General features: G+C 60.2%; 97 protein-coding genes, 1 rRNA gene and 3 pseudogenes (2 of these 101 cut by a window edge). 36 read left to right on the top strand and 65 right to left on the bottom strand.

What is annotated here, in order from left to right:
- A protein-coding gene (locus ACZ9BB_RS21075) for a dermonecrotic toxin domain-containing protein (RefSeq protein WP_476215906.1) crosses the window boundary here: on the top strand, positions 1-4,640 show its 3' portion. It extends 622 nt beyond the left edge of the window; 4,640 of the gene's 5,262 nt are visible here — the last part of the coding sequence; its start codon lies off the left edge, out of view; its stop codon occupies positions 4,638-4,640.
- A 68-nt stretch (positions 4,641-4,708) separates the two neighbouring features.
- On the opposite strand, the gene ureC is transcribed toward ACZ9BB_RS21075, so the two are convergent.
- From ureC to cbiE, 24 genes are all read right to left on the bottom strand, one after another.
- Positions 4,709-6,409, bottom strand: coding sequence for an urease subunit alpha (gene ureC, locus ACZ9BB_RS21070; protein ID WP_008068962.1), 1,701 nt, complete (start codon positions 6,407-6,409; stop codon positions 4,709-4,711).
- Positions 6,410-6,533: 124 nt separating this feature from the next.
- The gene (locus ACZ9BB_RS21065; RefSeq protein WP_476215903.1) at positions 6,534-6,839 is read right to left on the bottom strand and encodes an urease subunit beta; all 306 of its coding nucleotides are present in this window, start codon (positions 6,837-6,839) and stop codon (positions 6,534-6,536) included.
- Positions 6,839-7,372: a GNAT family N-acetyltransferase gene (locus tag ACZ9BB_RS21060; RefSeq protein WP_007907362.1), complete on the bottom strand. Its 534-nt coding sequence runs from the start codon at positions 7,370-7,372 to the stop codon at positions 6,839-6,841. Before ACZ9BB_RS21060 ends, ACZ9BB_RS21065 begins: the two co-directional genes overlap by 1 nt.
- 5 nt (positions 7,373-7,377) lie before the next feature.
- Positions 7,378-7,911, bottom strand: a complete 534-nt coding sequence (locus ACZ9BB_RS21055; RefSeq protein ID WP_476215900.1) for an N-acetyltransferase family protein — start codon at positions 7,909-7,911, stop codon at positions 7,378-7,380.
- A gap of 9 nt (positions 7,912-7,920) precedes the next feature.
- On the bottom strand, positions 7,921-8,223 hold the full coding sequence (gene ureA, locus ACZ9BB_RS21050; protein WP_007937143.1) for an urease subunit gamma: 303 nt from the start codon (positions 8,221-8,223) through the stop codon (positions 7,921-7,923).
- 54 nt (positions 8,224-8,277) lie between these two features.
- Positions 8,278-9,117, bottom strand: a complete 840-nt coding sequence (locus tag ACZ9BB_RS21045; protein ID WP_476215898.1) for an urease accessory protein UreD — start codon at positions 9,115-9,117, stop codon at positions 8,278-8,280.
- Positions 9,118-9,147: 30 nt separating this feature from the next.
- A complete protein-coding gene (gene urtE / locus ACZ9BB_RS21040; RefSeq protein WP_007907370.1) occupies positions 9,148-9,846 on the bottom strand; it encodes an urea ABC transporter ATP-binding subunit UrtE in 699 nt (232 codons plus the stop codon).
- A gap of 139 nt (positions 9,847-9,985) precedes the next feature.
- Positions 9,986-10,855, bottom strand: a complete 870-nt coding sequence (urtD, locus tag ACZ9BB_RS21035; RefSeq protein ID WP_476215895.1) for an urea ABC transporter ATP-binding protein UrtD — start codon at positions 10,853-10,855, stop codon at positions 9,986-9,988.
- Positions 10,852-11,931 carry an urea ABC transporter permease subunit UrtC gene (gene urtC / locus ACZ9BB_RS21030; RefSeq protein WP_476215893.1) on the bottom strand — a complete coding sequence of 360 codons (1,080 nt, stop codon included), beginning with the start codon at positions 11,929-11,931 and terminating at the stop codon, positions 10,852-10,854. The genes urtD and urtC overlap by 4 nt, the downstream gene beginning before the upstream one ends.
- A complete protein-coding gene (urtB, locus tag ACZ9BB_RS21025; protein ID WP_476215891.1) occupies positions 11,931-13,433 on the bottom strand; it encodes an urea ABC transporter permease subunit UrtB in 1,503 nt (500 codons plus the stop codon). The genes urtC and urtB overlap by 1 nt, the downstream gene beginning before the upstream one ends.
- A 191-nt stretch (positions 13,434-13,624) precedes the next feature.
- Positions 13,625-14,890 carry an urea ABC transporter substrate-binding protein gene (gene urtA / locus ACZ9BB_RS21020; RefSeq protein ID WP_476215889.1) on the bottom strand — a complete coding sequence of 422 codons (1,266 nt, stop codon included), beginning with the start codon at positions 14,888-14,890 and terminating at the stop codon, positions 13,625-13,627.
- Positions 14,891-15,311: 421 nt separating this feature from the next.
- Entirely contained in the window at positions 15,312-15,683 is a 372-nt protein-coding gene (locus tag ACZ9BB_RS21015) for a DUF6124 family protein (protein WP_476215887.1), read from the bottom strand.
- Between the two features lie 418 nt (positions 15,684-16,101).
- Positions 16,102-17,112, bottom strand: a complete 1,011-nt coding sequence (locus ACZ9BB_RS21010) for a FecCD family ABC transporter permease (RefSeq protein WP_476215885.1) — start codon at positions 17,110-17,112, stop codon at positions 16,102-16,104.
- Positions 17,109-18,056 (bottom strand): ABC transporter substrate-binding protein, encoded by a 948-nt coding sequence (locus ACZ9BB_RS21005; protein ID WP_476215883.1) that lies wholly within the window; start codon positions 18,054-18,056, stop codon positions 17,109-17,111. The genes ACZ9BB_RS21010 and ACZ9BB_RS21005 overlap by 4 nt, the downstream gene beginning before the upstream one ends.
- Positions 18,053-18,841, bottom strand: coding sequence for an ABC transporter ATP-binding protein (locus ACZ9BB_RS21000; protein ID WP_476215881.1), 789 nt, complete (start codon positions 18,839-18,841; stop codon positions 18,053-18,055). Before ACZ9BB_RS21000 ends, ACZ9BB_RS21005 begins: the two co-directional genes overlap by 4 nt.
- A gap of 247 nt (positions 18,842-19,088) precedes the next feature.
- Positions 19,089-20,468 carry a PepSY-associated TM helix domain-containing protein gene (locus ACZ9BB_RS20995; RefSeq protein WP_476215879.1) on the bottom strand — a complete coding sequence of 460 codons (1,380 nt, stop codon included), beginning with the start codon at positions 20,466-20,468 and terminating at the stop codon, positions 19,089-19,091.
- Positions 20,469-20,592: 124 nt separating this feature from the next.
- Entirely contained in the window at positions 20,593-22,710 is a 2,118-nt protein-coding gene (locus ACZ9BB_RS20990; protein WP_476215877.1) for a TonB-dependent copper receptor, read from the bottom strand.
- 265 nt (positions 22,711-22,975) lie between these two features.
- Positions 22,976-23,434 carry a DUF2946 domain-containing protein gene (locus ACZ9BB_RS20985; RefSeq protein WP_476215875.1) on the bottom strand — a complete coding sequence of 153 codons (459 nt, stop codon included), beginning with the start codon at positions 23,432-23,434 and terminating at the stop codon, positions 22,976-22,978.
- Positions 23,435-23,455: 21 nt separating this feature from the next.
- A complete protein-coding gene (locus ACZ9BB_RS20980; RefSeq protein WP_476215873.1) occupies positions 23,456-23,935 on the bottom strand; it encodes a copper chaperone PCu(A)C in 480 nt (159 codons plus the stop codon).
- A gap of 49 nt (positions 23,936-23,984) precedes the next feature.
- On the bottom strand, positions 23,985-24,383 hold the full coding sequence (locus ACZ9BB_RS20975; protein WP_018928437.1) for a DUF2946 domain-containing protein: 399 nt from the start codon (positions 24,381-24,383) through the stop codon (positions 23,985-23,987).
- A 49-nt stretch (positions 24,384-24,432) separates the two neighbouring features.
- Positions 24,433-24,744, bottom strand: a complete 312-nt coding sequence (locus ACZ9BB_RS20970) for a hypothetical protein (protein ID WP_476215870.1) — start codon at positions 24,742-24,744, stop codon at positions 24,433-24,435.
- 254 nt (positions 24,745-24,998) lie between these two features.
- Positions 24,999-25,721, bottom strand: a complete 723-nt coding sequence (locus tag ACZ9BB_RS20965) for a cobalt-precorrin-6A reductase (RefSeq protein ID WP_476215868.1) — start codon at positions 25,719-25,721, stop codon at positions 24,999-25,001.
- Entirely contained in the window at positions 25,718-26,815 is a 1,098-nt protein-coding gene (locus ACZ9BB_RS20960) for a cobalt-precorrin-5B (C(1))-methyltransferase (protein WP_476215867.1), read from the bottom strand. Before ACZ9BB_RS20960 ends, ACZ9BB_RS20965 begins: the two co-directional genes overlap by 4 nt.
- The gene (gene cbiE / locus ACZ9BB_RS20955; protein ID WP_476215866.1) at positions 26,808-28,019 is read right to left on the bottom strand and encodes a precorrin-6y C5,15-methyltransferase (decarboxylating) subunit CbiE; all 1,212 of its coding nucleotides are present in this window, start codon (positions 28,017-28,019) and stop codon (positions 26,808-26,810) included. The genes ACZ9BB_RS20960 and cbiE overlap by 8 nt, the downstream gene beginning before the upstream one ends.
- Before the next feature lie 243 nt (positions 28,020-28,262).
- Between cbiE and ACZ9BB_RS20950 the strand changes: the two genes are divergently transcribed.
- From ACZ9BB_RS20950 to ACZ9BB_RS20915, 8 genes are all read left to right on the top strand, one after another.
- Positions 28,263-28,919 (top strand): hypothetical protein, encoded by a 657-nt coding sequence (locus ACZ9BB_RS20950; RefSeq protein ID WP_476215864.1) that lies wholly within the window; start codon positions 28,263-28,265, stop codon positions 28,917-28,919.
- Positions 28,920-29,061: 142 nt separating this feature from the next.
- Positions 29,062-30,363 carry a precorrin-3B synthase gene (gene cobG, locus ACZ9BB_RS20945; RefSeq protein WP_476215862.1) on the top strand — a complete coding sequence of 434 codons (1,302 nt, stop codon included), beginning with the start codon at positions 29,062-29,064 and terminating at the stop codon, positions 30,361-30,363.
- A complete protein-coding gene (locus tag ACZ9BB_RS20940) occupies positions 30,356-30,982 on the top strand; it encodes a precorrin-8X methylmutase (RefSeq protein ID WP_476215860.1) in 627 nt (208 codons plus the stop codon). Before cobG ends, ACZ9BB_RS20940 begins: the two co-directional genes overlap by 8 nt.
- Positions 30,982-31,713 (top strand): precorrin-2 C(20)-methyltransferase, encoded by a 732-nt coding sequence (locus ACZ9BB_RS20935; RefSeq protein WP_429544236.1) that lies wholly within the window; start codon positions 30,982-30,984, stop codon positions 31,711-31,713. The genes ACZ9BB_RS20940 and ACZ9BB_RS20935 overlap by 1 nt, the downstream gene beginning before the upstream one ends.
- Positions 31,713-33,416 (top strand): precorrin-3B C(17)-methyltransferase, encoded by a 1,704-nt coding sequence (gene cobJ, locus ACZ9BB_RS20930; RefSeq protein WP_476215858.1) that lies wholly within the window; start codon positions 31,713-31,715, stop codon positions 33,414-33,416. Before ACZ9BB_RS20935 ends, cobJ begins: the two co-directional genes overlap by 1 nt.
- 621 nt (positions 33,417-34,037) lie before the next feature.
- Complete coding sequence (locus ACZ9BB_RS20925; RefSeq protein WP_476215856.1) at positions 34,038-34,376, top strand: hypothetical protein; 339 nt, start codon at positions 34,038-34,040, stop codon at positions 34,374-34,376.
- Positions 34,303-36,996, top strand: coding sequence for a TcdA/TcdB catalytic glycosyltransferase domain-containing protein (locus ACZ9BB_RS20920; RefSeq protein WP_476215854.1), 2,694 nt, complete (start codon positions 34,303-34,305; stop codon positions 36,994-36,996). Before ACZ9BB_RS20925 ends, ACZ9BB_RS20920 begins: the two co-directional genes overlap by 74 nt.
- Positions 36,997-37,237: 241 nt before the next feature.
- Positions 37,238-40,108, top strand: coding sequence for a TcdA/TcdB pore-forming domain-containing protein (locus ACZ9BB_RS20915; protein ID WP_476215852.1), 2,871 nt, complete (start codon positions 37,238-37,240; stop codon positions 40,106-40,108).
- Between the two features lie 66 nt (positions 40,109-40,174).
- On the opposite strand, the gene ACZ9BB_RS20910 is transcribed toward ACZ9BB_RS20915, so the two are convergent.
- Positions 40,175-40,780, bottom strand: a complete 606-nt coding sequence (locus tag ACZ9BB_RS20910; protein ID WP_476215850.1) for a MarC family protein — start codon at positions 40,778-40,780, stop codon at positions 40,175-40,177.
- A 234-nt stretch (positions 40,781-41,014) separates the two neighbouring features.
- On the opposite strand from ACZ9BB_RS20910, the gene ACZ9BB_RS20905 reads away from it, so the two are divergent.
- Positions 41,015-41,800 carry a hypothetical protein gene (locus ACZ9BB_RS20905; RefSeq protein WP_476215848.1) on the top strand — a complete coding sequence of 262 codons (786 nt, stop codon included), beginning with the start codon at positions 41,015-41,017 and terminating at the stop codon, positions 41,798-41,800.
- 60 nt (positions 41,801-41,860) lie between these two features.
- A complete protein-coding gene (locus tag ACZ9BB_RS20900; protein ID WP_476215846.1) occupies positions 41,861-42,550 on the top strand; it encodes a hypothetical protein in 690 nt (229 codons plus the stop codon).
- Between the two features lie 49 nt (positions 42,551-42,599).
- Here ACZ9BB_RS20900 and ACZ9BB_RS20895 read toward each other — a convergent pair whose 3' ends face one another.
- The 14 genes from ACZ9BB_RS20895 to gcbA form a co-directional block, all read right to left on the bottom strand.
- A complete protein-coding gene (locus ACZ9BB_RS20895) occupies positions 42,600-45,374 on the bottom strand; it encodes a hybrid sensor histidine kinase/response regulator (protein WP_476215844.1) in 2,775 nt (924 codons plus the stop codon).
- A 99-nt stretch (positions 45,375-45,473) separates the two neighbouring features.
- Positions 45,474-46,769: a phosphoribosylamine--glycine ligase gene (gene purD, locus ACZ9BB_RS20890; protein WP_305423797.1), complete on the bottom strand. Its 1,296-nt coding sequence runs from the start codon at positions 46,767-46,769 to the stop codon at positions 45,474-45,476.
- Between the two features lie 189 nt (positions 46,770-46,958).
- Complete coding sequence (gene purH / locus ACZ9BB_RS20885) at positions 46,959-48,566, bottom strand: bifunctional phosphoribosylaminoimidazolecarboxamide formyltransferase/IMP cyclohydrolase (RefSeq protein WP_476215842.1); 1,608 nt, start codon at positions 48,564-48,566, stop codon at positions 46,959-46,961.
- Positions 48,567-48,648: 82 nt separating this feature from the next.
- Entirely contained in the window at positions 48,649-48,969 is a 321-nt protein-coding gene (fis, locus tag ACZ9BB_RS20880) for a DNA-binding transcriptional regulator Fis (RefSeq protein WP_007907419.1), read from the bottom strand.
- Positions 48,966-49,976, bottom strand: coding sequence for a tRNA dihydrouridine synthase DusB (dusB, locus tag ACZ9BB_RS20875; protein ID WP_476215834.1), 1,011 nt, complete (start codon positions 49,974-49,976; stop codon positions 48,966-48,968). The genes fis and dusB overlap by 4 nt, the downstream gene beginning before the upstream one ends.
- Positions 49,977-50,161: 185 nt before the next feature.
- Positions 50,162-51,382 carry a DUF3426 domain-containing protein gene (locus ACZ9BB_RS20870; protein WP_476215832.1) on the bottom strand — a complete coding sequence of 407 codons (1,221 nt, stop codon included), beginning with the start codon at positions 51,380-51,382 and terminating at the stop codon, positions 50,162-50,164.
- A gap of 30 nt (positions 51,383-51,412) precedes the next feature.
- A complete protein-coding gene (prmA, locus tag ACZ9BB_RS20865; protein ID WP_476215830.1) occupies positions 51,413-52,291 on the bottom strand; it encodes a 50S ribosomal protein L11 methyltransferase in 879 nt (292 codons plus the stop codon).
- Between the two features lie 327 nt (positions 52,292-52,618).
- Positions 52,619-53,977, bottom strand: a complete 1,359-nt coding sequence (gene accC, locus ACZ9BB_RS20860) for an acetyl-CoA carboxylase biotin carboxylase subunit (protein ID WP_476215828.1) — start codon at positions 53,975-53,977, stop codon at positions 52,619-52,621.
- 17 nt (positions 53,978-53,994) lie between these two features.
- Entirely contained in the window at positions 53,995-54,462 is a 468-nt protein-coding gene (accB, locus tag ACZ9BB_RS20855) for an acetyl-CoA carboxylase biotin carboxyl carrier protein (protein WP_476215826.1), read from the bottom strand.
- Positions 54,463-54,510: 48 nt separating this feature from the next.
- The gene (gene aroQ, locus ACZ9BB_RS20850; protein ID WP_007937215.1) at positions 54,511-54,963 is read right to left on the bottom strand and encodes a type II 3-dehydroquinate dehydratase; all 453 of its coding nucleotides are present in this window, start codon (positions 54,961-54,963) and stop codon (positions 54,511-54,513) included.
- A gap of 132 nt (positions 54,964-55,095) precedes the next feature.
- The gene (locus tag ACZ9BB_RS20845; RefSeq protein ID WP_476215824.1) at positions 55,096-56,835 is read right to left on the bottom strand and encodes a protein-disulfide reductase DsbD; all 1,740 of its coding nucleotides are present in this window, start codon (positions 56,833-56,835) and stop codon (positions 55,096-55,098) included.
- A gap of 157 nt (positions 56,836-56,992) precedes the next feature.
- Positions 56,993-57,352 (bottom strand): hypothetical protein, encoded by a 360-nt coding sequence (locus ACZ9BB_RS20840; RefSeq protein ID WP_476215822.1) that lies wholly within the window; start codon positions 57,350-57,352, stop codon positions 56,993-56,995.
- Between the two features lie 370 nt (positions 57,353-57,722).
- The gene (locus ACZ9BB_RS20835) at positions 57,723-58,766 is read right to left on the bottom strand and encodes a methyl-accepting chemotaxis protein (protein WP_476218369.1); all 1,044 of its coding nucleotides are present in this window, start codon (positions 58,764-58,766) and stop codon (positions 57,723-57,725) included.
- 954 nt (positions 58,767-59,720) lie between these two features.
- Positions 59,721-61,391, bottom strand: coding sequence for a diguanylate cyclase GcbA (gene gcbA / locus ACZ9BB_RS20830; RefSeq protein WP_476215820.1), 1,671 nt, complete (start codon positions 61,389-61,391; stop codon positions 59,721-59,723).
- A 290-nt stretch (positions 61,392-61,681) separates the two neighbouring features.
- Between gcbA and ACZ9BB_RS20825 the strand changes: the two genes are divergently transcribed.
- The 6 genes from ACZ9BB_RS20825 (at position 61,682) to ACZ9BB_RS20800 (ending at position 68,353) form a co-directional block, all read left to right on the top strand.
- Positions 61,682-62,749: a DUF2333 family protein gene (locus tag ACZ9BB_RS20825; RefSeq protein WP_007937222.1), complete on the top strand. Its 1,068-nt coding sequence runs from the start codon at positions 61,682-61,684 to the stop codon at positions 62,747-62,749.
- Positions 62,750-62,752: 3 nt separating this feature from the next.
- On the top strand, positions 62,753-63,322 hold the full coding sequence (locus ACZ9BB_RS20820) for an NUDIX hydrolase (RefSeq protein WP_476215817.1): 570 nt from the start codon (positions 62,753-62,755) through the stop codon (positions 63,320-63,322).
- A 188-nt stretch (positions 63,323-63,510) separates the two neighbouring features.
- A complete protein-coding gene (locus ACZ9BB_RS20815; protein WP_007914613.1) occupies positions 63,511-63,882 on the top strand; it encodes a translation initiation factor Sui1 in 372 nt (123 codons plus the stop codon).
- A 219-nt stretch (positions 63,883-64,101) separates the two neighbouring features.
- The gene (gene speA, locus ACZ9BB_RS20810; protein ID WP_476215815.1) at positions 64,102-66,015 is read left to right on the top strand and encodes an arginine decarboxylase; all 1,914 of its coding nucleotides are present in this window, start codon (positions 64,102-64,104) and stop codon (positions 66,013-66,015) included.
- A gap of 233 nt (positions 66,016-66,248) precedes the next feature.
- Positions 66,249-67,559 (top strand): contractile injection system protein, VgrG/Pvc8 family, encoded by a 1,311-nt coding sequence (locus ACZ9BB_RS20805; RefSeq protein ID WP_476215814.1) that lies wholly within the window; start codon positions 66,249-66,251, stop codon positions 67,557-67,559.
- Entirely contained in the window at positions 67,556-68,353 is a 798-nt protein-coding gene (locus ACZ9BB_RS20800; RefSeq protein WP_476215813.1) for a DUF4123 domain-containing protein, read from the top strand. Before ACZ9BB_RS20805 ends, ACZ9BB_RS20800 begins: the two co-directional genes overlap by 4 nt.
- Positions 68,354-68,376: 23 nt before the next feature.
- On the opposite strand, the gene ACZ9BB_RS20795 is transcribed toward ACZ9BB_RS20800, so the two are convergent.
- Positions 68,377-69,717: an MATE family efflux transporter gene (locus ACZ9BB_RS20795; RefSeq protein ID WP_476215811.1), complete on the bottom strand. Its 1,341-nt coding sequence runs from the start codon at positions 69,715-69,717 to the stop codon at positions 68,377-68,379.
- A 93-nt stretch (positions 69,718-69,810) separates the two neighbouring features.
- A complete protein-coding gene (locus tag ACZ9BB_RS20790; protein ID WP_476215809.1) occupies positions 69,811-70,104 on the bottom strand; it encodes a hypothetical protein in 294 nt (97 codons plus the stop codon).
- 292 nt (positions 70,105-70,396) lie between these two features.
- Between ACZ9BB_RS20790 and ACZ9BB_RS20785 the strand changes: the two genes are divergently transcribed.
- Genes ACZ9BB_RS20785 through ACZ9BB_RS20770 form a run of 4 tightly spaced genes read left to right on the top strand, consistent with a single transcriptional unit; the run spans position 70,397 to position 72,689 of the window.
- The gene (locus ACZ9BB_RS20785) at positions 70,397-70,699 is read left to right on the top strand and encodes a MazG-like family protein (RefSeq protein WP_129438809.1); all 303 of its coding nucleotides are present in this window, start codon (positions 70,397-70,399) and stop codon (positions 70,697-70,699) included.
- A complete protein-coding gene (locus tag ACZ9BB_RS20780; protein WP_476215808.1) occupies positions 70,699-71,448 on the top strand; it encodes a methyltransferase domain-containing protein in 750 nt (249 codons plus the stop codon). The genes ACZ9BB_RS20785 and ACZ9BB_RS20780 overlap by 1 nt, the downstream gene beginning before the upstream one ends.
- A 12-nt stretch (positions 71,449-71,460) precedes the next feature.
- Positions 71,461-72,078, top strand: a complete 618-nt coding sequence (locus ACZ9BB_RS20775) for a DUF4136 domain-containing protein (RefSeq protein WP_476215806.1) — start codon at positions 71,461-71,463, stop codon at positions 72,076-72,078.
- A 53-nt stretch (positions 72,079-72,131) separates the two neighbouring features.
- Positions 72,132-72,689, top strand: coding sequence for a DUF4136 domain-containing protein (locus ACZ9BB_RS20770; RefSeq protein WP_476215804.1), 558 nt, complete (start codon positions 72,132-72,134; stop codon positions 72,687-72,689).
- 288 nt (positions 72,690-72,977) lie between these two features.
- Here ACZ9BB_RS20770 and ACZ9BB_RS20765 read toward each other — a convergent pair.
- A pseudogene (locus tag ACZ9BB_RS20765) lies at positions 72,978-74,966 on the bottom strand (PAS domain-containing protein); the annotation flags it as partial.
- Positions 74,963-75,172, bottom strand: coding sequence for a TadE/TadG family type IV pilus assembly protein (locus ACZ9BB_RS20760; protein WP_476215803.1), 210 nt, complete (start codon positions 75,170-75,172; stop codon positions 74,963-74,965). The pseudogene ACZ9BB_RS20765 and the gene ACZ9BB_RS20760, both read right to left, overlap by 4 nt.
- 75 nt (positions 75,173-75,247) lie before the next feature.
- Between ACZ9BB_RS20760 and ACZ9BB_RS20755 the strand changes: the two are divergent.
- The 3 genes and pseudogenes from ACZ9BB_RS20755 to ACZ9BB_RS20745 all read left to right on the top strand — a co-directional run.
- Positions 75,248-75,475 (top strand): annotated as a pseudogene (locus ACZ9BB_RS20755) (prepilin peptidase); the annotation flags it as partial.
- Positions 75,476-75,591: 116 nt separating this feature from the next.
- Complete coding sequence (locus ACZ9BB_RS20750; protein ID WP_476215801.1) at positions 75,592-76,380, top strand: response regulator; 789 nt, start codon at positions 75,592-75,594, stop codon at positions 76,378-76,380.
- Positions 76,381-77,181: 801 nt separating this feature from the next.
- The gene (locus tag ACZ9BB_RS20745; RefSeq protein ID WP_476215799.1) at positions 77,182-77,553 is read left to right on the top strand and encodes a DUF6124 family protein; all 372 of its coding nucleotides are present in this window, start codon (positions 77,182-77,184) and stop codon (positions 77,551-77,553) included.
- A gap of 118 nt (positions 77,554-77,671) precedes the next feature.
- Here the strand turns inward: ACZ9BB_RS20745 and ACZ9BB_RS20740 are convergent, their stop codons facing one another.
- Positions 77,672-78,526: a MaoC family dehydratase gene (locus ACZ9BB_RS20740; protein WP_476215797.1), complete on the bottom strand. Its 855-nt coding sequence runs from the start codon at positions 78,524-78,526 to the stop codon at positions 77,672-77,674.
- 2 nt (positions 78,527-78,528) lie between these two features.
- A complete protein-coding gene (locus ACZ9BB_RS20735) occupies positions 78,529-79,881 on the bottom strand; it encodes a 3-oxoacyl-ACP reductase (protein ID WP_476215795.1) in 1,353 nt (450 codons plus the stop codon).
- Positions 79,882-80,066: 185 nt separating this feature from the next.
- Between ACZ9BB_RS20735 and ACZ9BB_RS20730 the strand changes: the two genes are divergently transcribed.
- On the top strand, positions 80,067-81,344 hold the full coding sequence (locus ACZ9BB_RS20730) for an acetyl-CoA C-acetyltransferase (RefSeq protein ID WP_476215793.1): 1,278 nt from the start codon (positions 80,067-80,069) through the stop codon (positions 81,342-81,344).
- Here ACZ9BB_RS20730 and ACZ9BB_RS20725 read toward each other — a convergent pair.
- Positions 81,331-82,434, bottom strand: a complete 1,104-nt coding sequence (locus tag ACZ9BB_RS20725) for a bile acid:sodium symporter family protein (protein WP_476215791.1) — start codon at positions 82,432-82,434, stop codon at positions 81,331-81,333. The genes ACZ9BB_RS20730 and ACZ9BB_RS20725 overlap by 14 nt on opposite strands.
- A 9-nt stretch (positions 82,435-82,443) precedes the next feature.
- Here ACZ9BB_RS20725 and ACZ9BB_RS20720 point away from each other — a divergent pair, with 9 nt between their 5' ends.
- Positions 82,444-83,235 (top strand): AraC family transcriptional regulator, encoded by a 792-nt coding sequence (locus ACZ9BB_RS20720; protein ID WP_476215789.1) that lies wholly within the window; start codon positions 82,444-82,446, stop codon positions 83,233-83,235.
- Between the two features lie 174 nt (positions 83,236-83,409).
- Here ACZ9BB_RS20720 and ACZ9BB_RS20715 read toward each other — a convergent pair whose 3' ends face one another.
- Both ACZ9BB_RS20715 and ACZ9BB_RS20710 read right to left on the bottom strand, forming a co-directional pair.
- The gene (locus ACZ9BB_RS20715; RefSeq protein ID WP_371916351.1) at positions 83,410-84,138 is read right to left on the bottom strand and encodes a methyl-accepting chemotaxis protein; all 729 of its coding nucleotides are present in this window, start codon (positions 84,136-84,138) and stop codon (positions 83,410-83,412) included.
- A 129-nt stretch (positions 84,139-84,267) separates the two neighbouring features.
- A pseudogene (locus ACZ9BB_RS20710) lies at positions 84,268-85,356 on the bottom strand (cache domain-containing protein); the annotation flags it as partial.
- A 444-nt stretch (positions 85,357-85,800) separates the two neighbouring features.
- Between ACZ9BB_RS20710 and ACZ9BB_RS20705 the strand changes: the two are divergent.
- Positions 85,801-86,694, top strand: coding sequence for a PA4780 family RIO1-like protein kinase (locus ACZ9BB_RS20705; protein ID WP_014336406.1), 894 nt, complete (start codon positions 85,801-85,803; stop codon positions 86,692-86,694).
- A gap of 198 nt (positions 86,695-86,892) precedes the next feature.
- Here ACZ9BB_RS20705 and cueR read toward each other — a convergent pair whose 3' ends face one another.
- The 3 genes from cueR to ACZ9BB_RS20690 all read right to left on the bottom strand — a co-directional run bounded on the left by cueR (position 86,893) and on the right by ACZ9BB_RS20690 (position 90,248).
- Positions 86,893-87,306 carry a Cu(I)-responsive transcriptional regulator gene (cueR, locus tag ACZ9BB_RS20700; protein ID WP_007907120.1) on the bottom strand — a complete coding sequence of 138 codons (414 nt, stop codon included), beginning with the start codon at positions 87,304-87,306 and terminating at the stop codon, positions 86,893-86,895.
- Positions 87,303-89,696, bottom strand: a complete 2,394-nt coding sequence (locus ACZ9BB_RS20695) for a heavy metal translocating P-type ATPase (protein WP_476215784.1) — start codon at positions 89,694-89,696, stop codon at positions 87,303-87,305. The genes cueR and ACZ9BB_RS20695 overlap by 4 nt, the downstream gene beginning before the upstream one ends.
- Positions 89,697-89,864: 168 nt before the next feature.
- Complete coding sequence (locus tag ACZ9BB_RS20690) at positions 89,865-90,248, bottom strand: hypothetical protein (RefSeq protein WP_476215782.1); 384 nt, start codon at positions 90,246-90,248, stop codon at positions 89,865-89,867.
- Between the two features lie 161 nt (positions 90,249-90,409).
- Here ACZ9BB_RS20690 and ACZ9BB_RS20685 point away from each other — a divergent pair, with 161 nt between their 5' ends.
- Positions 90,410-90,607 (top strand): heavy-metal-associated domain-containing protein, encoded by a 198-nt coding sequence (locus ACZ9BB_RS20685; RefSeq protein WP_008069687.1) that lies wholly within the window; start codon positions 90,410-90,412, stop codon positions 90,605-90,607.
- Positions 90,608-90,701: 94 nt separating this feature from the next.
- The gene (locus ACZ9BB_RS20680; RefSeq protein ID WP_476215779.1) at positions 90,702-91,898 is read left to right on the top strand and encodes a multidrug effflux MFS transporter; all 1,197 of its coding nucleotides are present in this window, start codon (positions 90,702-90,704) and stop codon (positions 91,896-91,898) included.
- A gap of 8 nt (positions 91,899-91,906) precedes the next feature.
- Here ACZ9BB_RS20680 and ACZ9BB_RS20675 read toward each other — a convergent pair whose 3' ends face one another.
- Both ACZ9BB_RS20675 and ACZ9BB_RS20670 read right to left on the bottom strand, forming a co-directional pair.
- Positions 91,907-92,077: a hypothetical protein gene (locus ACZ9BB_RS20675; RefSeq protein WP_258697697.1), complete on the bottom strand. Its 171-nt coding sequence runs from the start codon at positions 92,075-92,077 to the stop codon at positions 91,907-91,909.
- A gap of 162 nt (positions 92,078-92,239) precedes the next feature.
- Complete coding sequence (locus ACZ9BB_RS20670; protein WP_476215776.1) at positions 92,240-93,253, bottom strand: zinc-binding alcohol dehydrogenase family protein; 1,014 nt, start codon at positions 93,251-93,253, stop codon at positions 92,240-92,242.
- A gap of 118 nt (positions 93,254-93,371) precedes the next feature.
- Here ACZ9BB_RS20670 and ACZ9BB_RS20665 point away from each other — a divergent pair, with 118 nt between their 5' ends.
- From ACZ9BB_RS20665 to ACZ9BB_RS20655, 3 genes are all read left to right on the top strand, one after another.
- Complete coding sequence (locus ACZ9BB_RS20665) at positions 93,372-94,301, top strand: LysR family transcriptional regulator (protein WP_476215774.1); 930 nt, start codon at positions 93,372-93,374, stop codon at positions 94,299-94,301.
- Between the two features lie 315 nt (positions 94,302-94,616).
- The gene (locus ACZ9BB_RS20660; RefSeq protein ID WP_476215772.1) at positions 94,617-95,351 is read left to right on the top strand and encodes an ArsR/SmtB family transcription factor; all 735 of its coding nucleotides are present in this window, start codon (positions 94,617-94,619) and stop codon (positions 95,349-95,351) included.
- Between the two features lie 136 nt (positions 95,352-95,487).
- Positions 95,488-96,870, top strand: a complete 1,383-nt coding sequence (locus ACZ9BB_RS20655; protein WP_476215770.1) for an MFS transporter — start codon at positions 95,488-95,490, stop codon at positions 96,868-96,870.
- 115 nt (positions 96,871-96,985) lie between these two features.
- Here ACZ9BB_RS20655 and ACZ9BB_RS20650 read toward each other — a convergent pair whose 3' ends face one another.
- The 6 genes from ACZ9BB_RS20650 to ACZ9BB_RS20625 form a co-directional block, all read right to left on the bottom strand.
- Positions 96,986-97,939, bottom strand: a complete 954-nt coding sequence (locus tag ACZ9BB_RS20650) for an adenosine deaminase (protein WP_476215769.1) — start codon at positions 97,937-97,939, stop codon at positions 96,986-96,988.
- 81 nt (positions 97,940-98,020) lie between these two features.
- On the bottom strand, positions 98,021-98,986 hold the full coding sequence (locus ACZ9BB_RS20645; RefSeq protein WP_476215767.1) for a 2-oxoglutarate and iron-dependent oxygenase domain-containing protein: 966 nt from the start codon (positions 98,984-98,986) through the stop codon (positions 98,021-98,023).
- A gap of 156 nt (positions 98,987-99,142) precedes the next feature.
- Positions 99,143-100,225, bottom strand: coding sequence for a BMP family ABC transporter substrate-binding protein (locus ACZ9BB_RS20640; protein ID WP_476215765.1), 1,083 nt, complete (start codon positions 100,223-100,225; stop codon positions 99,143-99,145).
- A gap of 282 nt (positions 100,226-100,507) precedes the next feature.
- Positions 100,508-101,866 carry an 8-oxoguanine deaminase gene (locus tag ACZ9BB_RS20635; RefSeq protein WP_476215764.1) on the bottom strand — a complete coding sequence of 453 codons (1,359 nt, stop codon included), beginning with the start codon at positions 101,864-101,866 and terminating at the stop codon, positions 100,508-100,510.
- A 182-nt stretch (positions 101,867-102,048) separates the two neighbouring features.
- A complete protein-coding gene (locus ACZ9BB_RS20630; protein ID WP_476215763.1) occupies positions 102,049-102,735 on the bottom strand; it encodes an SDR family oxidoreductase in 687 nt (228 codons plus the stop codon).
- A 25-nt stretch (positions 102,736-102,760) separates the two neighbouring features.
- On the bottom strand, positions 102,761-103,111 hold the full coding sequence (locus ACZ9BB_RS20625; RefSeq protein ID WP_476215761.1) for a MerR family transcriptional regulator: 351 nt from the start codon (positions 103,109-103,111) through the stop codon (positions 102,761-102,763).
- Between the two features lie 82 nt (positions 103,112-103,193).
- Between ACZ9BB_RS20625 and ACZ9BB_RS20620 the strand changes: the two genes are divergently transcribed.
- Entirely contained in the window at positions 103,194-103,616 is a 423-nt protein-coding gene (locus ACZ9BB_RS20620; protein WP_476215759.1) for a hypothetical protein, read from the top strand.
- Positions 103,617-103,700: 84 nt separating this feature from the next.
- On the opposite strand, the gene ACZ9BB_RS20615 is transcribed toward ACZ9BB_RS20620, so the two are convergent.
- From ACZ9BB_RS20615 to ACZ9BB_RS20590, 6 genes are all read right to left on the bottom strand, one after another.
- The gene (locus ACZ9BB_RS20615) at positions 103,701-104,627 is read right to left on the bottom strand and encodes an ABC transporter permease (RefSeq protein WP_476215757.1); all 927 of its coding nucleotides are present in this window, start codon (positions 104,625-104,627) and stop codon (positions 103,701-103,703) included.
- On the bottom strand, positions 104,627-105,733 hold the full coding sequence (locus ACZ9BB_RS20610) for an ABC transporter permease (protein ID WP_476215755.1): 1,107 nt from the start codon (positions 105,731-105,733) through the stop codon (positions 104,627-104,629). The genes ACZ9BB_RS20615 and ACZ9BB_RS20610 overlap by 1 nt, the downstream gene beginning before the upstream one ends.
- An 11-nt stretch (positions 105,734-105,744) precedes the next feature.
- Positions 105,745-107,310 (bottom strand): ABC transporter ATP-binding protein, encoded by a 1,566-nt coding sequence (locus tag ACZ9BB_RS20605; RefSeq protein ID WP_476215753.1) that lies wholly within the window; start codon positions 107,308-107,310, stop codon positions 105,745-105,747.
- Positions 107,311-107,842: 532 nt separating this feature from the next.
- Positions 107,843-108,424, bottom strand: coding sequence for an IMPACT family protein (locus ACZ9BB_RS20600; RefSeq protein ID WP_476215751.1), 582 nt, complete (start codon positions 108,422-108,424; stop codon positions 107,843-107,845).
- A gap of 7 nt (positions 108,425-108,431) precedes the next feature.
- On the bottom strand, positions 108,432-109,082 hold the full coding sequence (locus ACZ9BB_RS20595; RefSeq protein WP_476215749.1) for a TetR/AcrR family transcriptional regulator: 651 nt from the start codon (positions 109,080-109,082) through the stop codon (positions 108,432-108,434).
- 123 nt (positions 109,083-109,205) lie between these two features.
- Complete coding sequence (locus ACZ9BB_RS20590) at positions 109,206-110,126, bottom strand: LysR family transcriptional regulator (RefSeq protein WP_476215748.1); 921 nt, start codon at positions 110,124-110,126, stop codon at positions 109,206-109,208.
- Between the two features lie 126 nt (positions 110,127-110,252).
- On the opposite strand from ACZ9BB_RS20590, the gene aptA reads away from it, so the two are divergent.
- The 3 genes from aptA to ACZ9BB_RS20575 all read left to right on the top strand — a co-directional run.
- Positions 110,253-111,602, top strand: a complete 1,350-nt coding sequence (gene aptA / locus ACZ9BB_RS20585; protein ID WP_476215747.1) for an omega-aminotransferase AptA — start codon at positions 110,253-110,255, stop codon at positions 111,600-111,602.
- A gap of 78 nt (positions 111,603-111,680) precedes the next feature.
- Entirely contained in the window at positions 111,681-113,174 is a 1,494-nt protein-coding gene (locus ACZ9BB_RS20580) for a CoA-acylating methylmalonate-semialdehyde dehydrogenase (RefSeq protein ID WP_476215745.1), read from the top strand.
- A gap of 636 nt (positions 113,175-113,810) precedes the next feature.
- Positions 113,811-114,469 (top strand): 16S ribosomal RNA (locus tag ACZ9BB_RS20575) (it continues 880 nt past the right edge of the window).

The following is a 114,469-nucleotide window of genomic DNA, read 5'->3' as shown; positions in this document are numbered from 1 at the left end:
CCATCCTGTTGCCCGCAACACCCATGGCGCAGCGAACCTTGCAGCAAGATTCAATCGCCAGCGAGAAGGCAGCCTTTCAGGTGGCGGCGCTGGTTGCCCGATTGAAGGGCGATATCAGCGATCACGCCTACGCCAAACTGTGCGATGTCTGTGAGAACCGCGCGGGTATCACGTTGTACGACCGCCCGTTGCACGCTCATCGTTTATCGCTGATGGGTTTCAGGTTGACCGGCATCGTGTTGTTCAGCGCGGTCAGCGAACCGTCGCAGATCAAACGCGCCATCGATGCCCTGACCCCCGTCACCTTGAAGTTCTGGCTGGACTGGTCGCAGCGCATTCCAGTGTTGCCAGGGCGAGAATACGAGCAATACAAACTGTTGCAGGCGTTCTTTGCCAATGGTGCGCAGGGTGTGGACGATGAACTGTTGCGCAGAGAAGATATTTACCGGCAGAGCCGTTTATCCGGTCCGCTGATCGCTTATGTGCCAGAGGATCCGCAACAGCCGTTGAAGGAATACCCATCGCTGACCGCGTTCATGACAACCCTGCTCGGTCAGTTGCGAAATACCGGGTACCAGACCTTTTTCAGCCGATTTGTGGCACACAAAGATAAAGGGCACTTTTTTGCCCGGGTCAACGAACGCCTCACGACCTTCACCTGGCAGCAGCGCGAACCTCTCGACATGGGCCCGTGGTGGCGCGAAACGGCGGTCGAGAATCCCAACGCAGAACCGTTCACCAATCTCATTACCGGTGAGTTGTGGCAGACACTGTTTCTCGAACGCCGCGACAAGGCCATTGCCGATGCGCGATGCATCGCCGTGCCGACCGACGACGAAGACGCCACCGCCCGCTTCAAACGCTTGACCAGCTATCTGTCGATTGGCTGGAACCTCTTCAATTTCACCGCGATGCTGGTGCCCGGTCTTGGCGAAGCCATGCTGGGAATCATGGTCGCGCAGATGCTCGCGGAACTGGCCGAGGGCATCGAAGACTGGAGTAAGGGTGATAAGGCGCAGGCCTCGGCGTACATCAACGGCGTGTTGATCAACTTTGCGCAGTTGGCGCTCATGGGCGCCGGGCACGTTTTGCCCAGTGGCAGGCTGGCCCCGATCAACATCTCGCCATTTGTCGAAGATCTCAGACCGGTGGAGGTGGCCGGCAAGGAGCGGTTGTGGAACCCGGACCTGAAACCCTATGAACAAGTGATGGTCTTGCCGGTGGATGCACCGGTCAGCGAAGAGGGCCTGTTCCGGTATCAAGAACAGGACCTGTTGCGGCTCGACGACAAATGCTATGCGCTGGTGCAGGATCCGGAGACCGGGCAGCATCACCTCCAGCATCCGAGCCGGCCCGATGCTTATCAGCCGCTGCTGGAGCACAACGGCGCCGGCAGCTGGAAGACCGAACTCGATCAACCGCTTGAATGGGACAAGAGCCGGTTGCTCCGGCGTCTGGGGGCTTCAGTGGATAGGTTCTGCGATGAAACCCTGGAACACATAGCGGTCGTCAGCGGCGTGCATGAGGATATGCTGCGCTGGCTCCACGTGGAGCACGAAACGCCGCCCGCCTCATTACGCGACACGCTTAAGCGCTTTAACGCGTATGCCGATGCCGAGGATTGCGCAGGACGAATTCTCGGCAATCGGATCGATGACGAATGGGCTGAGCTTGTACCGCGGTTCATGACTGAGGTGCGGGGCTGGCCCGAGGGCAAGGCCATCGAGGTTTTCGACGCAGCGAATCTGTCAGGCTCGTCGATCAAGGAGGGTTTTGCCAGTGCGTTACCGGCGCATACATTGCGCATGAGCCGACAAGAGCTTGTCGCCGGAATGTTACCTGAGCGTGTTGTCGAGTTCCTTGATGAGCATGAGCTTCGTGAACTCCTTGGCCAATGGCTGGGCGGTGACCGTCAGGCGCGTATCAAGGCCACCCGAGAGCTGCTTGGCGGGCAGGCACGACAATCGCAAAGACGACTTTTCGATTACCTGTATTCGCGTCGCGAACGCTCGGACAATCTGTTGGTGCGACGGCTCAAAAGCGACTATCCGGATCTCTCGATCAGCATGGCCGAGGATCTGTTGCGTCATGCAGATCCCGCGGACTTGCAACATTTGAACGAGAAACAACGCACGCCCCTGAACCTGGCGCAACAGGCCCGACACGCGGAGCAGCAAATACGCTTGGCTCGCGCTTATGAAGGGCTATACCTCAAAGAACTGTATAGCACCGACACGACCCGGCTGGCCTTGCACTCGCTTGAGACCCTGCCAGGCTGGCCGAGTGATCTGCGGCTGGAAATTCGCGAATACTCGGCTCAAGGCCGGTTGTTCGACAGTATCGGCCCGGTGGACGCACCGATGCGCAAGCTGTTGATTCTCGGGGAAGACGGCCAATACCAGGCACGGGATGCGCTCGATCAGCACCTGCATGGTGACGACACACTGTATGCCGCGGTGCTGCACGCGTTACCCGATACCCAGCGCATGACCCTGGGCTTTGATATCCACGAGGCGCAACGGCTGGAAAACAGGATCCAGACACATCCGCTGGTGCGCGACCAATTTGAGCCTGTATTGCTGGAAAACCCTGTACTCAAGCCTTTTTATGATCCGTCCATCATGCGTCTTCGTGGCGGTATGCAAAATTACGCACAGCAAGCACCGCACGGTTTGGGGTTGCGTCGTCGAGCCCGTTCGCTATATCCGGGGTTCACACAAGAGCAGGTCGAGACCTTGCTGGCGGGGTTCACTCAGAATGGCGGCTCGGCGCATGAGCGTCTTACAGCGCTGGAGGTTGAGTTCAATCAGTTGAACCGGGCGCTGCAACGCTGGCTGAAATCGCCCACCGCCTCGTTTCGATTCAGCTCGGCGGGTCTGGCGGAGGGGCGGTCGCGAAACCTGCTCTATAAAACGATCAGGCAGTGCTGGCGCCGAGCCGGGCCACCGGGATCCGAGGCAGCGGGTGTGGTTCTGCCCCAGGCATTGCTGCTGGACAACATTCCAATGATGGGTCGCCACCTGGCGACCCTGCCGAAGCTGGAAGCCAACTTTGACCATGTCACCATGCTGAGCCTGAGCAATGGCGAGCTCACTGCGCAGGCTGAGCCTTTTTTGGAGGCGTTCCATCGGGTCAGGCAGCTCAATCTGCAAGGCAATCGGCTGACCACTATTCCGCAGGCGGTCAGTGACATGAGCCATCTCACCGATCTGTACCTCAATGACAACCGCATCGAACTGGATGTGCTGGCGGTCGCACGTCTGAAGAGGTTGACCCGCCTGAGGTCTTTAGACTTGAGCGGCAACCCGTTGAAGCTCAACCCTGACGTCAGTCGGATGCCAGGCCTGCAGACACTGTTGCTAAGCGAGACGGGCCTGGACAGTTGGCCTGTGGGGCTGTTTTCCCAGCCGCGCCCACACAATATTCATCTGGATTTGCGCTATAACCCGATCACTCGGGTACCGGATGTCGCTCCCGGCTCATTTCGCGCCGAATTGTTGGCGCGCACTTTGATCAGTCAAGAGCCGCGCTGGATCTCGCCGGACAATCTGAACACCCTCAGGTTATACATCGAGTCGGTCGGCCTGGACCCCGAGCGTCTGTATCCGCCCCGAGGCACGCTGGACAGTTTGGAGTGGTCTCAGGGGCTGACGGAGTCGCAATGGCTGGCCGGGCAGGAAGTCTGGTACGACGTTGAGGATGAGTTCGACTCGCTACCGTTCTTCAATGAAATCCGCAGGCTCACCCAGTCCGCCGACTTCACGGCCGGCGGCGCCTATCGGGTGGACTTGACCGCCAAGGTCTGGCGGATGCTCGAGGCCATGGCACAGAACAGCGAACTGCGGGTCAGGTTGTTCGCCGAAGCCGCCGCGCCCACCGAATGCGTGGACGGTGGGACGCAACTGTTCAACGCCATGGGGGTGCAGGTGCTGATCCATGAGGCCTATGCCCTGGGTCGTCTGGACCTGATCGAACCACAATTGCTGGAACTGGCGCTGGGCAAGTCTCGCCTCGATGAGATCGGCGCCATCGCCCGTCAACGGGTCGCCGCGCGGGTGGCGGCAGGCGAGCAGTTCCGGCGGGTTGACGAACATGACAATGTCACCGGCACGATCGATGAAGTGGAAGTCCACTTGGCCTACATGACCGACCTGGCCGAGCGTCTGTCTCTGCCATGGCAGGCCCGGGGCATGCAGTTTCGCAAGATCGCCGGGGTGACCCGGCAGATGATCGACGCGGCGTTCGAGCGGATCGTGGCGCTGGAGGAAGGTGATCTGCTGCCGGATCGGTTGCTTGAGCAACCTGTCTGGAAAACCTGGCTGGAGACTTCGTACCCTGATGAACTGAATGGCTTGAAACGACGGATTGACGCCATCACCGAGTTACAGGACGCGTTGCTACGTCGGGCCGAGGCGGTTGCCCCGAAGGCGAAGTCTGCCCTGGATGTGCAGGTCAACCAGTTGTGTCGCGAGTTGGGCAACGACGAAAACGACTTCGCCGAGGGTCAGCTCATGAGTGACGATGACTACACCCAGGCGCTGGAGGACATCGATCAGCAAATCAGGCAACGGTTGAGAATACTGACCCGGCAAGCGATGGATCGGGCCCGCTTAGCGCTGCTTGGTGTTGCACACAGTTAGCAATGCGGGCAAAACCAAAGGCCTCGACACAGATGTTCGAGGCCTTTGCTTGTGACGTATCCAGCGACTCAAAACAGGAAGTAGCGCTGAGCCATCGGCAGGGTTTCTGCCGGTTCACACCACAGCAACACACCATCGGCCTTGACCTGATAGGTCTGCGGATCGACATCGATATTTGGCAGGTAATCGTTGTGGATCAGATCGGTTTTCTGCACGTCACGGCAACCTTTGACCACCGCGATTTTCTTTTTCAGGCCCAACGTTTCGGGCAAACCGGCCTCCTGCGCCGCCTGGCTGATAAACGTCAGGCTGGTGGCATGCAGCGAGCCACCGTAGCTGGCGAACATCGGGCGGTAGTGCACCGGTTGCGGCGTCGGGATCGAAGCGTTGGCGTCACCCATCAGGCTGGCCGCAATGGCACCGCCCTTGAGGATCAGCGTCGGTTTGACCCCGAAAAACGCCGGGCGCCACAGCACCAGATCCGCCCATTTACCCACTTCCACCGAGCCCACTTCGTGGCTGATGCCGTGGGTGATCGCCGGGTTGATGGTGTATTTGGCGATGTAGCGTTTGGCGCGGAAGTTGTCGTTGCCTTCGCCATCCTGTGGCAGCGGGCCGCGCTGCTTTTTCATTTTGTCGGCGGTCTGCCAGGTGCGCGTGATGACTTCACCGACCCGGCCCATCGCCTGGCTATCGGAGCTGATCATCGAGAAGGCACCGAGGTCGTGGAGGATGTCTTCGGCGGCGATGGTTTCGCGGCGGATGCGGCTTTCGGCGAAGGCCACGTCTTCGGCAATGCTCGGGTCCAGGTGGTGACAGACCATCAGCATGTCGAGGTGTTCGTCGATGGTGTTGCGGGTGAACGGCCGGGTCGGGTTAGTCGAACTTGGCAGCACGTTGGCGAAACCACAGGCCTTGATGATGTCCGGGGCATGGCCGCCGCCAGCACCTTCGGTGTGGTAGGTGTGGATGGTGCGGCCCTTGAAGGCGGCGAGGGTGGTTTCGACGAAGCCCGACTCGTTGAGGGTGTCGGTGTGGATCGCCACTTGAACGTCGTACTGGTCGGCCACGTTCAGGCAGTTGTCGATGCTCGCCGGGGTGGTGCCCCAGTCTTCGTGCAACTTGAGGCCGATGGCGCCGGCCTTGACCTGTTCGATCAACGGTTCCGGCAGGCTGGCGTTGCCCTTGCCGGTGAGGCCGATGTTCATCGGGAACGCGTCGGCGGCCTGAAGCATGCGCGCCAGATGCCAAGGCCCGGAGGTGCACGTGGTGGCGTTGGTGCCGGTGGCCGGCCCGGTGCCGCCGCCGATCATGGTGGTGACGCCGCTCATCAATGCTTCTTCGATCTGCTGCGGGCAGATGAAGTGGATGTGGGTGTCGATGCCGCCGGCGGTGAGGATCATGCCTTCACCGGCGATGACTTCGGTGCTGGCGCCGACCGCGATGGTGACGTTCGGCTGGATGTCCGGGTTGCCGGCCTTGCCGATGGCAGCGATGCGCCCGTCCTTGAGGCCGACGTCGGCCTTGACGATGCCCCAGTGGTCGATGATCAGCGCGTTGGTGATCAAGGTGTCGACAACTTCTGCCGCCAGCAGTTGGCTCTGGCCCTGGCCGTCGCGAATGACTTTGCCGCCGCCGAATTTCACTTCTTCGCCGTAGGTGGTGAAGTCCTGTTCCACTTCGATCCACAGCTCGGTGTCGGCCAGGCGGACCTTGTCACCGACGGTGGGGCCGAACATGTCGGCGTAGGCCTGACGGGAAATCTTCAATTCCTCGTTCCTCGCAATTGAGTTGCAAGCTTCAAGCTGCAAGCCTCAAGTAAAAGCAGATAGGGGGCGCCGCAAACTGCTCTTTCTTGCAGCTTGAAGCTTGTAACTTGCTGCTGAAGTCGATCTATAAGTCGCCCATGACTCTTCCCGCAAACCCAAAAACCCGACGCAACCCCGCCAGTTCGACAAGCTCGACTTCTCGGCTCTGCCCCGGCTCGAAGCGCACGGCGGTGCCGGCGGGGATGTTCAGGCGCATGCCGCGGCTGGCGGCGCGGTCGAAGGTCAAGGCGTCGTTGGTTTCGAAAAAATGATAATGCGAGCCGACCTGGATCGGCCGGTCGCCGCTATTGGCCACCTTCAGGCTGAGGGTGCGGCGGCCAGCGTTGAGTTCGATGTCGCCGGGCTGGATCTGATATTCACCGGGAATCATTAATGGGCTCCTTGGAGAATCTTGTAATAGAGGGCGGTCGGTTTGTAGCGGCCATTCGGGTCACAGGCGTAGTCGGGAATTTCGCCGGCGCGGGTGTAACCCAGGGCCTTGTAGAAATCTTCGGCGGGGGAGCCGGCTTCGGTGTCGAGGTAGAGCATGCCGCGCTTGTGCTGGCGGGCCGCGAGTTCAACGGCATGCATCATCTGTTGGCCCAGGCCGCGACGACGGGCATGCTCACGCACCAGCAGTTTTTGCACTTCGGCGCGATTCAGCCCATTGGCTTTCTGGCACAACGTCAGTTGCACACTCGCCTGCACCTGTTCGTCCTTGACCACCACCCATAGCAGCACGTTGCCTTTGTTGAGGTTTTCCTGGACCTCATCGAAATAGGCTCGGGCCTGAGTGGCGTCCAGATCCGCCATGAACCCAACGCTGGCGCCATAGCCGACGGCGTCGAGCAGCAGATCAATCAGACCCTGACGATAGTGCGCAAAGCTTTCAACATTGACGCGGCGCAGTTGGGCGGCGTTCATAGGTATCACTCCTTGTGGGGACCGGGAGGCATGACGCCTGGGTCGAGAATCAGTTGCATGAAGGTCAGGTCCAGCCAGCGGCCGAACTTGGTACCCACCTGCGGCATTTGTCCGGTGACGACGAAACCGGCCCGGTCGTGCAGCCGGATCGAGGCACCGTTACCGCTTTCGATGGCGGCGACCATCACGTGTTTGCCGCAGCCTTTGGCGCGTTCGATCAGGGCGTCCATCAGTTGCGGCCCGAGGCCATTGCCACGCTGGTCGTTGCGTACGTACACCGAGTGCTCGATCGTGTGGCGGAACCCGTCGAACGGGCGCCAGTCACCGAATGAAGCGTAGCCGAGTACGCTGTTGTCGCCGTCGACGATCACCAGCACCGGATAGCCCTGGTCTTGCCGGGCACTGAACCAGGCCTGGCGGTTGCCCAGGTCCACGGGCTGTTCGTTCCAGATCGCCGTGGTATGGAGCACGGCGTCGTTGTAGATGTCGCGGATCGCCGGCAGGTCGGCGAGCAGCGCATCGCGGATGTGGTAAGTCATGGCGCGGCCTCAAGCGATCGGTTGGTGAACGGTGACCAGTTTGGTGCCGTCGGGAAACGTCGCTTCGACCTGAATCTCCGGAATCATTTCCGGGATGCCTTCCATCACTTGTTCGCGGCTGAGCAGGGTGGTGCCGTAATGCATCAGCTCGGCCACGGTCTGGCCGTCACGCGCGCCTTCGAGCAGCGCTGCGGAAATATAGGCCATGGCCTCCGGGTAATTGAGTTTCACACCGCGAGCCAAACGCCGCTCGGCCACGAGGCCGGCGGTGAAGATCAGCAGCTTGTCTTTTTCACGTGGGGTCAGGTCCATCGTAGAAATCCATATTCGGCAGTTAAAAAATTTACTCAACCTGTAGGAGCGTGTTCAGGTGCTCCAAATTCTGGGTGGGACGGCTTCGCGGCCGAGCAACGCAGGCCGGAGCAATCGCCACAAATCGATCAGCCAACCTCGTGCCAACAGTGCTTCACTGGCCAGGCATCGAGCAACCAAAAGCCCCGGCAACTGCGTCAGATCCCCGCGCACCTCATTGGGCAGCGAGCGGCACTTCTCCAGCAATTGGCTATCGACTTCGCCGGTCACCAGCAACGTCGCAAACACCGGTTGCCCATCCAGCCCGATCGGTGAATCCAGCAAACCGTCATCCCCGACAATGCGCTGGCGTTCGTGCCAGAGCAACTGGCCGTCGCGGCGGATATCCAGGTGCGCCTGAAAATGCCCGAGGTCGAAGCGTTCGCCGCTGGCGGGGCGCCCCAGTGCTACAACGTCCCAGTAGAACAACCGCGCATCACCTTCAAGGTCAATGGTCGTGCTGAGTTCAGCCTGAGCGGCGCTGAAGATAATCGTCTCTTGCGGCAGCCACTCCAACGTAGCACCGGCGGCAATGCGCAGGTCGAGTTTCTGATAAGCCGGCCCGGCCGCGCGATACCACTTGGCGGCGCCGGGGCTGGTGATTTGCGCCCAGGCGTGCGTGCCGACGCTGGCCGAGATGTCCAGCCGATCGCCACCGGCAATCCCGCCCGGTGGGTGGACGATGATGTGCTGACACACCTCGGGGCCTTCGGCGTACAGATGCTTCTGCACCCGCAGCGGGCCTTTGTGGCGACGCTGCACCGGACGTGTGCTGTCGCCGAAACGGGCGTAGCCCAAGTCCAGTTCGGCATGCCAGCTCGGAGTAAACAGCGCAGTGGGGAGAGGTAAATTCATATCGTCTAATTATCGTCAGGAGGCTGCAGGTTAGATCGTAACCAGTCCACGCACACCTTCGGCTTCCATATTTTCGCCGCGCCCTTGTTGCACGATCTCGCCTCGGGACATGACCAGGTACTGATCGGCCAGTTCGGCGGCGAAATCGTAGAACTGCTCTACCAGCAAAATCGCCATGTCGCCACGGGCCGCGAGCTGCTTGATCACTGCGCCGATTTCCTTGATCACCGACGGCTGGATGCCTTCGGTGGGTTCGTCGAGAATCAGCAACCGTGGACGGCTGGCCAATGCTCTACCAATCGCCAGCTGCTGTTGCTGACCACCGGACAAGTCACCGCCACGCCGTTGCTTCATTTGCAGCAAAACCGGGAACAACTCGTAGATGAACGCCGGGACTTCCTTGGCTTCGGAGCCGGGAAAGCGCGACAGGCCCATCAGCAGGTTTTCTTCCACGGTCAGTCGGCCAAAGATTTCCCGGCCCTGAGGCACGTAGGCGATACCGGCATGCACCCGTTGGTGCGGCTTGAACGTGGTGATCGGTTTGCCTTCCCAATTCACCGCGCCTTCCTTGGCCGGCAGCAGGCCCATCAGGCACTTGAGCAGAGTGGTCTTGCCCACCCCATTGCGCCCGAGCAGGCAAGTGACTTCGCCAACCTTCACCTCAAACGTCAGGCCCCGCAGGATATGGCTACCGCCGTAGTACTGGTGCAGCTTGTCGACTTGCAGCATATTTAAAATCCTTCTGTTCCACCCGGAACCCTGTGGGAGCTGGCTTGCCTGCGATAGCGGTATGTCTGTCGACATTGATGTCGGATGTGCCATCGTCATCGCGGGCAAGCCCGCTCCCACAGGTTTTGTATTTGCAGGTCTAGCGACCGAGGTAAACCTCGATCACCCGCTCGTTATCCTGCACCTGTTCCAGCGACCCTTCGGCCAGCACGCTGCCTTGATGCAACACGGTGACGTGGTCGGCGATCGAGCCGACGAAGCCCATGTCGTGTTCCACCACCATCAGCGAATGCTTGCCGGCCAGGCTCTTGAACAGTTCGGCGGTGAATTCGGTTTCGGCGTCGGTCATGCCCGCCACCGGCTCGTCGAGCAGCAGCAGTTGCGGGTCTTGCATCAGCAACATGCCGATTTCCAGAAACTGCTTCTGACCGTGGGATAACAAACCCGCCGGGCGGTTGACCGAGGCGGTCAGGCGAATGGTTTCCAGGACTTCGGCGATGCGATCTTTCTGTTCACCGCTCAGACGAGCCCGCAGGCTGGCCCACACCGACTTGTCGGTTTTCTGCGCCAGCTCCAGGTTTTCGAACACGCTCAAGGCCTCGAACACCGTCGGCTTCTGGAACTTGCGACCGATGCCGGCCTGGGCGATCTGCACTTCGCTCATCTGCGTCAGGTCCAGGGTTTCACCGAACCAGGCCTTGCCATGGCTGGGGCGGGTCTTGCCGGTGATCACGTCCATCAGCGTGGTCTTGCCCGCGCCGTTGGGGCCGATGATGCAACGCAGTTCGCCGACGCCGATGTACAGGTTCAGATTGTTCAGGGCCTTGAAACCGTCGAAGCTGACGCTGATGTCTTCCAGGGTCAGGATGGTGCCGTGGCGTGTATTCAGGCCAGGGCCGGCACGTTGGCCGAGGCCGATGGCATCGCGGCTGCTGCCGGCATCCTTGTTGGGCTCTGGTGGAAAAAAGACCGGTTCGAGCATGAATTCAGCCGTTGCAGTGATCCTCATTGTTCGCCCCTTTTCTTCAGCAGACCGATCACACCCTTAGGCAGATACAACGTCACGACGATGAACAGCGCGCCGAGGAAGAACAGCCAGTATTCCGGAAACGCTACGGTGAACCAGCTCTTCATGCCGTTGACCACACCGGCACCGAGCAGCGGGCCGATCAGCGTGCCGCGACCACCCAGCGCCACCCAAACGGCGGCCTCGATGGAGTTGGTCGGCGACATTTCACTCGGGTTGATGATCCCGACTTGCGGCACATACAGCGCACCGGCCAAGCCACACAATACCGCGCTCAACACCCAGACAAACAGCTTGAAACCGCGTGGATCGTAGCCGCAGAACATCAAGCGGTTTTCCGCATCCCGCAACGCAGTCAATACGCGGCCAAACTTGCTTTGCGCCAGCCGCCAACCGATGAACAGGCTCGCCACCAGCAGCAACACCGTGGCGAAAAACAACACCGCACGCGTCCCTGGTTCAGTGATGCCAAACCCAAGAATGGTGCGGAAGTTGGTGAAGCCGTTGTTGCCGCCAAACCCGGTTTCGTTGCGGAAAAACAGCAACATCCCGGCGAAGGTCAGGGCCTGGGTCATGATCGAGAAATACACGCCCTTGATCCGCGAGCGGAAGGCGAAGAAACCGAACACCAGCGCCAGCAGTCCAGGCGCTAATACAACAAGACACATGGCCCAGAGAAAGTTGCTGGTGCCGGCCCAGTACCACGGCAATTCTGTCCACGACAGGAACGTCATGAACGCCGGCAAGCCATCGCCCGAGGCCTGGCGCATCAGGTACATGCCCATGGCGTAACCACCGAGGGCGAAGAACAGGCCATGGCCGAGGGACAACAAACCGGCGTAACCCCAGACCAGATCCAGCGCCAGGGCGACGATGGCGTAGCAAAGGATCTTGCCCACCAGGGTCAACGTGTAGGCCGAGACGTGAAAAACGCTGACCGGCGATAGCAGCGACAACAATGGCAGCGCCAATAGCAAAACGAGGATCACCGCACCCACGGCGATCGTGACTTTGGGGCCAGCCTTTTGCGTGGCTGTGAGCATCAGAGGCTGGTTCATCAGTCGATCACCCGTCCTTTCAGTGCGAAGAGGCCTTGCGGACGTTTCTGAATGAACAGAATGATCAGCGCGAGGATCAGGATCTTGCCCAACACGGCACCGATCTGCGGTTCGAGAATTTTGTTGGCTATCCCTAAGCCGAACGCGGCCAGCACGCTACCGGCCAATTGACCGACACCGCCGAGTACCACCACCAGGAACGAGTCGATGATGTAGCTCTGGCCGAGGTCCGGGCCGACGTTGCCGATCTGGCTCAGCGCCACACCGCCGAGGCCGGCGATGCCCGAGCCGAGGCCGAAAGCGAGCATGTCCACGCGCCCGGTCGGCACACCGCAGCAGGCGGCCATGTTGCGGTTCTGGGTGACGGCGCGCACGTTGAGGCCCAGCCGCGTCTTGTTCAGCAGCAGCCAGGTCAGCACCACCACAAACAAGGCGAAAGCGATGATCACGATGCGGTTGTACGGCAGCACCAGATTCGGCAGCACCTGAATCCCGCCCGACAACCATGCCGGGTTGGCCACTTCGACGTTCTGCGCACCGAACACCAGCCGCACCAACTGGATCAGCATCAAGCTGATGCCCCAGGTGGCGAGCAGGGTTTCCAGCGGGCGACCATAGAGGTGACGAATCACCGTGCGTTCCAGCGCCATGCCGATTCCGGCGGTGACGAAAAACGCCACTGGCAGGGCAATCAGCGGATAGAACTCGATGGCTTGCGGGGCGAAGCGCTGGAACATCAGTTGCACCACATACGTCGAGTAGGCACCGAGCATCAGCATCTCGCCGTGGGCCATGTTGATCACGCCGAGCAGGCCGAAGGTGATCGCCAGACCCAACGCCGCCAGCAGCAGGATCGAGCCGAGGGACATGCCGCTGAACGCCTGGCCGAGCATTTCGCCGATCAACAATTTGCGTTTGACCTGAGCCAGGCTGGTTTCGGCGGCGGTACGCACGTTGGCATCGGCTTCGACGCCGGGTTCAAGCAAACCTTCGAGTCGGGTGCGGGCCAGCGGGTCGCCGGTTTCGCCGAGCAAGCGCACGGCGGCGAGGCGCACGGCCGGGTCGGTGTCGACCAATTGCAGGTTGGCCAGTGCCAGGCTCAGGGCGCTATGGACGCTTTCATTTTTTTCGCCAGCCAACTGCTGGTCGAGGAATTTCAGCTGTGCCGGCTTGGCGCTTTTCTGCAATTGCTGCGCGGCGGCGAGACGGGTTTTGGCGTCGGCGGCGAGCAACTGATGGCTGGCCAAGGCGGTGTCGATCAGACCGCGCAGGCGGTTGTTCAGGCGCAGGGTTTTTGGTTGGCCATCGACCGTCAATTCGCCTTGTTGCAGGGCGTTGATCAGTTCGATGCGGGCCGGGTCGGGCTGCGCGGCCCAGGTTTCCAGAAGCTTGGCTTGCTGCACGGGATTGGCCGCGACGAAATCTTCGGCGTCGCCGGCGTAGGTGGCCATCGGCAATAACAGCGCGAGGGCAAGGAACAAGCGGTAAAAGGCAGTGGGCATGTCAGTGTCCTTGCGCGGACTAAGTGTGGGAGCAAACTTTGTGGCGAGGGAGCTTGCTCCCGCTGGACTACGCAGTAGTCCCGTTTTTTGGGGCCGCTTCGCAGCCCAGCGGGAGCAAGCTCCCTCGCCACAAAAGCCCGCTCACACAGGAGTTGTGTCGGGCCTGAGCTCTGTGCTCAGGCCCCAGTGGCTCAGTTGCTCTTCACCGCATACTCTGGCTTCTTGTCGTTGCCCGGAATGAACGGGCTCCACGGTTGGGCGCGGATCGGCCCTTCGGTCTGCCACACCACGTTGAACTGACCGTCGGCCTGAATCTCGCCGATCATCACCGGTTTGTGCAGGTGGTGGTTGGTCTTGTCCATGGTCAGGGTGTAGCCGGACGGCGCGGCAAAGGTCTGGCCGGCCAGGGCCTCGCGGACTTTGTCGACGTTGGTGGACTTGGCTTTCTCCGCCGCCTGCGCCCACATGTGGATGCCCACGTAAGTGGCTTCCATCGGGTCGTTGGTCACCGCTTTGTCGGCGCCCGGCAGGTTGTGTTTTTTGGCGTAGGCTTTCCAGTCGGCGACGAATTTCTTGTTCTGCGGGTTCTCGACCGACTCGAAGTAGTTCCACGCCGCGAGGTTGCCCACCAGCGGTTTGGTGTCGATGCCGCGCAGTTCTTCTTCGCCCACGGAGAACGCCACGACCGGAACGTCGGTGGCTTTCAGGCCCTGGTTGGCCAGCTCTTTATAGAACGGCACGTTGGAGTCGCCGTTGACCGTGGAGATGACGGCGGTCTTGCCACCGGCGGAGAATTTTTTGATGTTGGCGACGATGGTTTGATAGTCGCTGTGGCCGAACGGGGTGTAGACCTCTTCGATGTCCTTGTCGGCCACACCTTTGGAGTGCAGGAACGAGCGCAGGATCTTGTTGGTGGTGCGCGGGTACACGTAGTCGGTGCCGAGTAGGAAGTAACGTTTGGCGCCACCACCTTCTTCGCTCATCAGGTATTCCACTGCCGGGATCGCCTGCTGGTTCGGCGCTGCGCCGGTGTAGAACACGTTCGGCGACATTTCTTCGCCTTCGTATTGCACCGGGTAGAACAGCAGGCCGTTGAGTTCTTCGAACACCGGCAATACCGACTTACGCGACACCGACGTCCAGCAACCGAACACCACGGCAACTTTGTCCTGCGTCAGCAACTGCCGGCCCTTTTCGGCGAACAGCGGCCAGTTCGACGCGGGGTCAACCACCACCGGTTCCAGCATCTTGCCATTCACGCCGCCCTTGGCGTTGATCTCGTCGATGGTCATCAACGCCATGTCTTTGAGGGATGTTTCGGAGATCGCCATGGTCCCGGACAACGAATGCAGAATACCGACCTTGATGGTCTCGGCGGCCTGGACAGTCCAGGCCATGCCCATCGCGGCAATGCTTGCCGATAGTGTGAAAGCCTTGATCAAACTGCGACGCTTCATTGTGCGATCTCCATGAACGTTAAAGTTTTTTATGGTTGGCAGATGCGGACGACTGAAGGGTCTTTAGCAAGGGCTGTGCCCGGTCGGGGAAGGGCAAGGAAATGTCGTATTAGAGCGGTTGCGGGGGTTGGGTGACGCACCATGAAAGACCGCGTCTGGCGCGTTGGTGCGAGAAGATGCGCCACATTGGGGCGAAGGATTGCCCCAATGCCGGTCAGTTAAGGTAAGGCGCTGTGAATACAAAACCTGTGGCGAGGGGGCTTGCCCCCGTTCGGCTGCGAAGCAGTCGTAAAACCATTGCACGCGGTGTACCTGATACACCGCAGTTGCAGGTTTTGGGGCCGCTTCGCGACCCAACGGGGCGATGCGGCGTTCCGACAAGCCCCCTCGCCACAAAGGCTCGTTCCCAAAGAGCGGGGGATTACGCCGGGTCGACGTTGTCCAGCGCCCGGTTCACCGCCAGTTCTGCCAGCATGATGACCTGCTGAATCGCCATCGCTGTATGGCGCTGCGGGCCGATTAGATTGTTGGCAAAATCGCTGGCCAGGACACTCGCTGAGGCCAACGATTCACAGGCGTGGGCCAGCAGGCTTTCGGTGCCGGCATCCGGGGCAACCAGGAACATGGTGCTGGGGCGCCGGGGTTTTTCGGTGTATTGCGCCGGGGGATCGAGGTAGTAGTCGAGCGCGCGTTTTATGGCTTCGCGATCTTTGAGGAGGTCGTCGTCGCGCGAATTTTCGGGTTCGGGAGTAGTGATATCGATGGGTGGATCGGGAACAATTTTCTTACTCATTGAAACGTCCTCTAAGCAATTGGAACCATCACTCGTCGTTTCTCACGCGACGGAGTGGTGGCAGCTATGTGCGGGGTGAGAAACCGGTAGAGGACTAATTCCGGCCGGACCGAAGTCCGCCCGCACACAGCCGCCATAGGACATTGCAGGCAGCGGATAAGCTGGCGGCAATTATGGTGGTACTGGCGGTGGATTAAAACCTCTACCGGGCTCTCACACCCGATCGCTGAGTTGTCAGCGACAGCCCAAGACTAGAGGGCCCACGTCCGACGAACAACCTGAAAAAGGCGTGGGAAAGTTCCATGTTTTGACACATTCGTTAAACATTCAAAAGTGCAACGCGGAGCGTCCCTGGCGGCATTCCCACGCAGAGCGTGGGAACGATAAAACAGACGCAGAGTTGCGCTCCCACAATGGATCAGCGGCGGCGCATCAGGCCGATGAAGAACAACCCACCAATGGCCGCGGTGGCGACGCCGATGGGCAGGTCTTCGGGGGCGATCAGGGTGCGGGCGGCGACGTCGACCCAGACGAGGAAGAGGCTGCCAAGCAACACGCACACCGGCAGCAACCGTCGATGCTCAGCCCCGACCAATCGCCGGGCAATGTGCGGCACCATCAGCCCGACGAAGCCGATGGAGCCACTGATGGACACCAGCACCCCGGTCATCAACGAGGCAATCAAAAACACCCGCAAGCGCACGGTGCGGGCATTCAGGCCGAGGGTTACGGCGGTCTGTTCGCCGACCATCAACGCATTCAACGCTCGAGCCATGCCCAGCAGCAACACCAGCCCCAGCAACACGCTGGCCGCCGGCACCGCGAGCAATTCCCAACGCGCCAGGCCAAGGCCGCCAAGCATCCAGAACATCACCGCCGAACTGGCGCGATGGTCGCCAAGAAACAGCAGCAGGTTGGCAATCGCCATCATCACGAATGACACCGCCACGCCGCACAGCAACAGTCGATCACTGTCGAGCCGGCCATTGCGATTGGCGATCATCAGCACCACCAGCATGCTCAACAGCGCGCCGATAAACGCCGCAATCGGCAAGGTCAGCAGCCCGACGATTTCACCGACATGCAGCACCACGATCACCGCGCCGAGAGTGGCGCCGGAGGTCACCCCGAGCAGGTGCGGATCAGCCAACGGATTGCGCGTCACCGCTTGCAGCACCGCACCGATCAACGCCAGCCCGGCGCCCACCAGCGCGCCGAGCAACATGCGCGGCACGCGGATCAGCCAGACGATATGTTCCTGCCCGGCGCTCCAGTTCTGCTCGCCGATACCGAACGTCTTGTGCAGCAGAATCTGCCACACCACGTCCACCGGCACCCGCGCCGGGCCTGCGCCCAGCGACACCACGCACGACACCAGCAACAGCGCGCCGAGGGCGGTCAGCAACAAGGCATAGCGACGATCGATCATTCGCCGTGGAAACCCTTGGCCAGGGTTTCGACCGCCAGCACGTTGTCGATCCCGGGCGTGGCTTGCACGTAAGGAATGACGATGAAGCGCTGGTTCTTGATCGCGTCCACCGATTGCAGGGCCTTATTGTTCAGCAGGAATTGCTCCTTCTGCTCGGCGGTGACCTCGCCGTAATCGACGATCACGATCACCTGCGGATTGCGCTCGACCACGTTCTCCCAATTGACCCGCGTCCAACTCGCCTCGACATCATCGAGAATATTGCGCCCGCCCGCTACGTCGATCAGCGCCTGCGGCATGCCGAGTCGCCCGCTAGTCATGGCCCGGTCTTCACCGCTGTCGTACAGAAATACCCGAGGCTTGTCGGTCGGCAGATCCTTGCGCACCTCGGCGACCTGCGCCTGCATCTCGGCGATTACGGCATTGGCGCGATCCTGCACGTCGAAGATTTTCCCGAGGTTGCGCAGGTCGTTGTAGGTGTCTTCCAGGCTGGCCGGTGGGCGCTTCATGACGAAGGCGCAAGACTCGGTGAGTTCGTAGACGTTGATGCCCAGCGGTTGCAGGGTTTGCGGCGTGAGATCACCGCCGACGCGCATGCCGTAATCCCAACCGGCGAAGAAGAAATCGACGTTGGCGTTGAGCAGGGTTTCCACCGACGGGTACTTGGCCGCCAGTTCCGGCAAACCGTCGAGGATGGTCTGCATCTGGGGCGTCACCGACTTCCAGCCCGATACGCCGCTATACCCGGCCATCCTTGGTTTGAGACCGAGGGCAAGCATCATCTGGGTCATGTTGATGTCATGGCTGACCGCGTGTTTCGGCGCTTGCTTGAAGGTCACTTCGCGGTTGCAGCTCTGGACGGTCAGCGGGTATTTCGTGGCTTCGGCGAAGGCTTGGGCACTGCCCAGCAATAACGTGACGCAAAGCAAGGAACGCAAAGTCATGGTTGGGTTATCCAGGTGATTCGTGGGTAGCCGTGCAAGGGATGGTCGTCGATCAGGGCGTCGACGCCGAACACGTTGTGCAAAAGGTGTGTGGTCAGGACTTCTTTGGGTGTGCCGCTGGCAACGATGCGGCCGTGATTGATCACGTACAGTCGATCACAGAAGGCCGCCGCCAGATTGAGGTCATGGATGCTTGCCAGCGTGCCGATCTGCAGGCGTTTGACCAGCTGCAGCAGTTCCAGCTGATAGCGCGGGTCGAGGTGATTGGTCGGTTCGTCGAGGATCAGCAATTGCGGCTGCTGGGCCAGGGCGCGGGCGAGGATCACTCGCTGCTTTTCACCGCCGGACAGGGTGGCGAAGGCGTGGTCTTCGAAGCCCTTGAGGCCGACCGATTCCAGGGCCTGGCTCGCGAAGTTTCGATCCTCGAGGGTATCGCCATCAAACAGGCCTTTGTGCGGCGTGCGGCCCATGGCGACCACTTCATCCACGGTCAGGCCGAAGGCGTCGGGGAACTCCTGCAACACCACGGCGATGCGTTGTGCGCACCAGCGTGAGGATTGCTTCCAGACGTTGTGATGGTCGAGTTTTACCTCGCCGCTTTCCGGTTTGCTGAAACGGTAGGCGCACCGCAACAGGCTGGTCTTGCCGCTGCCGTTGGGGCCGATCAACCCGACGAACTCGCCAGCGGCCACGTGCAACGATGCATCACGCAGCTGGAACTGGTGATGACAATGGCCGTGGCCCAGGGGTGTCCAGGCGAGGTTGGTGAGGTTCAGCGAGGTCATTTCAATCCTGATGATTGTTCAAGTCAGCACACACCTGTGGCGAGGGAGCTTGCTCCCGCTCGGCTGCGCAGCAGTCGCAAAACCAGACAATGGGCAGTGTCAGAGAACACCGGGCCGCCTGGTTTTGGGGTCGCTTCGCAACCCAGCGGGAGCAAGCTCCCTCGCCACAAGAGCTTGGCGGTTTGCCAGGGATTCCACTGCCGGCCGTCATTGTATTGGCTTTACGCGTACGCGTATCTCGCCTGTTTCATGATGAAGCTGAAGTGGATTCAGATTGCCGGCTCAAACGCGACAGCAGCACCCGATCCAATACCCACACCACAATCAACGAAGCCCCCACCAACGGAAACATCACCGCCAGCCCGAACATGATGACCATCGCGGTTTTCCATTTCGGCAGGTCATGACGCAACGGTGGTACACCGAACTTGCCCTGTGGCCGGCGCTTCCACCAGATCACCACGCCGCTGACCGCGCTGAGCAAAATCATCAGGCAGATCAGCAGCACCATGATCTGGTTGAACGGGCCGAACATCTTGCCTTCGTGCAGCATCACGCCGACTTCCGTGGCCCGGGCGACGTTGCTGTAATGCTGCCAGCGCACGTCGGCGAGGAGGTCGCCGGTGTACTGATCGACATGCAGGGTGGCGTCGTTGCGCGGGTCGTCGGCGAACACGGCGATGGTGAACACGCCGGTGGCCGTGGTGGGGAAGGTGATGCTGTAACCGGGCTCGACCTTGCGCTGCACGGCGATGTTTTGCACGTCTTGCAGGCTGATGGTCGGCGCTGCCGGGCCGGTTTGGGTGCTGGCGTGAGCCATGTGTTCGGCGTGGTCGCCGGACATCGGCATCGGCGTGTTTTCCATGGCCCACGGCACGGTCTGGCGCGTGGCGCTGTTGAGGCTGCGGGCCTCGACGTCGGACTTGGGCACGTCATTCCACATGGCGACTGGAAAGCGGTTCCAGAGGTCGGCGTATTGTTTGCCCCAGAAGCCGGTCCAGGTCATGCCGCTGAGCAGCATCACCAGCAGCAAGGCCGCGCCCCAGAACCCGGTCACTGCGTGCAGATCACGCCAGAGCACCCGGCCGCGACTGTTCAAGCGTGGCCAGAGGATCCCGGCGGACTGGCCGCGCGGCCACCACAAAAATACCCCGGAGACCACCAGCACCACGCCCCAACCGGCGGCCAGTTCTACCAGCCGATCACCGACGGTGCCGATCATCAATTCGCCGTGAATCGAGCGCGCGACTGCTTGCAGATTCTTCTTCGCGTCTTGCTCGCCAAGGATGTCGCCGTGGTACGGATCGATGAACACGTTCAGTTCATGACCCTTATCGATGACGACAAACTGCGCACTGCGTTCGGCGTTGGCCGGTGGCAGGTATTGTTTGATCTGACCTTGTGGATACGCTTCTTTCACGCGCTTGAGCAGGTCATCGGCGGAGACTTTGTGGTGAGCGGCCGGGACGTTCAGCAGGCTGCCGTACATCAACGGATCAAGTTGCGGTTTGAACAGGTAGATGATGCCGGTCAGGGCCAGCATCACCATGAACGGCGCGACGAACAGACCGGCATAGAAATGCCAGCGCCAGGCCAGGTTGTAGAAATTCGGTTTGGGCTGTTTCATTCGAGTGCTCCGCTAGGCGTAGATTTTTGTTGTTTAGTGCGGTTGCTGCGCAACCGATCGCGAGCAGGCTCGCTCCCACAGGTTCAACATCGTCCATGTGGGAGCGAGCCTGCTCGCGATGCTTTTAGAAGCTCATATCAACCTTGGTCCAGAGCGTGCGCCCCGGTTCGTTGATGGCTTGCGGATCATTGGCCGGGAAGCCGAAACCAGCGTTGCCGGCCAGGTTCAAGTGTTCGGCGTACGCCTTGTTAAAGAGGTTGTCGACGCCGCTGCTGACCTTCCAGTTCTTGTTGATCCGGTACGTGCCATTGAGTGAGAACACGCCGAACCCCGAGCTTTTGTCGAAGTCTTTGCCGACCACGTTGCCCTTGTTCTGGTCGATGCGGTTTTGCGCCGAAACCACCCGCCACAAGGCGCCAGCGCTCCAGTTGTCTTCGCTGTAGGTCAGGCCGAAACGGGCGTCCAGCGGAGGCATTTGCGGCAGGGCGCTGCCGTCGCTGCTGTTCTTGCCCCAGGCGTAGGCCAGGGTCGCGTCGGCTTTCCAGTTAGCCGTCAGCTTGTAGGCCGCACCGAGTTCGCCGCCCATGATTCGCGCGTCGATGTTCTCGGCTTGCGAGGTCATGCTCATCATCCCCGGCGTGTAGTTGAACAGGATGTAGTCACGCACCTGCCCGACGTAACCCGAGGCCCAGGCTTCGAGGTCTTCGGTCTTGTATTGCAGGCCGAAGTCGAGCTGGGTGGTTTTCTCCGGTTTGATCGAGTCGAAGGCATTCACCGAACCTGCGGGGCCAGACTTGGGTGAAAACAGCTCCCAGTAATCCGGGAAGCGCTGGGCATGACCGAGGCCCGCATACAGCGTGGTCGGGCTGTCGGCCAGGTCGTGCTCGTAACGTACGAAACCGCTGGGCAAGGTGTCGGCGCGGGTGTCGTCGGCGGTCGGGTTCGGGCGGGCCATCATCCCGGAGCCGATGGTCTGCCGATAATCCTTGGCCGACGCGCGATCCAGCCGTGCACCGGTGATCAACCGATCACGGTCGGCGGCGTACCAGGTCAGTTCGCTGAACACGCCGTAATTGTGGAAGTCGGCGTCCTTGTTGCGGGGCACATCCTTGTAGGTGTCAACGCCCATCGCGCTGCGTTGGCGATGTTCGTTGGTCTGCGCATCCAGGCCGCTGATCAGTTGCACATCGGCCCAGCGCCAGGTGGCTTTGATCCGCGCGCCGAGGGTTCGACGGTCGACGTTGGAAGCCATGGGGCCGGCCATCATCCCGGTGCCGGACGGCGTGCGCAGGGTGTAGTTGTCCATCACGTGGTCGGCGTAGTTGTAGTAGACCTGCGCCTCGACCTTATCCAGCACCTCACCGATGTTCGACTGTTCAAAGCGCAGGCCCAGGCTTTCGCGCAAGAACTGCGAACCGTCCATGCCACGCCCGGCGTAACGGGCTTCGCCATCACCCTTGCCAGCGGTCAGTTCCAGCAGCGTGTCGGCGCTCGGGGTCCAGCCGACAGCGACGTCGCCGTTCCACTTGTCATAGCGCGAGGGCACGGTGTCGTTGTTGCCGTCCTTGTAGTCGTCGGAGTGTGCGCTGTTGCCGATCACTCGCACGTAACCCAGAGGCCCGCCGGCAGCGGCGTCCACCACTTTGTCGAAGCGCCCGTTGGAACCGGCCAGTACGCTGGCATTCACCCGGGTGCCGAGCTCGCCGAAGCTTTCCGGTTCCCGGTCGAACAGGATGGTGCCGGCCGATGCGCCGGGGCCCCAGAGTACGGTTTGCGGGCCTTTGATCACGGTGAGTCTGTCGTAGGTTTCCGGCGAGATGTATGAGGTTGGCGCATCCATGCGGCCGGGGCAGGCGCCGAGCATCATGCTGCCGTTGGTGAGGATATTCAGTCGCGAGCCGAACATGCCGCGCAGCACCGGATCGCCGTTGGTGCCACCGTTGCGCACTAGGGCGAAGCCGGGGATGGTTTTCAGATAATCGCCACCGTCGCTGGCCGGCACCGGTTGGCGCGGGTCCTTGGGATTGGTGACGATGGTCAGCGGCGAGCTCGGCGCAACGGCGGTGATCACCGTCGGGCTCAGTTCTTCGGTGTGGCCGGCGTGTTCATCGGCGAGCGCCAGCGGTGTCAGCAGCAAGCCACAAAGAGCGGCGGTGGCCTGCCTGAAACGAACGCGGGATTCGTTCAGCGCAAAAGAAGCCTGGGCAGCGCCCAAACGTGTGTCAGTAGAAAAACTGGACATGACAATTTCCATCGAACAGTCGTAAACGACACGGCCGGCAGCTTGCGCAAATCTCTGTGGAAGCGAGTTCCTGTGGCGAGGGGGCTCGCCCCCGTTGGGCCGCGAAGCGGCCCCAAAACCTGCGATCGCCGTGTATCAGGTACACGGCGTGCAACGTTTTACGACTGCTACGCAGCCGAACGGGGGCAAGCCCCCTCACCACACAGCTCGCTCCCACAGGTTGCTATGGTCATCTTGCGGACCGTGTGAGATCGGAGGTGGGTGTTTACGCGACGATGGGCGGGGCGCGGGTGCGGGCGCCGGGGAAGAAGGTTTGCCGGGCGTGGCCCAGGCGGGTGGCAAGAGTGCTGAAAGTGGTTGTCTGTGGACTGTCGAAGGCGACGAAGGACTGACCGCCAGTAAGCGCCGGGCAATTGAACAGCAGGCTGCAATAGCCGCATTTTTCCCAGAGTGCGTGATGCTCGGCTTTGGGTGGGCAGTGCTCGGCGGCGGGTTGCGCGCCATGGTCGGCGTGCTCCATCGCCGACATGTCCATGCTCATGTCCATCGACATGTTCATGGACATGCTTGTAGAAACAGCCGCGCGCGAATCCATCGGCATCGACTGAGAAATCAGCGGGCCGATAAAGATCATCAGCATGGCGAACAGGCTGATCCAGCTGCCGCGGGTCAGGCTCATTGGCTGACGGCGGTGCACGGATGACTTGGTGCCAAGCGGGCGCATGGGCGTTTTCAACGTCGGCGATTACTGGGCGTGCATATGCTCTTGCATGCCATCCGGTGCCTTTTTCTGCACCGAAACTTCGACCGTCACATCGCCGGATTTCTCGAAGTGCATCGTCAGCGGGAAGCGCTTGCCGTCACTCAACAGGCTGCGGTCTTTCAGCTCCAGCAGCATCACGTGGTACGCCATTGGTGCGAAGGTGACTTCGCCACCAGCGGGAATCTCGACGCTGGGCACTTGCTGCATTTTCATCAGATCGTTTTGCATCACATGTTCGTGCAACTCGGCTTTGCCGGATATCGGCGATCCGACGCTGAGCAGTCGGTCAGCCGTTTTGCCCTTGTTGTGAATCACGAAATACGCCGCGACGGTTGGCGCGTTAGGCGGCAACTCTTGCGACCATGGATGGGCGATTTCAAGCTCGCCGGCCTTGTATTCGTGAGCATTGGCAAAACAGGCAGGCAGCAGCAATACAGCCAGAACGATGAGTTTGTTCAACATGGCAGTTCTCCAGAACGATTCAAAACGGCAGGTCAATTGCGAGAAGGAATCACACCAGAGGGGACGCGCGGGGGTTGAGACTCGGCCATTGCTGGCGCGGTGTAGGGGTGTCGAGCGTGGCCGGCGGCACGCTTCGATTGGCCTCGAAACGTGCGTAATACAACTGCGGCGCATGCCCCGGCAACGCCACCAACGGCGCGGAGCCCGAGCAACACCAGCAATGCTGCATGTTGGAATGATCGTCGTTCTGCGGGGCTTTCTGCTCGATATCGCCCAGGGAAATCGCCACCAGCTTCGTGCCGCTGGAAGAACAGAAACTGCCCCACAGCAATTGCTCTGCAGGCGATTTCGCCGTCTGCGCCATCGCTCCGGACATCGGCATGGCGAGCATGTTGAACAGCACTGCAAAGCAGGCGATCCAGGCAAATGCGAGCCGTTGTCGGGACATGAGGGCAGATCCGGTTGAGTGGGCGATCAGGCGCGGCTATTTAGCCTGATCAGGGGCGATAAGTAAAAAGGCCGCGTGCGGTGTGGTGTCGCAGTGCTTCAGTCAGCAGATCGAGTAGCCGACGTGCGAGCTCAGCCTCGCCGTTTTGAAAGAGTGTAGCGACTTCGATTCTTAATGCCTGAGCGAATTGAGCGTCGCTTTGGATTCTTGCCCGGATTGTGTGTTTGACATCTCTGAGCGCCACACGATTGAGGCTCCCATCGCCTGGGTCTTCCTCTTCGCAAGCCTTGAGGTAGTTCCACATATCGATAGGGGTCTGGATAAACTCGGTGATATCGAAACGAGTGAATTTTTCGGGCATTCGGCATTCCCCCGCTACGTAAGTGCTACCCGAAATATAGGAGCTGGGTTGTGAGCCCACAAGTCAGCCGATTTGGATGAAGTTGTGCGTTACGTCCGATGGATATGTAGGGTGTTGCACATTTTCTGTAGCAGCTGCCGAAGGCTGCGTTCGGCTGCGTAACAGTCGTGATCCCAAGCGCCACGGTCAACTTGACGGACCGTGGTGTTTGATTTTACGACTGCTGCGCAGCCGAACGCAGGCTTCGCCAGCTGCTACAGGTTTTGTGTAAGGGCCGCTAATATCTCATCCACCGCCCCAAACTCCCGATCCACCCCCGGTAACACCGGCCGCTTCAACACCAGCACCGGCACTCCGCGTTCCCGCGCCACTTCCAGTTTCGGCTCGGTGGCGGTGCTGCCGCTGTTCTTGCTGATCAGCACATCGATCTGCCGCCGTTCGAACAGTTCACGTTCGTCCTCAATCAGAAACGGCCCACGCGCGCCGATCACTTCGCAGCGCTCGTTGCCCGGATAAACGTCCAGTGCACGCAACGTCCAGAATTGCTCCGACGGGATTTCGTGCAGGTGCTGCAATGGCTCGCGACCGAGGGTGAACAGCGGTCGCCGGAAGGGTTTCAACGCTTCGATCAGTTCGGCCCAGTCGCGGACTTCGCGCCAGTCGTCTCCAGCTTGTGGCTGCCAGGCCGGGCGCCGCAGGGCCCAGCATGCAATGCCGCTCAACTTAGCGGCGGTCGCGGCGTTCTGACTGATTTGGGCCGCGTAGGGATGAGTCGCGTCCAGCAGCAGGCCAATGCCTTCATCGCGAATGAACTGCGCCAGACCTTCAGCACCGCCATAGCCGCCAACGCGGACCTGGCAGTTCAGATCCGTCGGCACACGACCGACACCGGCCAGGCTATAGATGTGTTCCGGCCCCAGGGTTCGGGCGATGGCCAGGGCCTCAGTGACGCCGCCGAGCAACAACACGCGTTTCATGGAAAAACTCCTGCATGGCCGACAATCCCGCCCTGGCGATCGATGGCGAACACTTCGACCTGAACCTGTGCCGGCACTACGCTGCGGGCAAAGTCCAGGGCGTGCTGGCATACCGCGTCGCCGAGGGCGATCCTGGCAGCGCTGGCCATGGCCAATGCCTGCTGACTGGTATTGGCTTGGCGAATCGCCTGTTGCAACGTCTCATCCGCACCGATCGCCGCTGCCCATTCGGCCAGCTGTGGCAGGTCGATGCTGGAATGCCGACTGTGCAAATCCATGTGCCCGGCCGCCAGTTTGCTGATCTTGCCGAACCCGCCGCAAAGGCTGAGTTTATCCACAGGCACTTTGCGCAAGTGCTTGAGTACCGCACCGACGAAGTCGCCCATTTCGATCAGGGCGATTTCCGGCAGGTCATAGACCCGGCGCATGGTGTCTTCGCTGGCGTTGCCGGTGCACGCGGCGATGTGCAGGTAGCCGTTGGTTTTGGCGACGTCGATGCCCTGGTGGATCGAGGCGATATAGGCCGCACAGGAGAACGGCCGGACAATGCCGCTGGTGCCGAGAATCGACAGGCCGCCGAGAATCCCCAGCCGCGGGTTCATGGTTTTCAGTGCCAGGGCTTCGCCGTCCTCGACGTTCACCGTGACCTCGAAGCCGCCCTGATAATCAAACTCCCCGGCCAGCAACGTCAGGTGGTCGGTGATCATCTTGCGCGGCACCGGGTTGATCGCCGGTTCGCCGACGTTCAGCACCAGCCCGGGCCGGGTGACGGTACCAACGCCACGGCCAGCACTGAAGCGGATGCCCGGCTCGCGGTGCAGGCGCACCTGGGAAAAGAGCAGGGCGCCGTGGGTCACGTCCGGATCGTCGCCTGCGTCCTTGATCGTTCCGGCTTCGGCGCCGTCGTCCGTCAGCCGACAGAATTCCAGGCGCATTTGCACCTGTTTGCCTTTGGGCAGAATTATTTCCACGGCGTCCGCTTCCACACCGCTGAGCAGCAGGCGTGCCGCGGCGAGGCTGGTGGCGGTGGCGCAGCTGCCGGTGGTCAGGCCACTGCGCAGCGGGGCGGGTTGTTCGGCGGTTTCGTCACGCATCGAGGGGTTTCGTCACATCCAGCAAGGTAATCGGCAGCGCCTGACGCCAGGTGTCGAACTCGCCCAGCGGTTGCGCCTGAGCGACATGAATGCGGGTCAATTCACCGCCATGCCGTTCACGCCAAGCCATCAAGGTCACTTCACTTTGCAGGGTGACGGCGTTGGTCACCAGTCGACCGCCGGGTTTGAGTTGCGCCCAGCAAGTGTCGAGTACGCCCTCGCGGGTGACGCCGCCACCGATGAAAATCGCGTCCGGGCGTTCCAGCCCCTCCAAGGCTTGCGGTGCACTACCGCGAATCAGTTGCAGGCCGGGCACACCCAGGGCATCGCGGTTGTGTTCGATCAATTGTTGTCGACCTGCATCGGCTTCGACGGCCAGCGCCCGGCAACTTGGGTGGGCGCGCATCCATTCGATGCCGATCGAGCCGCTGCCGGCGCCAACGTCCCACAGCAGTTCGCCGGGGACCGGGGCGAGGCGCGCAAGGGTGATGGCGCGCACATCGCGCTTGGTCAGTTGGCCATCATGCTGGAAGGCTGAGTCCGGCAGGCCCGCCAATCGGGACAGGCGCGGCGTGTTCGGTTCGGCGATGCATTCGATGGCGATCAGGTTCAGATCGGCAATCAGCGGGTCGTTCCAGTCGTTGGCGACGCCCTCGATGCGTCGTTCGGCTTCGCCGCCCAGATGTTCCAGCACGGTGAGACGACTCGGCCCGAAACCACGCTCACGCAGCAGCGCCGCAATCTCTGCCGGACTCTGGCCGTCGTTGCTCAACACCAGCAGACGCATACCACTGAACACATGGGCGTTGAGTGCGGCGACGGGGCGGGCGACTACAGAAAGCGTCACCACGTCCTGCAACGGCCAGCCCATTCGCGCTGCCGCGAGGGAGCAAGAAGAGGGCGCCGGCAGAATCAGCATCTGCTCGGCGGGCACTTGCCGTGCAAGGCTGGCGCCCACACCAAAGAACATCGGGTCGCCGCTGGCCAGTACACAAACCGGCTCGCCACGCAGCGCCAGTAACGGCTCAAGGGTAAACGGACTGGGCCAGAGCTGGCGTTCGCCGCGAATGCACACCGGCAGCAAGTTCAGTTGGCGCTGGCCGCCGATGATCCGCGAGGCGGCCATCAGGGCGCGCCGGGCATTCTTGCCCAGGCCCTTGAAGCCGTCTTCACCGATTCCCACAACCGTTAGCCAGGGTGTCATGCCATTCCTTAATCCAGGGTTGATCTTCAAGGGCGGCATGATAACGCGGCTGCCGGTATCTGACGCGGGTCGGTTGTCGGAGAATGTTTAACCGATAGCGGAAATTTAATGTTGTGCAAAAGCGGTTTGCTTAATGCGTGTTTTTGCTAGTTTGGGTCCAGCTTAAGTCGGGTGTAATGGGCGTTCTGATTTAACGACGAAGAATTTTATTTTTTAATGATTGCCAAGTTGGCAGGAAGAGATATGGATATCAATTCAAACACAGATAACATCCGCAGTAATGCAATCACCGTGAACAATATGTTGTTCACAGGCATCGGGGGCCAGACTGCAGCCGACAACCATTTTGTAAAGAACTGCGTTCTACTCGCGCAGATCAAGGCGGACAAACTTTACAACAGCAGTACCCAGCCGGGTGAGTGGTTCGATCACTTTGCCGGCATTCTCTGGTCATTTGGCTGGAATCTTGAGGAACAGCCCGTCGTTCTGGTCCAGCGCGAATTTTCCGGTAGCGTGCAGGAGGCATGGCGAAAGTTGGCGGCGCCGTTGCTCGCGCGTTCCCAACTGGCACAAGTTGAAGCAGGACTTGCAGCGCTGGAAAACGATGTGGCGATCCTGAAAAAGTTTACCGCCCTGAGTGGCAAGACGTTCAGCTCGCATATTTTGCCGATCAGTTATAACGCCAGCGGCGAGTTGGTCGTGGTGCTCAGTCACATCCGGTTTATCAAGATGGTCCTCAATACCACCTATCTGTTTTGGCAGATCCATCAGCCGATGTCGCAACTGGATATTCGCGCCAGAAAACTGGTGATCAAGCGCCGGGCGATGGATGCCCATCGAGCGAGCGTTGAGCAGGCCCTTCGCGAGATCCCTTTCAAGCTTGAAGAATACGAACTCTGAACAGCGCCAGGCTGCTTAATGTGTAGCCATGGCGGATTCCGACCGGCAGGCATTTTCATGCGCTCGGGCAAAGCAGGCATAATGGCGACCTTTCGCCCACCACAGCACTGCCAGCCGGTCACCTCCTTTGAACGAACGCCCGATGTCCACCGCTTTACGCCCCTCGGCCTGCCCGGGGTTGCTGCGTATCGTCCAGGCACTGGATGGCGGCATCTGTCGGATCAAATTGAACGGCGGCTCGATCAGCACTGCCCAGGCTGAAGCGGTGGCCCGTGCGGCCGAACGGTTTGCCGGGGGCGTGATCGAGGCGACCAACCGCGCCAATCTGCAGATTCGCGGGATCGGCAGCGAGCAGACGGCACTGATCGACAGCCTGCTCGCCGCCGGATTGGGCCCGCGAACCGCCGCTGGCGACGATGTGCGCAACCTGATGCTCAGCCCGGCCGCCGGGATTGATCGGCATAGGCTGTTCGACACGCGCCCGCTGGCTGAACAGATTCTCGACACCTTGCAAAGCCACGAACGTTTCCATGAGCTCAGCGCCAAGTTTGCCGTGCAACTCGACGGCGGCGAGGCGTTGGCGATGCTCGAACACCCCCATGATCTGTGGTTGTCTGCTGCTGAGCGAGACGGCGAACGGTTGCTGGCATTCGGTCTGGCGGGTTGCCCCACGGACACGCCCGCAGGTTCAGTGTCACTTGAGCAAGGACACGCGTTGGTCGTTGCAGCGCTGGAGTTGTTTCTCGATTTGGCGCGGCCCGATCAAACACGGATGCGTCATGTGCTGGCCAAAATCCCGGCCGCGGATTTTCTCGCTCGCCTGGCCGAGCGTGTGCCTTTGAACCCGATCACCGATTGGCGGCGTACATCGAGCCCGGATGCTCTGCACATCGGCGTTCATCCGCAGGCTGGAACCGAATATGTCTATATCGGTGCCGTACCTCCTTTGGGGCGGCTCGATCCCGTCATGCTCAGAGGTGCGGCGCAACTGGCGCGCGAGTTCGGCGACGGGAGCCTGCGTTTCACCCCATGGCAAAGTCTGTTGCTACCCACTGTTCGAAATGAACGGGCGCCCGAAGTCGTTCGACGTCTGGAACAACTGGGCCTGCTGTGTGACGCCGATCAGCCCTTGTCACGATTGATCGCCTGCACCGGCTCCGCTGGCTGCGGCAAAGGCCTGGCCGATACCAAGAGCGACGCCTTGCAATTGGCTGCGCTGTTGCAACGCCACGATCAAACGGTGCATCTGTCCGGTTGCCAGCGTTCCTGCGCCGCCGCCCATGGGGTGCCGGTCACGTTACTGGCCGTCGCCCCCGGTCACTACGACCTCTATTTTCGCGACGCGGGGCAGCCGGGTTTCGGCGCCCTGCACGCACGCAATCTTACTATTGAAGCGGTCGGCGCCTTGCTCGACGCCCGCCCACGGAGTTCCCTTGATGCTTGATTACATCCGCGACGGTCAGGAGATCTATCGCAACTCCTTCGCGATCATTCGCGCCGAGGCCAACCTCGAGCGCATCCCGGCCGATCTGGAGAAACTCGCGGTGCGGGTGATCCACGCCTGCGGCATGGTCGAGGCCATCGACGGGCTGCAATTTTCCGCAGGCGCCGGCAAGGCCGGGCGCGATGCGCTGGCGGCCGGCGCGCCTATTCTGTGCGACGCGCGGATGGTCAGCGAAGGCGTGACCCGTGCGCGTTTGCCGGCCAATAACCAAGTGATCTGCACCCTGCGCGACAACAGCGTCCCGGAGCTTGCCCGAGAGTTGGGCAATACCCGTTCCGCCGCCGCGCTGGAACTGTGGCGCCCGCACCTGGAAGGCAGCGTGGTGGTGATCGGCAATGCGCCGACCGCGCTGTTTTATCTGTTGGAAATGCTCGACGCCGGCGCGCCGAAACCGGCGCTGATTCTCGGCTTCCCGGTGGGCTTCGTCGGCGCCGCTGAATCCAAGGCGATGCTCGCGGCGGACAGCCGTGGCGTGCCCTTTGTCATCATGCAAGGCCGGTTGGGCGGTAGCGCCATGGCCGCCGCCGCTGTCAATGCCCTCGCCACGGAGATCGAATGATGCAGCAACCTGGACGTTTGATTGGCTTGGGCGTCGGTCCCGGTGATCCGGAACTGATTACCGTCAAAGCCTTGCGCCTGCTGCGCGAATCGCCGGTGGTGGCGTACTTCGTCGCCAAGGGCAAGAAGGGCAACGCCTTCGGCATCATCGAAGCCCATCTGCAGGACGCGCAAACCCTGCTGCCGCTGGTCTACCCGGTGACCACCGAAGCGCTGCCGGCGCCGCTGTCGTATGAACAAGTGATCAGTGATTTTTACGACACCGCTGGCGAACAACTCGCCGCGCACCTGGACGCTGGCCGTGACGTGGCGGTGATCTGCGAAGGCGATCCGTTCTTCTACGGCTCCTACATGTACCTGCACGATCGCCTGGCCGAGCGTTACGAAGCCGAAGTGGTGCCGGGTGTCTGCTCGATGCTCGGCGGTGCTTCGGTACTCGGTGCACCGCTGGTGTATCGCAATCAGAGTTTGTCGGTATTGTCGGGTGTGCTGCCCCACGAAGACCTCAAGCGTCGCCTGGCCGATGCCGATGCGGCGGTGATCATGAAGCTGGGGCGCAACTTTCCCAAGGTCCGCCAGGTACTGGAAGAGCTCGGTCTGGCGCAGCGTGCGCTGTATGTGGAACGCGCGACCATGGCCAATCAGAAGATCGTGCCGCTGGATCAGGTCGAGCCGATGTCCTCGCCATATTTCTCGCTGATCATCGTTCCCGGTGAAAGGTGGCAAGGCTGATGGCCCATTCCGCTCCGGCGATTGTCATTCTCGGCAATGGCAGCCTCGCCACCGCGCGCAAGATTCAACAGCTGTACCCAGGCGCATTGATCCACGGGTTGGCCGAACGGGTCGAAGGCGCGGACCGTGTTTATCACGAGTTCGGCGCAAACCTGCGCGTGCTTTATCAACAGGACACGCCAATCATCGCCCTTTGCGCGGCCGGAATCGTGATCCGCACCTTGGCGCCGTTGCTGCTGGAGAAGGGCGCCGAGCCGCCGGTGCTGGCCGTGGCCGAAGACGGCAGCGCCGTGGTGCCGCTGCTCGGTGGCCTCGGCGGGGTGAATGTCATGGCCCGGGAAATTGCCGCCGGCCTCGACGTCGCCGCGGCGATCACCACCAGCGGCGAACTGCGTTTCGGCACTTGCCTGCTCAATCCACCCAGCGGCTATGCCTTGGGCGATCTGGAGTTGGGCAAGCGCTTTGTCTCGGACCTGCTGGCTGGCGAACGCGTGCGCATCGAAGGCGCTGCGCCATGGCTGGCGCAAGCACAATTGCCGGAAGATCCTCAGGCTCATTTGTCGATTCATGTCGGCAGCGCCGAACGAGCGCCGACAGCCAATGAACTGTTGATCTACCCGCGTAGCGTATTGTTGGCGGTCAGCGCCAGGGTGGCGGATTTGCCCCAGGCGATTCGCGCGGCGCTGCGTCAGGCGCAAGTCGCCGGGCAATCGCTGGCGTGCTTGTTGGCGCCGGTCACCGAGATGGCCAGCCCGGCATTGCGCGAAGCGGCGCTTGAACTGGGTGTGCCGCTGCGCTTTGCGTCGCCCGCCGGCGATGCCAGCGAGTTGGCTCGCGGGGCCGTTCCCGGTGCGACGATTGTTCCGGTCGACGCGAACCTGGCGCTGGCCATCGCCGAACAGCCTCTGGACGTCGCGCAGATCGGCCAGCCACGTGGTCGACTGGCGGTGATCGGCCTGGGTCCGGGCGCTGCCGAATTGATGGTGCCTGCGGTGAAGGCCGAACTGGCCAGAGCCACTGACGTGCTCGGTTATGAAACCTATGTGCGCATGGCCGGCCCGTTTCGCCCGGATCAAGTGCTGCACTGCACCGACAACCGCGAGGAAATGCAGCGTGCCCGTCATGCCTTCGAACTGGCGGCCCAAGGGCGGTCGGTGATTGTGGTGTCCTCTGGCGACCCTGGTGTATTCGCCATGGCCGCCGCAGTACTCGAAGCCTTGCACGAGTCGACTGACCCGGCTTGGCACAGCGTCGATCTGGAGATTCTGCCGGGGGTTTCCGCTTCGCTGGCGACGGCCGCTCAGGCCGGTGCGCCGTTGGGGCATGACTTCTGCGTGATGTCACTGTCGGACAACCTCAAGCCGTGGTCGATCATCGAAAAACGTCTTGACCTGGCCGCCGAAGCCGATCTGGCGCTGGCCTTCTACAACCCGATCTCCCGCTCGCGGCCATGGCAGCTGGGCCGTGCGCTGGAGATCGTCGCGCAGCACCGTACCCCTGAAACCCCGGTGGTGCTGGGACGTGATATCGGTCGGCCCGGTCAGACGCTGCGGACCACCACGCTCGGCGCGCTCACGCCGGAGCAGGTGGACATGCGCACGATGGTGCTGATCGGCTCGTCCACCACTTGCGTGTTCCCCCGCGCCGAAGGCGGTGACTGGGTGTACACGCCGCGCTGGTATGGCAACAAACCCCTCTGCTGAAATCTGGCGGCCCGCCCGGGCCGCCTTCATCACCTCAGTCCGGTTACTTCTCTCGATTGTTTCGGCATTTGTGCGTGTAAGCCTGTTCGGTTGTTTGAGTGGGATTTTGTTACCTGCCACGAAGAATTTTTATTCTGCTTTGTAGGAAACTCTATTTTGATGCCAGGATTTTTAAGGATGTGACGAATCATTATTTCAGGCGCCTGTTCTGAGGTTCGGCCTATAAAGGGCTTTCCAGTATTCTGGCTTGTGAGTCATGACTAAACGAATAAAAGTGCATAAGTCTGTAACGTTGGATGTAATGTTTGTTTTGTAATTAATTGAATTCCTTGTTGGTTGAACAGTATTGAGTGTCGGGTTAGTTTTAACGTGTGCTTTATTGGTATTAGTCGATTTTAAAGAAGTTATGTAACGCTTCGGCGATGTCTGGTGCTTGGCCAGGCAGTTGCGCTTTGTTTGCCTCTAAATGTATTGATGCTCGATGCCCGTCTTGGAGCGACGGCGCTTTCTTCGCTTTATTGATAACAGGTTAAATGCCCGAGTGCTTGAGTGCCCTTGTGGAATCATCATTGTCTAGAGTCGGTCTCGGCTGTTTATATACGATAAATGGAAGTGTTGTTTATGAGTGAGTCTAAGTTCTCGTTGGCGGATGGCTACGTCAATTTTGTGGATTTGTTAAAAGTGGTGGACCTTGAACAGGCGTTAGCATCGCACAAGGGCGCCGATCAATATGATGCGGTGTTTCGATATTATTTCGGTTGTATCGGTTTGCTGGATTCTCCACAACTGTTGGAGCCGTTAGGTCTGCTCAAGCAAGCGTTGGGGGCGTTGGAGCACGGTAGCCGGCACCGCCGCGCGGCAGAGTCGGGATCGTCTATGAGTTCTGATGCCGCTGGGCGAGGTGGATATTCGGGCATTCAAGACAGACGCGCGCCTGGGCGTGCTGCAGTTGATGCTTGACCGCAATCCCCAATGGATGCCCGGTCGTCAGGCTCTGCGCAGCCGCTACACCAACTACTTCGAGCAGATTCCCCTGGAACATCGCGAGGCGCTCGAGCGTTTCGCCGACAGCCAACCCAGGCTAAGTGATGTTTTTCGTCCCCCGGTGGAGCGTCTGGTTCAACCGGACGGGCTGCGAGCCGTCGCCGAACAAAGCACTTTGAGTAACGCTTTCCTGATGGCCCATCCTGGCTCAGCAATGCTCAAGACCGTGCTTGAGCGTTTCAGGCTCAATTATGAAATCGTCGACGCCACCGCTCGCCTGGCGGATGAGCAAAATATTGCCCTCACCGATGCCGAAGCCATGAGCGGTCTTGCACTCCAGGCGGCGACGCAGGTTTTTGGTGCTTTGCACGAGCTGTCGCCGGAAGAAGAAGTGGCAGTGTCTTTTCTGGTTCAGGCTGCCGCCACCTACTATAGCGACGGCATCCGGCCTCAGAGTGAAGTGACGATCTATCTGACCGGACCTGCCGCCCTGCGTGCGGGAATTGCGGATTACGAAAGGACGCATTTTACGCCTCGAACTGCCGAAGAGTGGCGAGTGGAGGTTGCCATTCCGGCCATCGCTGCCGTCAACCGGGCTACCGAGGAGGAGCTGGATCACTCCTGGAAAGAGAACGAAAGTGACACTGGGCAATGGTTGATTAACGAGACTAAACGCTGGCAAGAGGGACAGTTCAAAGCCCGTTACGCGGGCGACCTGGCCCAGTTGCTCAAATACCGGACCATCGACTTTGAGGAAGGCTGGCCGGTAATCGAGGGCCGCCATGTGCTGTCCACCGATCTGTTGCAGCATCTGGCCGATGAGCTGGGCGAGCCGTTCATGCGGACGATGAATCGTAGCCATAACGGTGCGGTGACCTTCGACAAGGCTGTACCCCTGAGCTTCGATGACCGCCAATCGATCCTCGCTCAAAGCCCCGATGCGCTGCCGCCTGCATCATTGAGCGATCCGCAGACTCAACAGTTGCCTATCGATGAACTCTTGAGCCGACTCGCCAAGGGTAGCCTAGAAGTCGCTCAGTTGAGCCCCTTGCAGCGTCTGCTGCTCGGCGCCTTGACCGGTGCGCAGGCATTGGATAATCGCAGCTTCGACACGGTTCGTCCGCAGCTGGATAACCTGGCCAACAGCTTCAGCGAACTAGGCGCGGCGGGCCGCTACGCGACGATCGAACACGCGCTGTATCAACGCCAGGCTCCCGGGTTTCTGGCCGGGCTTGTCAGCCCTCTCGATCATCCGCCAGCGCTTTCCGAAACCGCCCTGGGGCTGAAGAAAAACGCGCTTGAGCAACCTTTGACGCTGCGCCGGTGGGGCAAGCAAGTGGCCCGAATCCAGCAGGTGGCGAAACTCGAATACCGTGACCAGATTGTCGAGCGCCTCGGTGTTGTTCTGGACGGTTTTGAAGCGGGCACCGTCAAGCTTGTTCCGCAGGATTTACTGCTTCAGGGCGCCGGTGACAGGGTAGGTGGGCGTTGTTATCCACTGGCCCTGGTGATGGCGGCAGCCTTGTCGGAGGGGAAGGCCGCGGCCAACATTCTTCGCGAGCGATTCTACCTGGGGGTAATCGAGCCGCAAGGGAGTGATTCAGCGATCTTTCTGCACAGCCTGGAGGCGTTGCGGGATGTGCCGATCAGCGAGGTGGGCAGCGCGCTGGGGCGTTCGGATCTGAGTCAGGTTGTGGACATTCTGCAAGCCAGAACAGCCACCAGTACGCTGATGCTCAACTCCGATAATCACGCCATGCTGGTGGCCAAAACCATTGAGGGCGAACGCAGCACTTATCACTTCTATGATCCGAATTTTGGCGTATTCGAGTTCGAACATCCGACGCTGTTCAGACAGGCGCTGGAACAGTTCTTCCTCCGGCAGGGGATGGCCAGGCATTACGCGGCGTATGGCGATGCGGCGCGTCCGACCTTCGATCTGATCGAACTGGAAGGCTCGCGGGTGTCGAGAGTGGCATTGCCTGGCTCAACTCCTGTCTCGCAACTGCTGCAACCCGGCACGTTGGCGGGCCAGTCGCAACGTCCTGTCAGGCAGCGTCTGGCCAGTGCCCGCGGACAATCATTGATGAGCAACGTTCGTCTGGGCAGTTGTCTATTGGCGCTGGACAGTCACGGGTGGGGGCAACAGATCGCGCAAGTGACGACCCGCCTTCAGCAGCAGAATCAGCTGGCACCCCACCTTGTACCGTTGTTCGAAACCCTGGAGATCATGCCCGACGGGATGTACCGGATGAGCCTGGTCGACCCTGCAAACCCTGAGCACGTGGTACGAGTCTTCACCGATGACCCTAGACTCTTGCGCATAAAAAACTACCTCTCGGAACGTTTTGCAGCCTTGGCCAATAAATCATCCGTTCCGGGCGATCCTGTCGATCCCACCGATGTTGGTAGTGTCCATACCCTGAACGCCGGCTTCGCCATACAAGCGCTGATGAACGCGTTGAGGGTACAGGAAGGACCCGATCGGTCCCTGACCCTGGCTGTCCGGTTGCATGCCTATGTCAATTACGCGCAGTTGGTGCATGGCAATGTGGTCGATGTGGCGGGTCGCCGATCTTCATCTGGCCTTCAATGACCAATACCTCGGCATCGCGCTGGACATAACTGAGTGGCCCCGCATACCCCATGTCCGGGTAGGTCAGCAGTAGTCCGTCCTTGTCTTTTCGCGGATTGACGATGCGCTGTGCATCAGCCCCTATGTCGTCGTTACACATCTGGACCTCGAGGCACGGCTACTGCGTTACGGCGGCATACTGAATATTTACGCGGCCATTCCCCATGCATTGCATCCGCCGCAGGGCAATCCGGATCGGTCATTGTCGATCAGCATCCGTGAGTCACTTGGCTATGCATACGAAAGCGCGATTCCCGATGCCGCAGACTTTGATGTCGTCGTGCTCCCGTGCATGCCGCATTGCTACTTCGGATTCGACTATAAGGCATTGCCGTTTTCGACCACCCGCAGGGAGCATTTTGAAACGGCGCTGAAACTCGAGTACGACAGTGATGGTGAGCGCCAGTTCTGGTTCAGCTTCTACAGGTTCCCGACTGAATACGTGCTGCATCAACTGATACCCAACTACTCGCAGACATTGATCAACGTGGTGCTGGATCGCAGCAACCGCTTGCTCCACGTGCCGAAATTGCCAAGAGAGCTGCACAATTTCCTGTCCTACGAAATTTTGGGACGGGGAGGGCAATGCTCGGTGATGCTGGCCGAAGGTGTGCGGGCAATCACGCTGATAAAGTACGATGATGCGCCGTCGATGTCCTGGGCATTGAGTGCAACCTGGCTGGCTGAGAGCGACGTGAAAATTGAAGGGGCTCGTGTGCAGTTGGGCGCGATCCAGGTCCATGTCCCTGACAAGTCGCCTTTGCTTGTGCAACTGGACAAGCAGTCGTATCAGGTGGACTGGGAGCAGGGGGAGCTGCTCATCTCTGATATCTCGATCGGCTCGGGCGATAGTGCTTCCTCTGCACAGGCGTCCCTGCGCGAGCATGCGCGCTCCATGCGTCTGGCCGGTCGCTACACGACTGTACGGGATTTTCCTGTCCCCTACAGCGATCCCCTCGAGCCGGTTTACACCACGGCCCAATACGACCGCAGCGAAGACCGTTTCCTGTTTGTCCGTGGCCTGGATCCGGCCTATCAGAAAGCCGCTTGCCTGGGCGCCATTGTCGACAAGTACGCGTATTACTATGTCCCTGACGAAGTCCTGATCTGGCGCACGGATGTGGCCACCGGGCAGGTCAACCGGATTTACCGGTTGATGGATCCAGTGCCGGGCTCAAGAATTTCGGCCTTCCAGGAACTGGAGGGAGGGTTGATGCGGATCGTTCAGAAAGTCGTGTTGCGTAACGGTCGTGACATGAAGATGACTTACCTGCTCGGCGCAAATGACCTCTCGCTGTTTTCTGTCATTGGCCCACTGACCGAGGGCCAGAAGGCATTACTGCAACGCAAGAGCACCGTCTCCCTTTCGTATTTCTTTTGGGATTACGAATTGATGGTCCGCGACGAGAAACTCGCGCCTTTCGAGGCAGTGAGTGTTGTGGATTATCAATGCGCCCCGCTGACTTCGATCACCTATTGGCATGACGATTCTCGCAATCCCGTCAATCTCTGGTTGCGACGGGATGACGGGCTCGTGATCCGGCCGAACGTGGGAGCAGGCTCAGGCAATCTGATTTTACTTAACACCCAGGACGCCGACGGCGATACGTTTCTGTTCTTTGATCAGCTCCATCGCAGTCTCTACCGACAGCGGGTGACGGCGCAGAACGACGAGCTATCCGCGCCTGCTGCAAAGATTCTGCCTCACGAGGTGGTCGAGGTGTTTTTCCAGGAGCAGCGCCACATTGCGCTCACCCGGAACGGGATGCTGTATCAACTGAGCAGGACTGATGAGTCGCAGCTGGTTGCGCTGAACAAGGATTGGCTGGCACAGGCCGCATCGACCGCCGGTGACGGTTTTGAATGGCACACGAGCGTTGCGGCACTTGCCGAAGAGACGGCTACCGACGGTTTTGAAGTGTCCGGTGTGCAGAATGTCCCCGGCAATGCGTTCCTGCGTGTCTGGTGCCTGGAACGACGCATGTTGATTGCCGACACAAGGGAGAGTCAATCCATACAGCTATTGGCGCAGACCCCAGACAAAAAGGCTGCCTGGTTATGGGATTCGGCCTCAGGGCAGGTCTATCGTCAGCCCTTCATGGAGCCCGAAGCGTTTGCGGCGGCCTTTGCCAATGGCACGCGCCTGTTGCATGGAGATCGGCTGCCGGCAATGCAGCGGGTGGCTGTGCAATGGGCTTTCACCCGGATCGCACCCGAAGGCGCGGGATTGCGTGGTTTGACCCGAGAGCATGTGTGGGTCGAGCTGTTTGAGGGTGACGCGCCTCGTATTGTCGGTGTAGAAAGCGATTTCTTCTTTGGTCTTGGCACCCGGCAGGCGCGGGAAAACAAGCTGCTCCAATTGATTGCGGGCCGCTCCTGCGCGCCCGTTTTGACCGCGGGCAGATTCGATGATCTCTTTGCCTGGTATGACACAGGTACCCATCGCCTGTACTACTCGACCGTACAAACCAATGGGCATTGGCCTGCTTATCTGGGCGCGCGCGATGGCGAAATTGCGTTACTGCACAATACCGTCACCCGCAGGGTGTTCAGTAACAGAAACGGTGCGTGGCTGGTGCCGGACCATGATGTCTGGATGTATGCAGACACGATGAGTCGAACGGCCCAAGTGATGACGATCCGGACCCGGGACAACATCGAGGACTTGCTGATGTTGATTCCGGACGGTGTCACCACACTGGTGCTAGGACTCAAAGGCTGGATGACTTGCATGATCTCAGAAGCCGCCTGGTTACGGCTCGACTGCCTGATTATCGACTTCCATCAGAAGGAGTCCCAACAGCGCCAATTGGTCGTGCAACTGCCGCCTATGGATCACTGGCAGATCACGTTGGCCGAGGGGCATCTGTTGCTGACCGATCCAGATGACGGGCGTAGCCTGATTTTTCGAAACGTCGAATCCGCCGGAGCGGTATCGCGGGACACGTTTAATCTGCTGATCAATGTTTCCGGCGATCCGCTGTTCGTCACCCTTGAGGAGCTGATACTGGACCTGGAGGTGGGTGTCAGTCTTGATCTGGTGAAGCTGCTGAAGAAGGTAGGCGAGGCGTAGACCCGGAAACAGGCAATCGGCCTCCGGTATCAAGCGAGGCTGCGGGATTGATCCCCGCAGCCTTTTTCATGGGACACCTGGCACCAGATAGCCCTTCACCCCGGTAAAAATAATCTGTGCCGCCAGCGCACAAACGAACAACCCCATTAACCGGCTGACAATCTGCAGGCCCTGATCGCCAAGAATCCGTTCTATTCGGCTGGACAGATAAAGCACCACGCCGACGGTGAAACTGGCCAGCGCAATGCTGAGGATGGCCGTCAGCTTGTCATCCCAGTGGGGCTGACTCACGCCCATGACCAGCAGAGCTCCGATGGTACCGGGGCCGACCGTCAGGGGGATGGTCAACGGGACGATGGTCACGTCCTGTTGCACGTTGTCGGTCTGCACCGCCGACTTGCCTTGAGCCATGCCGAGTGCCGAGATGAACAGCACGCTGCCGGCACCGATACGGAACGCGTCTACGGTAATGCCGAAGACACTGAATATGACCCGCCCGAACAGGTATAGCAAAACGCTGGAAACCAGCGTGGCGACCGCTACTTTCCAGGCCAGGCGTCGCTGCTCCTTGCGCGAATAACCGCGGGTCAGGCTGATGAAGCAGGACAACACGAAGAACGGGCTGTAGAGCACCAGCATCTTCAGGTAAACGCTGAACAACACGTGGAGCATGATTTCGGCTCACAGCGGCAGATGGACAGAGCGGAGTCTATCAGTCGGTTTAATGTTTGGGGGGATGGCGTGAGGAAACGGGGGTAAATGTAAGTTGTTGAGGTGGAAGTTTGTTAGTTGACGAAATGTTGATATCAACAGGTTACATGTTCTTGTTTGGCGTTTTTTCTTTCTTTGGTTATTGTTGTTTGGCGGGTTCAAGAAGAGCCTGTTTTAATTAATAAGGAATTGGTAATGAATATTCATAATGTCGAAGATTGCGCTGTAGCCGAATGTATTCATCGTTTGGAAAATTATGAGCTGGATGGCGCTGAAGTTATGCGCCCTCGCAGTTTTTCGGTACCGGTTGTCAATGAGCCCGGCAAAGGTTCCATCGTGGGTGAGGGCATCTTGTCCTTTACCGGCAACTTGAGTGAGCAAAATCGGGAAGATGTTCAGCACGCCTTTCTATTCGCGAGTCTGGTCGCAAACAAAAAGTTCCCGTACGAGTATCAGGGCAAGGAATGGTATTACCAGTTCCTGGAAGTCATGACTAATGCAGGCTGGCTGCCGACCAGTAAGTACTACAACGACATGAACATCAGCGGTAACACCGTACGGATGGATCAATTGGTGCTGGAGATCCTCGGCGGTGTGGTTGCCGGGCTTGCCGTGCCTGGCTCGGCCTCCGTCCTGATGCTGAAGGTGGCAGGCGATGCAATCACCGCATTGAAAAAGCGTGAGACCGCATTGACCCTGTATGAGCGCAACATGCTGGATAACGGTGTGGGCGGTATGGCGGCCGGCACCTGCACCGAAGTCAACGGTGAAGTCACCATGGCATTGGGTACTGTTCGTTTCATCCGCAAGAACACCGCAAAGCAAGTGCTGTTCATGGATTGGGACTCCCGCGAGGTGAAACTGTATCGCGGTGACTCTGTCTTCAGGAAAGTGCCTTATATCGTCGAGCAAACCCGCGACACGATTCGTACAAAACTTGGCTTGAATGCGAAAACCAAGATCGAAGATTACGAGATCTGATCGAATGTTTTAAAAAGGGCGGTCGCTTCTCGGTCGTCCTTTTTTCATTGAGGGTTTGTTATGGCTCAGCTATACAACTTGTTGGCGGTGGGTAATGCCGTTGTTGCTTTGTCGGATATTGAAAAAATATCGGCTTATGATGATGTCGTACATTCAAGTCTGCTGGCGCAATTGGTTGCCAACAAAAAAATCGAAAGCATGAAAGTTGAAAGCTGGTATGACGCTTATGTTGCGGTGCTGGATGATTTCTGGATCCGCAACTTGAAGTTTCGCCAGGACTTTTCTCTCAACGGGCTAAACGCCTCTTCCGCGCTTGAATGGGCCTTGGCTGCAATGGCAAATAGCGGTGGTGAAGATCATGCTCTTGGCGGGTTTTTGGCGTATGCGGCGCAATTGCCGTGTTATGTCCCTGCCATCCAGATCTGGCCCGAGCAGTGTTGTGAAGATGAGATGCAAGTACCTCGTTCACCGCTCAAGGCTGTGCGCCTGCTGGCGATTGTGGGGCAAAGCCCGACCTCGATCAGCAGCATTTATCTCGAATTCAAGACCCGGCAGGCGCTGACCCTGAATCCGTGGTCGCAGCGTTTTGAGGTCGATGAAGTAGAAGGTCAGGTGTGCGTGCGATACGCACGGGCGAATCTGTCCGAAACCCTCTACGCGTTATCCCGAGAGGCGATTACCCACAAGCTCGGGAATCGATTGGCGGACAACGTGGCGCTGCTGGTCGAGAAGGTCGATATGGGGCAGTGATACGTCCTGCCCGATTGTTGAAACCACTTTCGGGCACCGGACTGCATCGTCAGAACGTCGAAGCCGTACGATTCTGCTGATCACGTTGGGCAACCCAATGCTCGATCAGGTCGCGCAGTTGTGACAGCTCGACCGGTTTGGCCATGTGCCCGTCCATGCCCGCCTGGCGCGCGCGCTCTTTGTGCTCGGCGAGGATGTGTGCGGTCAACGCCACCACGGGGGTGCGAATCCGCTGGTTGCCGACTTCCCAGGCACGCAGTTGCTGGGTGGCGGAGAAACCGTCGAGGATCGGCATTTCACAGTCCATCAGCACCAGGTCGTAGCGCTGGGCTTTCATCGCCACCAGGGCTTCTTCGCCATTGCTGGCGGTGTCCGGTTGCAGGTTGAGTTTGCCCAGCATGCCACGTATGACCTTGGTCGAGATGCTGTTGTCTTCGGCCACCAGAATGCGGAAATCGCTGGGCACCTTGACCGGAAGGGTAGGGCCGGTGGGCAGCTGCTGCGAGACAGCCTGGCCGTTGTTCCGCTGGTTCAGCTCGTCCGCCAGTGTGGTCTTGAGGGTATAGCCGGCCACTGGTTTGGCGAGGATGCGTTTGATCCCGGAGTTACGCGCGATGATCTTGCTCGGTGCGTTGCTGATGCCAGTGAGCATGATCAGCAGGATGTCGTGGTTCAGGCTCGGGTCTTCCTTGATCTTGGCTGCCAGTTGCATGCCGGTCATGCCGGGCATGTTCTGGTCCAGCAGGACCACGTCGAAGTAGTCGCGCAAGTGCGCCTTGGTGCGCAATAACGCCAGGGCCTCCTTGCCGGAGGGCACGGCGCTGACGTTCAGGCCCCAGGCGCTGCACTGCTGCACCAGCACCTTGCGACAGGTGTCGTTGTCGTCCACGATCAATACGCGCGCGCCTTGTAACGGGCTGTCGAGGTCCGAGGTCGGATGTTCGAGACGGTCAGGGTCCAGTGGCAGGGTCAGCCACAATGTGCTGCCTTGATTGGCGCCGCTCTTGATACCGAACTCGCCTTGCATCAAACGGATCAGCTGACGGGCAATCACCAGCCCCAGATTACCCCCCAGGCTGGTGGCCGAGAGGAAGTGCTTGCTGTGCAGTTCGGCATGCATCAGCGCGTCGCGTTCTTCAGCCTCCATCGGCTGGCCGCTGTCCTGCACGGCGATGCGCAGCCTCGGTTTGGCGCTGCGTTCATCCAGAGCGACGACAATCAGGATCTCGCCTTCGTCGGTTTTCTTCAGGGCGTTTTCCAGCAGGCTCAGGAGGGTCTGGCGCAGGCGCGTCGGATCACCGCTGATGACCCGTGGTACCTGCGGCTGGATAAAGCTGATCAGCTCGACGTTCTGCTGTTCGGCCTTGGCGCGGAAGATGCTGAGGCAGTCTTCGATCAGGGCGTTGAGGTCGAATTGTACGTCGTCCAGTTCGATCTGCCCGGACTCGAGTTTGGAGATGTCGAGAATTTCGTTGATCAGCGTCAGCAATTCGTTGCCGGCGCTGTGGATGGTCTGCACATAGTCTCGCTGCTTGACCGACAGTGGCGTGCCCAGCAGCAACTCGGTCATGCCCAGCACGCCATTCATCGGGGTGCGGATTTCATGGCTGATCTTCGCCAGAAATTCCGCCTTGGCGTTGATCTCGGCATTGCTGGCGGCCAGGTCGCGACTGACGCTGAAGCGGTCTTCGGTGATGCTGCGCTGTCGCTCGCCCAAGGCGATACTCATCAACAGGCCGCTGATACAGATAAACACCAGCAGAGTGATGATCAGGCCTTGCGGGGCAACAAGGGTCAGCCCCTGCAGCGCCGGCAGGATAATCAATGTGCCAAGGTTGAATACCACCATGCCCGCCACGAACAGGCGCGCCGGGCGATAACCTTTTTGCCAGTGATGAGCACTGACGAACAACATGCTCAAGCCGGCCAGGGCAACCAGCACGTACGTAATCAGGTTCAGCGGCAGCGTGTTGACGAACAATAACAGCAGGCCGCAGACCACGATGAGCAGGATGTCTCCCAGCAGCAGTTTGTTCAGCGGGTGCGGGCCGAGCGGGGCGAAGAAACGGTAGGCGAACATCAGGCCGCAAGGCGCGGTGAGCAGCAAGGCGAGGTAGGCGCCGGGGGTCTGCATGGCGTGCCAGTTCGGCAACCATGGCCCAGCCAGGTTCAGCAGCAGTATCAGGCTGAGTAACAACAGCCCTTCACACGCCGCCAGCCAGAGGCTGCTGCGCGAGCGGGTGTAGGCGTAACGGGTCAGGTTATGCAGGATCAGCATCCCGATGCAGCCAAAGAGCAGGCCGTAGATCAGCGCCTGGTGCTGAGTGGACGCGGTAATGACTGCCGATTGCAAAGTGATGTAAGGCCGCAACTGGTGTTCGGAGACCAGTCGCAAGTAGACATCGAGGGTTTTGTCGCTTTGTGGCATGGGCAGCATGAAGTCGCTGCTGGGCAGGGGGCGCTCTGCCTGAGGCTGCCCACTACCGGTATTCAACTGGTCGATCAGTTGGTCGCCGTCGAGCACATACACATTGAGGTGCGACAGGTCCGGTGCGAACACCCGCAGCAACTGTTCGTGTTTGCCGGGCGCGAGCCTGAAACGCAGCCATAGCGCACCCTCGGGCCCGGCCGCGGTGAGGCGTTCGAGTTCGATGGGGCTGAATTGGTTGGTGTAGCGGCTGGAGCGGATATCGCTCAGCTGCAGATCGCCCTGTTCGTCAAGCAATACTGCCCAGCCACTGCCTTGCGCGGCTTGGGCCGGGAGCATGCAGAGCAAGGTCAGCAGAGTGACGGTGAAGCCTATGGCGATCCTGAGCCAGCGCACGGCGAAATCCCTTCGTAGGTTGATGCCAGAATATAACTATGCGCGGCACCGGAATAGTCAGGCAAGGGCCGCAAGCCCTTGCCTGGCCGAATGGATGGCTTATTCCTGATTTTCGCCACGCTCGCGGGCAATGGCGCGGTAGCCGATGTCCTTGCGATAGAAGCAGCCTTCCCAGTCGATTTTAGCTGCCAACTTGTAAGCCTGCTGCTGGGCTGTGTCGACGCTGGTGCCCATGGCGGTGGCGCACAGCACTCGACCACCGGCCGTCACCACCTGACCGTCCTTGAGTGCAGTGCCGGCGTGGAAGACTTTGCCTTCCAGTGCCGCGGCTGCATCCAGACCGTTGATGGCGACGCCTTTGGCGTAGTCACCCGGGTAACCGCCAGCAGCCAATACGATGCCGACGCTCGGGCGTGGATCCCATTGTGCTTCGACCTTGTCCAGCGCTTGCGCCAGGGCAGCTTCAACCAGCAGCACGAGGCTCGACTGCAAACGCAGCATCACCGGTTGGGTCTCAGGATCGCCGAAACGGCAGTTGAACTCGATGACTTTTGGGTTACCAGCCTTGTCGATCATCAGGCCGGCATAGAGGAAACCGGTGTAGACATTTCCTTCCTCGGCCATGCCGCGCACGGTCGGCCAGATCACCAGGTCCATGACCCGCTGATGGACTTCGGCCGTGACGACCGGTGCCGGAGAGTAGGCACCCATGCCGCCGGTGTTCGGACCGGTGTCGCCGTCACCGACGCGTTTGTGGTCCTGGCTGGTGGCCATCGGCAGTACGTTCTTGCCGTCGACCATGACGATGAAGCTGGCTTCTTCGCCGTCCAGGAACTCTTCGATCACCACGCGGGAGCCGGCATCGCCAAATGCGTTGCCTGCGAGCATGTCGCGCACCGCGTCTTCGGCTTCGCCCAGGGTCATGGCCACGATCACGCCTTTACCGGCAGCCAGGCCGTCGGCCTTGATCACGATCGGTGCGCCTTTTTCACGCAGGTAAGCCAGGGCAGGCTCGATCTCGGTGAAGTTCTGATAATCGGCGGTCGGGATCTTGTGGCGCGCCAGGAAGTCCTTGGTAAAGGCTTTCGAACCTTCCAGCTGAGCAGCGCCCGCGGTCGGGCCGAAGCAATCCAGGCCACGGGAGCGGAACAGATCGACAACACCGGCGACCAGCGGCACTTCCGGGCCGACGATGGTCAGGGACACGTTCTTCTCGGCAAAGTCAGCCAGTTGCTCAAGGGCCAGCACGTCGATGGCGACATTCTCGCACTTGGCTTCAATGGCGGTGCCGGCGTTGCCCGGGGCAACGAAAACTTTCTGCACGCGCGGATCCTGAGCCACTTTCCAGGCCAGGGCGTGTTCACGGCCACCGCTGCCAATGATCAAAACATTCATTTCAAAAACCTCGGATGACGCTAATTCTGTTTTAGAACCTAAAGCGCTTCACGCCGTAGGAGGTCGCAATGAAGCCGGTAGATGCAAGGCGGAGTCGACCTCGATGAGCGGAGTTGCCTTTTGGCAATGAGCATCATCGAGGTCGGCTCCAGCGCAGCGGATGCCGGGTTCAGTGCGGCCGTTGTCTTATTAGTGACGGAAGTGGCGCATGCCGGTGAATACCATGGCGATGCCGGCTTCATCGGCAGCAGCAATCACTTCGTTATCACGCATCGAGCCACCTGGCTGGATCACCGCGGTGATACCAACCTTGGCCGCGTTGTCGATGCCGTCGCGGAACGGGAAGAATGCATCCGACGCCATGACCGCGCCCTGCACCTGCAAGCCTGCGTGTTCAGCCTTGATCGCGGCGATACGCGCGGAGTTCACGCGGCTCATCTGGCCGGCGCCGACACCGATGGTCTGACGGTTCTTGGCGTAGACGATGGCGTTGGACTTGACGTACTTGGCGACTTTCCAGGCGAAGATCAGGTCATTGATTTCCTGTTCGGTCGGCGCGCGCTTGGTCACCACTTTCAGGTCTTCGCTGCCAATCATGCCGATATCGCGGCTCTGCACCAGCAAACCACCGTTGACGCGCTTGTAGTCCCAGGCCGGAACGCGGTCGGCCGACCACTCGCCGCAGGCCAGCAGGCGTACGTTGGCTTTGGCTGCCACGATGGCGCGAGCTTCTGCGCTGACGGATGGGGCGATGATCACTTCGACGAACTGACGCTCGACGATGGCCTTGGCGGTTTCAGCATCCAGCTCGCGGTTGAACGCGATGATGCCGCCAAACGCCGACTCGGTGTCGGTGGCGTAGGCCAGTTCGTAGGCCTGACGGATGCCGCCTTCGGCGTCCGGGCTCACGGCCACGCCGCACGGGTTGGCGTGCTTGACGATCACGCAGGCCGGCTTGACGAAGCTCTTCACGCATTCCAGCGCGGCGTCGGTGTCGGCCACGTTGTTGTACGACAGCTCTTTGCCTTGCAGTTGGGTCGCGGTGGCGATGCCGACTTCGGCAGGCTTGGCTTCAACGTAGAACGCCGCGCTCTGGTGCGGGTTCTCGCCGTAGCGCATTTCCTGGGCCTTGATGAACTGGCTGTTGAAGGTGCGCGGGAATTCGCTGCGGCCTTCTGTGCTGAGGGTTTCAGCCGCCTGGTTCACGGTGCCCATGTAGTTGGCGATCATGCCGTCGTAGGCAGCAGTGTGTTCGAAGGCCTTGAGCATCAGGTCGAAACGCTGTGCGTAGGTCAGGCCGCCGGCCTTGAGGCTTTCCAGGACGTTGGCGTAATCGCTGGCATTCACCACGATGGCCACGTCTTTGTGGTTTTTTGCCGCCGAACGAACCATGGTCGGGCCGCCGATGTCGATGTTCTCGATGGCGGTCGGCAGATCGCAGCCTGGCTTGTTGATGGTGGCTTCGAACGGGTACAGGTTGACCGCTACCAAGTCGATCGGCTTGATGCCGTGCTCGTTCATGATGGCGTCGTCGATACCGCGACGACCGAGGATCCCGCCGTGGATTTTCGGGTGCAGGGTTTTCACCCGACCGTCCATCATTTCTGCGAAACCGGTGTAGTCGGCGACTTCCACTGCGGCAACGCCGTTGTCGCGCAGCAGCTTGAACGTTCCGCCGGTGGAGAGGATCTCGACGCCCAGGGCTTCAAGCTCCTTGGCGAATTCAAGGATCCCGGTCTTGTCGGAAACGCTGATCAAGGCGCGGCGGATCGGCAGGCGGGTAGTCTGGTCGGTCATCTCAATTTCCATCAAAAGCAAGGGAAGTCAGCAAAAAAGGCGACCGGTTTTACGCGGGCGCCTTTCTGGTTTGATTGAATGCTTACAGCAAATCGTACTGCTTGAGTTTCTTGCGCAGGGTGCCCCGGTTCAGCCCGAGCAACTCACTGGCTTTGGTCTGGTTGCCCTTGACGTAGTTCATCACGCACTCGAGCAGGGGAGCCTCGACTTCGGAGAGCACCAGGTTGTACACATCCGTGACGGCAGCGCCCTCAAGGTGGGCGAAATAATTGTGCAGCGCCTTCTCGACACTCCCGCGAAGGGTCTGGCCTTCTTCGCTCGGCGTATTGAGGTGCTGTTTCAAATTTACGTTGTCGCTCACGGGTGTTGTTCCACTCACTAAAGTCTCGGTCATCATCGTCATGCGGCCACCCCTTCTCCGTCCCCTGTCAGGCTCTTGTAACGTTCGGCGAAGAAGGCCCGAACGTAGGCGCATTGTGCTTCCGTATCTTCCAAACGATTGAAGTGGGCGCGGAACTCCCTGGCGCCCGGCAAGGTTGCGAGATACCAGCCCACGTGCTTGCGAGCTATGCGCACGCCCATGACGTCGCCATAGAAGGCATGCAGCGCGGCCAGATGCTCAAGCAGAATATGTTCCACCTCGATCAGTTCCGGTGCCGGGAGTTTTTCGCCGGTACGCAGATAATGGTCGATTTCACGAAAAATCCATGGCTGCCCCTGGGCAGCCCGACCTACCAACAGGCCATCGGCACCAGTCGCGTCGAGCACGTACCGGGCCTTCTCGGGCGAATCGATATCGCCGTTGGCGAAGACCGGAATCGACACCGCCTGCTTGATCGCGGCAATGGTGTCGTACTCGGCTTCACCGGTGTATAGATCGGCACGGGTGCGGCCATGCACCGCCAACGCCGTAATGCCTGCCTGTTCGGCGATCTTCGCCACCGTCAGGCCGTTCTTGTGTTCCCGGTCCCAGCCGGTGCGGATCTTCAGGGTGACCGGCACATCGACTGCGGCCACCACGGCCTGCAGGATCTCGGTCACCAATGTTTCATCTTTCAACAGGGCGGAGCCGGCGGCCTTGTTGCAGACCTTCTTCGCCGGACAGCCCATGTTGATGTCAATAATCTGTGCGCCCAGCTCCACATTGGCCCGGGCCGCATCCGCCAGCATCTGCGCATCGCCACCGGCGATCTGTACCGAGCGGGGCTCGGGATCGCCTTCGTGAATCATGCGCATCCGCGATTTGCGGGTGTTCCACAAGCTCATGTCGCTGGTGACCATTTCCGAGACTACAAGACCCGCGCCCAATCGCTTGCACAGCTGACGAAAGGGCTGATCGGTGACACCCGCCATGGGGGCGAGAATCAAGCCGTTGTGCAATGTATATGGACCGATGCGTACCGCCGACATAGGACTTCCCTGTTGTGGGGCCGGATCATGAGAGTTCGAAAAAGGGTTGGCATGATACCCGCTCTCGATGACTGGATAAAGGCTGAATTGAACAAAATCTGAACAGTAATTTTGTTATCGCCAGCGGTTTGGTAGGAGCGATCAACGTCAGGAATAGGCCGTCAAGCCTGTAACGCTTGAGTGTTTCACTCGGGAGAGTGGAAGCTCAGGCTGTAGTTCACCGCTTTGGGGCCAGGGTCGAGAATGTCCAGTGCGATGTGGATCGGCGTTTGTGGCGGCATTTCCGCCAGCCCCTCGAGATCGCCATTGAGGTACTCGCCAGGCTTGAAACGACGGCTGGCGATCAGGTGGCCATTGAGGTCGGCAAAGCGCAGCTCCAGCAGCGGGAAGGGCTGGGAGAAGGGCGCGCGATTATAGATGATTGCATCGACCACCAGCGCGCCATTGAAGTCCGGGTGGCTGCGGACCACCAGATTGCTGCTTTTGACTTTTGCAATGTCGACCTTGGACGGCACGGTGCAGCCGATGTGTGGGCACAGTTGCTGGAACCAGGGACGGTACTGGTCCTGACGCGCCAGTTCGTCAAAGTGGTAAGCGACGTATTGGCCAACGAGGGCGGCGGCACTGAGCAGGATCAACACCAGCCAGAAGAAGCGCCGGCCCCAGGGTGAGCGCCGTCTTTGCCAGTCGAGTTGCAACGGGTCGTCGGCCAGGTCCTGCAACACCTCTGCGCGCAGGGCCGGTTCGCTGCGTTCGCGTCGCTTGCGCAGGGGCTCGACCGAGGGCAGGTCGTCGTCGATCTCATCGGTGGTCGCCGACAGGCCGCCAAAGGAGATCGGCGCGTCGAGCGGATCGTGCAGGCGCAGCTGCGGCACCTTGGGTTCGTCGTCCGGCTCTTCGGGCTCCAGGGACAGCGAAGGCTCGGTGCGCGAGTGTTTGCCTGGCTCGATAGTCGGTTCTGGTGTGGATTTGTCGGCAGTTTGCGCGCGGTCGCTGGCCGAGTCACTGAAGAGGCTGTCGGACCAGGGCGCTTCGTCGTGTTCGGCGCTATCGCGGCGAGCGCTGAGGCTGTCTTCGCGGGGCCGGCCGAGTTCCGTCGCCGGCTGGATTTCCCGCTGTTCCAGCCGGGCGAGTTCTTCGTCCAGATCCAGGCTGTCCAGATCCATTTCGGCAGCGGTCCATTGCTTTTGGCTGATGGCTCGCTGTACGGGCGGTTCGGCGGGCGCCGATGCAACCGGTTTGACTGTCTCCTTGCCGGCCCGCTGCTCGAGCAATTGCCTGGCGGCGTTGAACACCTGCAAGCACGAGCCGCAGCGAACCACCCCGCGGGCAACGCTCAACTGAGCATGGCTGACGCGGAAGCTGGTTTGGCAATGCGGGCACTGGGTGACGAAGCTGTCGGTCATGCGGCAATCCGGTTTATGCAGGCGCTCATTCTAGCGCCGACGGCCAGTGATGCGTACCCAGCCATCGCGATTGGCGATCGGGTCCAGATCGAAGTCTTGGGCGTAGGCGGCGGCGACTTCCTCACCTTGCTCGGCGAGGATGCCCGACAGCGCCAATCGACCGCCTGGCTTGACCAGGCTGGACAGTTGCGGTGCCAGGGAAACCAGCGGGCCGGCGAGGATGTTGGCGACCAGCACATCGGCCTGAACCGGCGGCAGATCTTCCGGCAGGTACAGCGGGAACAGCGCGTCGGCAATGTGGTTGCGCCCGGCGTTGTCACGGGAGGCTTCCAGCGCCTGTACGTCGATGTCGGTGCCGACGGCTTCCTTGGCGCCCAGCAACAGGGCGGCAATCGCCAGAATCCCCGAGCCGCATCCGAAATCGAGCACGTTGCAACCTTTCAGGTCCTGGCCGTCGAGCCATTCCAGGCACAGCGCGGTGGTCGGGTGAGTGCCGGTGCCGAACGCCAGGCCCGGGTCGAGCAGCAGGTTCACTGCGTCAGGCTCAGGTGCGGCGTGCCAGCTCGGGACGATCCACAGGCGCTGGCCAAAGCGCATTGGCTGGAAACCGTCCATCCAGCTGCGTTCCCAGTCCTGGTCTTCGATCACTTCGCTGTGATGCTCGGGCAACGGGCTGCCGGTCAGCAGCTCGAGGTGGGCCAGCACGCTGGCAGCTTCGGTGCCGCCTTCGAACAGGGCCAGCAGGTGCGTGTGCGACCACAGCGGGGTGGTATTGAGTTCCGGCTCGAAGATCGGCTGATCTTCGGCGTCCATGAAGGTCACCGACACGGCGCCCACTTCAAGGAAAGCGTCTTCGTAGGTTTCGGCTTGTTCTGGGCTGATGGCGAGACGGACTTGCAGCCAAGGCATGGCGGGCACCTTTGAAAAATATTGATTGCAGCCTAGCGGGCTGCGAGAAGCACGCAAGTTTACGCGAGCGCGAGGCAGAAGACGACCGGGTAGCCAAGGATCAGGTGTGAACAAATCACCTGTGGCGAGGGGGCTTGCCCCCGTTCGGCTGCGCAGCAGACGCAAAACCATTCAGCCGCGCAGCATCAGGAAAATCCAGATCGACGGTTTTGGGACCGCTTCGCAGTCCAACGGGGGCAAGCCCCCTCGCCACAAGGGTTTTATGTTTAGCAATCTCCAGAAACAACAAAGCCGCTCGAAAGCGGCCTTGTTGGTATGGATCACAGCTTAATGCTTTTCGCCAGCCAGCTTGTGTTCCAGGTAGTGGATGTTGACTCCGCCTTTGCAGAAGCCAGCATCACGGACCAGATCACGGTGCAGCGGGATGTTGGTCTTGATCCCATCGACAACGATTTCGTCCAGCGCATTGCGCATGCGCGCCATGGCTTCGTCACGGGTTGCGCCGTAGGTGATCAGCTTGCCGATCAACGAATCATAGTTTGGCGGAACGGCATAGCCACTGTACAGGTGCGAATCGACGCGAACGCCGTTGCCGCCTGGGGCATGGAAATGCTTGACCGTGCCTGGGCTAGGCATGAACGTTTTCGGGTCTTCGGCGTTGATCCGGCATTCCAGCGCGTGACCGCGGATGACCACGTCATCCTGAGTGAACGACAGCTTGTTGCCGGCGGCGATGCTGAGCATCTCCTTGACGATGTCGATGCCGGTGACCATTTCCGATACCGGATGCTCTACCTGGACACGAGTGTTCATCTCGATGAAGTAGAAGCGGCCGTTCTCGTACAGGAACTCGAAAGTGCCCGCGCCACGGTAGCCGATGTCGATGCAAGCCCTGACGCAGCGTGCGAGGACTTCCTCGCGCGCGTTCTCGTCGATGCCCGGTGCCGGCGCTTCTTCGAGAACCTTCTGGTGACGACGTTGCAGCGAGCAGTCGCGGTCGCCCAAATGGATGGCGTGACCCTGGCCGTCGGAAAGCACCTGGACTTCCACGTGGCGTGGGTTGGTCAGGAATTTTTCCAGATAGACCATCGGGTTGCCGAACGCTGCGCCCGCTTCGGAGCGGGTCAGTTTCGCCGAAGAGATCAGGTCTTCTTCTTTGTGCACCACGCGCATGCCCCGACCACCGCCGCCGCCAGCGGCTTTGATGATCACCGGATAACCGACTTCGCGACCGATGCGCAGCGCGGTTTCTTCGTCTTCAGGCAGTGGGCCGTCGGAACCCGGAACGGTTGGAACGCCTGCGGCGATCATGGCGTGCTTGGCCGATACCTTGTCGCCCATCAGGCGGATGGTGTCGGCTTTCGGGCCAATGAACGCAAAGCCGGAGTTCTCGACCTGTTCGGCAAAGTCGGCGTTTTCCGCAAGGAAACCGTAACCTGGGTGAATGGCGGTAGCGCCGGTCACTTCAGCGGCGGCGATGATGGCCGGAATGTGCAGGTAAGAGTGTGCGGCGGAGGCCGGACCGATGCAGACGGATTCGTCTGCCAGGCCCAGGTGCATCAACTCTTTGTCGGCCTTGGAGTAAACGGCGACGGTCTTGATGCCCATTTCCTTGCAGGCACGCAGAATCCGCAGGGCGATCTCACCGCGGTTGGCGATCAGAACTTTTTCCAGCTTCGCAGTCATCGAAGGCTCTCCGCGATTCAAACGATGGTGAACAGCGGTTGGTCGTACTCAACCGGCTGGCCGTCTTCAACGAGGATGGATTCGATCACACCGCTGGATTCAGCTTCGATGTGGTTCATCATCTTCATGGCTTCGACGATGCACAGCGTGTCGCCTTTCTTCACGGTCTGGCCGACTTCAACGAAGGACGGCGAGGACGGCGAAGATTTGCGATAGAAAGTGCCGACCATCGGCGAACGGGCAACGTTGCCGTTCAGCGTTGGGGCGGCCGGCGCGGCAGGAGCAGCAGCGGCAGCGGCAACAGGAGCTGCAGCAACAGGCGCAGGCGCCGGAGCATGCATCGGCGCTGGAGCGTAGTACTGCTGAGCCGGCGTCTTGCTGTGACGGCTGATGCGTACGGACTCTTCGCCTTCCTTGATCTCAAGCTCGTCGATGCCGGACTCTTCCAGCAATTCGATCAGTTTCTTAACTTTACGGATATCCATGAATCATCAACTCCCAAGGGTCGGTCAGGGGCGTTTAACGCTTGTTGTTCAAGCCGTTGCCTGTCTTTCAAGCTGCTCTAGTGCGGCCTCCAGGGCCAGTCGATAACCGCTGGCGCCAAGGCCGCAGATCACTCCCACCGCTACATCGGAGAAGTAAGAGTGATGGCGGAAAGGTTCGCGTTTGTGCACGTTAGACAAATGCACTTCGATGAATGGGATGCTCACCGCCAGCAGCGCGTCACGTAATGCGACACTTGTGTGTGTAAAAGCTGCTGGATTGATCAGAATGAAGTCCACACCTTCGCCGCGGGCAGCGTGAATGCGGTCGATCAATTCGTACTCGGCGTTACTTTGCAGGTAAAGCAAATGGTGGCCGGCATTGCGTGCCCGCTGTTCCAAATCCTGGTTGATTTGCGCCAGGGTGGTTGCACCGTAGACGCCCGGTTCCCGGGTGCCCAGCAGATTCAGATTCGGGCCGTGCAAAACCAATAGGGTCGCCATCTGCTGCTCCTTTGTGATCTGTATGCAATTGTCAGAACCCGGCGACTATGCCGCAAAGTCTTTGTGACTGTCCAGTTCTCTGCAATAGCCAGCACGATGACCGATGTTTGCGCGAAATATATGACCGAGTGATTAAATCCGGTCATTCGCTTTGGCGACACGTTCGGCGAAGTCCGCGGCGTTAATCTCGCCGATCACCCGCACATCGGCACGTTCGCCCCCGTCCTTGCCGAAAAACATCAGCGCCGGTGGGCCGAACAGCTTGTAGCGGTCGAGCAAAGCGCGTTGTTCGGTGTTGCTGGCCGTGATGTCGAAACGGATCAGTCGATAGCCCTTAAGGCGTTCGATGACGTTGGCATCGGTGAGCACTTCGTGTTCGATGACTTTGCAACTGATGCACCAGTCGGCGTACCAGTCGAGCAGCAGCGGCGTGCCGGCGGCTTTGGCTTCGGCGAGGACGCGGTCCAGTTCGGCTGGAGTGGTAATGGTTTGCCAATTGCTGGTGTTTTGCGGTTGGCTGCTGCCTGCAACAATACGTGGTTGGCCGATGGGGTTGAGTGGATCGGTCTGGCCGCTGAACGCACCGTACCAACAGGCCAATGCGTAAAACAGCAGGAGGATCCCGAGCAATTGCCCCAGGCGTTCTCGCGGTGGTTTGTAGGCGAACTCCAGCGCGCCCATAAACAATCCGACACCACCGGCGAGCAGGCCGATCAACAGCAAGGTGATCTGGCCCGGCAATACTCGGCTGAGCAAACCGATCGCCAACCCCAGCAGCAGCACACCAATCGCGTTTTTCACGTAGATCATCCACGGCCCGCTTTTCGGCAGCCAGGCCGCGCCGCCGGTCGCCACCAGCAACAACGGCGCCCCCATGCCCAGGCCGAGCATGAACAATTTCAAGCCGCCGCCCAGAGCATCGCCGCTGGCGCTGATGTACAGCAGCGCGCCGGCCAGCGGGGCTGAGACACAAGGCGAAACCAGCAGGCTGGACACCACGCCCAGCACCGCCGCGCCCCACAATGAGCCACCTTCGGTACGCCCGGCGATCCGGTCCAGGCGGCTGCTGATGGCGTGGGGCAGTTTCAGCTCGAATACACCAAACATGGCCAGGGCAAACACGGCGAAAAACAGTGCGAACGGCACCAGCACCCAAGCCGATTGCAAGCGCGCCTGAAGATTCAGCTGCGCGCCGAACATTCCCATCAAGGCCCCGAGCAGGGCGAAACAGGCGGCCATCGGCAGCACGTACGCCAGCGACAGGTTAAAGCCACGTAAACCGCCGACCTGCCCGCGCAGGACTACACCCGAGAGGATCGGCAGCATCGGTAGCACGCAGGGGGTGAAGGTCAGGCCAATGCCTGCGAGGAAAAACAGCGCCAGTTCGCGCCAGCTCCAGGCGGTGGTCGCGGCGCCGCTGCCATCAATACTCAGGCGCTCGGTCTCAGGCGGATAACACAGGCCTTTGTCGGCGCAGCCCTGATAAGTCACGGCCAGCGTAAAGGCGCGGGAGTCAGTGCGCGGCAGTTCTACATCGAGAATCCCGTGATAGACCTCGACGTCGCCGAAGTACTCATCGTGCTTCTGTTCGCCCTTGGGCAATTGCGCCGCGCCGAGGCCAACATCGGCCGGTTCGGCGCGAAACTGAAAGCGATGGCGATAGAGGTAGTAACCCTCGGTGGCGACGAAGCGCAGTTTGATCGATTGCGGCGTGCTTTCTACCAGGCTCAACTGAAAGGCTTCGCGCACCGGCAGGAAGTCGGCACTGTTGTTGATCGAGCCCAAGGTGGAACTGGGCCGACTGTCCAGCAACCCGGCGGCGGAGGCCGGCAGGGCGAACACTAAAAACAGCAGGCAGAGCAAACGGCGCATGACAATCTCGCGTATCGGAATTGGGGGCATGATAGCGGACGGCGACGCGTGTTGCCTCGTAACCCGGATCTGTAGGCGCGAGGCTTACGCGCGAAGAACGATAATGCGGTTTAACAGGGGAACCGTGTAATCGTTCCTTCGCGGGCAAGCCTCGCTCCTACGGCAATCCGCTGGAGTGGTTGCACAAGTTGATTGTTACAGGGGTGTAGGTGTTGTCGGTATGCCGAAACAGCGTGCTGCTGTGGTACTCATAGACTTCCTGGTTGGTCGACACATGGATGACCGAGCCTTGGATATCGGCCTTTATAGCTGGATCTCGGGTGACCAGAAACGGACCGGCAGTCTTGAGTTCAGACGCTATCTGTTCGTCGGATGGCAGTTCGCGATAGACATAGTATCGATAGCTGAACGGCACTGTCGCTCCGCCTCGATCATCCTTGACGCCGTAGATGAAGCCGTGTTCACCAAGGGGCAGTTTGAGTACCACATCGGTCAACACCGGGGTGCTGGAAGACAAAAGCCATGTCCAGCCGATGTAAGCCAGGCATACCGCCAGCAGGCAGGTGGTGACTATTGTGTATGCCGTTCTTTTAGTAGTTCCTGAACCGGGCATACCTGACTAACACCAATCCGTTAGGCCGTAATGCGATCTGTAGCAGCTGCCGAGCTCGCGAGGCTGCGTTCGGCTGCGCAGCAGTCGTGAATACCGCTGATGCGGTCTGCCTGACGTTCCGCGACTGCTTTGCAGCCGAACGCAGGCTTCGCCAGCTGCTACAAAGAGTGTGTCGCGGCTGAAAATGGAATTAGTCATACCTGACTCCTTTTTTGATCCATTCCTGATCCGCAGGATCATCGCCAAAAGGAGCCTTGTTCCACCAGCTTTCTTTTTAAACCCGAAATGCCTGCACCGCTGTATGCAACTGCCCACCCAGTGTCAGTAAATGTTCGCCTTGGCTGCGCCCTTCACCAATCCTCAGCAAGTTATCCCCACCCAATTGATGAATCCGCTCACTGTGATCGCGGATCTCGCTGACAGCGCCGCTCTGTTGGGCGGTGACATCGGCGATGCGCACGGCGGTGTCGGCAATGGTCTGGATTGCCCCGACGATTTTATCCAGCGCACCGTCAGCCGCTTGGGCCTGGTTGGCCGTGGCCTCGGCGTGTTCTACCTGGGCGCGCATGCCTTCGACCGATTGCCGCGCGGCGGTTTGCAGGCCGGCGATCAGTGTCTGGATTTCGGCCGTGGCGCCGGCAGTGCGTTGCGCCAGTGAGCGAACCTCTTCGGCCACCACGGCAAACCCTCGGCCCATTTCCCCGGCGCGGGCCGCTTCGATGGCGGCATTCAGGGCCAGGAGGTTGGTCTGGTCGGCTATCGAACGGATCACCGTCAGCACGCCGCCGATGGTCGCCGACTCTTCGGCCAGATGTTCGATCATCTGCGCGTTGCCTTGCACTTCACCCACCAGCGCATGCAGCCCGGTGAGGCTCAGGCCGATCACTTTCTGACCGTGCTCCACCGCAAGCCCTGCATGACGACTGGCGTCCGCCGCCTGGCTGGCATCGCCGGCGACTTGTTGAATCGTCGCCTCCAGTTCACCCAAAGAGTCACGGATCAGTGCCGTGTCGCCGGCCTGATGCTCGGCGCCGCTGTGCAGGTCATTGCTCAGATCGGCCAACGTTCGGCTGCTGCCGGCGACTTGCTCGGCGTTGAGCCTAATGGTGCCCACCAGGTCGACCAGATAAGCGCGCAAGCGGTTGAGCGAGGTTTGAATGTCATGCAGTTCGCGGTTGGTCGCGCCCAATTCAATGTCGCGGCTGAAGTCACCCTCGGCCCAGGTCGACAGCGCCGGGGCCAGGTTGGTCAGCGTTCGGGCCAGGCGTCTCTGTAAGGTGTCGATGAGCAATGCGATCAGCAGGATCAGCCCGATCATCACCCCTTGCATCAGTCGCACTTCGCCCTGGATCTGCCCGTGCTGGGCGCGCACCACAGGTTCCATCCCGGCGATGGCCTGTTGCACGGCGGTGATTTTCAGGTGCGTCGCGGCACTGAGGTCGGTGCGTTTCTGGATCTGTTCGCGGGTACGCGCCAGTTCGGCCGGGTAGCGGGTGAGCAGGCTGTTGAGTTCGCGTTTGAGGCCGACCCCGGCATCTTCGGCGACGGTTTTCTCGGTGTTCTCAAGCCCCATCATCGCGGCGAAATCGTCGGTATTCGATTCATTGCTAGTGGTTACCCCCAACAGTGGCAGGGTCTCCAGTTGTTCAGCCTGAATGCGGAAGTTGGCGACTTCGCGCTCTACATCGGCGGCCAGTTCGCTGCGCCCGCTGCTAACCAGTTTGCCTCGGGCCAGGGACAGTTTGCCCAAGTGCCGGGAGGCGGCGAGCAAAGGCGTCAGGTACGCCGCGTTGCCGCTGGCGTACTGGCTGAGCTGATCAAGGCTGGCGCCGAGTTCGCGTTCGGCTTGCAGCAACAGGGCTTGTGGATCGCCGGCGAGTTTGCCGGCGGCCAGCAGATCGGTCTTGCTGAACTCATCCAGGTTCGACAGGCTGGGGCGCAAGGTGTCGGCCAGTGCCGGCGGCAACTCGCTGAGTGCCTTTTGCAGGCTGCCGATGGCCTGGCTGGCGCTGCTCAGGCGCAGGGCGTCACCGCTGGCCAGGTAATCCTCGACGTTACGCGCCACTTCATTTTGAAACTGTTGGGACAGGCCCAGGTAACGCTCCATCAACAGGTAGGGGCGTTCCAGGGCTTTTTGCGACCACCAGAGGGTAGCGCCGAGGGCTACGCAAACGGCGACCAGAAGGAGAGTATTGAGATTGGTCAACAGCTTCAGGCGCATCGTGGTCTACCAACGGCAGAATGGTAAGTGCCTGAAGTTATTGCGTTTGTGTTACAGGGTTATGACCGAATGGGTCGATTCCGATGAAAAAGTGGCACTTTGCTTTGACTCCCGCGCGGCTTGCACGCGGTTGCGTCCGCCGTCCTTGGCGCGGTACAGCGCCTCGTCTGCCTGGCTGGCCATTAGCAGGCTGTCGGAGTCTTCACGCAATTCGACGACGCCGGCGCTGAAGGTGCACCAGAGGTCCTGGGGCTGGGCCGGGTAGTGAATTTCGGCAAAGCGCTGACGAATTTCATCGAGTACCTTGCAGGCCGATTCGAGGTCGGTATCCGGCATGACGATGGCAAACTCTTCACCGCCGTAACGGCCGATGAAGTCGGTCTTGCGCAACCGCTGCTTGAGAAACAGTGCCAGGCTCTTGATCACCCGGTCGCCCATGGGATGGCCGTGGCTGTCGTTGACCCGTTTGAAGTGGTCGATATCGAGCATCGCAAAGCTCAGCGGCTTGTTCTCGCGACGGGCGCGGAATGAACAGTCTTCGAGCAATTGCAGGATATGTGTGTGGTTGTACAGGCCGGTCAGGCTGTCGCGAACCATCCGCGCTTTCAGATTGCGCGCCCGCGCCGCGCGGTTGCGCACGGTGGTGATCAGGTGTCGCGGCTTGATCGGCTTGGTCAGGAAGTCATCGCCGCCCTCGCTCATGGCGTCGAGCTGTTTGTCCAGATCGTCTTCGGCCGACAGATAAATGATCGGCACGCTGACATAGCGGTCGTTGTGCCGGATCACCTTGGCCAGTTCAGTGCCGGTGCAGGCCGGCATGTACATGTCGAGGATGATCAGGTCCGGTTGGAAATCCGCCAGTTCGGCCATGGCCTGGATCGGTTCGATCAAGGTCCGCGTGACGATCCCGGCGCTGTTGAGCAGGCGCTCGGTGTGCAAGGCCTGGGCGCGGGAGTCGTCGATGATCAGCACTTTATAAGGTTCGTACTGGGCGACGCAGGTCAGGACTTCGATCTTTTCCAGCAGGCTCGAGGCTTCGAGGGTGCCGGTGAGAAATTCCTGGCCGCCGGCGCGCACGGCGGCGAGGCGGGTCGGGGTATCGGTTTCGTGCAGGCTGAAAAACAACAGCGGCAAGGGCTGCTCGAGGCCTTCCTGGGCTTCGGCCGCCAGTTTCAGGCCGATGCCGGCGCCACTGAAGTCGACGTCCATGACGATCGCCGCTGGCAAACGTTCGACCATCGAGGAGCGGAACGCGGCGACACTGTCGAGGGATTGAGCACTGAGCCCGAAAAATTCAAGTTGTTTGGCCAGCCGTTCGGCCCGGTCGTGATCCTGCAGCATCACGTAGATCGGCTTGCGCAGTGGCGGCAAAAAGGTTTGTTCGAACTGATCACCATGGCGCAGGCCAGTGCGGGACAGCCGCTGCATCAGGCGATTGAGGTCGGTGATCAGCCCGCTGCTCAGGCGTCCGCGATTGGCGTCGACCGCTTCGAGCGATTGGCCGATATGGCGCGCCAACTGGGTGTGTTCCGGTTGTTCGAAACGTTCGGCAAAGCGCAACAGGCGCAGATTGGCCTCACTCAGCTCCGACAAGTCAGTGGTAGACCATTCGTTGCGTTGCAGGCGTTGCCATATCTCAAGGATCTGACGTGCCTGATGAATTACCCGCTGGGCAAAGTGGTGCTTGAGGCGCTCACGGCTGGGGTCTTCTGGCTCGGTCATATCCTGACTACTAGTTAGGGTGCATGCTGAGATCGACTGGTGGCTCTATGCTAGCACCTCTTTTCGATTGCATGAGTGTCGTACGTCAATAATCTGCAAAGCGACGTTATTCAGTTTCTGACCGACTGGTCTCATAGGCTCGACGCTATGCTTCATTTATAGTGGCGGCTCGATTGCAGTCATGGTGCGGCTCGCTATGTCCCGCAGGATTTAATACGCGGCAAAATGAGGCACGATGGCGTAGGGTTGTGGTCGAACCGATGAACTCAAGTGATTGAAAGGATATCGCCATGCTGGACTGGAAGAACCGCACGGGCAGCGCGCCTGAACGTGCCGCTGAGCCGAAATCGGCCACCCGCAGTTATTTCGGCGGCCTGTTGTTCAGCCGGGCGCTGGCCACTCTGATTGGCCTTTACCTGTTGGTGGCTATCGCGCTGGGCTGGTATTGGAGCCAGGAGCCGGCGCTGTTCCCGGTTCAGCAGAATGCCCAGGTGGCGGCCGAGAAAGAAGGCAAGCAGATGGTGGTCGGGTACACCACGGTGGAAACCCTCAAGACCGTCGCCGGTACCTTGCTGACCAAACCGGGTGGCTATATTTCCAACGACCGTTTCCCGCCGGGCCTGTGGATGGACAACATGCCGAGCTGGGAATATGGCGTGCTGGTCCAGGTCCGCGACCTGAGCCGTGCGCTGCGTAAAGACTTCGCCCGTTCCCAGTCGCAGTCCGCCGAAGATGCCGACCTGGCCAAGGCTGAACCGCGTTTCAACTTCGACAACAAGAGCTGGGTGCTGCCCTCCAGTGAGTCCGAGTACCAGGAAGGCATCAATTCCCTGAGCCGCTATCAGGCACGTCTGTCGGGGCCTGACCAGAAGAGCGCGCTGTTCTATGCCCGCGCCGACAACCTGAACAACTGGCTGGGTGATGTGGGGACCCGTCTGGGCTCGCTGTCGCAACGGCTGTCGGCCAGCGTTGGCCGGGTCAAGCTCAACACCGCACTGAAAACCGAAGTCCCGGCGCTCGGTCAGGTACCGCAGGTTGACGAGGAAGTCGTCGAAACCCCGTGGATGCAGATCGATAACGTGTTCTACGAAGCTCGCGGTCAGGCTTGGGCGTTGTCCCATCTGTTGCGCGCCATCGAAGTCGACTTCGCCGATGTGCTGGCGAAGAAAAACGCCACGGTCAGCGTGCGCCAGATCATCCGTGAGCTGGAAGCCTCGCAAGAGCCGGTCTGGAGCCCGATGATCCTCAACGGCAGTGGCTTCGGCGTGTTGGCCAACCACTCGCTGGTCATGGCCAATTACATCTCCCGGGCCAACGCCGCGGTGATCGACTTGCGTCAGTTGCTCAATCAGGGCTGAGTCATGGTTGATAACTCCGTTGATGGCATGCGGGAGGCTGCGCACCGTGCGGCCTCCGATGCCGAGCAGATCGCCTGGGTCGACGAGCAGGACAACCTGCTCGGCGCTCTGGTCCGCTCCGACCTGCGCGAGCGCGGGCTGATCGGGCGTGGCACCTACATCATGCTGTTCAATTCTGCCGGTGAGTTGTGCGTACACCGGCGCACGTTGAGCAAAGCGATATACCCCGGTTACTGGGACGTGGCGGCCGGCGGCATGGTGTTGGCCACCGAGACTTACGCCGAATCGGCGGCCCGTGAGCTGGAAGAGGAATTGGGCGTGAGCGGTGTGGAACTGACTGCTCACGATCACTTTTTCTTCGAAGACACCGGCAACCGACTCTGGTGTTCGGCGTTTTCGGCGGTCTGGGATGGCCCGTTGATCCTGCAGCCGGAGGAAGTGCTGGAAGCGCGCTTCATCCCGATCGATCAGGTCATGCTGGAAATCCAGCAAAAGCCTTATTGCCCGGACTCTCTGGCAGCTTTACAGCGTTATCTGAAGGCCCGACAAACCGACGTCGCAAAGAAGGTATAAATTGGCGCCGATTGGCTCTTAGCAAGTCGGCTTTTTGCCGTTACACTGCGCGACCTTTTCAAACTGAACCGGTACTGCTTTTTGTAGAGGCGTCCGGCTCAGTAGCGCTGCCCCTGCCTGAGTGGGGCTTCGCGGTCGATGGCACTTGCTTGCCGCGACCAGTCTTTGTCCTCCCAAGAGGATTGCCGGTGGCCAAAAAAGCCGCATCCTTCGCCGCCCTTGGTGGCCTGGTATTTTCCACCGACGCAGGTCGTCATTGCCCGGAATGCAGTAAACCGGTGGACGCCTGCATCTGCAAACAAACCGTTATCCCGGCCGGCGATGGCATCGCTCGCGTGCGTCGCGAAAGCAAGGGCCGTGGCGGCAAGACGGTGACGACCATCACCGGCGTGCCGTTGGCCGAAGACGCACTCAAGGAACTGGCCACCACGTTGAAGAAACGCTGTGGCACCGGTGGGGCGTTGAAAGACGGGATCATCGAAATCCAGGGCGATCATGTCGAGCTACTGTTGGCTGAGCTGATCAAACACGGTTTCAAAGCGAAGAAGTCCGGCGGCTAGCAGCCTCTGTGAAAACCACCCGCGGCTTGATCCAGCCCTGATAGCCTTCAGGTCTGGCGTCGTCTCCATGGTTTTCACAGAGCCTGTTCATGACCGGTTTCTAAACTCACTGCGGTCAGCGAGGTCTACCCCCTCGTTGACGAACCGTCATTTTCATTCTTTAGACTGCGCCGGCCTGAACCCAGGCGACGCTCTATGACTTCTTTATAGGGGACTTCGATGTCCGTACGACGCACACGCAAAGACGATGGCAGCCAATGGACAGTTGCGGACAGCCGCAGTGTTTACGGGATTCGCCATTGGGGGGCCGGGTATTTCGCGATCAACGACGCCGGTCGCGTCGAAGTTCGTCCGAACGGTCCGACCAGTTCGCCTATCGACCTGTTCGAGCAAGTCGACCAGCTGCGCCAAAGCGGCCTGTCGTTGCCGTTGCTGGTGCGTTTCCCTGACATCCTGCAAGACCGCGTGCGTCAGCTGACCGGCGCATTCGACGCCAACATCGAGCGCCTGGAATACCAGAGCAAGTACACCGCGCTGTACCCGATCAAGGTCAACCAGCAAGAAGCGGTGATCGAAAACATCATCGCCACCCAGAACGTATCGATCGGTCTGGAAGCCGGCTCCAAGCCGGAACTGCTGGCGGTACTGGCGCTGGCGCCGAAGGGCGGCACCATCGTTTGCAACGGTTACAAGGACCGTGAGTTCATCCGTCTGGCGCTGATGGGCCAGAAGCTGGGCCATAACGTGTTCATCGTGATCGAGAAAGAATCCGAAGTCGGTCTGGTGATCGAAGAAGCGGCGTCGCTCAAGGTCAAGCCGCAGGTCGGCCTGCGCGTGCGTCTGTCGTCCCTGGCGTCGAGCAAGTGGGCAGACACCGGTGGCGAGAAGTCCAAGTTCGGCCTGTCGGCGGCGCAACTGTTGTCGGTGGTCGAGCGTTTCCGCGCCGCGGGCCTGGACCAGGGCATTCGCCTGCTGCACTTCCACATGGGGTCGCAGATCGCCAACCTGGCGGACTACCAGCACGGTTTCAAGGAAGCGATCCGCTATTACGGCGAGCTGCGCAACTTGGGCCTGCCGGTGGACCACATCGACGTCGGTGGCGGCCTGGGTGTCGACTACGACGGTACTCACTCGCGTAACGCCAGTTCGATCAACTACGACATGGACGATTACGCCGGTGTCGTGGTCGGGATGCTCAAGGAGTTCTGCGACGCGCAGAGTCTGCCGCACCCGAACATCTTCTCTGAAAGTGGCCGCTCCCTGACCGCCCACCACGCCATGCTGGTGGTTCAGGTGACCGACGTCGAGAAACACAACGACGACGTGCCGAAGATCGATAACAAGGAAGAGCTGCCGGAAACCGTGCAGTGGCTGGTTGACCTGCTCGGCCCGACCGACATCGAAATGGTCACCGAAACCTACTGGCGCGCCACGCACTACATGAGCGACGTGGCCACTCAATACGCCGATGGCAAGCTGACCCTGGCGCAAAAAGCCCTGGCCGAACAATGCTACTTCGCCGTTTGCCGTCGCCTGCACAACTCGTTGAAGGCCCGTCAGCGTTCCCACCGTCAGGTGCTCGACGAACTCAACGACAAGCTGGCCGACAAGTACATCTGCAACTTCTCGGTATTCCAGAGCCTGCCGGACACCTGGGCCATCGGCCAGGTCCTGCCGATCCTGCCGCTGCACCGTCTCGACGAAGAGCCGCTGCGCCGTGCGGTGCTGCAAGACCTGACCTGCGACTCCGACGGCAAGATCAAGCAGTATGTCGATGAGCAAAGTATCGAGACCAGCCTGCCGGTGCACGGTCTGAATGATGGTGAAGACTATCTGCTGGGGATCTTCCTGGTGGGTGCCTACCAGGAAATTCTCGGCGACATGCATAACCTGTTCGGTGACACCGACTCGGTGAACATCTACCAGAACGCCGATGGCAGCGTGTACCACGCCGGTATCGAAACCCACGACACCATCGAAGACATGCTGCGTTACGTGCACTTGTCGCCGGAAGAGCTGATGACCCACTACCGCGACAAATGCGCCAGTGCCCGCATCACCGCCGCCGAGCGTACCCAGTTCCTCGACGCTTTGCGTCTGGGGCTGACCCGTTCCTCTTACCTGTCTTCTTGAGGTAAGGCTCCGTTCTCATCGGGTTGTCTGAAAATTCTCCGTACAGTGCGGAAATTTCAGATGACCTGGTGCGGGGCTTCTCTTTTTTCAAGTGAAATGAACCACAGACCGGGCTATCCAAGCGATGTGGTCTTCTTTTCACGTAGGTCATTTCCTAAGTTGTATTTCGGCACTCTACTCGGCCATGTCTCTCAGCGAGAATCCCCGGCCGCCCCTCCTGTAGAGAATCGCCGATGTTCGATCCAGTCAACGAGCCGTCATTTCGTCTGGATATCGCGGGTCTTCCCGACCCCTTTGAGGTCCTCGCCTTTACCGGTAGTGAAGCCATCAGCGAGCCTTTTGTGTTCGACGTGGATCTGCTGAACGATGACCCGACGCTGGACCTCGCAAGCCTGCTGTATCGTTCGGCCTTTTTGCACTTCGGGCCTCGGGGACAGGGTGTCCACGGGCAGTTGCTGGGCCTCGTTCAGCTCGGCCATGGCGGTGAACCCAGGCTATGTCGTGTGCGTCTTGGCCCCAGGCTGGCTTGCCTGGGCCAGCGCTTCAATCAGCGAATCTTCAGCGATCGCTCGGTGCCGCAAATACTCGCTCAGGTACTCAAGGACCACGGCATTGCCGGCAAGGATCGCCGCTTCGATCTGAGCGGCGATTACCCGCCCCGTGATTTCTGCACGCAGTACCGTGAATCGGACCTGCAATTTCTCCAGCGTCTGTGCGCCCAGGAACGGCTGCATTACTACTTCGAACATCGCGCACGCGGGCACTGTCTGGTTTTCGGTGATGGTCTGGGGCAGTTTCGCCGTGGCGAAGAGGGCGTGTTCGAGGGTGAGGGGGAGCGGCCGGGCGTGTATCAGTTCAAGCTTCACGGCGGCGCGCAGAGTGCCGAAGGCCAGACGAACCTGGCGACGCTGCGCAGTGGTCAACTGATGCCGCTGTGCGGCCACCCGTGTGTGGACTGGAATCGTCTCTGGCTGTTGACTCATGTCGAGCATCAGGGAGGGCAGGCCCCCGGGCTTGCTTATAGCAACCAGTTGCGCGCCGTTGCGCAGGATGTGCCTTTCGTGGCGGCTCATTCGGTCGCGAAACCGAGGATGCACAGCCTGCAGCGGGCGTGGGTGATCGGGGTTGATGAGTCTCAACCGGATCCGTCCAGACCGGTTGCGGTGCAGTTCGATTGGCTCTATCAGGGCGAAGGCGCAGCCCCCAGCCACTGCTGGTTACCGTTGGCTCCCGAATTGGAAGGCCCGTTGTATGAAGGTACGCAAGTGCTGGTGAGCTTTATCGAGGGCGATCCGGATCAACCCTTGATCAGCGGGTTTCTTCCCGGACCAGCGTCCAGCGCCGAGCCAGCCATACCCGACCTGCAACCCTCCTCGACGACTAATGCCGGCCCGGTACTCGACGGCTTGCTGGGCCTGCTGCAATCGAGCGAACCCTTGGTACTCCTGTGCCTGCTGCCCGGCGGGGGCAGTTTCAGTCATTGCACGCAATCGCTTTGCACTTGCCGGGCGGCGACGCAGTCCGGCCAGAGCGGTGCGGCATGATCGCCGTTCAGGCGCCCGACTCGGCCCCGCAATGGCTGTTGCTCGATGTTCCGGGCGTGCCTGGGGCCGGTGTGACGCTGCGCCAACAGTTCGCGCATGCTCGATGGTTCCGGCTGTTCGAAGGTACCGAGCTGCATTCGTTGCGTGAACATGGGCCGCTGTTGGTCGACCTTCGCGAATGTCCGACTCTGACTGAGCTGTACCGGAATGAGCCACACACCTGGGGCGGGTTGCTGCTGGTCAGTGATGCATCGTCATCGCAACTGCTGGAGCATTTGCGACGCATGCTCACGGTCACCCTGGGCCTGCATCATCGGGCGTTGTTGAGTTACTACAACCCACACACGGCGAGTTATTTTTTCGATGCCTGCGATGCGCAGGAGCTGAGTCGCTGGCTCGGTCCGATCGACCAGTTACGCTGGTTCGGGGGTACCTGGGCCGACCGGGCCATCGGCTGTCAGGGCTGGCAGCAGTTGTTTAATCCGCGGCTTGCCGTCAGGCCGCTGGCCATCGAAGAAAACCTCAACCCGCGTCAGCGAGACACCTTGCAAACCTGCTTGCTGGAGCAACATGCCTGGCGCTGGAGCCGATCCACCGGGGCCGACTACAACAGTTTGTGGGCTCATCTACAGGAAGGGCTGGCGTTGGGTTTCAGCGAGCGTCCGGTACTCGATGGCTGGTTATGGCTGCGCTTGCAGCACCCCGACGCGACGCCCAGGCAGCCGTTGGCGGGAATCACCCAGCAAGAGCGTCTCGATAGACTGCGCAACCTGTGGCAGAACGATCAACCCTGAATGTGCTGAAGGCCTGTCCCGTGTCAGCCTGTGAGCCAGCTGTCATTCTTGCGCAAGTACCAGGCGAACGCGCCAAGGGTCAGGCTGCGCAGCAACATGAACAACAGGAAGGTTATCCACAGCCCGTGGTTGCCCAAGCCTTGCAGCACCCAGGCGAAGGGCAGCACCAGGATCACCGTCAATAGCATGCCGTTGCGCATTTCCCGGGCGCGGGTGGCCCCGATGAACAGGCCATCGAGCAGGTAGCTCCAGACGGCAATCAGCGGCAGTGCGGCGAGGTAGGGTAGATAGAGGTAGGCGGTGTCGCGCACGCTCTGGATGTTGGTCTGCATTTCGATGAACAGGTGCCCGGCGAACAGAAACAGCAAGGCAAATCCCAGGCTCGCCAACAACGACCAACCGCATGCCACTACCAGTGAACGGCGCAGGGCCTCTCGGTCGTGAGCACCGATGGCGTGTCCGCACAGGGCTTCTACGGCATGAGCCAAACCGTCCAGCGCGTGGGCGGTCAGCAGCAGGCCGTTGAGCAGCAACGCGTTGGCGGCGACTGTGGCATCGCCCAGCCGCGCGCCCTGCACGGTGATCAGGAAAAACACCGACTGCAATGCCAGACTACGAATGAAGATGTCGCGATTGACCGCCAGTAGCGGGCGCCAGCTCTGCCACAACGCCAGCGCGGCCCAGGCGATATGGCCGGGATAGGCACGCAGGGCTTTGCGGGTCATGAACAGGCCGATCAGGGCGCCAGTCCACTCGGCGATCACCGAGGCCCGCGCCGCGCCGACCACGCCCCAATCCAGGCCGAGCACAAACCATAAATTCAGCGCGATGTTGACCAGATTGGTACTCAGCAGAATCGCCAGCGGTGCCCTGGCATTCTGGGTGCCGAGAAACCAGCCCACCAGCGCATAGCTGGCCAGTGCCGCCGGCAAGCCGAACAGCCGCGTGTGGAAGAACTCGCGGGTGAGCTGATCGAGCTCCGCCGACGGTTGCATGAAGTGCAACGCGACCCCGCTCAACGGCACGCCCAACGCCCCCAACAGAATGGCCAGGCCCACGGCCAACAACAGACCTTGCAGCAAAATCTGCCGCAACGCCGCGCCATCCCCACGCCCGGCAGCCTGAGCGGCAAACCCGGTGGAACCCATGCGCAGAAACCCCATGGCCCAGGCCAGAAAGGTGTACAGACTGGCGCCCACCGCGACGGCACCGAGCTGATGAGCATGGGGCAGGTGGCCGATGACGGTACTGTCGACCAGTGCTACCAAGGGCACGGAAATGTTCGAGAGAATCATCGGGGCGGCGAGCGCCCAGACACGACGATGGGTCGGACGGTCGCGCCAATCGGCAATCAGGTTGGACATGCAGGCTCCTTGGGGGCGCCTGCATTGTAGCGATGAACTCGGAATCTGCATCGATCCATTGTGGGAGCGAGCCTGTGTGGCGAGGGGGCAGCCTTAATGAATAATCCAGCTCAGCAACCACAACCCCAGCAGCAACCAGATAATCCCCATGATGATCGACGCGTTCATGAAGGCGCGGATCGCCGCCCATAGCAGCATCAGCCCGAGGATCAAGGTGATGATGCTGATGATCGAGGTTTCCATGCCCAATGCCTGGGCCAGCCCTTCGACAAAATTGCTGCCAGCGTTGCTCAACAGATTGAACAGGCCGCTAAGGGCGTCAATGATAAAGCGGATGACCGAACCAATGACCTGACCGAGCCATTCGAAAAAACTTTCTACCTGCATGTGTGCGTCCTGATGGAGTAGTGGCGTGGTTGCCGGATCCGAGCCTTGGGCTATTGATCGTGCTGCCGAGTTCCCGACCGTCCAAGTATGGCGCAAACATATCAGTAGCAGCTGCCGAAGGCTGCGTTCGGCTGCGCAGCAGTCGTGAATACGGCTGACGCGGTCTGCCTGACGTACCGCAATCTCTGGTTTGACGACTGCTTCGCAGCCGAACGCAGCCTTCGGCAGCTGCTACATAGACCTTGCCTTCACCCGCCATCCCCTTGAAGCTATACGCCTTCAGGAGAGCCCGATGAACCTTGTTGAACTGACCGAACGCCTGCACGCCATTCGCGACCGCAATGACTGGCGGCAATTTCACAGCCCGAAAAACCTGGCCATGGCCGCGAGCGTGGAAATGTCCGAGCTGGTGGAAATATTCCAGTGGCTGACCGAAGACCAGTCACGCCAGTTGCCGGCGGACACACTCGCCCATGCCGGGCAGGAAATCGGCGACATCGTGCTGTATCTATTGCTGCTGTGCAGCGAGTTGGGGTTGGACATGAATGAAGTGGTGCGCAGCAAACTCGCGGACAGCGAACGGCGGTTCAGCTGATGAGTGACCGTCATTTCGATCAGCTGGCGACCCGCTTCGCCGAAAAAATCTACGGTGGCGCCAAAGGTGCGATACGGCTCGCCGTGCTGCAGGCCGATCTGGCCGAAATCCTGCCGGAGCGCCCGTTGCGCGTACTGGACATCGGCGCCGGCCTGGGCCACATGTCGTTGTGGCTGGCCCAGCGCGGTCATCAGGTGACCCTGGCCGAACCCGCCGAACCAATGCTTGAAGGCGCTCGCCAGCGCTTCGCCGAAGCGGGGCAGACGGCAACGTTCATTCAGGCACCGTGGCAGGATTTGCTCGGTCAGCTCACCGAACCCTACGACCTGGTGCTGTGCCACGCCGTGCTGGAATGGCTGGCCGAACCCCATGCGATTTTGCCGGTGTTGCATCAGCTGACGAAGCCGGACGGCTGGTTGTCCCTGGCGTTCTATAACCGCGATGCGTTGATCTACCGCAACCTGCTCAAGGGCCATTTCCGCAAGATGCGCAAGAACGACATGGCCGGCGAAAAGCAGAGCCTGACCCCGCAGCGGCCGCTTGATCCACGGGAATTGGCGGCGCAACTTGAGAGCATGTGGCAGGTCGAAACCCAGAGTGGGGTGCGGGTTTTTTACGACTACATGCCGGTGGAATTCCAGGGCCGCGTCGAACTGCCGGACTTGCTGGAAATGGAACTGGCGCACCGCCGTCACCCAAGCTTCGCCGGGCTTGGGCGCTACTTGCACTGGATCTGTCGGCCAATCTGACCGGAGCACGAAATGAAACGTCGTTCAGGGTTACTGGTGATCTGTCTCGGGTTGGTGGCCTGTCAGGGCAGCAACCCGTATGTCGCGACGTCCAATCCCCTGCCACCGGCACCGCCCCACGCCGCCAGCACCTTTGACCGCAGCGCCTATCCGGCGGCGCCACGGGATTACGGCCGCTATCGCAGCTGGGCCTGGCTCGATGGGCGTTTGCCACCGGGCACCGCTTGGGCCGACTCGGCGCAGGTGGCCGAAGTTGTCAGCAATGCCCTTGACCAACGTGGCTTGCGCCCGCTGCACGACAACCGCCCGGCGGACCTGCTGGTCAGCGCCGATCTGCATCTGGAAACCCGCTTGCGTCAGGTGCAGGACGACTATGGTTACGGCGGGGGTTATTACGGCGGCGGTTATAACCGCTACGGTAGCGGTTACGGCATGTACAACACGGTGCCGGTCATCCGGACTTATCAGGTACAAGTGGTGGTGGTGCGGGTCGATCTGTTCGACGCGAGCAGCGGGCAGCCGGTGTGGAGCGCCAGCGCCGAAACCAGCAGTCAGGGCAACCAGAGCGAACGTGCCGACGCCCTGCGCGAAGCTGTCGAAAAGGCCATGTCGGCGTATCCTCCTAGTTAGCTCCCTATAAAGGGCGCGCCCCGCAGGTGCATGTCTTCTATCGGAGAAAAATCATGTTCCGCCGTCTCGCTTTACTGACCCTCGCCGCGCTGCTCAGTGCCTGCGCCGCCAACCAGGTCAATCATGACTTCGATGCTAGCCGCGACTTTGCCGCCTACCGTAGCTGGAGCTGGAAAGAGCCCGCCGTGCAATACCTTCCTGACGACCCGCGGATCAAGAGTGACCTGACCGAGCAACGCATCCGCCAGTCTGTTGCCGATCAGCTGGATCAGCGTGGCTTGCGCCCGGCTGCCGCTGGCGCCAAGGCAGACCTGAGGGTGCAGACCTATCTGATCGTCGAAGATCGTCAGCAACAGGTGACCACTAACTATGGCGGCAGTTGGGGTGGCCCATGGAATGGCTACTGGGGCGGGCCGATGTACAACGAAACCCGCAACGTCAGCTACAAGGTGGCGACCATCCAGATCGACCTGCTCGATGGCAAGGACGGCAAACTGGTGTGGCGCGGCAGCGACGAGCAGACGCTCAGCCGCACACCGAACCCGCAGGATCGCAGCGATAAAATCCACGAGACGGTCGGGCGGATATTGGCTAACTATCCACCGCACTGACCCTGAACTATCCAACACCACAGCCCTGTAGGAGCGGGCCTGTGGCGAGCGAGCTTGCTCGCGTTGGGCTGCGTAGCGGCCCCAAAAATCTGACAACCGCTGCCGATTTTTGTGAGTGCTACGCACTCAAGCGGGAGCAAGCTCCCTCGCCACAGGTTTCCCTGATTCAAGACTCTCTTTTGTGAACAGCATTGCTCTCCCCGCATGCAGTTTCGTAAAACGGCCTGGTGGCGACGCTGCCGATCAATCTGGCGGGGCAGGCGCAAATCACGGCCCAGGTGCAGGGTGGCCCACGGCCTGAATCTCAAGCAAGCGGCCCTGCTCATCGAACACCCCGCGATCCGACCAGACCCTCCATGCATGCTCCCGTCCCGGCAATTGCAGATTGATTTGCGCGGTGCTGACCGGGAACTCCGGGCTCAGTCGACTGAGCCGCTGAAGAAACGCTTCGCGCTGTTCCGGCGACATCCAGCTGCCCAGGTTCACCCCCGGCAATTGTTCGGGTTGGCATTCCAGATAAGTCGCCAGCGGCTGGTTGCCAAAGGTCAACGTCAGGTCGGGAAGGTAGCGGCAGATCATCGCCGGGGAGTCTTCGACGAGGATGCGGTAGCGCTCTTCACTCTGTTTTACCTGCTCGGCAGCCAGGGTCGCTTCGGTGACATCCAGCCACAGGCCTACGGCTTCCACCGGCAACCCGAGGTCGTCGCGCAGCAGTTTGGCTTCGTCGAGCAACCAGTGGAAATCGCCGCGACTGTCGCGCAGCCGATACCGGGCGCGCACCGAACCTTCGCGCAGCAGTTGTCGGGTGCGCTCGAAATAGCGATCGCGGTCTTCGGGGTGGACCCGTTCCACCAGCGTGCCTGCTGCGCAATCGGCGAGCGACCAACCGAGTAGCGGCAACAGGCTGTCGCTGAAGAATGTCGGTTGCAGTGCACCTTCGACATAGCGTTGCACGTAGATCACCGCCGGTGAACTGGCGATCAGGTTGTCGAGCCGGGCATGGGCGGCAGCGGCGTTCTGCTCCTGATTCTTGATGTCGCTGATGTCGAGCATAAAGCCCACCAGCCGACGGTTTCTGCCGATGCCCTGGGCCTGGCCTTGCAGTCGATACCAGATCGGCGTTTGCGCCAGGTCGGGGCGATGCAGGCGTACGCACAGCAACAATGGCGAGCCTTCGTCCTGCAAGGCTTGCAGGCGAATCGTCAGCTCTTCGCGGTCGGCAGGATGGACCTGTTCGAGCCAGTCGTGCAGCGGCAAGCGAGTACTCGCAAGGTTCAGCGTACTGGCGAGCGATGGCGCCAATTGCACTTGGGCAGTGTCGCTGAAGACCTCCCACCAGCCAGTGCCGAGCAAGGCCTGCAGAGACTCCAGCCGCTCCAGTTGCAGATGGTGCTGATGCTCGCGCAAGCGCTCGAGCAGCGGCCCGGCGAGGGCGGCGGTGAGTTGCAACCAGTCGCGCTCGCTCAGGTCGGGGGCTTGCTGTTGCACCGGATAGAAGCCACAGAGCAACCAGGCGACCACGCCCTGGGCATTGCGATAGGGCACCGCGAACCCTTCGGCATTGCCGAAAATGCTTTGCAGGCGCGGATGCTCGCCGGGGGGCAACTGTTGGGGGGCGGAGCCATTCAAACTGTCGAGGCCGGTGCCCAGGCGTTGATTGATTTCCCACAAACGGGGCGCATCAAAAGCTGCGTACTGCTGGTGGATCAGCCAACCGTCTGCCTGTTCATCGAGCAAGGCCATCGCCATGCACGGGATTTGAAAGCGCTGGGCCAGGCCTTGCAGTTGCTCCGCCAGCACCTCGGGCAGGCGCGTCAGGCTGCACAGGCGCAACTGTTCGCTAACCTGCGCCGCGAGTAGCTGGCATTGTTCGCGGTTGCGTGCTTGTCGGCGTTCGAGCAACAGGTCGCCGATGTCGATCAACTGCAACAGCCATTTTTCGCCCAATGGTTGCACCCAGCCACGCAGATGCAGCGGTTGTTCGCCGAGGCTGAAAAAATCCAGGTCAAGGCTCTGTCCTTGCCAATCAGCAGGCGCCCCTTCGACCGACAGGCTGCTATGGGGCATGAGGTAGTCGAGCAGGTGCGGTGATTGCGCGTCGGGCATTTGTTGCGCCAGCAGATGCCGCAGCGGGCCACCCAGGTGAATCACTCGACCTTCGTCATCCAGATGCAGCTGCAAACCGACACGCTGCACGCTCGCAGGGTCTGGCGTGTTCGGGGTCTGTGGCGGATGGCGATTGAGCAGACGCCCGAAGAGTTTGTCCCCGGAACTCAAAATTGCAGGCTCGATCGGGCGGTAAGGGTCGCCGGCAGATTGGGCACCGAGCCGATCCCCGGTAGCACCAGGAACGGCAGCACTTGATTCAGTTTAGGCAGACTGTAACTGACCAGCCCATAAAACACGGCGAAGAAGATGATGAACACCAAGGCGAACTCAATCGCCACGGCACCTTTTTGTTTGCGGGGGAGGCCTGTTTTCATGAGTCCGTCTACCCTGACAGTCACTGCGTAACATCAGCATAGAATCATTCAGCCAAAACGGACGTTTTTTGCCGGATGCAGAGCTTTGTCCTCGCGACGGACGGCATGCACCTGCTCGGCGGCTTCATCGGCGCCGGGTTGGCCAGTGCGCTCTGGCTGCTGCTGGCGCCAAGACTCTGGCTGCATATGAGCCAGAGGCTTAGGGAGCGTCTTCGCTACCTGGGGCCTGGAACGTCAAAAAAGCAGCCATTTGCGCCGTTCGTGCTGGTGGGCATGTTGCTCACACTGGCCTGGATGCATTAGTCGCCGGCTGCTACCTGTTCTATGTACATAGTTGGAAAGTGCGTCTACTTTCAAAACAGTTGTTGTACAGCCTGTGGTAGTCGGTCGGTCAAGCCAGACTTGGCATGGAGTGACACGTGAACAAGCTTGCCTCGGCAATAAAAGTCCTTGTGGTCGATGACGATCCATTGATTGTCGACGAACTTTGCGAGTTCATCGAGCGCAATGGTTATCGCTGTGTTCCTTGCCAGTGCGGCAATCAGGCGATCGAGCGTTTCCGCGAAGACACGAATATCGGCCTGGTGCTCTGTGATTTGCAGATGCCAGACATGGATGGCATCCAGCTCGTCCAGGCGCTGCAGCGGTTGTCCGGCAAGCACCGGGCGTTCGAGGCGATCATGCTTACCGGGCATGCAGACAAGCAGGATGTGATCAAGGCCTTGCGCATCGGGTTCGCCGATTACTATCAGAAACCGATTGATCTGGCTGAGTTGCTTGAGGGTTTGCAGCGCCAGGAAGTGGTCTTGCAGGAGCGGCAGAAGAACCTGCAGTTGGGGCATTTGAGTCAGAAGCTGCAGTACCTTTGTGAATCTATCGATGATCTTTATCAGGACCTGGACAAGGTTCGTCGGGGATCGTCGCCGGTGCCTGTGGCCGATTCGGTTAATGGTGCGGTCAGCGAGGCGGAGCGGATGGAGATGCCGGCGGTTTTCCATCAGTTGTCGCCGCGGCAATTGGAAGTGGCGCGGTTGGTGGGCAAGGGGCAGACCAATTATCAGATTGCCTGTGAGTTGGGGATTACCGAGAACACGGTGAAGCTTTATGTGTCGCAGGTGTTGCGGTTGACGCATATGCATAATCGCACGCAGGTGGCGTTGGCGTTGTCGCCCGGTAGCGCTGGCGTGCGGCGTATTACCGCGCACTGAATCTCTTCGATCGCTCTGCATCTGTAGGAGCGAGGCTTGCCCGCGAAGGCGGCCTGACAGCCGACCTGTAGTTTGTTGACTGAGTACATATCCATTGCTGCGGTAACGGCCACTTAGGGTTTCGCCCTTACGGCGAGGCACTTTTGGCAAACGCCCCAAAAGTACCCAAAAGGTCTCGCCCCAAACGTACGGCCCCTCGCTAAGGCTCGGCGTTCCTTCGCTCCGGTATCCATCTGGGGGCATCGCCCTACGGTCTGCTTCGCGACGACCTACATGCGATGAGTTCGACTGCGTCGAACGGCGCTGCGCGCCAATCCCCAGATGAACACCTGCGCTCAGCCTCCCGAAGGGGCGGGTGGATCAAGATCATGCAGGCGAGCTAACGCTCGGCCTGTTGAGTGGTGGTGGGTGTATGCCGATGGCTTTTTTGCTTTTCGTAGGAGCGAGGCTTGCCCGCGAAGGCGGCCTTACAGTCAACGATGTTTATTGATCGGTAAAAACATCAGAACCTTCCCACATGTTTTTCAGGTTGCCCGTCGGAAGCTGCATCTCTAGCCTTTGTCCGTCGCTGACAAATCAGCGTCCGGGCGTCGCGGCTCGATTCTTGAGGCATAATCGCTCCACCTGACAACAACACTTTTGGGTGTCTGTCGTTTCGTGTCATGGCGACTGTGCGCGGGATACCTTTGGGTATGCCGAGATATGCCTCTGGGATCGGTCCGCGAACCCGCGTACAGCTGCCACCCCAAATTGCGTCGCGGCAATTTGGAAGTGGCTCCATTTCATCCCTGAGGTGTAATCATGTTCAAAGCAACCCCGAATCCCCCAGAAACCGACACCGTTTCCCCTTACGAATCCGCCGACTCCAAAAAACTCCACGAAGCCGCCGAACGCGCGCTCGACCATTACCTCAAACCCACGAAAAAAACCGAAGGCCGCAAGCCGAGCACGATGTTTCAGGTCGTCCCGGACATGGACAACGAAAGCCTGCTGGCCCACGTGTGCGAATCGCTGGCTTCGGCGAGCGTCATGACCAGCGACATTGCCGCGTATGTCGACGCTCCGCAGCGGTATACGATCCTGGCGATTCAGCAGGTCATCATGCTGGCCGAGCTGGCGGTGAATCGAGTGCTGGATAACGTCGACGTACCGAAGCCTGCGCCACAGAGCTGATCCACTGTAGGAGCGAGCCTGCTCGCGATAGCGGTGTGTCAGGCGATATCTCTGTTGAATATGACAAAGCCTTCGCGGGCAAGCCTCGCTCCTACAGCGAAAGCGGTCAGTCGAGCAATCAGGCTACAGGCCGCCACTGCCCGACCATATGCTCAAGTTCCCCGGCCCCCATCAACTCAAAATCCCCACTGGACCCTGCCGCACTGGACATCAGTGTCACTTCACCGGGAAGGCGTACCGGTTTTCTGAACTGCACCGCGATATCGACGTTTGCCGTCGGCAAATGATCCTCCAGGGCCGCCAGCGTACGTGCCTTGTTCCACAGGCCATGGGCGATGGCGCAGGGAAAACCGAAGAGTTTTGCGCTGATCGCACTCAGGTGAATCGGGTTGTAGTCTCCGGACACCTTGGCGTACCGCCGGCCAATATCCGCCGGCGCTTTCCAGTGGGCCACTTCGCTGAGCGCAAGGGACGATGCAAACGCTTGCTCGACGGGCTCACCCTCCAGTTTGACGCCGCGACAGAGCATCTGGCTTTCAGCTTCCCATAGCGGCCCCAGCTGGTCGTCGAGCGTCGTCACCAACTCGAACGTCGCCCCTTTGGCATGGGGTTGCAGGTTCTGCACTTTCACGCCGACCCGCACACGATGCACGCCGCCCATGGGGCGCAAGATGCGGATGCGATTGCTCAGGTGAATCAGCCCCAGCAGCGGGAAGGGAAACTCTTTGGCGGTGAGCAATTGCATCTGCAAGGCAAACGCCATGATGTGTGGATACGTCGGTGGCAGTAGGCCGTTGTCGGCGAAACCACACACCAGGCGGTAAGCCGTCAGGCGTTTTGGATCGATATCGACCCAGCAGTGCAAACCCGTATCGGGCAACACGGTGCCGGTGATTTTGCGGCGCGTCGCCGCCTTCACATACAGTTTGTGCAGGTGTGGTTCGCGGGTGAGAGTGTGCCAGTCGGTGGTCATGGCTAGGCTCCCAACACGCTTTGCCCGCAAATGCGTAAAGCTTGCCCGGTAACCGCTCCGGTGCCCGGTTGCGCCAGCCAGGCCACAGCTTCGGCGACGTCTTGTGGCAGGCCGCCCTGGCCCAGCGAGCTCATGCGCCGCCCGGCTTCGCGCACACCGAAGGGCAGGTGCGCGGTCATTTGGGTTTCGATGAACCCTGGCGCCACCGCGTTGATGCTGATGCCACGCTCGCTGAGCAGCGGCGCCCAGGCCTGGGCCAGGCCGATCAACCCGGCCTTGCTCGCGGCGTAGTTGGTTTGCCCGCGATTGCCGGCAATGCCGCTGATGGACGCCAGCAGAATCACTCGGCCGTCGTCGCGCAACGTGCCGCTGTCGAGCAGCGCCTTGGTCAGAACTTGTGGCGCATTGAGGTTGACCGCCAGCACCGCGTCCCAGAATTCCGGGGTCATGTTGGCCAGGGTCTTGTCCCGCGTGATGCCCGCGTTGTGGACCACGATGTCGATGCCATCGGGCAAGTGTTCGATCAGTTGCGCGGCGGCGTCTTCAGCGCAGATGTCCAGCGTGATGCCGCGCCCGCCGAGGCGTGCTGCCAAGGCGTCGAGATCGGTTTTGGCCGGTGGCACGTCGAGCAGGATCACCTCGGCGCCATCGCGGGCCAGGGTTTCGGCGATCGAGGCGCCGATGCCGCGCGCCGCGCCCGTCACCAGTGCCTTGCGCCCCGATAAGGGTCGAGTCCAGTCGCTCACCTGCGCCTCACACGCCTTCAAACGTATGACTTGTCCGGAAATGAAGGCACTTTTGGGCGAGAGGAAAAACCGCAGCGGGCCTTCCAGTTGATCTTCGGCGCCTGCGCCGACATAGATCAGCTGCAACGTGCCGCCGCTGCGCAGTTCCTTGGCCAGCGAACGGCTGAAACCTTCCAGGGCTCGCTGTGCGCTGGCGGCGAACGGATCGCTCAAAGTTTCTGGCGCGCGGCCAAGAATCACCAGGTGGGCATGGTGATCGAGGTTTTTCATCAGTGGCTGGAAGAATTCGCGCAGTTGTTTCAGTTGATCGACCTGCACCAGGTCACTGGCGTCGAACACCACGGCTTTGAGTTTCGGGCCGTGGCCGGGAATCCACGCGGTGGCCAGGGTCGGATCGGTGCCATAACTGTAAATCGCGTCGGTCAGGCGGTTGGCAAGGGCACTGACTTTTTCCGTCAGCGGACCACCGCCAATCAACAGCGCCCCCTCGATAGGCCGCAATCGGCCTGCTTGCCAGCGTTCCAGTCGTACCGGCGACGGCAGACCCAGGGCCCCGACCACACGATGGCCGATGGATGAATTGGCGAAGTCGATATAGCGGTCAGACATGGAACGCGCTCCGGTAGTTGGGGTTAAAAGTGTGGACCATGAATGGCAATTAGTCGCTCGATCCGCGAGATAAGGCCTACGCTTGAACATTGCAGGTTAGTTTGTAATGGGATTTTCGGGGGAGTGCAGAACCTGTGGGAGCGGGCTTTTGTGTTCACAATTGAATATCAGGAAGGAGCTTTTTCATGACTCAGCTGCGTCGCGTCGCGATTATCGGTGGTAACCGTATCCCCTTTGCCCGGTCCAACGGGCCGTACGCCACTGCCAGTAACCAGGCGATGTTCACCGCAGCGCTGGAAGGCTTGATTGAACGCTATAACCTGCACGGTGTGCGCATGGGCGAAGTGGCGGCCGGGGCGTTGCTCAAGTATTTGCGCGATTACGGCCTGACCCGCGAATGCGTACTGGGCTCGCGGTTGTCGCCGACAACGCCGGCCTACGACATCCAGCAAGCCTGCGGCACGGGGCTGGAGGCGACGCTGTTGGTGGCCAACAAAATCGCCCTGGGTCAGATCGAATGTGGCATTGCCGGCGGCGTCGACACTGCCTCGGACGTGCCGATTGGCGTCAACGAAAGCCTGCGCAAGCTCCTCTTGCAAGCCAACCGCGCCAAAAGCACCGCCGATAAACTGAAAACCTTCCTGCAACTGCGCCCCCGACACCTGATGCCCGATTTTCCAAGCATCGGCGAGCCGCGCACCGGCCGGTCGATGGGCGAACACTGTGAATTGATGGCCCAGACCTGGAACATCCCGCGGGCCGAGCAGGATCAACTGACCCAGGAAAGTCATCAGAAACTGGCCGCGTCCTACGCCGAAGGCTGGCACAACGATTTGATGACGCCGTTCCTCGGCCTGACCCGGGACAACAACCTGCGCCCGGATCTGACCCTGGAAAAGCTCGCTTCACTGAAACCGGCCTTCGAGAAAAGCGCCAAGGGCACCCTGACCGCAGGCAATTCCACGCCACTCACCGATGGCGCCTCGGTGGTGCTGTTGGGCAGCGAGGAATGGGCGAAGGAGCGCGGCTTGCCAATCCTCGCCTATTGGCGCGACGGCGAAGCGGCGGCTGTGGATTTCGTTAATGGCGCTGAAGGGCTGCTGATGGCGCCTGTCTATGCGGTGCCGCGTTTACTGGCGCGCAATGGCCTGACCTTGCAAGACTTCGATTACTACGAAATCCACGAAGCGTTCGCCGCGCAGGTGTTGTGCACGTTGAAAGCCTGGGAAGACCCGGACTACTGCAAAACCCGACTCGGCCTCGACGCGCCGCTGGGTTCCATCGACCGCAGCCGCCTCAACGTCAAGGGCAGTTCACTGGCCGCCGGGCATCCGTTTGCCGCCACCGGTGCGCGCATTGTCGCCAACCTGGCGAAGCTGCTGGACGCGGCAGGCAAGGGCCGAGGGCTGATCTCGATCTGCGCCGCCGGCGGTCAGGGTGTGACGGCGATTATCGAGCGCTGAGCACTGCCGCGTTTTGCTGCGCGGCGAGCTCCCGGCTACGGTTGGCGTAACCCTCGGCCATCACCGAACAGACGATCAGCTGCAACGGGTGATAGATCATGATCGGCAGCAGAATCAGGCCAAGGCCGGGGTTGGCACCGAAGATCAGCGCCGCCATCGGTGCGCCGGCCGCCAGGGATTTTTTGCTGGCGCAGAACACCGCGGCAATCTCATCGGCAGGGCTGAACTTCAGCGCGCGAGCGGTGCGGGTGGTCATCCACAGAATGATCGCCAGCAGCATCGCGCTGCCAATCAACGCCGTGAGAATCACGCTGTTGCCCTGTTGCTGCCACATCCCCGAGACCATCGAGTTGCAGAACGCCGCATACACCAGCAGCAGGATCACCAGTTTGTCGGCGATGTTGGTGTAGCGCTTGTGCCGGGCGAAAAACTTGCCCAACAACGGCCGCAACAATTGCCCGAGCACCAGCGGCAACAGCAACAGGGCGCACAGGTCGAGCAGGGTTGCACCCAGGTCGATACCGCCAGCGCCGCCGCCGACCACGAAACTCACCAGCAACGGTGTCAGAAAAATCCCCAGCACGCTGGACAGGCTCGCATTGAGAATCGCCGCCGGTACGTTGCCGCCCGCGCTGCCGGTCAGGGCCACGGATGAAGAAATGGTCGAGGGCAGGGCGCAGAGGTAGAGGAAGCCGAGCATCAGCAGCGACGGCATGTGCGAGCCCAGCAATTTGTCGCTCAGCAGCCAGATCAAGGGAAACACCGCAAAGGTGAAGGCCTGAACCATCACGTGCAGCTTCCAGTTTTTCAGCCCATGACGGATCTGTTCGCTGGAGAGGTTGACGCCGTGGAGGAAGAACACCAGAAACACGCCGATGTTGATCACGAACTCCGCGTGCATCCCGCCGCCGGTGGCGCCGAAGCTCGGGAAGAAATACGCCAGCAGCGTGGCGATCAGCATGCCGCACAAGAACCAGTCGGTGACTACGCGTTTGAGGTGTTTGAAGGCATGCATAACCGGCACCGAATGCATTTGTAAGAATTGATGACTTAGCCTAACGTCGGCCTGATCAGCCGTCTTGCGACACAAGGCCAATCAATGCCGACTAACGGACAACTTTCCCTCGAACGGGCGATCCCGGCGCTGACGGCGTTGCCGCGTCCGTTGTATGCGCGGGCGGAAAGTCTGAACGCCGGTTCGTGGACGTCGCCTCATCGTCACGATTGGGTGCAGTTTTCCTACGCCATCAGCGGCGTTCTCGGTGTGCATACCGCCGAGGGAAGCTTCTTTGCGCCGCCGCAGTGGGGCATCTGGATTCCGGCGGATCTTGAGCATCAGGTCGTGACTTCGATGCGTGCCGAGATGCGCAGCCTCTATGTACGCCGCGAGGACTGCCAATGGGCGGAGGGGCGTTGCCGGGTGCTGGAAGTCACGCCGCTGGCACGGGAGCTGATCAAGCGTTTTTGCTTGTTACCGGTGGAATATCCACAGGGCGACAGCCAGGAAGCGCGATTGGTGGGCGTGCTGCTGGATCAATTGGCGAGTCTGCCGGAGGTGGGGTTTTCCTTGCCATTGCCCCGGCATGAGCGGCTGTTGGGCTTGTGCAACGAGTTGATTGAAAACCCCGAGCGCACGGTGACCTTGCAGGAATGGGCCGAGCGTTTGGGCACGTCGGAGAAAACCCTGATGCGTTTATTCCAGCGTGAAACCGGGCTGAGCTTTCGCGGCTGGCGTCAGCGCATGCGACTGCTGTCGTCATTGAGTTTGCTGGAGGAGGGGGACAGCGTGACCAATGCCGCGCTGTCTTGCGGGTATGACTCGACGTCGGCGTTTATTGCCGCGTTCAAGGGGTTGTTCGGGTTTACCCCGGGCGAGCTGTTCAGGCAGTAATTGTGGCGAGGGAGCTTGCTCCCGCTGGAGCGCGAAGCGGTCCCAATTCAGTCAACGCGGTGCATTAGATACTCCGCGTTTGCCGGTTTACGATTGCTTCGCAGCCGAGCGGGACGGTGCGGCGATCCGACAAGCTCCCTCGCCACAGGGTTTCGACCAGTTAGATCAGCGACTTCAGGTTCTAAAGCGTCGAACCAACCCATCCAGCTCATTCGACAACCCCGCCAGGCTCTGAGAATCCAGGCGCGCCGAGTTCGCCAGCTCTGCCACCAACTGCGCATCGCCATGGATCTGGCTGATGTGGCGATTGATGTCTTCAGCCACTTGATGCTGTTCTTCCGCCGCCGTGGCGATCTGAGTGTTCATGTCGCGAATCACATCCACCGACTCACGGATCTGCCCGAAACTGCTGCGTGCTTCGCCGATGCGGGTCACCGATTGCTGCGACACTTCCAGGCTCGCATGCATCTGCTGCGTCACCTGGCTGGTGCGCTTGGCCAGGTTGCCCAGCAGCCCATCGATTTCCGCCGTGGAGTCGGCAGTCCGTTTGGCCAGGGCGCGAACTTCATCCGCCACCACCGCAAAACCACGACCCTGTTCACCGGCCCGGGCCGCTTCGATGGCTGCGTTCAACGCCAGCAGGTTGGTCTGTTCAGCGATGGAGCGAATGGTCCCCAGGATCGACTGAATGTCGTTGCTATCGCGCTCAAGCTGTTGCATCGACTGGGCCGACTGTTCGATTTCCTGGCTCAGGCGATCAACGCTGGTGACGGCGGCATCAATCTGCTGCTGACCTTCGCGCGCCTGACGCTGGCCGCTGTCGGCCGACTCGGCGGCCTGGCTGCAAGAACGCGCGACTTCGTTGGCGGTGGCGACCATTTCGTGGAACGCCGTGGACACCATGTCCACCGCCTCACGTTGACGCCCGGCGGCTTCGGCCATGTCGCTGGACACCTGGGTCGAGCTCTGGGAAGTGGCGAGGATTTTGCTCGCGGCGCCGCCGATGCTTTGAATCAGGTTGCGAATCGCCGCCAGAAACTGGTTGAACCAGTTGGCCAGTTGCGCGGTTTCGTCACTGCCACGGATGTGCAGGTTCTTGGTCAGGTCGCCTTCGCCCTGGGCGATGCCTTCCAGACCGCTGGCCACGCTGCGGATCGGCCGTACGATCAGGCTGGCGAAACTGGCGCCGACGATGGCGAAGAACACCGCCAGTACCGCGGCGATGATCGCGATCAGCCAGGTCAGTTGAGTGGCCGAACTCATCACGTCGGTCTGCTTGATCAGGCCGATAAAGGTCCAGCCCAGTTGCTCCGACGGCCACACGTTGGCCATGTAGCGCTCGCCATTGAGCTCTACTTCTACCAGGCCTTTGCCGGCCTTGGCGAGTTGCGCGTAACCGTCGCCGAGACTGGTCAGGGCTTTGAAGTTGTTTGCTGGTTGCTTCGGATCGACCAGTACAGTGCCGGTGTTTTCCACCAGCATCAGGTAGCCGGTTTCTCCGAGTTTGATCTGTTTGACGATTTCAGTGAGCTGCTTGAGCGTCACATCAATGCTGACCACGCCGCCGTTGGTGCCCAGTTTGTTATCGATGGTGCGCACGGTGCTGACGTAGGTCGCGTCATCCTGAGCCCAGTAATAGGCCTCGGTGCGAAACGGTTTGCCGGGTTTGGCCTGGGCCGCCTTGTACCAGGGGCGTTGGCGCGGGTCGTAATTGCTCAACTTCGCATCGTCTGGCCAGGACACGTAGCCGCCCGCCGCAGTACCGAGGATGGCATAGGCGTAGGCCGGGTGGCTGTTACCCAGGTCCTGGAGGAGGGCGAAAACCTTTTTGTCCGATTCGCCTTGGGGAATGCTCTCGGCGTTGGCGCTCATGTAGGTCTTGAGGCTGTCGTCGGAGTTCTTGATCAGCGGTTGGGTGGCCAGGTAATCGACGTTCTGGCTGATGCCGTCGAAGAACAGTTGCATGGCATTGCTGACCTGACGAATCTCACGGCCGCTGCCGTCGACAAAATTATCCTTGGCATCGCTGCGCAAGTTCAGCACCACGAGGGTGGCGACCAGCACCACGGGCAAGCAGGCGATGATTGCAAACGCCCAGGTCAACTTCTGTTTGATGTTCATCCGCGCTCCAGTTTTTTCTTGTAGGCCCACGCAGTGCAGATGACTCGCGGATTATTGGCAGCCGAAAATGTTCGATACCCCGATCCTTGAGTGCGCCCTCGTTATCATTGTCGGGGCGATTGTCGGACAATTCCTTTTCTCTCTAATGACTTCGGCTGAGGAACGTGGAAATTTAGGCCTGTTGAGAAAAATCCGGCGAAGGGTAGGGGCTACATGTCAGATTCTGTCGCAAATGCCCCTGTAGCCCTTCGTCAACAAGTGGCGCAGGCTCAGCTATGATCCTGAGCGGTCAATGAGTTGTGCCCGATTAATCCGGCACATTGTGTGCTTCTTGAAGTTCACGGGAGCGTTCATAGGTCGGCAACCCCTCCCCCGAATGAGTGGATTGCCGTATAACGAATGACTTTCGCGTGTTTGGTAATAAAGGACCCACAATAAAAGCTGATGAAGACTCCAAAACGCATTGAACCCCTGATCGAGGACGGTCTGGTCGACGAGGTGCTGCGCCCACTCATGAGTGGTAAAGAAGCAGCTGTTTATGTGGTGCGCTGCGGCAACGAGCTGCGTTGTGCCAAGGTCTACAAGGAGGCGAACAAACGCAGTTTTCGTCAGGCGGCCGAGTATCAGGAAGGCCGCAAGGTGCGCAACAGCCGGCAGGCTCGCGCGATGGCCAAGGGCTCCAAGTTTGGCCGCAAGGAAACCGAAGACGCTTGGCAGAACGCTGAAGTGGCAGCGCTGTTCCGTCTGGCCAGTGCCGGTGTGCGGGTGCCAAAGCCGTATGACTTCCTCGAAGGCGTGCTGCTGATGGAGCTGGTGGCCGACGAATACGGCGATGCCGCGCCGCGTCTGAACGACGTGGTGCTGGAGCCGGACCAGGCACGCGAATATCACGCGTATCTGATTTCGCAAATCGTGCTGATGCTGTGTACCGGTCTGGTGCACGGTGACCTGTCCGAGTTCAACGTGCTGCTGACGCCGACCGGGCCGGTCATCATCGACCTGCCACAAGCAGTGGATGCGGCGGGTAACAACCATGCGTTCAGCATGCTGGAGCGGGACGTGGGCAACATGGCGTCTTACTTCGGTCGCTTTGCACCGGAGTTGAAACGCACCAAGTACGCCAAGGAAATGTGGGCGTTGTACGAAGCCGGCACCTTGCACCCGGCCAGTGTGTTGACCGGCGAGTTCGATGAGCCGGAAGAACTGGCGGACGTTGGCGGGATCATGCGTGAGATCGAGGCGGCCCGTCTCGATGAAGAGCGGCGTCAAGCAGTGCGGGCGGCGGATGATGCGCCACCGGGCAAAACCGAAGAACCGCCTCCGCCGTGGATGCAGTGAACGGTTGAGCAAAACCCGGCTTTGGCCGGGTTTTTTGTGGGGAACCACATACTCTGTGGCGAGGGGGCTTGCCCCCGTTCGGCTGCGAAGCAGTCGTGAATTGGCGGGTGTGATTTTCCTGATAGAACTCTTTAGCAGGTTTTGGGAGTGCTGCGCACTCCAACGGGGGGCAAGCCCCCTCGCCACAGGGGCTGGCGCTCAGGAATGGGCGGGTTCGGCGCAGCAGCCCGACGCCAGCTCCTTGAGGATCGGGCAGTCCGGGCGGTGGTCGCCGTGGCAATGTTCTACCAGGTCTTGCAGGGTGTCGCGCAGTTGGCCGAGTTCGCGAATCTTCTGGTTCAGCTCGTCGATGTGCTGACGGGCCAGCGCCTTCACATCGGCGCTGGCGCGCTGACGGTCCTGCCAGAGGGTCAGCAGTTTGCCGACTTCCTCCAGCGAAAAACCCAGATCCCGAGAGCGCTTGATGAACGCCAGGGTGTGCAGGTCGTCATCGCCATAGACCCGATAGCCACTGTCGGTGCGATGGGCCGCCTTGAGCAGGCCGATGGATTCGTAGTAACGAATCATCTTCGCGCTCAGACCGCTCTGGCGGGCCGCTTGGCCAATGTTCATCGGTCGTCCTCCAAGTCTTTGGGTTTCCAGGTTTTCAACAGTAACGCATTGCTGACCACGCTGACGCTCGACAGCGCCATGGCCGCGCCGGCCAGCACCGGGTTGAGGAAGCCGAACGCCGCCAGTGGCAAGCCGATCAGGTTATAGACGAAGGCCCAGAACAGGTTCTGGCGAATTTTCGCGTAGGTCTTGCGGCTGATCTCCAGCGCCGCCGGCACTAGCCGTGGATCGCCGCGCATCAGGGTGATCCCGGCAGCGTGCATGGCGACGTCGGTGCCGCCGCCCATGGCGATACCGATGTCTGCGGCGGCAAGGGCCGGTGCGTCGTTGATGCCGTCGCCGACCATTGCCACCACACCGGTTTTTTTCAGTGCGGCGACGGTGGCGGCTTTGTCCGCCGGCAATACTTCGGCATGGACATCGCTGATGCCCAACGCCTCGGCGACCACCTTGGCGCTGCCGCGGTTATCACCGGTCAGCAGGTGGCTGCTGATGTTCCGTGCATTCAGCTGTTGCACCGCTTGCAAGGCGCCGGGTTTGAGCGTGTCCCCAAAGGCGAACAGGCCGAGCACCCGTGGTTCAGGGCTTTGTTCGATCAGCCAGGACAGGGTCCGGCCTTCGGTTTCCCAGGCCGTTGCGGAGTCAGCCAATGGCCCGGCGCTCAGTCCGCTTTCTTCCAGCAAACGCCGATTGCCAAGGGCCAGCCGTCGGCCGTCGAGGTTGCCGGCAATACCGCGTCCGGTCAGCGATTGGCTGTCGCTGACATCGGCCACGGTCAAACCGCGTTCGGCGCAGGCATCCAGCACCGCCTTGGCCAGCGGATGTTCACTGCCGCGTTGCAACGCTCCGGCCATTTGCAGCAAAGCAGCTTCGTCACCCTCGATGGCACTCAAATGTGCGATACGCGGCGTACCCGAAGTCAGCGTGCCGGTCTTGTCGAAGACCACCGCGCTGACTTCATGGGCACGCTCCAGGGCTTCGGCGTCCTTGATCAGAATCCCGTAGCGCGCCGCCACACCCGTGCCAGCCATGATTGCCGTCGGCGTGGCCAGCCCCAGTGCACAAGGGCAGGCGATCACCAGTACCGCGACCGCGTTGATCAATGCGGTTTCCAGTGGCGCGCCGTACAGCCACCAACCGAGCAGGGTCGCCAGGGCGATCAGCAGAACCACAGGCACGAACACCTGGCTGACTTTATCCACCAGTTTCTGGATCGGCGCTTTCGCCGCCTGCGCGTCTTCGACCAGGCGAATGATCCGCGCCAGCACGGTTTCCGCGCCCAGGGCCTGGGTGCGCACCAGCAGCCGGCCTTCGCCATTGATGGCGCCGCCGGTGACCTTGTCACCCGGTTGTTTGGGTACCGGCAGGCTTTCGCCGCTGATCAATGCTTCGTCGGCATGGCTCTGGCCTTCCACAACGATGCCATCCACCGGGAAGCGTTCGCCGGGTTTGACCATGACCAGATCGTTGAGGCGCAAAGCGCTGATCGCAACGTCCTGCTCGCGGCCATCGATTACCTGAATGGCTCGCTCCGGACGCAAGGCTTCAAGGGCTCGGATGGCGCTGGCGGTCTGGCGCTTGGCGCGGCTTTCCAGGTATTTGCCCAGTAGCACCAGCGCGATCACCACCGCCGAGGCTTCGAAATACAGGTGCGGCTGGCGACCGGCGGCGGTGGCCCATTCGTAAACGCTCAAGCCGTATCCGGCAGTGGTGCCCAGGGCGACCAGCAAATCCATGTTGCCGGCGCCGGCACGCACGGCTTTCCACGCAGCGACATAGAAGCGTGCGCCGAAGATGAATTGCACCGGCGTGGCCAACGCGAACTGCACCCACGCCGGGAGCATCCAATGCACGCCGAAAGGTTGCAGCACCATCGGCAGCACCAGCGGCAAGGCGAGGGCGATGGCTGCCATCAAGGCCCAGCGTTCGCGGAGCAGTCGTTGCTGTTGATTGTCGGTTTGCGGGTGTTCGACTTCCCAGACGCTGGCGGAGTAACCGGCCTTGGTCACGGCGCCGATCAAGGTTTGCGGGTCGACCTGGCCGAGCAGTTCGAGGTGTGCGCGTTCGTTGGCCAGGTTGACGCTGACACTCTTCACCCCCGGCACCTTGGCCAGCGCCCGTTCGACGCGGCCGACGCAGGACGCGCAGGTCATGCCGTCGATGCTCAGCTCCAGGGTCTGTTGCGGCACGCTGTAGCCGGCCTGTCGCACTGCGTCCATCAAGGCTGGCAGACTGTCACTGGGCGCTTGAACCCGGGCCTGTTCAGTGGCCAGGTTGACGCTGACGGCCGTGGCGCCGAGGACTTTGCTCAAGGCACGCTCGACACGTCCTGCACAACTGGCGCAGGTCATGCCGGCAATCGGCAGATCGAAAGTGGTGGATTCGGACATCGGTCACGCTCCCTGTAGAAATTACCTACAGGATCAACCTTGCCATGCTGGCAAGGTCAAGCGCCATGTCTCAGATCAAAAGATCGCAGCCTGCGGCAGCTCACATTGACCGCGTGCTAACCCGATCCCAAGGAGCTGCCGAAGGCTGCGATCTTTGTTACAGGTGACTCAATACTCGAGGGCGGCAGGCTTGAGGTACATCCCTTCCTGCGTCATCGCGATCCGGAACTTCAGCACATCCCCGGCCTTGAGGGTGATGTTCTGCGACCCCGGCGCGAGCATACCCGGGTTGCAACCCGGTGCCTGGCCCGGCAGCAGTTTGAGACGCAGGGACACGTTACCCGGTGGCAGATTGAACGAGGTGCTCTGTTCCTGGAACAGCCGCGCCGACAATTGATCCTGGATGTACACGCCGATCTCGCAGGAAGTCGACACTTCCAGACGCTCGCGGGAAATGATCAGCACGCCATAGTCCTCCCCGGCGGCTTGAACCGAAGGTGTTGCGGCAATTAGGCTGAGGAAGCCGAACAGGCTGAGAGCTGACCAGCGCATGGCTGAATCTCCTGATGTCGAGTCATAGATGGGCGCAGCTTGGCCGAGCGCGGCGCCGATTGCCAGCCCGGCAGTTTGCTTGAGAACTTGACCTTGCCATGGTGGCAAGCTCGAGACTGCCCACAACCCTCATTTAAGGGCTTCATTCAAGGAGTTGTCCCATGCAAGTGTTCAATGTTGAAGGCATGTCTTGCGGTCATTGCGTCAAGGCCATCACCCAGGCGCTGCAAGCCAAGGATCCCGCGGCCAGCGTGCGTATTGATCTGGCGGCAAAAGAAGTCGGCGTTGAAAGTGCGCTGACGGCCGATCAGGTGATCGCCGCGATCAGCGAAGAGGGTTACGGCGTCAAACTGGCCTGAGTTTTTTAATAGTTAGCGACCTAACGGAATGTTCAAGGCGTCCACGCAAGGCTAGACTGTCGGCCTGCCGATTCCTGTCTAACCTGGACGCCTGATGAACTTTCGCACAATCCTGATTCTCGGCGCCTTGAGCGCTTTCGGTCCGCTGGCGATCGATTTCTACCTGCCGGCCTTCCCGGCGATGGCGCTCGCTTTCGGCACCGATGAAAAACACGTTCAATTGACCCTGGCGGCCTATTTCCTTGGTTTGTCCATTGGCCAACTGGCGTATGGCCCGGTGGCGGATCGCTTTGGGCGACGCATTCCCTTGCTGGCTGGCATCGGCTTGTTCACCGCGGCCTCGTTGGCGTGTGCTTACGCGCCGAATCTGGAATGGCTGATCGGCGCACGTTTCGTCCAGGCGTTGGGCGGTTGCGCGGGCATGGTAATTTCGCGGGCGGTGGTCAGCGATAAATGCGATGCGGTGGGCTCGGCGAAAGTCTTTTCGCAGTTGATGCTAGTGATGGGCCTGGCGCCGATTCTTGCGCCGATGCTGGGCGGGTTGCTGGTCAACACGACTGGCTGGCAATCGATCTTTCTGGTGCTGACCGGTTTCAGTGCGCTGGCAGGGTTGGCCGTGGCCCTCGGGCTGCCGGAAAGTCTGCCGGCCCATGTGCCGCGCCAACCGTTGTCGGGCGCGCTGCGTCAGTATGGTCGGTTGTTGGCGGACCCGATCTTCCTCGGCCATGCCCTGACCGGCGGTGTCGCCATCGCCGGGATGTTTGCCTACATCGCCGGTTCCCCGTTTGTCTTCATCAAGCTCTATGGCGTGCCGGCCGAACATTTCGGCTGGCTGTTCGGCATGAATGCGGCGGGTTTCATTCTGGTGGCCCAACTGAACGCCCGGTTGCTGGCAAAGCGCGGCCCGGCCTTTTTACTGGCGCGTACTGTCTGGCTTTACTTGGCGGGAGGCTTGGCCCTGTTGGCGGTCAGCGCGTTGCACACCACGCAATTGTGGCCATTGCTGATCCCGCTGTTCCTCTGCATCGCCAGCCTGGGTTGCATTGTGCCCAACGCCTCGGCCTGCGCCATGAACGGGCAGGGCGCTCGGGCGGGCAGTGCCTCGGCGATGCTCGGTTGCCTGCAATTCAGCGTCGCCGCCGGGGCCGCGGCGCTGGTGGGTGTTTTGCACGATGGCAGCGCCATGCCGATGGCCATGGTCATCAGCCTGTGTGGAATTCTGGTGGTGAGCGCAGCGATGCTCACCCGGCGTTTGCAAAACGCCCGGGCGCTGACACAAGCCCAGGTCTGAGGACGAACTCAGCCAGCAGCTCGCTGCTGACGGTCGGGAAACTGATGGGGCGCGTGCAAACGCGCTTCAAGCGTTTTAGTGAAGGCTAGCGCTTCGGCTTCACTGCGGAATGTCACAGCGTGTTGATCCAGGCGGACCTGCCAGCGGGATGTTGCCAATTCTTTTATCAGGATCTTCATTGCTGATCTCCTCTCATAAAAGACGTCTCGTAAAAGACATCACTAATTGGGTGTTCGCAGAGTTTTCGATTGTAGACCTGAATACGATCGCAATTGTGACAATGGTCAACTCTCTGACTGACGGTGTCGTGCACCTTTGGACGACACCGACGTCTTCTGGCTTTAGAACCCTTCAAGCACAATCTTGCCCTTGGATTTGCCGCTCTCCAGCAGCTCATGGGCGCGCCGCAGGTTGGCCGCGTTGATGGTTCCGAAGTGCTCGCCAACCGTGGTTTTCAACGTGCCCGCATCGATCAGCCCCGCGACGCGGTTGAGCAGTTTGTGCTGCTCGATCATGTCTGCGGTTTCGAACAGCGAACGGGTGTACATGAACTCCCAGTGCAGCGACAGGCTCTTGCGTTTGAGCTTGGTCACGTCCAGCGATTTCGGATCATCGATCAGCGCCAGTTTGCCTTGCGGCGCCAAGGCTTCCACCAACTGATCCAGATGCGCATCGGTTTGCGTCAGGCTGGCGACGTGAGTCACATGCTCGATTCCGGCACGTTTGAGTTCTTCGCTCAGCGGCTGGCTGTGATCGATTACCTGATCGGCGCCCAAGTCACGCACCCAACTCTGGGTTTGTGCACGGGAAGCGGTGCCGATGACGTTGAGCCCGGTCAGCTGACTGGCCAGTTGCGTGAGGATCGAACCCACGCCGCCAGCGGCACCGACGATCAGCAGGCTCTGGCCCTCATCGGTTTTGCCTTCGCGCACTTGCAGGCGCTCGAAGAGCAGTTCCCACGCGGTGATAGCGGTCAGCGGCAGCGCGGCGGCTTCGGCGAACCCGAGGGTTTTCGGCATATGACCGACGATTCGCTCATCCACCACATGCAACTCGCTATTGCCACCGGCACGGGCGATAGACCCCGCGTAGAACACTTTGTCGCCGGCCTTGAACAGCGTCACTTCGCTGCCGACGGCCTTGACCACACCGGCCACGTCCCAGCCCAGCACTTTTGCCGCGCCACCTTCAGGCTGGACGTTCTGGCGAACCTTGGTATCCACCGGGTTGACCGAGATGGCTTTGACCTCCACCAACAGATCACGCGGCCCGGCGACCGGTTCTGGCAGTTCGATGTCTTGCAGGGATTTCTCGTCGCTGATCGGCAGGGAGGCGTAGTAGGCAACGGCTTTCATAGTGGGCTCCTGGAAGAGAATGATTTCGATGGGGCAGATGATTGGCTATTTCTCTGCAAGATAAAACCCGCTAAAAGAGCAGTCTCTTTCAATATTTTTTTGATAATCGAGGCTGAAGATGCTGCGTTTCGATGACTTGCAGTTGTTCGTTCGGGCTGCGGACCTGGGCAGTCTGTCTGCGGCGGCACGGGTGATGGATATGTCGGCGGCGGTGGCCAGTGCGGCGTTGAAGCGCATCGAACAGCAACTCGGCGCGCGCTTGCTCGCCCGTTCTACCCGCAGTCTGCGCTTGACAGCCGAAGGCGAGGGCTTTCTGGAATATGCCCGGGCAGCCTTGAGCAATCTCGATGAGGGCCGTCGCTTGCTGGCCAGCGGTCAGGATCAGGTCAGCGGGATCTTGCAGCTGTCGGCGCCTTCGGATTTCGGTCGCAACCTGCTGTTGCCATGGCTCGACGAGTTTCAGCGTGAGCATCCGAAACTCACTGTACGGCTGCTGCTGGGCGACCGCATCGCCGACCTGTTCCGCCAGCCGGTGGACATCGCCCTACGTTACGGCGAACCGGAAGACTCGAGCTTGGTGGCGTTGCCCATCGCCCCGCAGAACCGTCGCGTGCTCTGCGCTGCGCCCAGCTATCTGGCCCGACATGGCGAGCCGCACCATCTGGAGCAACTGGCTCAGCACAATTGCCTGCTCTTCATGCTTGGCGGCCGGGTCCACGATCACTGGAGCTTTCACGACGGCAAGCGCGAGGTGGGCCTGACCGTCAGCGGCGATCGCTTCAGTGACGATGCCGATGTAGTGCGTCTGTGGGCCGTCGCGGGGACGGGGATTGCGTATAAGTCCTGGCTCGATGTCGCCGCCGATGTGCTTGCCGGTCGGTTGAAAGTGCTGATGCCGGAGCTGCTCTGTGAGCGCGCACCGCTGAATTTGCTGTGCGCCCATCGCGCACAATTGAGTAAGCCGGTGAACCTTTTGCGGGAAATGCTTGCCAGCCGATGCGCTCGAATAAGCAGTCAATTTCCGACGATTTCGGGGGTCGATCATTAGTCGCAGGTAAATAGCGAAATTTCTGTCAGGAACTATCACCACCAATGGATTCCCAAGGGCAGGAACCAGCGGTTAACCCGCTTATACTAGCGCCCGCCTCATGTACGCACCGTCGACCTCGCATTGCGGGTTCGCGTTCGATTCGGTCAGGCCCCATGGTCATCATCGGACCTTCGCCGCACCCGCGAAGCAATGGCCAGGGTGAGTGGGTGTCTTTACCCGGTTTATGGCGGTTTTCGCGTTTTGGCCGACGACACATTACTGGTCAAGATGTCTCTGAGCAGTAGACGAAACGATTCAACAGGGAGTGAATACATGGAACATGCACCTTGCATCAGCCAGATCGCCACGTTGCTGGCTGACCCAAAGCGCAGCGCAATGATGTGGGCCTTGATGGACGGCTCGGCGCGGCAGACCGAGGAGTTGGCGTTGCTGGCGGGCCTGTCACCGTCTTCGGCCAGTGCGCATTTGGGGCGTTTGTCCGCCGGAGGTCTGTTGAAAGTCGAAATCCGTGGTCGCAAACGGTTTTTCCGGCTTGCCGCGCCCGAAGTCGGCGCCGCGATAGAAGCACTGGCCAGCGCCACCCTGGCCAGTGCGCCTCGGGACATCCCAGAGGTTTTCAAGCGCACGAACCCTATCGCCAAACCTAAGGCGGCGCCTTCATCACTGCTGCGAGCCAGGCTGTGCGACGACCATCTGGGCGGCACCCTGGCCGCCGACCTCTACCAGCGTCTTTTGGATTCGGGCTGGATCGAGCAGCTCGATCAGCGGGTCATGATCACTCATAAGGGCGCCACGCAATTGGCGACACGCGGCGTGTTCATCCAGGCGCTGGCTCATCGCAATAGCAGAGTCGCCTGTGCGTGTCCGGACTGGAGCGAAAGACGCCCGCACATGGGCGGCTCATTGGGCGCGGCGTTGTTGCAGCTGTTCATGCAGTCTGGCTGGTTGAGCCTGCCCAACGATTCGCGAGCCTTGCAGATCACGGCTGCGGGGCAACGTGAAATCCATCGTTTCGCCAAGGAAGCCGAGATGGAAATGGCGCTTTAGAGCCATTTAGGTGCGACGTCCGGGATCTTGTGTTTCAGGCGTCGTTCAGAGCTGTGGACAGGTCGTATCCAGCTATTACCCCCAGGCACTATCGCGCACACTCGATCCGGGGACTTTCGGATTGGGGGAATGTGGCATGGACACACGAAGCTTCAGCGCGGCAGAACGACTGGAACGGCTGCCCATCAGTGGTTATCACCGCATCATTTTCATCATCATTGCCCTGGCGTTTTTCTTCGACTCCATGGACCTGGCGATGATGACCTTCCTGCTTGGCTCGATCAAAACCGAGTTCGGCCTGAGTACGGCGCAGGCCGGGTTGCTGGCCAGTTCAAGTTTCTTCGGCATGGTCCTGGGTGCATCGCTGTCCGGCATGCTGGCCGACCGTTTCGGGCGCAAACCGGTGTTCCAGTGGAGCATTGTGTTATGGGGCATCGCCAGCTATCTGTGCTCCACGGCGCAGAATGTCGAAACGCTGACCCTGTTCCGAATTCTGTTGGGGATCGGCATGGGCATGGAGTTTCCGATTGCCCAGTCGATGCTGTCGGAGCTGATTCCGGCCAAGAGGCGTGGGCGTTACATCGCCTTGATGGACGGTTTTTGGCCGCTCGGCTTCGTCGCGGCCGGGGTGCTGTCGTACTTCCTGTTGCCGGTGATTGGCTGGCGCGACATTTTCCTGGTGTTGGCAGTGCCGGCGGTGTTTGTCCTGGCGATTCGTTTTTTCATTCCCGAGTCGCCGCGCTGGCTGGAACAGGCCGGGCGTCATGATGTGGCGGACACGGTTTTGCGCCGCATCGAAGAACGGGTTCGGGCTTCACTGGGACGTTCTGATCTGCCTGAGCCGATTCGTCTGCCACGGGTGGCGAGTCAACCGGGCAATTTCTTCTCTGCGTTGCGGGAAATCTGGTCGCCGCACTACCGGCAACGCACGATGATGATCTGGAGCGTGTGGTTCTTCGCTTTGCTGGGTTTCTATGGTCTGACGTCGTGGCTCAGTGCGTTGTTGCAACAGTCGGGTTTCGCCGTAACCCAGTCGGTGTATTACACGGTGCTGATTTCCCTCGGCGGGATTCCCGGTTTCCTCATGGCCGCCTGGCTGGTGGAGCGTTGGGGGCGTAAACCGGTGTGCGTCGTGACCATGCTCGGCGGCGGGGTGATGGCATTTCTTTATGGGCAGAGCGCGGTATTCGGCGGCAACGTCAGCCTATTGATCGCCTCGGGATTGCTGATGCAGTTCTTCCTGTTCGGCATGTGGGCGGTGCTCTACACCTACACCCCTGAGTTGTACCCGACATCGGCACGGGCCACCGGCTCGGGGTTCGCTTCGGCTATCGGCCGCGTGGGTTCACTGCTCGGACCATTGGTGACCGGGCTGGTGTTCCCGATGACCGGGCAGGGTGGCGTGTTTGCGCTGGGGGCGATGTGCTTTGCGATTGCGGCGGGGGTGGTGTGGATGTTCGGGATGGAGACCCGGGGTAAGACGTTGGAAGAGTTGAGTGAGCCGGTGATCGTCCGTTAATCACCGAACCTGTGGGAGCGGGCTTGCCCGCGATAGCGGATTGTCAGTCAACGTGATGTTGAAGCTGATGGCCTCATCGCGGGCAAGCCCGCTCCCACAGGTTATTTGGTGAACCTTAAGGTTTCACCAACCGCGCATCCAGGCTGTTCTGCGCCAGGCGCTTGGCCTGATCCTGGGTCATGCCCAGATCGGTATACAGCGCGTGGAAATTCTCGGTGACATACCCGCCGAAGTACGCCGGGTCATCGGAATTTACCGTGACCTTCACGCCGCGTTCGAGCATCTCGAGAATGTTGTGCTGGGACATGTGATCGAACACGCAGAGTTTGGTGTTCGACAACGGGCACACGGTCAGCGGGATCTGCTCGTCGATGATCCGCTGCATCAAGCGCTCGTCTTCGATGGCGCGCACGCCATGGTCGATGCGCTGGATTTTCAACAGGTCGAGGGCTTCCCAGATGTACTCGGGCGGGCCTTCTTCACCGGCGTGGGCCACGGTCAGGAAGCCTTCGCTGCGCGCACGATCGAATACCCGCTGGAACTTGCTCGGCGGGTGCCCCATCTCGGAGCTGTCCAGGCCCACGGCGACAAACGCATCGCGGAACGGCAGTGCCTGGTCGAGGGTTTTCTGCGCTTCGTCTTCGCTCAGGTGACGCAGGAAGCTGAGGATCAAACCGCTGGTGATACCCAGTTGCTGTTCGCCATCCTTCAACGCGGCGGCGATGCCGTTGAGCACCACTTCGAACGGGATGCCACGGTCGGTATGGGTTTGCGGGTCGAAGAACGGTTCGGTGTGAATCACGTTCTGTTCTTTACAGCGCAACAGGTAGGCCCAGGTCAGGTCGTAGAAATCCTGGGAGGTGCGCAACACATCGGCGCCCTGGTAATACAGGTCGAGAAACTCTTGCAGGTTATTGAAGGCGTAGGCCTTGCGCAGGGTGTCGACGTCGCTCCACGGCAGGGCGATCTTGTTGCGTTCGGCCAGGGCGAACAGCAACTCAGGCTCCAGCGAGCCTTCCAGGTGCAAGTGCAATTCTGCCTTGGGCAGAGCGTTCAGCCAGTCGTACATTTTTGAAATCTCATCAGGTGCAATGTGGGCATTCTACAGATGCCCGCAGAAACAATGAGCAAAACCTGACCAGCCGGTTCATTACACGGCTTGCGGTTCCCGCCGATAAGCGTAGGTGTCGGCGAAGCGCGATAGCAGGAACTCGGCGCAGGTGGTGGCCGGATACTTCGCCGGATGCCGTTCGTCCTGGCAACCGGGCAGGCATTCGATAGGCGTGTCGGGGTGCGGTTCGGCAAAGAACGGCATCGAGTAGCGATCCACCCCCAGCGGGCTGATCACTCGATGCGGCGTCGACAGGTAACGGTCGTTGCTCCAGCGAGCCATCATGTCGCCGAGGTTGACCACGAACGTGCCTTCGATCGGCGGCGCATCGATCCATTCGCCCCGCACATTGCGCACTTGCAGGCCACCGGCCGTGTCCTGGTAGAGCAGGGTGATGCAACCGTAATCGGTATGAGCGCCGGCGCCTTGCTGATCCAAGGAACTGGCAGTGTGGCGCGGCGGGTAATGAATCATCCGCAGCACGCTGACCGGTTCTTTGAAGCGGTTATCGAAAAAATCACGCTCGATATCCAGTGCCAAAGTCATGGCCCGCAGCAGGGTTTGCGCGAGTGCTTGCATGTCGACGTAATGTTGTTCCATCAGCGATTCCCAACCGGGCATCGACGGATGACGGTTGGGCCCGCGCAAGGGCTTTTCCGCCAGCACCTCGGGATGATCAGCCGGCAGGTGCAGGCCCATGTCGAAGGTTTCCTTCAGGTCACTGGGTTTGCTCGGGTCGAGTTGCTCGGTGGCGATGGCGCCATAGCCGCGATGGTGGCGAGTCTGGGTGATGTCGATCTTGAGCTTTTCGGTGGCGGGCAGGGCGAAGAAGCGTTGGGCGTGGTCGAGTACGGCATCAATACGCGACGGAGCAATCGGGTGGCCCTTGATATAGAAAAAGCCCCATTCGCGACAGGCTCGGTCGATTTGGATGGCGACCGATTGCCAGGCTTGATCGTCATCGCTGTAGAGCGGGTTGATGTCGATGATGGGAAGGCTGTTCATACGGCTGTCCTGAAGAGTACGCAGACTGGAAAACACTAGAAAACCCTGTGGGAGCGGGCTTGCCCGCGATGACGTCTGCACATCCAACATCTCTGTTGACTGAAAGTCCGCTATCGCGGGCAAGCCCGCTCCCACAGGGATTGGTGTCTGGCTAAATCACTTCGGCATCTCGGCCTTCATGCCTTCGACGTAGTAGTTCATCGACGCCAGTTGCGCATTGGTCGCGCTCACGCCCGCCGGGATTTTCTCGACGCCGGCCTGGTCCTTGATCGGGCCGGTGAACGGCTGCAGAGCCCCGCTCTTGATGTCGGCAATGATCTGTTCGGCTTCGGTTTTCACCGCGGCCGGCACCAGGTCGCTGATCGGCAGCTCAACCGTGCCTTCCTTCAGACCGCCCCAGTAATCCTGGGATTTCCACGTGTGATCGAGCACGCTTTGAGTCGCCTGAATGTAGTGCGGGCCCCAATCGTTGACGATAGACGTCAACACCGCTTTCGGCCCGAAATGCGCCATGTCCGACGCATAACCAACGGCATACACGCCGCGACGTTCGGCGGCCTGGATCGGCGCCGGGCTGTCGGTGTGCTGGAACACCACGTCCACGCCCTGATCGATCAGCGCATTGGCGGCGTCGGCTTCTTTGCCCGGGTCGAACCAGGAATTGACCCACACCACTTTGATCTCGGTGCCGGGGTTGTATTTGTTCAGGGCCAGTTGGATGGCGTTGATGTCGCGGATGACTTCCGGGATCGGGAATGAGGCGACATAGCCGATTTTCTTGGTCTTGGTCATCTTCGCCGCGAGGAAACCGCCGACGTAGCGGCCCTCGTAAGTGCGCGCCAGGTAAGTGCCGAGGTTCTTGTCCTGCTTGTAGCCGGTGGCGTGTTCGAAGGTCACTTTGGGAAATTGTTTGGCGACTTTCAAGGTCGGGTTCATGTAGCCAAAGGATGTGGTGAAAATCAGGTCGTACTTGTCCTTGGCCATGTTGCGAATCACCCGCTCGGCATCGGCACCCTCGGCGACGTTCTCCACGTAGTTGGTGGTGATCTGCTCGCCGAACTTCTCGGCCAGCGCCTTGCGTCCCTGTTCATGCTGATACGTCCAGCCGTGGTCACCGATCGGGCCGATATAGACGAAGCCGACTTTCAGCGGGTCGGCGGCACTGGCGGTCAGGCTGGCGCTCAGACCGATTGCTGCAGCGACAGCGCAGAGCAGCTTCTTCAACGGACGGTTATGCATGAACGGGAACTCCATTTTGTTGTGAGGTAGGTCAGGGCAATGCAAATTGCTGACCAACAAGACAACAAATGGATCGAAATCGCGTAACGACCATCGCGGGCAAGCCCGCTCCCACATGACCTGCGCAAATCCTGTGGGAGCGAGGCTTGCCCGCGAAGAGGCCCTGACGACCAGCACAGAACCATCCCGGTGCGCCCTCACCAATCCACGCCATCCACTGGTGCGGGCGCCTCACACAAAACTGTGGGAGCGAGCCTGCTCCCACATTTGTTTGGTGTTGTGTCAGGTGCCGGCGATCAACTGCCGAGCCGCCTGGCTGTGATCGGCAATCAACCCTTTCAGATCCAACCCCTCAACCTGCCCATCGATCACCCGCCACTTTCCGCCGACCATCACCCGGTCCGCCCGATCCGCGCCACACAGCAGCAATGCCGACACCGGATCATGGCTGCCGGAGAAGCGCAGTTCATCCAGTTTGAACAGCGCCAGATCCGCCTGCTTGCCCACCGCCAGTTCACCAATATCGCTGCGCCCGAGCAACTGCGCCGAGCCTTTGGTGGCCCAGCCCAATACGCGTTCTGGAGTGATCTTCTGCGCACCATAACGCAGGCGCTGGATGTACAGCGCCTGCCGGGTTTCGAGGATCATGTTCGACGCATCGTTGGACGCTGAACCGTCAACGCCCAGCCCCAGCAGCGCACCCGCAGCGGTCAGGTCCAGCGTTGGACAAATGCCCGAAGCCAGGCGCATGTTCGAACTCGGGCAATGGCAAATACCGGTGCCGGCCGCGCCGAGGCGGGCGATTTCGTCGGGGTTGAAATGAATGCCGTGGGCCAGCCAGGTGCGCGGGCCGAGCCAGCCGACGCTGTCGAGATAATCAACGGTGCGCAGGCCGAAACGCTGCAGGCAGAAGTCTTCTTCGTCGAGGGTTTCTGCCAGGTGCGTGTGCAGGCGCACGTCGAGTGTGTTTGCCAGTTCGGCGCTGGCGGACATGATCTGCGGGGTCACCGAAAACGGCGAGCAGGGCGCCAGGGCGATCTGGATCTGCGCCCCATCACCGCGCTCGTGGTACGCAGCAATCAAACGTTGGCTGTCGTCGAGGATCACTTCACCTTGCTGCACGGTTTGTTGCGGTGGCAGGCCGCCGTCTTTTTCGCCAAGGCTCATGGAACCGCGAGTGAGCATGGCGCGCATGCCCAGTTCGCGAACACTCTCGACCTGCACGTCGATCGCATTTTCCAGGCCTTCCGGAAACAGGTAATGGTGATCGGCCGCGGTGGTGCAACCGGACAGTAGCAACTCCGCCAACGCGACTTTGGTGGCGAGGGCAAGTTTTTCAGGGGTGAGACGAGCCCAGACCGGATAGAGGGTTTTCAGCCATGGGAACAACGGCTGATTGACCACCGGCGCCCAGGCGCGGGTCAGGGTTTGATAGAAGTGGTGATGGGTGTTGATCAGCCCCGGCAGGATCACATGTTCGCGGGCATCGAAGACTTGTCCACAGGGGGAGGACGGTTGCTGGCCGACGCCGAGCACTTCGACGATCAAACCGTCTTGCAGCACCAGACCGCCACGGGCATCGAGCGCGTTGGCCGTGAAAATGGCGAGGGGATTTTTTAACCAGGTACGGGTCGCAGGCATAGTGGCCGGCTCCTCTGAAAGTTGGGTTCAGGGTTGCCAGCTCAGTGTTGCCCTGTCTGCTGATCCAGGGTCGCCACGGGGGCGAGGTGCGGAGTTTCGAACAAAAAAGCTTCGCGGGCAAGCCATGCCCGACAAGACAATGCGAAACCCTGTGGGAGCCAGCTCCCACAGGGTGCGGGGGGTTACCAGGGAATAGTCTCACCCCTGTAGTTCACAAAATGATGCCCGCCCTTGCCGGCATACGCATTCACCTGATCGATCAAGCCGCGTGTGCTGGTGTCCACATCAATGTCGGCACCTTCGCCACCCATGTCTGTCTTCACCCAACCCGGGTGCAGCGACAGTACGGTGAGTTTCTGCTCGCCCAGTTGTGTGACGAAGCTGTTGGTCATGGAGTTCAGCGCCGCTTTGCTGGCCTTGTACAGCGCCAGCTCCGGCGCATCGGGCATGGTCACACTGCCCAGCACCGAACTCATGAACGCCAGTACACCACTGCCATCGCGAATCTGCCCGACGAAACGCTGGGCCAGATTGATCGGCGCCACGGCGTTGGTGAAGAACAATTGACCCACCTCGGCCAACGTCGCGCCACCCGGCGTCTGGACCTCCGGCCCCTTGACCCCGGCATTCACGACCAACAGGTCGAATACTTCGCCCTTGAGCTGTTGGCTAAGGGCAATGACCGCTTGCTGATCGTCCATGTCGAGTTTTTCGATCCGCACCTTGCCCAACGCCTGCAAGGCTTCGGCGCTCTGCGGGTTGCGCACGGTGGCGGTGACTTGCCAGCCGTCGGCCAGCAGGGTTTTCACCAGACCGAGGCCCAGGCCCCGGGAGGCGCCGATGATGAGTGCGGTTTTTGCCTTGGACATGAATGGCTTCCTTGATGGATGAAAATCACGGATTTAAAGGACAACGCTGGCCGAGCCGATGTTGCAGTTCCTGACGCAAGACATCGAGTTCGGCGATGCGGGTTTCAATCAGGTTCAGTTTGTCTTGCAGCAGTTGGGTAACAGCATTGGCCGGGTCAGGCGCCTGCCACAGCGCGGCGACATTGCTGCCGATTTCGCCAAGGGTAAAGCCCAGCCGCTGAGCCGTCTTGATGTACAGCACCAGCTGCACCATCTGCGCGGGATAGTCGCGATAACCATTGGCGCTACGTTGTGCGGCGATCAATCCGCGTTGCTCGTAAAAGCGCAACGTATCGCGGCTGACGGCGCTGGCCTGGGCTAATTCACCAATGCGCATCTTGATGTCTCGAGAGGGCTTGACCCTGGAGCATACTCCAGGCTTTAGCTTTGTTGCTCCCTGATTTTATGGAGCAAGACGGATGTGGACTTCAACGCAATATCGGCAATTGGTACGTGGCAGCGCGTGGTACGACCTGATCGTGACCGCTGCTTTCGTTACGCCGTGGAGTTTTGCAGCATTGCATGGCGTGTTGTCGAGCCTGAGTCAGACTTTCAACCTGTCTGGCGAGCTACCGCCGTTCGAGCCGATGCACATGCTGATGGCGAATCTGTTGGGCTCGATTGTGTGCGTGTGGGCCGTGCTGCGGATTCGTGATCCGCAGCCGGTGTTTGGGCGGTATGACGCGGTGGGCAGGTTTCTGTTTTCGGCTTGGCAGGCTTATGCCCTGTTCCATGGCGCAAGCGCGTTACTGGTGATTTTCCTGTGCTTTGAATTGGCGTGGGGCGTGGCGCAAGCGTTGCCTGTTGGGCAGCCATCGCGAGCAGGCTCACTCCCACAGTAGATTTGTGTTCATCACAAAATTCCGGCTCGACTCGGTCAACTGTGGGACCGAGCCTGCTCGGGATGAGGCCAGTGCAGGCGACCGTTAATGCCCTGCCTGCCACGGCTGCCCCAACGACACCGGCGCATACAACCGTGTGCGCACGGCATCCCGGGACAGCAGTACCAACACCACAATAGTCGCGACATACGGCAGCATCGCCAGCAGGCTCGATGGAATCGCCAGGCCCAACCCCTGCGCCACCAAATGCAGGATGCTGGCGAGACCGAACAGATACGCCCCAAGCAGCAATCGCCACACCCGCCAACTGGCAAATACCACCAGCGCCAAGGCAATCCAGCCGCGACCGGCGCTCATGTTTTCTGCCCACATCGGCGTGTAGGCCAGGGACAGATAAGCCCCGGCCAACCCCGCCATTGCCCCGCCGAACAACACCGCCAGCGTGCGTACGCGCAACACCGGCAAGCCCATGGCACTGGCGGCATCCGGGTTTTCGCCGACCGCCTGAATGATCAGGCCGATGCGACTTTTCAGAATCACCCAGGCCACCAGCACAAACAGGGCGAACGACAAATACACCAGCAGATCCTGCGCAAACAGCATCCGCCCGATCAGCGGAATTTCACTCAAGTACGGAATCGCCAGTGGCTCGAAACCCGCCAGTGGTTTCCCGACCCAGGCCGCGCCGACAAAGGTCGACAAGCCCACGCCGAAGATCGTCAACGCCAACCCGGTCGCTACCTGATTGGCGTTGAACACCAGCGCCACCAGGGCAAACAGCGACGACAGCAGCATACCGGCGAGCATTGCCAGCAATACGCCAAGCCAGAGGTTGCCGCTGTTCAGCGCGACGATAAAACCGATCACCGCCCCAAACAGCATCATGCCTTCCTGCCCCAGATTGAGGACGCCGCTCTTCTCGCAAATCAGCTCGCCCAGCGCCACCAGCAACAACGGCGTACCGCAACGGACCATGGCGTAGAAAATATTGCTCAGCAGATCGATATCCATCACAAGGCTCCTGCGTGTACGGCGGTGGTTGGTGCACGGCGAGCCCAGCGCAGGTTCAAACGTGGTCGGTAGAGAATCAGCACGTCACTGGCCAGCAGGAAAAACAGCATCATGCCCTGGAACAATTGAGTGATGGCTTGCGGCAGATTCATGCTCATCTGTGCGCTTTCGCCACCGATGTACAGCAGCGCCATCAACAGGCTGGAAAACACAATGCCGATGGGATTCAGTCGCCCGAGAAACGCCACGGTGATCGCCGCATAGCCGTAACCCGGCGAGACCTGCGGCACCAATTGGCCGATCGGCCCGGTGACTTCGCAAACCCCCGCCAGCCCCGCCAAACCGCCGCTGATCAACAACGCCAGCCAGATCAGCCGCTTCTCGCGAAAGCCGACGAAACCGGCGGCGCGCTTGTCCAGCCCAAGCACTTTGATCTGGAAGCCGACAAAGCTTTTCTGCAGCAATACCCACACCGCCACCAATACGAGCAAAGCGAAATAGACCCCCGCGTGCACCCGGCCGTCCTCCATCAACAACGGCAAACGACTGGCATCGCCGAACATCGCCGACTCAGGAAAGTTAAAACCCGCCGGATCTTTCAACGGTCCGTGGACGCAGAACAGCAGCAGGTTGAGCGCGATGTAATTGAGCATGATGCTGGTGAGGATTTCATTGGCATTGAAGCGTGTGCGCAACCATGCCGTCAGCCCGGCCCATGCGGCGCCGGCCAGGGTGCCGGTGAGCAGGATCAACACCAGCGCCCAGCGGCTTTGCCAGCCAATGATGTTCACTGCCAACGCGCTGCCAGCGAGGGCGCCGAGCAGCAACTGACCTTCGGCGCCGATGTTCCAGATTCGCGCCTGATACGCCACCGCCAGGCCCAATGCACAGAGCAGAATCGGCAACGCTTTGACCAACAGTTCGGAGATGCCATACAGGTCGCTGATCGGTGCAATCAGCAAGGTGTGCAAGGTCAGCAACGGATCGTGACCCAGCGCGATAAACAGCAATGAGCCACACCCCAGGGTCAACACGGCCGCCAGCAAAGGCGAGCACCACAACATCAGGCGCGATTGCTGGCCACGGGGTTCGAGAGAAAGCAGCATGTGAAACTCCGTTAAAGCGTTACGGGGGCAAGTGATTGAGGCGCGTCGAACTGGCCGGCCATCCAGCCACCGACATCAATCAGGCGGGTGTCGATGGTGGCTTGCAGTGCCGACAGCCGACCGCCGCACAGGGCGCCGAGGCGGTCGCTGATCTGGAACAGTTCGTCGAGGTCTTCGGAGATCACCAGAATCGCTGCGCCAGCGCCGCGCAGGGCAATCAACGCCCGGTGAATGGTCGCGGCGGCACCGACGTCCACGCCCCAGGTCGGGTGTGCGGCCACCAATAGCTTGGGCTGCTGAAGGATTTCCCGGCCGAGGATGAATTTCTGCAAATTGCCGCCGGACAGGCTGCGAGCCGGGGCCTGGGCATCGGGTGTCTTGACCCCGAAGCGGCGGATGATTTCTTCGGCCAGCGCTTCGACCTTGCCGCGCTGGATCAGCCCGTTGCTGACCAGCCCCTGTTGAAAGGCGCTGAGCAGGGCGTTGTCCGCCAGGCTGAGTTCCGGCACCGCACCATGGCCCAGACGCTCGGCAGGAACGAAGGCCAGGCCAAGTTTGCGTCGCACATCCGGCCGCAAATGGGCGACCGGTTGCCCGCCGAAACGGATCGTCGCGCTGTCATCAAGGGGCAACCGCTCTTCGCCACTGAGCAAGGCCAGCAACTCATCCTGACCATTGCCCGCCACCCCGGCGACACCGACGATTTCGCCGCTGCGCACCTCGAAGTCAATGTCTTTCAGGGAGCAGCCGAACGGGTCCGGGTTGTGCCAGGACAATCCTCTCACGTGCAAAAACGCATCAGCGCCAATCACCTTTGGATAGTCAATGATCAGCTCGGCGGCTTCTCCCACCATCAACTGCGCCAGTTGCCGGTCCGAGCACTCCGCCGGCACGCAATGCCCGGCGACCCGTCCGCCGCGCAACACCGTGGCGCTGTGGCACAACGCGCGCACTTCACCAAGCTTGTGGCTGATAAACAGAATGCTGCAGCCCTCGGCGGCCAGTCGGCGCAAAGTGACGAACAACTCGTCGGCCTCTTGCGGGGTCAACACCGAGGTGGGTTCATCGAGAATCAGCAGGCGGATGTCCTGCATCAGGCAACGAATGATTTCCACCCGTTGGCGTTCGCCGATGGACAGACTGTGGACCAGTCGCTCCGGTTCCAGCGCCATGCCATAGCGCTGGGACACCTCGCGAATTTTCGGTTCAAGCTGCTTCGGCGTACCCGCCGCAGCTCCCATCGCCAATGCGATGTTCTGCGCCACGCTCAGGGTTTCGAACAGCGAAAAATGCTGGAACACCATGCCGATCCCGAGGCTGCGGGCCTGGGCCGGATTGCGCATGGTCACGCGCTGGCCCTGCCAGATCACCTCCCCGGAGTCTGCGTGAGTGACGCCATAGATGATCTTCATCAGGGTACTTTTGCCCGCGCCGTTTTCGCCGAGCAGGGCGTGGATTTCACCGGGCGCGATGCTCAGGTCAATGGCATCGTTAGCCAGGCAACCGGGGTAACGTTTGCTGATTTTGCGCAATTGCAGGCGGGGTGTTTGATCGGGGATCGGCACGGGGTTGGACATGACAGGCTCAGGTCGACAGATGTGATACCTGTGGATAAAGCAATTTCCTGGCCATTGAGTCAGGAAAACGGCAAAACCTTGCCGGAATAGGCGTTGTGGAAGGTATCCTCGACATATTCAATTGCGAATCAGGCACCACTTGAGGGCAAGCCCTTTAATCAGGCTCCGATTTTGCGCGCGGTGAGTTGGTCAAAAAACGAGCAACAGCCTACAACCTATACCGGACATGGGGCTGCGCCAGCCATGAACGGGTTATCCACAGGTTGTTCCACAGTATTTGTGCGCAAGCCGACCGCATGGGAATAAGCACTGAGGGGCTTTCTTCTAACGGCGATAAACCGCTCTAACTGATTGTTTTTGTGTGGAATAAATCTTGTGGTTGGCGATTTGGACAAAAAGTGAGCAAAGCCCGCAAAGCCGCATGACAGAAGGGTTACAGGGGAATGTGCTCAGGTTATCCACAGCCGGGTGCACAGCAGATGTGGGCAAGTGCAAGGGATCGACGAAAGGGCGGTGAACAGTGTTGGTGCGATCAGTGCTGCAACAGAATGCGCCCGCGACTCAAATCCGCCAGCTGTGTTTGCAGGGTCTCTATCTGGCCGTCGCCGATCGCCAACTGCAGTTCCACGCCGTTGGCCGTAAAGGTTTCTTCCACCACCAAACCACCCAGTTCCGCCACCCGAAGCTTCACCAGCGCTAATTCACCAAATGCACAGGCACAACTGACGGGCACCCGACTGATCAACTCGACCTTCGGCGCCCCTTGCAGGCATTTGTTGGCACTGCCGCCATAGGCACGTGCAAGACCACCGGTGCCCAATTGAATGCCGCCATACCAGCGGATCACCAGCACTGCGACCTGATCGCAATCCTGCGCGTCGATCGCCGCGAGGATCGGCCTGCCGGCAGTGCCGCCCGGTTCGCCATCGTCACTGCTGCGGTATTGATCGCCGAGCTTCCAGGCCCAGCAATTGTGCGAGGCGTTCAAATCGCTGTGTTGTTCAATGAACGACTGGGCATCGGCTGCGCTGGTGATCGGCGCGGCGAGGGCGATGAAGCGGCTTTTGCGAATCTCTTCGCGGTATTCGCAAAAACCGCTGAGGGTAAAAGGCATAGGTGTCTTAAATAGCTGGCGTCAGGCCGCAGCCTTTGAGAATGATGCGGATCAGGTTGCTGCCGGCGTCTTCCATGTCTTGCTTGGTCAACCTGGTGCGCCCGGTGACGCGGCAGATCTGCGTGGCAAAGTCGGCGTAATGCTGGGTGCTGCCCCACAGCAGGAAAATCAGGTGCACCGGGTCGATCGGGTCCATTTTGCCGGCATCGATCCACGCCTGAAACACCGCGGCCCGGCCCTGGAACCAAGTGCGGTAGTCCTGGTTGAAATGCTCGGTCAGGCAATCACCGCCGCTGATGACCTCCATCGCGAAGACCCGCGAAGCCTGCGGCTGGCGTCGGGAGAATTCCATTTTTGCGCGAATGTATCGCGTCAATGCTTCTGCCGGATCGTCCTCGACGGTCAGGGTATTGAAGGTGCTGTCCCACAACTCGAGGATGTTACTCAGCACCGCCACGTACAAACCGAGTTTGTTGGTGAAGTAGTAATGCAGATTGGCTTTGGGCAACCCGGCTTTCTGCGCGATGGTGTTCATGCTGGTGCCTTTGAATCCGTGACGGGCGAACTCGTCTTCGGCGGCTTTGATGATGGTCTCTTCGTTCTTCTGACGAATGCGGCTGGCGGGCTTGCCGCCGTGGGCTGGGACTTCAAAGGTCATAGGCACTTCCGAACAGGTAGATGGGTGCAACCAGATGCGTTGATAGCGCACCCGCAGGTCTCAGACAAGTCCTGTTGCGATAAAACCTTGACCACCGCAATCCCTGCAGGAGTTTTCAGTTGTTCAACGCGTTGCGGCCAAACTCTCCAGAAAACTCTCCAGCACCAAATGAGGCCGACGGCCCTTGCGTGTGACCGATGCAAGGCTCAAGTCATAAAAACGTGCCTTGGGTTTCAGTGCCCGCAATCGGCCTTGTTGCACCCAGAGGCTGGCGTAATGATCCGGCAGGTAACCGATGTAGCGTCCGGTCAGGATCAGAAATGCCATGCCTTCGCGATCCGACGCACTGGCGGTGCAATTGAGTGCCTGGTAATGGGCCTGAATCTCGGCGGGCAAACGGAAGGTCGGGGCGATGGCGTCCTGGCTGTTGAGACGCTCATCGTTCAGTTGTTTGTCGTCGACATAGAACAACGGATGGCCGACCGCGCAATACAGCAGCGAGCGTTCGCTGTAGAGCGGCTGATATTCCAGCCCCGACAGCGCGCTGGCTTGCGGCACTACGCCGACATGCAAGCGACCGTCGAGCACGCCTTGTTCGACTTCATTGGGCGCGATCATGCGGATCTGGATCTGTACATCCGGACCACGCTCCTTCAACTGCGCCAGGGCGTGAGTAATGCGCATGTGGGGCAGGGTGACCAGGTTGTCGGTCAGGCCGATGGTCAATTCGCCGCGCAAGTGTCGGTGCAGGCCGTTGACCTCAGTGCGGAAACTTTCCAGCGCACTTAATAGCTGCAACGCCGATTGGTAGACCTCGCGACCCTCTTCGGTGAGGGAAAAACCGGCACGACCTCGCTGGCACAGACGCAGACCGAGGCGCTGCTCCAGATCGCTCATCTGCTGGCTGATGGCCGAGCGCCCGATACCCAATACCGATTCCGCGGCAGAAAAGCCGCCGCATTCCACCACGCTACGAAAAATCCGTAGCAGGCGGATATCAAAATCACTGACTTGCGCCAGCGGATCGGGGCGGCGGGTACTCATAGTTTAGTTCGGGACTGACTGAAGGTTAGAAAAGTTGGATTTCACCGACTTTATCCCCGTGGCAATTTAGCTGCAAGAACGCTTTTCATCTCCATGCCGCTTATTTTGCTCTGCGAGGTTTTGCTCATGAACGTGCCTGAAAACGCCCCGACTTCCCTGGCCAGCCAGCTAAAGCTCGATGCTCACTGGATGCCCTACACCGCGAACCGTAATTTCCAGCGCGACCCGCGACTGATCGTGGCTGCCGAAGGCAGTTGGCTGACAGACGACAAGGGCCGCAAAGTCTACGATTCGCTCTCGGGCCTGTGGACCTGTGGCGCCGGGCACACCCGCAAGGAAATCCAGGACGCGGTATCCAAGCAATTGGGCACCCTCGATTACTCGCCGGGCTTTCAATACGGTCATCCACTGTCGTTCCAGCTGGCCGAGAAAATCACCGACCTGACACCGGGCAATCTGAATCACGTGTTCTTCACCGACTCGGGTTCCGAGTGTGCTGACACGGCGGTGAAGATGGTGCGCGCTTACTGGCGCCTGAAAGGTCAGGCCACCAAAACCAAAATGATCGGCCGCGCCCGTGGCTACCACGGCGTGAACATCGCGGGCACCAGCCTCGGCGGCGTGAACGGCAACCGCAAACTGTTCGGTCAGGCGATGATGGATGTCGATCACCTGCCGCACACCTTGTTGGCGAGCAATGCTTTCACTCGTGGCATGCCGGAGCAGGGTGGTATCGCGCTGGCGGATGAATTGCTCAAGTTGATCGAACTGCACGATGCGTCGAACATTGCCGCTGTATTCGTCGAGCCATTGGCCGGTTCCGCTGGCGTGCTGGTTCCGCCGCAGGGTTACCTCAAACGTCTGCGTGAGATCTGCGATCAGCACAACATCCTGCTGGTATTCGACGAAGTGATCACCGGCTTCGGTCGCACCGGTTCAATGTTCGGCGCTGACAGTTTCGGCGTGACTCCGGACCTGATGTGCATTGCCAAGCAAGTCACCAACGGCGCGATCCCGATGGGCGCGGTGATTGCCAGCTCCGAGATCTACCAGACCTTCATGAACCAGGCGACGCCTGAGTACGCGGTGGAATTCCCGCACGGCTACACCTATTCCGCGCACCCGGTGGCTTGCGCCGCGGGCCTGGCGGCACTCGACCTGCTGCAAAAGGAAAACCTGGTGCAGAGCGTGGCAGAAGTTGCGCCGCATTTCGAAAACGCACTGCACGGTGTGAAGGGCAGCAAGAACGTCATCGACATTCGCAACTACGGGCTGGCCGGTGCGATCCAGATTGCGCCTCGCGACGGGGATGCCATCGTGCGTCCATTCGAAGCCGGCATGGCCCTGTGGAAAGCCGGGTTCTACGTGCGCTTTGGCGGCGACACCCTGCAGTTCGGCCCAACCTTCAACAGCAAACCGCAAGACCTTGATCGTCTGTTCGACGCGGTCGGCGAAGTGCTGAACAAGATCGACTGATTTTCCCTTCTATTCCCTCTAATAGAAAGAGAGGCGCCCTTTGACGGGCGCCTGTGGACAACTTTTCAGGAGCCCCGCATGAGTCTTATCCCCCATTTGATCAATGGCGAACTGGTGACCGAAGACGGTCGTACGGCCGACGTGTTCAATCCGTCTACCGGTCAGGTTATCCACAAGTTGCCATTGGCCAGCCGCGAAACCATTCAGAAAGCCATCGACTCGGCCAAGGCTGCGTTCCCGGCGTGGCGAAATACGCCGTCGGCCAAGCGCGCTCAGGTGATGTTCCGCTTCAAGCAACTGCTGGAGCAGAACGAAGCCCGCATCGCACAACTTATCAGTGAAGAACATGGCAAGACCCTGGAAGATGCTGCCGGTGAATTGAAGCGCGGGATCGAGAACGTCGAGTTCGCGTGCGCAGCACCGGAAATCCTCAAGGGTGAGTACAGCCGTAATGTCGGGCCGAACATCGATGCCTGGTCGGATTTCCAGCCATTGGGCGTGGTGGCCGGCATTACCCCGTTCAACTTCCCGGCCATGGTGCCGCTGTGGATGTATCCGTTGGCGATCGTCTGTGGCAACTGCTTTATCCTCAAGCCGTCCGAGCGCGATCCAAGCTCGACGCTGCTGATCGCTCAATTGTTACTGGAAGCTGGCCTGCCGAAAGGCGTGCTGAGTGTGGTGCATGGCGACAAGGCCGCAGTGGACGCGCTGATTGACGCGCCGGAAGTCAAAGCGTTGAGCTTCGTCGGTTCGACGCCGATTGCCGAATACATCTACGCCGAAGGCACCAAGCGCGGCAAACGCGTCCAGGCGTTGGGCGGTGCGAAGAACCATGCGGTATTGATGCCGGATGCAGATCTGGATAACGCCGTCAGCGCATTGATGGGCGCCGCTTACGGTTCGTGCGGTGAGCGCTGCATGGCGATTTCGGTGGCCGTGTGCGTTGGTGATCAGGTGGCGGACGCGTTGGTGGCCAAACTGGTGCCGCAGATCAAAGCGCTGAAAATCGGTGCCGGTACTTCCTGTGGCCTGGACATGGGGCCGCTGGTTTCCGGTCAGGCTCGGGATAAAGTCAGTGGCTATATAGAAGACGGCGTTTCTTCCGGCGCGACGTTGGTGGTCGATGGCCGTGGTCTGAGCGTGGCCGGTCATGAGGAAGGTTTCTTCCTGGGTGGTTGCCTGTTCGATAACGTCACGCCAGAGATGCGCATCTATAAAGAAGAGATCTTTGGGCCGGTGCTGTGTGTTGTCCGGGTCAATAGCCTGGAAGAGGCGATGCAACTGATCAACGATCACGAGTACGGCAACGGCACCTGCATCTTTACCCGTGATGGGGAAGCGGCGCGGTTGTTCTGCGATGAGATCGAAGTGGGGATGGTCGGCGTCAACGTACCGTTGCCGGTGCCAGTGGCGTATCACAGCTTTGGCGGCTGGAAGCGTTCGCTGTTCGGCGATCTGCATGCTTATGGTCCGGATGGCGTGCGGTTCTATACCCGTCGCAAGGCTATTACCCAGCGCTGGCCGCAACGGGCCAGCCATGAAGCTTCGCAATTCGCATTCCCTAGCTTGTAAATAGAAGGGCAGAAGGCCGACCTCCTGAGGTCGGCCTTTGTGTTTTCGGGCTGCTTTGACCTATATGACAGAAATGTGAAATTAGAGGTTGACGGCAGATTCTGTACGTCTATAATTCGCCCCACTTCCGGCGCAGTCGAAACGGAAAACTCCTTGGTAAACAAAGAGTTACGCAGTTTTCGACAGCGGTTACGCTTCATTTCATCGAAGCCCGAAGGAGTTGAAAGGGTGGTGTTGTTTGGCTCTTTTGACGGTTCGATCGTCTCGGTCGAAAGCGGTGAAAAAGAGGTGTTGACAGCAGCGACTAACGCTGTAGAATTCGCCTCCCGCTAACGAGAGATCGGAAGCGCAAGTGGTTGAAGTTGTTAAAGATTTCCAAGCGAAACTTTGAAAACTTCTGAAAATAACCACTTGACAGCAACAAGCGCTGCTGTAGAATGCGCGCCTCGGTTGAGACGAAAGTTCTTAACCAACCGCTCTTTAACAACTGAATCAAGCAATTCGTGTGGGTGCTTGTGGAGTCAGACTGATAGTCAACAAGATTATCAGCATCACAAGTTACTCCGCGAGAAATCAAAGATGTAACCAACGATTGCTGAGCCAAGTTTAGGGTTTCTTAAAAACCCAAAGATGTTTGAACTGAAGAGTTTGATCATGGCTCAGATTGAACGCTGGCGGCAGGCCTAACACATGCAAGTCGAGCGGCAGCACGGGTACTTGTACCTGGTGGCGAGCGGCGGACGGGTGAGTAATGCCTAGGAATCTGCCTGGTAGTGGGGGATAACGCTCGGAAACGGACGCTAATACCGCATACGTCCTACGGGAGAAAGCAGGGGACCTTCGGGCCTTGCGCTATCAGATGAGCCTAGGTCGGATTAGCTAGTTGGTGAGGTAATGGCTCACCAAGGCGACGATCCGTAACTGGTCTGAGAGGATGATCAGTCACACTGGAACTGAGACACGGTCCAGACTCCTACGGGAGGCAGCAGTGGGGAATATTGGACAATGGGCGAAAGCCTGATCCAGCCATGCCGCGTGTGTGAAGAAGGTCTTCGGATTGTAAAGCACTTTAAGTTGGGAGGAAGGGCAGTTACCTAATACGTAATTGTTTTGACGTTACCGACAGAATAAGCACCGGCTAACTCTGTGCCAGCAGCCGCGGTAATACAGAGGGTGCAAGCGTTAATCGGAATTACTGGGCGTAAAGCGCGCGTAGGTGGTTCGTTAAGTTGGATGTGAAATCCCCGGGCTCAACCTGGGAACTGCATTCAAAACTGTCGAGCTAGAGTATGGTA

This window comes from Pseudomonas sp. TE3552 (assembly GCF_056278945.1).
This window is presented reverse-complemented; position numbering and strand designations above follow the sequence as displayed.

Bases quoted from the DNA above. Each gene is read 5' to 3' on its own strand.
- ACZ9BB_RS21065 (WP_476215903.1), bottom strand. From the start codon at position 6,839: ATGATTCCCGGTGAATATCAGATCCAGCCCGGCGACATCGAACTCAAC.
- ACZ9BB_RS21060 (WP_007907362.1), bottom strand. From the start codon at position 7,372: ATGAACGCCGCCCAACTGCGCCGCGTCAATGTTGAAAGCTTTGCGCAC.
- ACZ9BB_RS21055 (WP_476215900.1), bottom strand. From the start codon at position 7,911: ATGACTTACCACATCCGCGATGCGCTGCTCGCCGACCTGCCGGCGATC.
- ureA (WP_007937143.1), bottom strand. From the start codon at position 8,223: ATGGACCTGACCCCACGTGAAAAAGACAAGCTGCTGATCTTCACCGCC.
- ACZ9BB_RS21045 (WP_476215898.1), bottom strand. From the start codon at position 9,117: ATGAATTTACCTCTCCCCACTGCGCTGTTTACTCCGAGCTGGCATGCC.
- urtE (WP_007907370.1), bottom strand. From the start codon at position 9,846: ATGCTGCAAGTCGACAAGCTGCACCAGTACTACGGCGGTAGCCATATC.
- urtD (WP_476215895.1), bottom strand. From the start codon at position 10,855: ATGAGGATCACTGCAACGGCTGAATTCATGCTCGAACCGGTCTTTTTT.
- urtC (WP_476215893.1), bottom strand. From the start codon at position 11,931: ATGAACCAGCCTCTGATGCTCACAGCCACGCAAAAGGCTGGCCCCAAA.
- urtB (WP_476215891.1), bottom strand. From the start codon at position 13,433: ATGCCCACTGCCTTTTACCGCTTGTTCCTTGCCCTCGCGCTGTTATTG.
- urtA (WP_476215889.1), bottom strand. From the start codon at position 14,890: ATGAAGCGTCGCAGTTTGATCAAGGCTTTCACACTATCGGCAAGCATT.
- ACZ9BB_RS21015 (WP_476215887.1), bottom strand. From the start codon at position 15,683: ATGAGTAAGAAAATTGTTCCCGATCCACCCATCGATATCACTACTCCC.
- ACZ9BB_RS21010 (WP_476215885.1), bottom strand. From the start codon at position 17,112: ATGATCGATCGTCGCTATGCCTTGTTGCTGACCGCCCTCGGCGCGCTG.
- ACZ9BB_RS21005 (WP_476215883.1), bottom strand. From the start codon at position 18,056: ATGACTTTGCGTTCCTTGCTTTGCGTCACGTTATTGCTGGGCAGTGCC.
- ACZ9BB_RS21000 (WP_476215881.1), bottom strand. From the start codon at position 18,841: ATGACCTCGCTGAACCTCACCAACCTCGCCTGGACACCCCTGGGCCAC.
- ACZ9BB_RS20995 (WP_476215879.1), bottom strand. From the start codon at position 20,468: ATGAAACAGCCCAAACCGAATTTCTACAACCTGGCCTGGCGCTGGCAT.
- ACZ9BB_RS20990 (WP_476215877.1), bottom strand. From the start codon at position 22,710: ATGTCCAGTTTTTCTACTGACACACGTTTGGGCGCTGCCCAGGCTTCT.
- ACZ9BB_RS20985 (WP_476215875.1), bottom strand. From the start codon at position 23,434: ATGCGCCCGCTTGGCACCAAGTCATCCGTGCACCGCCGTCAGCCAATG.
- ACZ9BB_RS20980 (WP_476215873.1), bottom strand. From the start codon at position 23,935: ATGTTGAACAAACTCATCGTTCTGGCTGTATTGCTGCTGCCTGCCTGT.
- ACZ9BB_RS20975 (WP_018928437.1), bottom strand. From the start codon at position 24,383: ATGTCCCGACAACGGCTCGCATTTGCCTGGATCGCCTGCTTTGCAGTG.
- ACZ9BB_RS20970 (WP_476215870.1), bottom strand. From the start codon at position 24,744: ATGCCCGAAAAATTCACTCGTTTCGATATCACCGAGTTTATCCAGACC.
- ACZ9BB_RS20965 (WP_476215868.1), bottom strand. From the start codon at position 25,721: ATGAAACGCGTGTTGTTGCTCGGCGGCGTCACTGAGGCCCTGGCCATC.
- ACZ9BB_RS20960 (WP_476215867.1), bottom strand. From the start codon at position 26,815: ATGCGTGACGAAACCGCCGAACAACCCGCCCCGCTGCGCAGTGGCCTG.
- cbiE (WP_476215866.1), bottom strand. From the start codon at position 28,019: ATGACACCCTGGCTAACGGTTGTGGGAATCGGTGAAGACGGCTTCAAG.
- ACZ9BB_RS20950 (WP_476215864.1), top strand. From the start codon at position 28,263: ATGGATATCAATTCAAACACAGATAACATCCGCAGTAATGCAATCACC.
- cobG (WP_476215862.1), top strand. From the start codon at position 29,062: ATGTCCACCGCTTTACGCCCCTCGGCCTGCCCGGGGTTGCTGCGTATC.
- ACZ9BB_RS20940 (WP_476215860.1), top strand. From the start codon at position 30,356: ATGCTTGATTACATCCGCGACGGTCAGGAGATCTATCGCAACTCCTTC.
- ACZ9BB_RS20935 (WP_429544236.1), top strand. From the start codon at position 30,982: ATGCAGCAACCTGGACGTTTGATTGGCTTGGGCGTCGGTCCCGGTGAT.
- cobJ (WP_476215858.1), top strand. From the start codon at position 31,713: ATGGCCCATTCCGCTCCGGCGATTGTCATTCTCGGCAATGGCAGCCTC.
- ACZ9BB_RS20925 (WP_476215856.1), top strand. From the start codon at position 34,038: ATGAGTGAGTCTAAGTTCTCGTTGGCGGATGGCTACGTCAATTTTGTG.
- ACZ9BB_RS20920 (WP_476215854.1), top strand. From the start codon at position 34,303: ATGCCGCTGGGCGAGGTGGATATTCGGGCATTCAAGACAGACGCGCGC.
- ACZ9BB_RS20910 (WP_476215850.1), bottom strand. From the start codon at position 40,780: ATGCTCCACGTGTTGTTCAGCGTTTACCTGAAGATGCTGGTGCTCTAC.
- ACZ9BB_RS20905 (WP_476215848.1), top strand. From the start codon at position 41,015: ATGAATATTCATAATGTCGAAGATTGCGCTGTAGCCGAATGTATTCAT.
- ACZ9BB_RS20900 (WP_476215846.1), top strand. From the start codon at position 41,861: ATGGCTCAGCTATACAACTTGTTGGCGGTGGGTAATGCCGTTGTTGCT.
- purD (WP_305423797.1), bottom strand. From the start codon at position 46,769: ATGAATGTTTTGATCATTGGCAGCGGTGGCCGTGAACACGCCCTGGCC.
- purH (WP_476215842.1), bottom strand. From the start codon at position 48,566: ATGACCGACCAGACTACCCGCCTGCCGATCCGCCGCGCCTTGATCAGC.
- fis (WP_007907419.1), bottom strand. From the start codon at position 48,969: ATGACGATGATGACCGAGACTTTAGTGAGTGGAACAACACCCGTGAGC.
- dusB (WP_476215834.1), bottom strand. From the start codon at position 49,976: ATGTCGGCGGTACGCATCGGTCCATATACATTGCACAACGGCTTGATT.
- ACZ9BB_RS20870 (WP_476215832.1), bottom strand. From the start codon at position 51,382: ATGACCGACAGCTTCGTCACCCAGTGCCCGCATTGCCAAACCAGCTTC.
- prmA (WP_476215830.1), bottom strand. From the start codon at position 52,291: ATGCCTTGGCTGCAAGTCCGTCTCGCCATCAGCCCAGAACAAGCCGAA.
- accC (WP_476215828.1), bottom strand. From the start codon at position 53,977: ATGACTGCGAAGCTGGAAAAAGTTCTGATCGCCAACCGCGGTGAGATC.
- accB (WP_476215826.1), bottom strand. From the start codon at position 54,462: ATGGATATCCGTAAAGTTAAGAAACTGATCGAATTGCTGGAAGAGTCC.
- aroQ (WP_007937215.1), bottom strand. From the start codon at position 54,963: ATGGCGACCCTATTGGTTTTGCACGGCCCGAATCTGAATCTGCTGGGC.
- ACZ9BB_RS20845 (WP_476215824.1), bottom strand. From the start codon at position 56,835: ATGCGCCGTTTGCTCTGCCTGCTGTTTTTAGTGTTCGCCCTGCCGGCC.
- ACZ9BB_RS20835 (WP_476218369.1), bottom strand. From the start codon at position 58,766: ATGATCGGGCTGATCCTGCTGATCGCATTGCTCATCGACACCTTACAG.
- gcbA (WP_476215820.1), bottom strand. From the start codon at position 61,391: ATGACCGAGCCAGAAGACCCCAGCCGTGAGCGCCTCAAGCACCACTTT.
- ACZ9BB_RS20825 (WP_007937222.1), top strand. From the start codon at position 61,682: ATGCTGGACTGGAAGAACCGCACGGGCAGCGCGCCTGAACGTGCCGCT.
- ACZ9BB_RS20820 (WP_476215817.1), top strand. From the start codon at position 62,753: ATGGTTGATAACTCCGTTGATGGCATGCGGGAGGCTGCGCACCGTGCG.
- speA (WP_476215815.1), top strand. From the start codon at position 64,102: ATGTCCGTACGACGCACACGCAAAGACGATGGCAGCCAATGGACAGTT.
- ACZ9BB_RS20805 (WP_476215814.1), top strand. From the start codon at position 66,249: ATGTTCGATCCAGTCAACGAGCCGTCATTTCGTCTGGATATCGCGGGT.
- ACZ9BB_RS20800 (WP_476215813.1), top strand. From the start codon at position 67,556: ATGATCGCCGTTCAGGCGCCCGACTCGGCCCCGCAATGGCTGTTGCTC.
- ACZ9BB_RS20795 (WP_476215811.1), bottom strand. From the start codon at position 69,717: ATGTCCAACCTGATTGCCGATTGGCGCGACCGTCCGACCCATCGTCGT.
- ACZ9BB_RS20790 (WP_476215809.1), bottom strand. From the start codon at position 70,104: ATGCAGGTAGAAAGTTTTTTCGAATGGCTCGGTCAGGTCATTGGTTCG.
- ACZ9BB_RS20785 (WP_129438809.1), top strand. From the start codon at position 70,397: ATGAACCTTGTTGAACTGACCGAACGCCTGCACGCCATTCGCGACCGC.
- ACZ9BB_RS20780 (WP_476215808.1), top strand. From the start codon at position 70,699: ATGAGTGACCGTCATTTCGATCAGCTGGCGACCCGCTTCGCCGAAAAA.
- ACZ9BB_RS20775 (WP_476215806.1), top strand. From the start codon at position 71,461: ATGAAACGTCGTTCAGGGTTACTGGTGATCTGTCTCGGGTTGGTGGCC.
- ACZ9BB_RS20770 (WP_476215804.1), top strand. From the start codon at position 72,132: ATGTTCCGCCGTCTCGCTTTACTGACCCTCGCCGCGCTGCTCAGTGCC.
- ACZ9BB_RS20760 (WP_476215803.1), bottom strand. From the start codon at position 75,172: ATGAAAACAGGCCTCCCCCGCAAACAAAAAGGTGCCGTGGCGATTGAG.
- ACZ9BB_RS20745 (WP_476215799.1), top strand. From the start codon at position 77,182: ATGTTCAAAGCAACCCCGAATCCCCCAGAAACCGACACCGTTTCCCCT.
- ACZ9BB_RS20740 (WP_476215797.1), bottom strand. From the start codon at position 78,526: ATGACCACCGACTGGCACACTCTCACCCGCGAACCACACCTGCACAAA.
- ACZ9BB_RS20735 (WP_476215795.1), bottom strand. From the start codon at position 79,881: ATGTCTGACCGCTATATCGACTTCGCCAATTCATCCATCGGCCATCGT.
- ACZ9BB_RS20730 (WP_476215793.1), top strand. From the start codon at position 80,067: ATGACTCAGCTGCGTCGCGTCGCGATTATCGGTGGTAACCGTATCCCC.
- ACZ9BB_RS20720 (WP_476215789.1), top strand. From the start codon at position 82,444: ATGCCGACTAACGGACAACTTTCCCTCGAACGGGCGATCCCGGCGCTG.
- ACZ9BB_RS20715 (WP_371916351.1), bottom strand. From the start codon at position 84,138: ATGGTGTCCACGGCGTTCCACGAAATGGTCGCCACCGCCAACGAAGTC.
- ACZ9BB_RS20705 (WP_014336406.1), top strand. From the start codon at position 85,801: ATGAAGACTCCAAAACGCATTGAACCCCTGATCGAGGACGGTCTGGTC.
- cueR (WP_007907120.1), bottom strand. From the start codon at position 87,306: ATGAACATTGGCCAAGCGGCCCGCCAGAGCGGTCTGAGCGCGAAGATG.
- ACZ9BB_RS20695 (WP_476215784.1), bottom strand. From the start codon at position 89,696: ATGTCCGAATCCACCACTTTCGATCTGCCGATTGCCGGCATGACCTGC.
- ACZ9BB_RS20690 (WP_476215782.1), bottom strand. From the start codon at position 90,248: ATGCGCTGGTCAGCTCTCAGCCTGTTCGGCTTCCTCAGCCTAATTGCC.
- ACZ9BB_RS20685 (WP_008069687.1), top strand. From the start codon at position 90,410: ATGCAAGTGTTCAATGTTGAAGGCATGTCTTGCGGTCATTGCGTCAAG.
- ACZ9BB_RS20680 (WP_476215779.1), top strand. From the start codon at position 90,702: ATGAACTTTCGCACAATCCTGATTCTCGGCGCCTTGAGCGCTTTCGGT.
- ACZ9BB_RS20675 (WP_258697697.1), bottom strand. From the start codon at position 92,077: ATGAAGATCCTGATAAAAGAATTGGCAACATCCCGCTGGCAGGTCCGC.
- ACZ9BB_RS20670 (WP_476215776.1), bottom strand. From the start codon at position 93,253: ATGAAAGCCGTTGCCTACTACGCCTCCCTGCCGATCAGCGACGAGAAA.
- ACZ9BB_RS20665 (WP_476215774.1), top strand. From the start codon at position 93,372: ATGCTGCGTTTCGATGACTTGCAGTTGTTCGTTCGGGCTGCGGACCTG.
- ACZ9BB_RS20660 (WP_476215772.1), top strand. From the start codon at position 94,617: ATGGAACATGCACCTTGCATCAGCCAGATCGCCACGTTGCTGGCTGAC.
- ACZ9BB_RS20655 (WP_476215770.1), top strand. From the start codon at position 95,488: ATGGACACACGAAGCTTCAGCGCGGCAGAACGACTGGAACGGCTGCCC.
- ACZ9BB_RS20650 (WP_476215769.1), bottom strand. From the start codon at position 97,939: ATGTACGACTGGCTGAACGCTCTGCCCAAGGCAGAATTGCACTTGCAC.
- ACZ9BB_RS20645 (WP_476215767.1), bottom strand. From the start codon at position 98,986: ATGAACAGCCTTCCCATCATCGACATCAACCCGCTCTACAGCGATGAC.
- ACZ9BB_RS20640 (WP_476215765.1), bottom strand. From the start codon at position 100,225: ATGCATAACCGTCCGTTGAAGAAGCTGCTCTGCGCTGTCGCTGCAGCA.
- ACZ9BB_RS20635 (WP_476215764.1), bottom strand. From the start codon at position 101,866: ATGCCTGCGACCCGTACCTGGTTAAAAAATCCCCTCGCCATTTTCACG.
- ACZ9BB_RS20630 (WP_476215763.1), bottom strand. From the start codon at position 102,735: ATGTCCAAGGCAAAAACCGCACTCATCATCGGCGCCTCCCGGGGCCTG.
- ACZ9BB_RS20625 (WP_476215761.1), bottom strand. From the start codon at position 103,111: ATGCGCATTGGTGAATTAGCCCAGGCCAGCGCCGTCAGCCGCGATACG.
- ACZ9BB_RS20620 (WP_476215759.1), top strand. From the start codon at position 103,194: ATGTGGACTTCAACGCAATATCGGCAATTGGTACGTGGCAGCGCGTGG.
- ACZ9BB_RS20615 (WP_476215757.1), bottom strand. From the start codon at position 104,627: ATGGATATCGATCTGCTGAGCAATATTTTCTACGCCATGGTCCGTTGC.
- ACZ9BB_RS20610 (WP_476215755.1), bottom strand. From the start codon at position 105,733: ATGCTGCTTTCTCTCGAACCCCGTGGCCAGCAATCGCGCCTGATGTTG.
- ACZ9BB_RS20605 (WP_476215753.1), bottom strand. From the start codon at position 107,310: ATGTCCAACCCCGTGCCGATCCCCGATCAAACACCCCGCCTGCAATTG.
- ACZ9BB_RS20600 (WP_476215751.1), bottom strand. From the start codon at position 108,424: ATGCCTTTTACCCTCAGCGGTTTTTGCGAATACCGCGAAGAGATTCGC.
- ACZ9BB_RS20595 (WP_476215749.1), bottom strand. From the start codon at position 109,082: ATGACCTTTGAAGTCCCAGCCCACGGCGGCAAGCCCGCCAGCCGCATT.
- ACZ9BB_RS20590 (WP_476215748.1), bottom strand. From the start codon at position 110,126: ATGAGTACCCGCCGCCCCGATCCGCTGGCGCAAGTCAGTGATTTTGAT.
- aptA (WP_476215747.1), top strand. From the start codon at position 110,253: ATGAACGTGCCTGAAAACGCCCCGACTTCCCTGGCCAGCCAGCTAAAG.
- ACZ9BB_RS20580 (WP_476215745.1), top strand. From the start codon at position 111,681: ATGAGTCTTATCCCCCATTTGATCAATGGCGAACTGGTGACCGAAGAC.